This is a genomic window from Alteromonas sp. S005 (assembly GCF_036864475.1).
Lineage (GTDB): Bacteria > Pseudomonadota > Gammaproteobacteria > Enterobacterales > Alteromonadaceae > Alteromonas.
Window position 1 is genome coordinate 1 of record NZ_JAZETN010000004.1, and the last position, 115,343, is coordinate 115,343.

A 115,343-nucleotide genomic window follows, 5' to 3' on the forward strand; every position below is an offset into this window, starting at 1 on the left:
ATTCACTAGAAGCCGCTGCCTCTTAGTGACTCACCCTGTTCGAGTGAGGTGCGCATTATACGCTGGAAGTTTTCGTTGTCAACACTTTTTGAAAATTTATTTTCTGAAGCGTTTCTTCTAAACTCCCATCTTTACTGGCCTATGTAGGTAGTAGAGACTTACTTCAGGAGGGTTGCTGTTTTGCTTTTCCCCCGAAGCGGATGCGCATTTTAGGGAAATGAGCGCTCACGTCAACACTTATTTCGAAAAAAACTCTATTTTTCGATCGTTTGCACAAACAACACACAAAGTGTTCATTAAAACCACGAATTAACCTCACTTTTAACCATCTATAAGCTTAGTTAAGTGGTATCCGCTGTGTTGTACTATAAATTAAGTAGCTCGTAACTAATAAAATTACGTTCATATCAGGAGCATTCTATGAAGGTTTCGGAATTTAAGACCGCGGGAAAACTCATTACTGGACTTGGTGCCATTAAAGCCCTCGCTGATGAAATGAAACGTTTAGGCATAAGTAACTGTGCAGTGTTAACTGATAAAGGCGTATCTTCATCAGGACTTCTCGACCAAATACTCACGTTAATTTCTTCTGAACCTGTACTTATTATTGATGATATACCTCCTGAGCCAGAAGTAGATGTTATAGAAGGAAAGCTGCGCTTGCTTCGAAAGAAGCAGGTAGACGGAATAATCGCTCTGGGTGGAGGCAGTGCGATTGATAGTGCTAAAGTACTTGCCGCCACTTATGACTATACCGGCCCTCTTTCAGAGCTCTTCGGAGAAAATACGCTTAAACAAAGAAACCTCCCCCTTATTGTTATACCCACTACCGCAGGTACAGGCTCCGAAGTTACCAACATTGCTATTTTGTCTGACCCTAAGGCACAAATGAAAAAAGGCATTGTTAGCCACTGCTTATTACCCGATGTTGCTATTGTTGCACCTGAGATGACAAAAACATGCCCTGCGTCCATTACAGCAGCTAGTGGAATAGACGCATTCGTTCACGCTCTTGAAGCCTATATAAGTGTAAATGCAAGCCCGATTACTGACGCTCTTGCTGAGAAGGCGCTTAAGCTTATCTTTAATTCATTACTTCACGCTTATAATAATGGTGAGAACTTGTCAGCACGCGAAGATATGGCCACCGGCAGTTTAATGGCAGGTCTTGCGTTTGGAAATGCGGGCGTGGGGGCGGTACATGCCTTAGCTTACCCACTAGGGGGACGGTTTCATCTGTCACATGGCATGAGTAACGCGGTAATGCTACCTCATGTATTGAAAGTAAATGCGCCGTTCTGCCAAGACAAACTTTATTGTGTGGCTAAACTTTTAAAGGTATGTGAGCGCCACCATTCAAAAGAAGAAGCAGTTAAGCTGCTATTAGCTGCTATAGAAAAGCTATGTAGGGATGTAGACATACCCGCTTCACTCACCCATTTTAATATTTCTCCAACTTGTGTAGGAGAACTAGCAGAAGAGGCGAGTAAAGTAACTCGCCTTCTTCGCAATAATCCCAAGCAATTAAGTGTTGAAGAGATTGAAGATATATATCGGCTTGCTTTTTAAAGTGGTCTTACCCACATATTTTTAAAGCTTACTAAGTTGCCATGATCTTGCAATTGAAGCGGCGCGCATCCGTGAGCTTTATACTTAGGCGCTCCTATCCATTCTGTGGTTCCTTGGATCTCGGTATGGTTTTGAACTACTACGCCATTATGTATAACGGTAACATAGCCCTTTGTTGCTAACTCTTCACCGTTAAAGGTAGGTGCTTTATAGATAATGTCATAGGTTTGCCACTCACCAGGGGACTTCATAGCATTAACTAACGGGATAGTTTGCTTATATACACTTGCCGCCTGACCATTGGGATAGGTCTTATTCTGGTATGAGTCTAATACCTGAATCTCGTATCTTTGTTGAAGGAAAATACCGCTATTATTACGCTGCTGTCCTTCCATACCGGCTTCTGGCTGAGGCGCTTTCCACTCTACGTGCAGCTGAACATCACAAAACTCTGCTTTCGTTTTGATATCGCCTGTTCCCGGCTTCACAGTTAGTACACCGTTTTCCAGCGTCCACTTAGCATCACCTTCCTTTACTGACGTCCAGTTAGATAGGTCATCATCAATTAACGAGATGGCATCAGAGGGCACGCCTGCCTTATCAAAAGAAACCACTTCAGGAACAGGTTCCCAAACTTCCGTTTTAGCGGCCTGCTGTTCACGAGTTAGACGTGATTCACTTTTTTCGGTATCTAATGCTGTTGTAGCGAATGCGCTAAGCGGCATAAGTAGCGCCACCGTAGAGGCAACAATAGCTTTATTCATTATGTAAGCACCTTTTCTAATCTGTTTCATCACTATGCAGCGATTGGCTTTCCTGTTTCTATTCTATTCGCACTTTGCGTTTGTTCACTGAGCTTTATATAAGGCTCCTGTATACGCAACTCCTGTATACTGGCCCTTCTCTATCAAGCTTATGTAGCCCACGCTTTGTCACCCTTCTTATAAGGGAATGCACCGTCGTAACGTCCAGGAATAGCCACATATCGAAGTACTTTAGCCGCGCCAACTTGAGACGTGAAAAAGCAATAAAGTGTTAGCTGCTTTAATAGGGTGAAGTAGTGAGGAGTTGGCTCATCGGTGCCTGGCTCCCACTGACTTGGCTTTCCTGTTTCAACGCCTTGATAAACGCCGTTAGCAAGATTTGCCGCTTTTGCTTCCACATCCAAATCGTTAAAGAGAGTTTCTCGCTCTTGTTTGGTAAGCTGGATAAATGGCTTATTGAAGCGACTTTGACTTAATGAAGATATTTTCTTTATGCCATCGACAAACGTCTTTTGAAGTAGTGGTGTGTAGCAATCGGTTACCAGCACAGCCATTGTTGCACCAACGTTAGCTGCTTTTGCTCCAGGCGTATCTGTTTGGGGAATGATTACTTCCCCCATCTCATTGAGTAGAACCACGTCTTTCTCGTTAAACAATGTGTCACTTAGCGGTACCACAGGAATATCTTTGTATGCAAACACATTCCCTGCAAATAACGCCGTACCCGTCGCTGTCGCAATAAGTTTAAGTAGTTCTCGGCGCTCCATTATAGATTTCCTCGCTTTAACTCTTCTACGGCAAAGTCTGCGGCTCTTGCCGTTAATGCCATGTAGGTCAGTGAAGGGTTAACACAGCTGGCCGATGTCATTGCCGCACCATCGGTCACAAATACGTTCGGTGCATCCCACACTTGGTTATGCGCGTTAAGCACAGAGCTTTTTGGGTCTCTTCCCATACGCGCCGTGCCCATTTCATGAATGCCCATACCAGGTGCGTAGTCAGCATCCCAGCCTTGAACATTTTTAAGGCCAGCCGCTTCAAACATCTCAATAGCGTCTTGCTGCATGTCCTTACGCATCTTAAGTTCGTTTTCTTTGATCTCAACGTCCATGGCGAGTACCGGCAAGCCCCACTTGTCGGTGACTTTTTTATTCAAGTACACTTTGTTCTCGTGATACGGAAGAATTTCACCGAAAGCTGTCATGCCGATGGTCCAAGGACCAGGCTCGGTTATCGCATCTTTAAGCCCTGCACCTATACCAAGTTCGGCAATGTCTTTGCGCCAACCTGAACGGCTTGCACCGCCTTGATAACCAAATCCACGCAGGTAGTCTCGTTTATCACTTCCCCAATTTCTAAACCTTGGCACATAGAAACCGCTTGGTCTGCGTCCGTAAGTATATTTATCGTCAAAGCCTTCTACTTCTGCCGAGGCACCTACTCTAAAATGGTGGTCCATAACGTTGTGGCCTAGTTCGCCACTACTGCTTCCCAATCCACCGTCCCACACATCCGTGGCAGAATTCATTAGTACCCATGCCGAGTTCAAAGCTGACGCGTTAACGAAAACGATTTTACTGTTGAATACATAGGTCTCGTTGGTTTCTGCATCGATAATTTCAACGCCAGTTGCGCGCTTTTTGTCTTTGTCGAACAAGATCTCTTTCACTATCGAGAAAGGTCGAAGGGTTAAGTTACCTGTTTTAACCGCAGCTGGAAGCGTAGATGCTTGTGTACTGAAATAGCCACCGAAAGGACAACCCAACCAGCACTTATTGCGATACTGACAATGAACACGCCCTTCTTCAGGTTTGCTTTGAGTCATGTTTGAAGTGCGGCCATGCACGATGTGACGCGCGCCTTCATAGGCCTTCTTCACCCGCGCCGCGACACTTTTCTCTACAATATTCATTGGCATTGGTGGCTGGTATACACCATCAGGCAGTACATCTAAGCCATCGCGATTACCACTAATACCCGCAAATTTTTCTACGTAGTCATACCAGGGTGCCAAATCGTCATAACGTATAGGCCAGTCGACGGCAATACCTTCTTTAGCGTTAGCTTCGAAATCTTCTTTGTTTAAGCGGTAGCTTTGGCGCCCCCATAACAATGAGCGTCCGCCCACATGGTAGCCTCTGTACCAGTCAAAGCGCTTGTCTTCAATGTAAGGGTTTTCTTTTTCATTTGCCCACATACCATACGTTTTTTCATTCAGTGGGTAGTCGCGCTTAAGCACGGGGTAATCTACTTTCATCGCCTGAGTAGGTAAATCGCGATGCGGATAATCCCAATCTTCTTTATGAGCGTTTTTATAGTCTTTAATATGTTCAATATTTTGACCACGCTCGAGCATAAGCACTTTCAAACCTTTTTCTGTGAGCTCTTTAGCTGCCCAACCGCCACTGATACCAGATCCAATGACTATTGCATCGTATTCGTTACTCGCCATAACACGTCCTTATAACTTCATTCGTCGCTGTGCCTGTTCGCACTCTATACATCGCAGATTTGAATCGCTTGGTGTAGCGACGCGACTCTGCTGGCTTTGCTTTTCGGTGTGGGTATAAACTCTTGTGCTAAATAGCCTTTGAATCCGGTCTGAACAATGGCTTTAGCAATGGCTTCATAGTTGAGTTCTTGTGAAGCATCGATTTCGTGACGACCGGGAACGCCGGCCGTGTGATAGTGACCAAAGTACTGATAGTTATCTCGAATAGTTCGGATGATATCTCCCTCATTAATTTGCATGTGGTAGATATCGTAAAGTAGTGAGAAGTGCTTAGAGCCTAGGCGTTTGCAAAGTTCTATCGCCCATCCAGAATTGTCGGCCATGTAATCAGGGTGGTCGACTTTGCTGTTAAACAGCTCCATGAAAACAACTACGTTTCGCTTTTCAGCATGAGGTAAAATGCGTTTTAACCCTTTAACCGCATTTTCCAGTCCCTCTTCTCGTGACATGCCTCGTGCATTGCCGCTAAAACAGATAAGGTTTGTATAATCTGCATCAGCGACTAAATCGATGTGCTTTAAATAGCGCGCTTCTAGTTCATCGTGTAATTCAGCGTGAATAAAGCCATCTTCAAGGCTTATCTCGGCGCCATTACACATTGAGGAGTCGATGCCATATTGCTTTAGTACAGGCCAATCTTCAGGGCCGACTAGGTCAATCGCACTGAATCCCAGGTCTTTTACGGTTTTGCACAACTCTTCAATGCTTAAATCGCCGTAAGTCCACCGACTTACCGAGTGATTCACATTACCTTTAAGCGGTGTATTCATGGTGTTGCTACCTTCACGTGCTGTGACAGACTCGGCAGCAGCTAAACCAGAGGCGGTTAATCCTACTCCTGCTAGCCCTACCCCAGTCATTGCCATGCTTTGAAGTAATTTCCTGCGGGCGTTGTTATGCATCGGCATTTACTTTCTCCTTTCTAAATAGAATGGCAAAGAGTACTAACACCACCATGGCAAACCCTGCTGGGAATAACCAAACCTGCTGCCAACTGTGGGCACCTGTTTCCAGCGTGTAGGTGTCGGTAATTGCGCCTGCAACAGCAAACCCCGCCAGCATTCCTACGCCGTACGTTGCCAGGGTGATTAGCCCTTGTGCGGCACTTTTTATATGTTCGCCCGCCTTTGCATTGGTATAGATTTGGCCTGATACAAAGAAGAAGTCGTAACAAATACCGTGCAGTCCAATACCAACAATAAGCATGAACAGGCCTTCGTCAGCGTTTCCGAATGCGAACAGTGCATAACGTACAACCCACGCCGCCATACCTATCACCAACGTAGCTTTAATGCCGAAACGGTTCAAAAATACCGGCAGGGCCAACATGAACAATACTTCGGAAACTTGACCTAGTGTCATTTTGCCCGTTGCATTTTCAACGCCTATTTCAGTAAGGAATGGGTTCGCATTCTGGTAGTAAAACGCCAGTGGAATACAAATAAGTACAGATGAAAGAAAAAACACAAAGAAGTTTTTGTCTTTTAACAGTGCCAACGCGTCTAAGCCTAGAATGTCGCGAATAGTTACCGCTTTACCGCTAGATTGAGGTGGCGTGTTAGGTAGCGTAAAACTGAACACACCTAAGATTAGCGAGGCAACACTGCACAATAAGAAGGTGTTTTTGAGCATACCATCGGCAATAGACTGTGCAGAATCCCATGAGAAGACATAGCTAATCATAAGGCCTGCCACAATCCAGCCGATAGTGCCCCACACACGAACTTTTCCGAACTCTTTCGATGGGTCGACCATTTGCCCGAATGACACCGAGTTAACCAGTGCCAGCGTAGGCATATACGCAATCATGTACGCCAACACATAAGGGTAGAAGCTGGCAAAATCATTCGCTTGGTACATACAATACATAAGTACGGCGCCAATGATGTGTAAGAAACCGAGGATCTTTTCTGCATTAAAGAATCGGTCGGCAATGAGCCCAACAATGAAGGGAGCAATAATTGCGCCCCAGCTCTGGGTCGAGAAGGCCATACCGATTTGCCCACCATTGGCAGACAGGGTATTCGATAGATACGTACCTAAAGTTACAAACCAGCCTCCCCAAATGAAGAACTGAACGAACATCATCAAACTCAGGCGTAGGGTTATCATAGTTATTGTTATCCTAGTGATGGCGCTTAGCGCTCAAGGCCTAAAATACGATTATTCTTCGCTTCGCTAACGTCTCCACCAGCAAAGTCGTCAAACGCATATTTGCTTGGCTCGATAATGTGTGAAGCGATAAACGGTGCGCCTTCTGCCGCGCCTTGCGCACTGTCTTTTAAGCAGCATTCCCACTCTAAAACTGCCCAGCCTGTGAAGCCATACTGGGTAAGTTTGCTAAAAATTCCTTTGAAGTCGACTTGGCCGTCGCCAAGGGAACGAAAACGTCCCGCGCGGTCTTGCCAGTCTTGATAGCCGCCATATACACCGTTTCTACCGTTCGGATTAAACTCGGCGTCTTTGACGTGATACATTTTGATCCGGCTGTGGTAGCGATCAATGAAGTCGAGATAGTCTAGCTGCTGTAAAACAAAGTGGCTTGGATCGAAAAGAATATTTGCTCGTGGGTGGTTATCTACTGCTTTTAAAAACTGCTCGAACGATGCGCCATCGTGCAGGTCTTCACCAGGGTGGATTTCATAACACACATCAACGCCCGCATCGTCGAATGCATCGAGAATGGGTTTCCAACGCTTAGCTAATTCAGCAAAGCCTTGCTCGACCAAGCCAGCAGGACGCTGAGGCCACGGGTAAACCAAGTGCCACATTAATGCACCAGAAAAAGTAGCGTGGGCTTTTAATCCCAAACGTTTGCTGGCAATAGCTGCACATTTGAGCTGGTTGATTGCCCACTCGGTTCGCTCTTGTGGCTTACCATGCAGATGCGAGGGTGCAAAGTTATCGAATAATTCGTCATAAGCAGGGTGCACAGCAACTAACTGGCCTTGTAAGTGCGTAGAAAGCTCAGTGATTTCTACGCCTGCGTCTTTACATATTTTAGCGATGTTGTCGCAGTACTCTTGGCTCTCCGCTGCTTTTTCTAAATCAAAAAGACTAGGGTCAGTAGGTACCTGTATTCCCTTATAGCCAAGCGACGCTGCCCACTTCGCCATGTTTTCAAGCGTATCGAAAGGCGCTTCTTTTCCCATAAACTGAGCAAGAAAGATTGCGGGCCCTTTTATAGGTTGTTGGTTAGTAGCCATAAGCGCTCACCTTTTTCATATTAAGTTGTAGTTGCATTACCGCGTTCCTTCCTGACTAACCGACTCCCATTTGGTGTCGCTGCCAGTACTGGCAAGCATGGCGTCTATGAATATCATTCCGCGTAAACCAGCATTTATTCCGGGAACGCCCTCGGCTTTATCTTTTTGATTCGCGCGCACTGCTTTGGCAAAGTCGGTATACAAGTTTGCCATGGCTTCTAAGTAGCCCTCTGGATGACCAGCTGGAACACGACAACGTGCAGATGCCTCATCACATAGCCCTACTTGACCTTGGCCCGCTCTAAACACCTGATAAGGGGCATCAACGGGGCGAAAAATGACAGAATTGGGCTCCATTTGACGCCACTGTAAACCGCCTTTGTCACCATAGACGCGGATCTTCAATGCATTTTCCTCACCAGCACATACCTGTGAAGCAATCAACACACCCGACGCGCCCTTTCTAGTTTTAATAAGCGCAGCGCCATCATCATCTAATCGACGTCCCTCAACATGCGTGTTCAACTCGCCACATAGCGAGGTAACACTGTCGTTCAATACAAATTCGACAAGTCCAAAGGCATGAGTGCCAATATCGCCCATTGCGCCCGTTGCGCCAGAAATTGCTGGGTCGGTACGCCACTGCGCTTGCTTATTGTGCGTTTCTTCTTCGCCAGACAACCAGCCCTGCGGGTACTCAACGTATACCTTTCGAATATTGCCCAGCTTACCGCTTTCAACAAGGTGACGTGCTTGCCATACCATCGGATAGCCGAGGTAGGTATGAGCCAAGCCATATAGTGATTCATTTGCGTGAATAACATCTTGCAGCTCTTTTACTTCAGCAAAGCTAACGCCAGCAGGTTTTTCACAGAACACATGGAAGCCCGCTTTAATAGCGGCAATTGAAATGGGTACATGAAGGTGATTAGGTGTGACGATTACTACCACCTGCATGCGCTCTAGCTCAGGTAACTTAGCTTCTTCGTCAAGCATTGCCTGCCAACTATTGTATGCGCGAGTTAATGGCACGTTTAACGAGGCGGCAGTGCGTGAGTTATTCTCTTCATTGCGGCTAAATGCGCCGCACACCAACTGGTAGTTCCCATCTAACCCTGCGGCATGGCGATGCACGGCACCGATGAATGCGCCTTCCCCGCCGCCGATCATTCCCATTCGAATTGGTTGCATTGAAATTCCTCTGTGTGCAAATGCACTGTTGGTGTTGCCAATGCAATGAAATGTAACCCGTTACATTTTATTGGTCAACACAAAAAACAGCATTTTATTAATCTAAAGTTTACAAGTGACTAGGTGATACCGGGGCTTTGCTACCTCTAACAGCTTATTTCTGCACCAAATTTGAACATAGCACTAGCTCAAATTTACATAAATCCTACAAATAACCTTTGACGTTTTAATGAAACTGCGTATTCTTTTGCTTAAAATGAAAACGGTTACATGGTAATTTCACGTAATTTTTGAATTCGCTACCATTGAATAGACCACACCTCTACTGAGTTAGGTTTACAATGCGCGAGAGAATGAACAAACAACAATAATGTAAATGGCAAATATTAGAGATGTAGCAGATAGTGCCGGCGTGTCGGTCGCTACCGTATCAAGAACATTGCAACAACCTGAGCGTGTTTCGCCGAAAACACGCAATAAGGTGATGGCTGCGGTTCAGGCAGTTGGATATAAACCTAACTTAATGGCGGTTAAGTTTCGCTCGGGAAAAACCCACAATTTAGTGGTACTGGTGCCCACGGTAGCGAACGTGTTTTTTGCCCGTGTTATTAGCGGAATGCAGGAAGCAGCCGCAGAGCTAGGTTATTCCATTTTACTTGCCAACACCCTTGGTAACAGCGAAATTGAAAACCATTACGCCAAAATGGTAAGCACCTCCCAGGCAGATGGGCTTATTCAGTTACGTGCGCACAACCCATTTGATGCCACGATGATTAACGACAACGGCCTACTTCCCATGGTTAATGCCTGTGAGGTGATTGACGATGGCCAATATCCTGTTGTGTCGTTAGACAACCGTGCTGCAGCCAAGGCAATGACCGAACACCTAATATCGTTAGGACATTCCCGCATTGCCATGATTAAAGGGCCGAACTCTAGCCCGCTGACTCAAGACCGTCTAGCTGGCTACAAGGACGCACTAACGCAAGCAGGTATTTCTTTTGATGAAAATTTGCTGTTCCCAGGCGACTTTACATTGCAGGCCGGATACAACGCCGGTGAAACCATTGCTCGTTTGAAAGACAGGCCTACCGCTGTTTTTTGCGAAAACGACGAAACAGCTATTGGTGCCATGCAAGCCTTCAAGCAAGCTAATTTGCATGTACCAAACGATATTTCTGTAGCAGGTTTTGACGACATTGCGTTCTCAGCATTTGTCGACCCGCCGCTAACGACTATTGCACAACCGGCAGAGGAGTTTGGTAGAACGGCAGTTACGCTTTTAGTGGACCTACTGAACGGCAAAATTCGCAAAGCCCCCAAGGTTATTATGCCGTTTGAACTTATTGTACGTGGGAGCACAGGCAAGGCTTTGAGTTAATTAGTGAGAGTAAAGCGCCAGCCCCTATGAACCTAGACATATAAAGGAGCATACAGTGAATCGGAGTAAAGAAACCTCGAGCAAGACAGCAATTTTAGACGCGGCCAGCAGTATTAGCTCTGGCGTTTCAAGACGACAGTTCATTAAATACTCGTCTGGTTTATTGGCGGCTATGAGTGCTCCTGCTGTTTTGGCAAGTACTAGTTCGGTTCAGGGGCATGGTAGTGATAAAGGAGCAATGATGGAGGGCATGCATAACAGCGCGGTCGGCCTGCAGCTTTATACCCTAAGAGATATAATGAAAATAAGTGTACCGGCTACACTTAAATTGGTCGCTGACGTAGGCTATACGGAAATGGAATTTGCAGGCTACTTTGACCATAGCGCAAAAGAGATTCAGCAACTACTTGATGAAAATGGCCTTACTGCGCCTTCGACTCACATTATGTTAGACCAATTCGACACTAACTTGTCACAAATTTTAGATGACGCACAAACCGTTGGTCACAAATACTTGGTAGTTCCTTGGCTTAGCGAAGCCCAACGTGGTACGGGAATTGCGCCATACCAAGCCCTTGCAGAAAAACTAAACACCATTGGTGAAGCCTGTAAGAAAGAAGGCATTACCCTTGCCTACCACAACCACGACTTCGAATTTGAAATACGCGACGGCAAAACGCCGTTAGATGTACTGATAACCCAGACAGACCCAGACCTTGTTGCAATGGAACTGGATTTATACTGGACGGTAAAAGCAGGTAAAAACCCCATTGATTACTTTAAGCAGTACCCAGGCCGCTTTAAGCTTTGGCATGTAAAAGATTTGGCTGAAGACGGCAGTTTTGCTGATGTGGGCACAGGCACCATTAACTTTAAAGAGATATTCGCGCACGGCAAGTTAGCCGGTATTGAACATAAATTTGTAGAGCGCGATCAAACCACCGACCGCATTGCCACTATTGAGCAAGGCTTTAAAGCAGTAAGCGCACTTAATAAAGGCGTTAGCTAACGCTTTTGACCTTGCCGTGGTTATAATGGGCACACAGTAAAAACGTCATAATAGTAGTAATTTTATGAGTGAACTTTTCAGTGCCCTTTCTCGCGCCCTAAGCCCCTATTACACCGAAATGAGCATTATGCTTATGGCCACTATTTTAGTGGTGTACGGCGACCTGATTAACGGCCATGTAAAACGCATACTGGCACCTAACCATTTCATCATTCGCGTTAGTTTGTTTGTAGTGCTGTGTGCCTTCGGCTACGGCGCACTAACTTTGTACGGCGCCCCCTTCTTGAAACACACCCTAGCCTACTTGCCCTGGCAGTACCAAGGAGCAGGCTATATGGCATCGTTTCTATTGATAGGCTTTTTGGCGGAAAGGCGTAGATATGTTTAGCAGCTTTTTTACTCTGTTTAAAAAAACTAAGCGACAGTTTTACTATATTGCTCTATGTACTTTTTAGGTGGTAGATGCATGACCTTTTTGAAAGAGGTAGAAAAGTAAGCAGCTGTTCCAAAACCTACGTCTAGACATGTATCTAAAATGCTATTTCCTTCTAGCAGCAGTGGAATAGACTTTTCGATCCTAAAGCGCGATAGAAATTCGCTAAAGTTGTACTCGAACAATTCAGACATCCTTCGATTTAAACTTCTCGGACTTATTAATAACTGGGAAGAAGCTTGCTCTCTGTTGAACGCTTCGTCATGGTAGTTCTTCTCGAGTACAGCGATAAAACTCAGATAAAACGCCATATCCTTCTCGTTATCAAATTCGGGAATTGTTAAACATCCAAATTTGAAAACGGGAAGCGCACTTTCATCGTCTTCTTTTTCTTTTGACTCTCTTACCGACAATAAATGTTCAACCCGCAGTATTGTCTCTTCATTTGAGGCTGGCTTCGCTAAGAAGTAATCTACTTTTTCCTCTAATGCTGCTTTTTCCAGTTCTGCTCCTGTTTCAGCAGTTAGCATCAATATAGGAATGTTTGAATAGCTAGGGTTTTGGCGAATAGCCTTGGTTAAACTAAGCCCATCCATTTCGTGCATCATTTGATCCGTTATTACCAAGTCCACCAAATAATGTTGCATGACATCTAAAGCTTGAACGCCATTTCGCGCAACAAGGCAGCGATATTTACCGGAGAACAGATCGAAGAGGTAGGAACGGAATTCTCTGCTGTCATCAACAATTAATAGCGACTTCTTATTTGTTTTAGCATTTGCTAACGAATAATTTTCAGCTTGCGAATTTACAAAAGCAATATCATCGACTGGCAGCGTTACCGTTATTTTCGTTCCCACACCTTTTTGACTTTGAAGTGCAATCTCTCCTTGGTTTAACTCTACTAGAGTTTTAACCGTAGCCAGCCCTACACCATTTCCATCTAGTTTATTATTACCTCTAGCAAACCTTTCAAACACTTTGTTCTGTAAGTTTTCCTCAATTCCCTCACCATCATCACTTACAGTAATCTTTAGTACCTTGCTATCCTGTATAGCACTCACCTTTATCGTGCCAAGTTCAGGTGTAAACTTGATAGCGTTCTGAACAAGGTTAGACAAGATTTTTTCTAAGCTTTCACTGATCAAGGACACATCTTTTTTGACCTTTATTCGCACTTCAAGATTTTGCCTTTTTTGCTTCGCTAGAGGTTCTAGGGATAGCACAATTAAACGAATATTTTCGGATGAATATGACTTGTAATAATCTTCAATATTAAAGGCTGTAGGGACATCTTGGCTCATCTGGTTGATTAATTTTTCAACCCTTTTCACATTGTCCTGGATACTGACTAACTCTTTGCGCGTGCCCTTATCTGAATCAGGAATTTTTTCTAACGAACCGTTAATTACTTGAATAGGTGTTCGAAGCTCAGAGGTGATTTGGTTGATGAAACGCTCTTTACTACGCAGCATTTTTTCGAACTTTGAATGCCCATCTGTAATTTCATAACGAGTTAGATGTGCGTATAAACTGGTGTTTTTGAATTTTTTATAAAGCTTACTTGCTATCCCAACCTTCCATAAGTAAAAAAACAATATGCCAATAGACAGATATAAAATGATGCCCCATTTAGAAGCCCAGAGAGGCGGAGCTATATCAAACTTTATAGTCAAACCATTTTGAGTATTTCTATTATGGCTGCTAATTACATTAAGCGTATGACTACCAAAGTCCAAGTCACCTAAAGTTAAACTCATTGATGTTTTGTTATGTGAGAACCAAGCATTATCGTCTAACTTGAACTCAATTCCCTCGCTCTTGCTATAAACATCACTATCGACAAAATTGAAGCTGATTTCTTTAAAGCCGCTGTCGAATTTAAAATTAAGGTGCTCAGGAAAATGAAGCTCGTTCCTCCCTTTTTCATCGTTCCATTTAACGTGAGTTAGAACAGTAGTTTCCACTTCTCTGGGTAGACTTTTAAGGCTTTGTATTAATTCCTTTTCATCGAGCAAGTAACTGTACTTATCCCCTTTTACTAACACTTTTGTGCGAAGTTCCTCAAAACTTCTATACTCAAAGTCTGAATCAAAAAGACCAAACCGCAAGCCTACTTTAGAAGCGGATTCGCTTGACCGAGGTTTTATGAAGAGCCCCATGTTTGAGGCCACCCAAAGATTACCGCTCTCTGAAATCATAGCCCCTCGTATAAACCTCAGCTCACTTAAGCCTTGAACTGTTGAAACTTTGACCGAGCCACTCTTCTTATCAATTTCTTGTAGGCCTGCTCCAGATGTACATAGCAAATAAACGTTTTTATACTCGACTAAACACTGAAGACCGAACCAACTGCCCTCCTGAGAGTTGATAGTTCGCCAACTAAATTTCGATAACTGAAAGTGCACATTATCAAACACATCAAATGCAGCAAGCTCACCTCCGCTCAATAAGGTACTATAAACGATTTTTCTAGGAGCGTTGATGGTGTCTTTTATAGTGCCATTCACAATATAGTAGTAGCTAGCACTACTCCCATCATCGAAGTAGAAGTAGAAAGTGTTATTATCGATTTCAACAGAATGAATAAATTTTCTGCTACACAGTTCTGATGGGCTTAGCTCTACTAATCGAGCAAAAACCTCTTCTTGCCGAGACACGCAATGTGAGACATTTCCCTGTTCTATACCTTTCCTGATTAATTCACCATTGTTTTCGTTTAGATTGAATAGACCACTTTCAATTCGAACTAACGTTTCGGCTTTGTCGATAGCAGATTTTTGAATATTTTCTCTTAATGCGCTCCCGTTAAGCGATACAAGGTTTGTCGACAACATCGTTTCGGGTAAAGAAATTAGACCTAATTGTGAGGAGGCAATAAGAAGTGAATCATAAGGGCCTACTGCTATTTTGGTAATCGTTCGAATCGCTTCGGATGTCAAAACTGGGTTCATAAAGGGAGGCGCTACTAGTTCCCGGCCTTGCAGTATCAATAATCTGCCATCGGAAACCCAAATATTGTTGTCTGCAGTTTTAATTACATCATTTATATAAGTACCGCTAACCCCTTCAGTAGAAACATAGCGCTTTTTACTGCCTAATATGTAGAGGCCTTCAGGTCCTCCAATGTATAACTCTTTATCAATAACCTTAATGAAGGTCACACTCGATAAAAGTGGCAGTTTGTCACTAAGCAGGTTCTCCTCCAAAACACCTGACGTTTCTAAGATTGAGAAGTAACCTTTATCCGATGCTATAAACACCTTGTCTTTTTCAGCGAAAAGTGAATAAACACCGTTTAAATTCAAAGTTGTCAGTTGGAAACTTAACTTGGTTGAATGACCTAATTCTCTATTCACTTGTATAACATCATCGATAGCAGAGAAATAAAAGTTGATAGGGGTCATTGCCATCGCCCAGACTGACCTTGACCACTCTTCATCAGTAAATAGCTGTTTAGCTTCTTTGGTCCTCAAGTTAATTTCGAAGACGCCCACGCCATATTCGACAACCCACAAGCTAGCATCGCTTAAGTGAATATCAGAGATAATACCCGTAGAATGATTAGATATATTGTAATTTAAACGCTTAGACTCCCTCCCTATTACTTCGAATACTCCATTTTCTGCGGCTACATAGACAACTCTGCCTGAAACTTCTATATCGCGAATAACACCTGCGGGAATTCCGTCAAAAGTGGTTATCCCCTCTAAATTTACGCCAATGGCTTGGCCCGTTTTTGGAAAACAAATCACACAAATAAGAAAAATTAGGACATAAGAAGCAGTTTTCAGCTTATATCCATGAACTGTCTCGTTAATCATATCTTACATCCCTGTAAAACCATTACCTTTTAGGTGCTCACATGAGCAGGACATGCTAAATAATAAATAGGAACAGACATGAATATCGAACAAAAAACAAACATGCAAGAACTTACAGAGGAAGACTATACTAAAGTATATGCGGGGATTGACACGCCATTATTAAATGAAGATTGTTACCTGATCTTGCCAATCGGTCCGATAAAACCTAAAAAACCCGATGATAGATAGGTAATCTCTAAACCAACAACCACCTCATCCCAGCATTTTCGGCGGCTTGCTGGTCGTAAATAAAGTCGCCCACATACAGGCAGTCTTCAGGTTGAAGCTGCCATGTGTTCGCCACCATTAATAAGGCTGTTGGATCAGGTTTGGCTGGGGCATCTTCGCGGGTTAGCACGTAGTCGATGGGAATGCCGTTATTGGCTACCTTAATGGCGGTGGCTTGGCGGCAGTTGCGGGTAACTATTGCCATGGGTAGTTTGTGTGCCTGCACTTTCTCTACCATGGCTTTGCCTATGGGTAACCATTTGGCATTCTGCGCATCCTCTAGTTCATGCTGCAAAATAGTGCGGTGTGCATTTGCTTTGGTTTCGGCGCAGCTAAGGGCATCAACAAAAGTCAGAATATCTTCGTCTTGTGGGCAGCCTACGTCGGCGCGCATTCGTGTAAAGTTAAGGCTAGACTCTACCAAGGTGCCGTCTAAATCGAATATCACACCTTTTATGCCGCTTAAGTTCATTTGCTCAATACTCACGGTTTTCTAGCCCTTTCACTTCAGTAATATTGTAGAGACTTCATTAACGCTCACCTAAAATAGTTCAGCGCGGTCTCGCTCCTTTTTTGGTATCAATATAATGCCACGAAATACCTTTAGCTTCTGTTACGTTTGCTTAAGGCTATGATGTTTTAGCTAAAAACCAACTTAATGATTTAAGTTTACGCCAACTACACCTTGCTTTAGCATAGCCGCTCTTTTTGGCAGACTAAACGTTGCCCTTTCTGATTTATTTATATTGTTCACAGGTAATTTATGGGTGTTTTTGCTGCGCTAGGTACAGCGCTTTGTTGGGCAATTGCCGCGCGCTTATTCCGTGGTACGGGTAACGCGTTTTCGCCGCTAACTATGAACTTTTGGAAAGGCTTAATTTCCATTGCCATTTTGGCCGTTGTGCTACTTTTCGTTCAGCCTACCGGGCTTACCACCAGCGCAGTGTTATGGCTATTGCTTAGCGGCTTAATTGGCATAGGCATTGGCGACACCTGTTTCTTTAAAGCCCTACAAAGCATTGGCGATAGCCAGGCGGTGCTGGTTGCCGAAACCCTTGCGCCTTTATTTACCGCACTTTTTGCTATGGCTTTTATTGGCGAATGGATTACTTGGCAGCAATGGGTTGGCGTTGCTGTGGTGCTATTTTCGGTGGATATGGTCATAAAGGCACGTAAACGCAGCTCTACTCACGTGTTTGCTACCAGCGGTTATTTATATGGCGTGGGCGCGGCGTTATGTCAGGCGGTTGGCGCGGTAGTCAGCCGCGACATTTTAAGCGCAGGTGACGTTGACGCGGCAAGTGCGGCATTTTTGCGATTAGTGGGTGGTATGGCCTTTGTGATTCCGCTTATAGCTTTAACGAAAACCCGCTATATGCCTGTTATCGACTATCAAAGTAGCCACGGCAAACGCATATGGCCGGCTTTTGTGTTAGCAACCCTGCTTGGTACTACTGCCGCTATCTACTTACAAATGTTTGCGTTCGCCTATGCCAAAGCCGCCGTCGTTCAAACGTTAATTGCCACCAGTGCGTTAATGTCTTTAGGAGTAGCCTGGGTACTTGGTGAAAAAGCAACGAAAGCCACCATTGCATGGTCTGCCGTTGCCTTAGTGGGCGTGGCGATTTTGGTAAGCTTTGGGTCGCCTGTGCATTAAGGATAATGTGCTTACCACTTTTTAATAGCTGCTAAGTTCAGACACAAAATACACAATAGGATGCAAAAAAGCAGTAAGATTTACGGGCTTAATATAGTAGTTATTGGCTCAAATCGATATTATAAAGAAAAAACGTAAACGCTATCTCTTATGGCTCGAAGGTTATATTTAACAGTCTTATCTTTTTTCAGCGTGTTGTTCGCGTCTTCTGCGACTCTGGCAAATACTGATGTCGATGCCGTTATCGAAAAAGTTCGCTCGCCCTCGTACGATTGCCCAAGTCAATCGTTACTGCCAGAGCTAGAACAAACGCTCACTTTAGAAAGCATCACATCCCAACAACGTTTTGCTTTGACCGTGGCCAAAGGGCAGTTTTTAATTTGTCGTGGCAAATACGAAGAAGCAGAGAAAATGCTGCTTAAAGCCATAATGCAAAACAATATTGATGAGGGCTCTTATGCGTTTGCATCGGCTATCTATCAAATTGGCTTCACTTATGACGCAAGAGAGAACCCGGCGCGCTGTGAGTACTATCAACAAGCTCAAGATTTATCTTCACCAGAACGTCACAGCGATATTTTTACCAGCTCTTCGCTAGGGCTGATTAACTATTGTTCAGAGTCTACGTCACCCGAAGTCAGGCTAGGTAAAATGTTTGGCGTGCTTAAACGCTATTCCGATAACGGTAGCCCAGGCGAACTCGCGCATATCCACAACGCTATCGGTCTTCTTTACGGTAAGTTAGAGCAGCATGCGCTAGCCGCCGAGCAGTATTTAAAAGCACATAAAATGGGCCTTTTGGTATATAAAGGCAGCAACAAGGTAAGCATTATAATTAGTGCCATCGTTTCGCTACTGAGCAGTGGTCAAACTGATAAAGCGTATCAGAGCATTCTAGAACTGGGTGTGCTGAATAGCGAAATAGACACGCCGCTTAGTAATTTTTTGTATCAATATGCGCTGTCTATCTACCATAGAAAAACGCGTGATTATAATAAACTAGCCTATACTCTTCCCGAGTTAGAGGAAGCGACTGCCAATATCTCTAGCTCCCTCGGCCAAAAACTGGTTGCTTGGCATAAAGCCGAATTATGTCTACATAACGAGGATCTCACCTGTTTAAAGCTGTATTTAACTGATATAGGTGCATTAGACAAAATCGCCATTCCAAAAGTCTTCAATACCAACCTTGACTACTTAAGTTTTAATGTTTCAATATTTTTAGCTTTAGGCGATATAGGGCGCGCAAAAGAAGCCCACAGTATCTACTCAAAAGAGGTCATTAAGCGAAGGGAGCTTACCCAAGATACCGCTTTAATTGTTGGTGCAGCTAATCTATATACACGTATATATGACCTAGAGTCAGCCATTGAAAAAGCCGAAGAACAAAGAAGGAACACTTTATATACCGCTATCGCAGCGTTCTTATTGCTTATTATTATTGCTGGCTATGTGTTACGCAAGAAGCACGTAGCGCGCAAAGCCATTGATCCAGTAACGCTTCTACTTAATGCTGATTCAGCTATTACTCGCATCAATAAACTTGAAGCGCCTAAACAAGACAGGGCTATCGCAATTGCGATATTCGACATCAGTAACCTACGTGAGATAACGCGTAAAGTGGGTTCTACGAAAAGCGATTTTGTATTGCGCAAAATTGCGCAAAATCTTCAGACCGTAACTCGGGGCAACGATATTTTAGGGCGTTTTGGGACAGACCAATTCATTTTATGCCTTCACAATATCGAAGAGCGAAGTGCACGCCAGTTCTTCGACCGAGTGCAAAGCGCGCTAGCAAATACCTTTGAGGGCGACACCACAAACGACTATATTGTGGTCGAAACTCAAATGAGCATATTTATTGGCACCGAAAAAATTACTGGGCTAAACGACATACTCGATGACATCGCCATGTCGATTGATATGGACAGTCGCACCGACAACAATTAGCTTAATAAAAACGCGCGAACTGTATTTCAGTGTCGCGCGTCAAGCTTTCACTAGCATAAGTAACTAGTTATTCAAATATGTTTGGAAGCGGGTATAAACGCCGTTTGTCCATCCGAAACCTAGCTGCACATCGTACTCGCCCCCGCCCGCCTTAATTTCCGGCTCGCAAACATTATACTTTTCAAGCAGTACACCACTTGATGCGAAGTGACTCTCAATCATTCTACAAAAACGTAGCATAATGGTTTGTGCCTGCATATCAAACCCGTAATTACGCAACCCTTCAACGGCGAAAAGTTGAAGTGGTGCCCAGCCATTTGGTGCATCCCACTGTTGCGATGTAGTGTTGGAAGTGGTTACCACTCCGCCTTCTTTCAGCAAGGTATTTATTACTATTGCGCGTACACCTTCCGCTTGTTTGTCGTTGGCGATACCAACAAACAACGGCACACACATAGCCGCTGACACGACATTGGTTTGCGTTTGTGTGGGGAAGTGATAGTCAAAATAGCCTGCCTTTTCAGCGTTAAAAAAATAGGTGTTTATTGCATTAATTCGCGCCGTAGCGGCTGTGTTAAAGCGAGCTTGCTCGACCCCTTTTGTCACGCTTGCCAGGGTTTGCTCAAGCGTTACCAGTAGAGCATTTAAATCTAATGGAATAATTTCGGTAGTACGAATACTTGCCAGTGAATCTGGATTGGCAAGCCAGCGCGAACTAAAGTCCCAACCCGACTCGCAAGCCGCGCGAACGTGCTGGTAGAACTGACTTTTATCTGCGCCAATGTGCTCTGCTGTTTCGATGTCTTCTCGATAAGACTCAGGGCGAGGCGTTGGCTCGGTGTCAAAGTAACGGTTGAGTATTGCGCCACATGGCATGGTGACGGTACGAAGTTGCGCCGCGCTTTTCTGTGATGCGCTCTCGCCCGCTCCATTCATCCAAAACTGGTATTCTTTCTTTAAGCCCCAAATAACGTACTCTTTTTGCTGGTCGCTTAGTGCGTCTTTAAGCAAGTTATAAAATAACGCCAAAATAGGAGGCTGACTGCGAGAGTAATAGTAGGCGCGATTGCCATTAGGAATGCAGCCTACTTCATTTAAAATATCTACAAAGTTCACCAACATGTTAATTGCCATGTCGGTGCGCCCCGCGTCAATTAAACCTAATGCGGTAAAATATGTATCCCAGTAATAGATTTCGCGAAAGCGTCCACCCGGCACTATGTATGGGCGGGTTAGCGCTATTAAGCTGTCTTTCTGCTCAGTGTCGGGGGTACGCGTTAGCACCTGCCACATATGTTCAATATAATCGGCTACATTTTCAAACTTGGTTTGCGATGTTGCGCTAATCATTTCTGGAATATCGAAATGGGTATTAACAAACGTAGCTAAGTCTACTGCTTCGCCGCTTTTCTCAGCATCTAAACACGCTTGTTCATAGGCCGCTAAAACGGTATTGAGATCGGTTTTAACAATAGCGTCAGAGAAGGTTTTGCTGTCTGGGAATAGCTGTGCCATTTGCACATGTTTAAACAGGTCGCTGGCAAAAAACGACAAGCTGTCGCGCCAGTTGTGTGAAGAAGAACTCATAGTTACTGCGCACCTTTAGGCGATAGAGAAGAAGACGCTCGTTTAAAGAAGAATAGGGTTACCACTAATGCACCTATTGGAATAAGCGATAGATAAAATGCTTGTTGGCCCCCTACTGCGTCGAAAATAAATCCAGTCACGATAGAACCTGTGGTTCCCCCAAGTGCCGAAAATACAACAATTAGCCCTGTCATAGGTGCATGTTGATGTTGAGGTAGCGCGCTGAGCATTACCGAGTTTAATACGGGGTAAATAGGCGCCATCATCAATCCAATTAATGGAATAAGGAACGCAGCTATTGGTGCGTCAGCCCAGCTGGCTATTGTGCTGTCAGCCACGTTTTCGGCAAGCGGTAAGCTTAGTAGCATTACCGCAGCCATACCCGCCAAACAAATATTTAAGAAGGGATACCAGTTCATTCGCGTAAGTACTGCGCCCGCAGTTAAGCGCCCAACGGCCAGCGCTATCGCAAAGATACTGGTTATTTGAATGCTGACTTGAGTAGGTAAGCCCAGCACCTCTTTGTTAAAAGTTGGCAGCCACGAACCTATGCCCTGCTCAATTAACACGTATAAGAAAATAGAGAAGATAAACACCAGCACTAACGGCTTATAGGCCAATTTCAGCATGCTGAAGAACTCGCTTGCAAGGCCTTCTGATTGCGCTTTTTCCACAGGTTTGATAGGAGCCAATGCCACAACAATTAACGTAAAACCAACCAGCGCAGCTAGTAAGTAGTAAACGTTCAGCCAAGATAAAGAAGCATCGTTATTGGGGTCGATAAACCCAGCGAACACCCAGTAGCCAGACAACACGCCCAACATAAAAATACCTTCAATGGTGTTCATTAACGATGAGTGCGCTTTAGTGGTAGACGACAGCTGGCCAATAATGGCGTACACCGACACTTTCACTAGCGCAAATGCAGTACCTATGCAGGCAAACAACACTTTAATGAACCAGAAACTTGCGATAGAAGGCGTCAGCGCACAGGCAACGGCCACTAATGCTAACCCAAGTAACATTGAAAGCTTGTAGCCAACTCTTGGAATGAAGCTGGCCACTAGGAACGAGACAACAGCAATAGAAAGATCTTTAAAGCCTTCTAGTGTGCTTGCTTCTGGCTTACTAATGTCGAAGCTATTGATCGATTGCAGAATAACAGTACCCACACTGTTAAGTAGTATGGCAAATACGTAGTAGCTAATGGCAATGGCTGCAATGACCATGAATCGGGACATGTGTAAACACTCTGTTAACTGAATTATGCAGGAGTGTAGTCGTAAGAAAATAAAAATGCAAACGTTTGCAAGGCGCTATTATTTTTTCGTTAGTGCTTAATATCGACACCCTGTTACCGTTAAATAATAGCGTTTATGCGTTAAAAATCTGATAAAAAAGCGAAATGTTAGTCGCTGTGCTGCGTAGAGCGACGGGCAATTAAGGTTGTTTCCACTACCTGGCTTTCTGTAGGTTTGTTTTCAAACTGGTTTAATAGCTGCGTAACCATCTCTATTGCGGCTTGTTGAGTATTCTGACGCACCGTTGTCAACGACGGGTGCATAAGTTCAGCTAAAGAAATATCGTCGTAACCCACAATGCCTACATCGCTTGGAATACCTACGTAGCGCTCTTTTAGTGCTTTTAACGCGCCTAATGCCACCATGTCACTTACACAAACGATCCCATCGAAATCTAACCCATTCGCCTTTATACGCTCGTTAATGTATTGGTATGCTGCTTTCGACGTAATATCGATGGCGCAGGTGCACTGCGTGTCTATTGGCACATTCGCATCGCGGTGGGCTTGCGAATATCCTTTGTGACGTTCCTGCATTTCCGCGTGTTCAGAGTCTCCAAGAAACAAGATGCGTTTGGCGCCGTGGCTCAGCAAATGCTGGGTTGCCGTATAGCCACCCAGATAGTTGTCGCCGCCAATAATGGGATATGGCGCGTCTGTTTTTGCATCGCCCCACACTACAATGGGAATGCCCGACTGTGCTGCTCGATCGATTTTGGCCGTGGATTTTCCTTGCCCAATGACAATAATGCCGTCGGCGCGTTGGCTGCGAATAAAGTAGTTCGCCCAGTCGTCAGATGCCATAAATGAGTTAGACAGCAGTAGCTCGTAGCCTTTGGCATTTAGCGCTTGATTTAGCTCTCCCACCAGCTTAAGCAGGAATGGGTCTGTGGTGCTTTGTTCGGTGTTGTCGATTAGATTTAAAATCACCGCTATCACGTGAGTTTTCTGCGTTCTTAAGCGGCTAGCGGCCGCGTTAATACTAAAATTGTGCTCTTTAGCTAGTGCCTGAATTCTGCTTCGGGTTTCCTGCTTAATAAGCGGGTTGTCTTTCAGTGCCCGAGATGCTGTCGATGTTGATACACCAGCAATATCAGCCAGCTTCGCTAAGGTGAGTTTTGTTTCAGAAACCAATGTGACCATTCTCTAATAATTTTCGGTATACCGGGTTACCCGTGATAGCACCACCAAATATAAGCGTAAAACCGCTACCTAAACCGGATAAATCGTCGACTCTACAGCCGAATTCACAATATAGCGCGAATCGTCTTGGCGTAAAACCATGTTAACAATAATAAACAAAAAATTTGCAAACGATTGCATTTTATCCTTGCAATCGTTTGCAAACAGATCTATTTTGTTTCGCAATCGTGATGCGTATAACAATTCTTAAACCTTTTTAACGCATTCAGTTAACAACGCAATAGAACATTTTCGGGAGCACACACCATGAAAACGTTGTTTACAAAAGGAATGCTGGCGAGTGCAGTAGCGGTAGCACTAACGCAGCCTGCCATGGCACAAGAAGACGTAAAACAACAAGCGAAAGACAACGCAGAGATCATTGTTGTCAGCGGTACGCCAGGCGGCGCAGGGATTAGAAAGATTGACGCGAGCTTTGCGGTAACCAACATCGACGCTAGCGACATTGAAAAATTAGCACCTAAGTCTACGGCCGATTTGTTTAAGGCCATTCCAGGTGTTTGGGTTGAAAGTTCAGGCGGTGAGTCGGGCGCGAACGTATTTGTACGTGGTTTCCCAGGTGGTGGCGATGCGCCGTTCCTAACGATTGCGCTTGAGAACTCTCCTATCTACCCTGCGCCTACGCTATCTTTCCTTGAGAACTCTCAGCTGTTTCGCATAGACGATACAATTGAAATGGTTGAAGGTTTACGCGGTGGTCCAAACCCAGTAGTAAGCAACGGTCAACCAGGTCTTACAACAAACTTCCGCCTTAAACGTGGTGGCGAGTCGACAGAAGCGTCAGCGAAGTACACTATCTCTGACTACGGCCTTAACCGCATTGACGTGGTTGCAAGCGGCGCACTAGATGACGACTTGTACTACATGGTAGGTGGTTACATTAAGAGCTCAGAAGGCATTCGTGATGCAGGTTTTAACTCTGAGCAAGGTAATCAGTTTACCGTTAACATAACCAAAGTGTTCGATAAAGGCGAGCTTAACCTGTACACCCGTCAAACAGATGACCGCGGTACATGGTACCTACCAACACCTTTAAACGTTGAAGGTATCGACGCAAACTATACGCAAATTGGTCCATTGAATCGCCAAGGCACCATTACGTACGGCCCTAATGATACCACTGAGTCATTCGACTTCGGCGAAGGTCGTGGTTGGGACGGTCACGTAAGTGGCGGTAGCATTAAGCTTGACCTAGGTAACGACTGGCAGCTAGTTGACCGCTTTAACCTTACAAAAGGTGAAGCCAACACGTTTGGGCTTGTGCCCAGTGGCTCTGCGACGACTGTTGCAAATGTCGCCGATAACGGCGAGTCTGCCACTGGTGCAGTAACTGGCACAGTGTATGACGGTGATACGCCTATTCAACAAATTGGCCGCTGGGTTGTGCTCAAAGATATTGAAGCTTTCACTAACGACCTTGCTGTATCGAAAAGCTGGGAAGATTTCGACACATCATTTGGTATTTACAGTGCATCAACCAAAGCCAATGACTGGTGGAGCATAGGTAACACGGCTTATCACGTACTGCAGTCGGGCGGCGAACTACTCGAGGGTATCGAATGTAATAACGATGCACAAGGCTGTGACTTTAACTACGACATCAGCTCTGTGGGTGACGCGAGTACTTTTGCACTTTATGCCACAGGTACATGGTATGCCACTTCAGACTTGAGCATCGACTTAGGGCTACGCCGTGAAAATCACGAAGTGAACTATTCGGTAGATGAAGATCTTGACGGAAAAATAACTAAAGCGCTTGAGTACGACGAAACCAAAACGTCGTGGACAGTCGGCGCAAACTACGCGCTTAATGACACCAGCGGTGTATTCGTTCGCATGAACCGAGGCTATAAAATGCCTTATTTCGACGACTTCAGAGACAACTGGGGTGCCTACACTGGCGGTAACGACTTGATTCAAGAAGTCACACAAGCCGAGTTTGGCTATAAGTACATGAATGACAGTATTCAATTTTTTGCTACCGCTTTTGCCAATGAAGTCGAAGGCGACACTTTTGTCCGTCGTCCTGGCGCGCCAGCTGAAATACTGACTAACGAAGCTTACGGTCTAGAGCTAGATGGTCGCTATAGCCACGATTCAGGCTTCTCATTGAGCGTGAACGGAACGATTCAGGAGACTGAAATTACTGCCAGCGCCACCAACGAAGGCAATGAAGCGCAGCGTCAGCCTGGCTGGCAGGTTCGTGTTACACCAAGCTATGCGTTTGATATCGCTGATATGTACGCCACCGTATACGGTACATTTTCAGCCGTTGATGATCGCTTCGGCAACAACGAAAACACGGTTGTACTTGAGGGATACGAGAAAATTGATGTGGGTCTAACACTAGAGCCAACGGATTCACTTCGCCTGCAGTTCTCTGTTGATAACCTAACCGACGAACAAGGTATTACTGAAGGCGATCCGCGTAATCCAGAGTCGCCTAACGGCCGCTACATTATGCCTCGAAGCATGAAGCTAAGCGTTTCCTATTTGTTCTTCTAAGAACATAGGGTTGAGAAACACAAGAAGAAGCCGGCCTATGTGTCGGCTTTTTATCACCAGCGCTTTCCAGCAAATTCACCTCTGTTCTGTGTCTTTTCACATTAAGCTATTATATTACTAACCTCCCCTCTACCCTACTTAACGCCAGCCCATCGACATTGGTCGTATAGGGCTTTAGTAAAACCAATTCTGTTTTACAGTGGTATAAGCAACAGGCGCGTTAGGACAACGCGCTACGTTTTTTGTCATTAATAATAGGAAGGTGAATTGTGACGCCAAGGGTTATTTTTTTCGATATTAATGAAACACTTTTAGACATGCAGGCTATTAAAATAGGCTTAGCATCAGTACTAGATGGTGATGAGACACTAGTCGACTTATGGTTTGCTAACCTATTACATCACAGTTTAGTGGATGTTGCGTCTGGACAGTTTCACGATTTTATTGATATTGGAGCCGCAGCACTTACCATGGTAGCTCACAGTAAGGATATCTCTGTTGATGAGGCTACCGCAAAAGATACCATCAAACAGCATATTACCCGATTGCCAGCGCACGACGATGTTGTTCCTACTTTAAAGGCGCTTCAAAGTGCAGGTGTTACCTTGGTGGCACTTTCAAATTCATCAAAAGCCGGGCTGGATGCGCAACTGGAATACGCTAATATAACGTCGTATTTCTCTCATGTATTAAGCGTGGAAAGCGTGCGAACTTACAAGCCTCATGCAGCGGTTTATCACTGGGCCTGCCAACAGGCTAATGTCAAGAATGAAGACGCCATGATGGTAGCAGCCCATGGCTGGGACGTAAGCGGCGCTAAGGCGACAGGTATGCAAACTACATTTGTAGAACGTTCGGGCAAAATGCCGTATCCATTAGGGCTAGCACCCGATTACAGTATTGCTTCGCTTAATGAATTAATACGCATTGTGACAAACTAACTTTATTTACTTTAAAAACAAAAAAAGTCTTACCAAAGTAAGACTTTTTCTTTTCTAAACACCCATCAATATTAAAGCTTTGCTAACTCTGGCTGGTTGGCTTTAAAACCTTTTGTGCTGCATGAATTGCGTTTAGTTTCTAGTGCACTCAACTGACGCTTAAGCCATGACTTTTGAATACCAGACGTTGCTACGTCCATTTCAGTGCTTACGCGAGTGATTTCTTTACCGACGTTGACGCATGCTTTCTTGTTCGGCTCAAAACCGCCATTTGCTAAAACAGAAGAAGAAAACATTAAGGCAGATAGTGCAATTAGCGTTTGCTGTTTCATAAGAGTCCCCAACTACTCGTAATTATCCCGGGTTAGTGTCATACCGTAAGAATGAGCATATATTTGCTCTCAAATCTGTAAGGAATATAGCAGGCCTTTTTTTGTTAATAGGTACAACAAAATATACGCAGTAATAAAACCTTAAATACTTTGCCTTCCCCACCACACATAAACTATTGTCTTTTATGATTATTATGACGACAACAAGTTACATTACTATTCCATTTACGTATCGATTTATATATTTTTACGCACTTCCAAGTAGGCCTATCCATAGTATCGGCTTCAGCAACAGCATTCTGAAGCAGCATTACCTACTCGTTAAGTTTCGCTATTAAAACACCTAAGCTTTTTTGTAACAAGAAAAGCAATAACAATCTTTTTACAGTTTTTAGGACAGAAATTGCATTTTGTAAGTATTTACTCACTATACCTATAAGCGACTACCAGCTGAGAGCTTTTCTACAGTCTGCATAACCGCTTTACCCATATCATCTAAGCTTAATATATGACTTGCTGCTCCCTTTTCGATGGCTACCTTTGGCATTCCAAAAACTATACAACTCGCTTCATCCTGACAGAAGGTCTCACAGCCAGCGTTGAATAACTCATGAAGACCGATAGCACCGTCACTCCCCATCCCCGTTAACAATACGCCTATCGCGTTGTTACCGGCGCTTTTGCATAGCGAATTAAACAACACATCGACAGAGGGCTTATGACCGGATACTCTCGGGCCATCAGTAAGCCTAATACGGTAATCAGCCCCACTTCTTTCAATTTCCATGTGCTTATCGCCTGGCGCTAAGTACGCTTGTCCAGGAAGCAAGCGCTCGCCTCCCTTCGCTTCTTTCACCTGCATTTGACATACAGAATCTAACCGCCTTGCATAGGTAGAAGTGAAGCCCGCCGGCATGTGCTGAGTTATAACCGTTGCAGGGGCGTTTGCTGGGAAAGTTCGCAGCACTTCTTTTATGGCTTCAGTGCCGCCAGTCGAGGCGCCTATCGCAATAAGCTTTTCTGTTCCCGAGTAACTCACCTTATTGACGGAAGATACCTTAGCTGGCGAGGCTTTTTTTACTTTTGAACGTGCGGCCGTTCGAATTTTGTCAACGATTAACTCGTGGTATTCTGCCATACCTTGAGCTACACCGATTTTTGGTTTAGCAACAAAATCAATCGCACCTAACTCCAGCGATCGCAAGGTGGCTTCCGCCCCCTTTTCTGTCAGCGTAGAAATCATAACCACAGGTGTTGGTCTAGCATTCATAAGCACTTCGAGAAAACGCAGACCATCCACTTTTGGCATTTCGATATCTAATGTTATGACATCGGGACATTTCTCAAGCACTAGCTTTTTCGCTACAAACGCATCTGGTGCTGCGCCTACCAGCGTCATGTCTGGCTCACTCTTTATGATTTCACTGAGTATTTGGCGAATAAGCGCTGAATCATCTACCACTAATACTTTTATTGTCATGACTAGTCCTCAAATAAATCTACGCTGCCACTTGGCGTTTGCTTCGATAACTCCCAGCGATGCTGACTTTCCCGCTCGATAATTGTTGCATTGTTAAGCTCGTGAATACGCTTCATCATCACGTGGCCGCTGCGTGGAAAGAAATACACCTTTCGCGCATAAACGTCGCACAAATCACTGGCTAAAATAGGTATACCTTCGGTTTCTAAAAACTGAGTTACAAACTCGGCATTAAACCTACCTACATCGTTTTGAACAAAAGACGGCACGACTTTCCCGCCTCCGAAAACTTTTGCTTGCAGTCGGTTCTTTTTTGCCCCTACTTTTACAAGCTCATTAATCAAAATTTCCATGGCATGAACCCCGTATTTTGCTGCCATTCCCTGAATCTGTACAAATTCGCCGGCCGACTTATTAACGGTGGGCAACATGAAGTGATTCATACCACCAGCCCCTGTAATGGGATCGAACAGACACGCCGCTACGCAAGAACCGAGTACAGTAACCAGCATTTTGTCTTTTGACGTAACAAAATACTGGCCGGGTAACAGTTTGACCGCTTCTGTAGAAAAACGCTTGTCGTAGTAAGTTATGGGCAGTTCAAAATTGGGGGTCGCCACGATATCTCCTAATCGACGGGGCGATAAATGGTTTTCCCCACCGGTCTCACAAGGTTAGTATACATATTGAAGTTTTCAGAATGCCCAGCCATATAAAGTCCAGATGGCTTTAACATACCCACCATTTTCTGTAGTACTTTGAGCTGCGTTGGTTTGTCGAAGTAGATCATCACATTACGGCAAAATATGACGTCTAGCGGACCCTTAACATCCCATTTTGCATCGGTAAGATTCAGCTTTTTGAACTGCACCATATTACGCAGTTCATCGACCACTTTTACTTTTCCTTCGTTGGTGCCTTTGCCTTTGTGAAAGAACTGCTTTTGTCTGTGATGAGGTATTTTCGCTATCGATGCTAAAGGGTAAACACCGGCTCTGGCCTTAGCTAGCACTTTGCTGTCTATGTCTGAGGCAATAATCTTGACCGGTGTTTTAAAACTTCCAAACGCTTCAGCCACTACCATCGCGATTGAATATGGCTCTTCACCAGTAGAGCTGGCAGCACACCAAATGTTGGTAACATTATGCTGTCTTAGGTAATCGGCCAACGCGGTAAAATGGTGCGGCTCGCGAAAGAAAGACGTAAGGTTCGTGGTTAGTGCATTGATAAATTGCTCTAATTCTGACTCCGATTTGTTCACTAAAGCGAGATATTCATTAAAACTGCGCAAATTTCTCGCCCTAATCCTACGCGCTAGCCTACTGTAGACCATTGCCTCTTTTGCGTCAGATAAGTTTATTCCTGCTTTTTTGAACAACATTTGCTGCACGTTTTTGAAGTCCGCCTTTTCAAAGGCGAACTCCCTGGTGCTATCTTTTGTTGAAACAGCCACCGTCATTAGAATGACTCCCACTCTGCTTCGTCAGGCATAGCCGGTGTTAGCGCCTTCGCTTGAGACGCTCGCTGAGCTGGTCCTGCAGATAAGCGTTGCGGCTGTCGAAAATCTCCGTGGGTGAGGGCCGCGACATGCTGCTGGTCACTGCTTAGCCCTTTTCCTACTTCAAATACTGAGACCCGTTCATTCAATTGCAGTGATTGCTGTTGAAGACTATCGGCCGCAGCTGCAGCTTCTTCCACTAGCGCAGCGTTCTGCTGGGTCATTTCATCCATCTGAACTACGGCTTTACTGACTTCCTCTATCCCCGCAGCTTGCTCTGCAGACGCCGCTGCAATTTCAGACATAATGTCATTAACTCGTTTGATTGAGGTCACAACTTCTGCCATGGTATCGCCTGACTTGACTACTAACTCGTTACCGCTGGCAATTTTGCTGACCGAATCAGAGATGAGTTCTTTAATGTCTTTCGCAGCTTCAGCAGAGCGCTGCGCTAGGTTGCGCACTTCAGAGGCTACAACCGCAAACCCACGCCCCTGCTCTCCGGCTCGCGCTGCTTCAACCGCAGCATTTAATGCCAGTATGTTAGTTTGAAAGGCAATCCCGTCAATAACGCCAATAATGTCTGATATCTCTTGGGCAGAATCATTAATCTGCGTCATGGTATCCACTACTTCGCCGATGACCTCCCCTCCTTGAGACGCTATTTTGCTCGCCTGCGCAGCAAGAGAGTTTGCCTGCTCGGCGTTTTCGGCGTTTAGCTTCACGGTGCCAGTTAACTCTTCCATACTCGACGCGGTTTCTTCAAGGCTTGACGCTTGTTGCTCTGTGCGACTCGATAAGTCGGCATTACCCGTTGCTATCTCGCCTGAAGCTACATTAATAGTCTCTACCGCTTCGTTAATATTGGTGATCGTGCCGCGCATTTCATTGATAAATTGATTTATTGCTTCGCCTAAGACAGCAAAGTCGCCATCTAATGCATGGTCGATATTAACGGTTAAATCACCCTCTGTAAGCTTAGTCATTACGTGCTTAATTTCATCAACTGCCTGAGTTCGACCTGTAATGTCCGTAGCGAATTTCACTACGCGGAAGGGCTTACCGTTGTGATCTAAGATGGGGTTATATGTCGCTTGAATAAAAATTTCTTTGCCGTTTTTGCCAACTCTGCAGTACTCACCAGAAGAGTAGGTGCCACTGCGCAACGCATCCCAAAATGCCGCATACTCAGGGCTAGCACGATATGACGGTTCGACAAACATGCTGTGGTGCTTACCTTTAATTTCTTCTAGGGTGTAGCCCACCGTATTTAAAAAGTTTTCATTGGCATCTTGGATAATGCCGTCCATATTGAATTCTATGACCGCTTGAGACTTTCCGATGGCCGCCAACTGCCCTTCAAAATAGGCATTTTTCACTTTTTGTTCGGTAATATTGCTCGCGTATTTGACCACTTTTACAACGTTACCACTCATGTCTAAAATGGGGTTGTAGGTTGCTTGAATCCATACATCTGAACCATCTTTGGCAACACGATGAAATTCACCAGAATAAAACTGACCTTCAGCCAACTTCTTCCAAAAAGTGCGATATTCCTCAGATTCACGTTCCTGTTTAGTGACAAAAATTCTGTGGTGCTTTCCTTGGATCTCGTCTAGTGCATACCCAACCGTGGCCAAGAAATTATCGTTTGCGGTCGCGATGTTACCGTTGGGGTCAAATTCGATGACTGCTTGAGATTTACTGATTGCATCTATCTGACCTGTGTTAAATGCATTCTGCAGTTTTTGTTCAGTGACATCGGATGCGTACTTCACCACTTTCTGGGGCTGGCCGAACTCGTCAAAAATAGGGTTGTAAGACGCCTGGATCCAAAGCTCGCTACCGTCTTTTTTTACCCGCTTAAACTCGCCAGACTTAAATTCACCCTTTTTCAAGTCACGCCAAAATGCCGAATATTCAGGGCTCATTTTGTAATTGGGCTCAACAAACATACTATGATGTTGCCCCTTTATCTCACTTAAGTCATAACCCGTTGTATTACAGAAGTTTTCGTTGGCGTGTTGGATTACCCCTTCTAGGTCAAACTCGATAACAGCTAACGATTTATCGATGGCGTTAATCTGACCTTCATAATCTGCGTTCTTACGCTTTTGCGCTGTGATGTCGGTAGCAAATTTAACAACGCGTACAATATTGCCTAATTTGTCATAGATAGGGTTGTAAGAAGCTTGGATCCAAATTTTGTCGCCGTTTTTTGCTACGCGGCAATATTCACCGCTACTGCGTTCGCCATTTCTCAGCCCTTCCCAAAAATGACTGTATTCTTCAGACACGCCATAATCTGGCAGTACAAACAATCGATGATGCTTACCGACAATGTCCTCTTTTGAATAACCTGTTACTTTGAGAAAGTTGTCGTTAGCATCTTCAACAATGCCATCTGGAGTAAACGAGATTATGGCTTGGCAACGGTCGAGCCCCTCGAGTAAGCCAGATTTATGCTGCAACTCTTGGTCGTTTATCCATTCCACCATAGTGCCAAGTTTTTCGCCCTCAACACTTTTAATTGTGGTGAGCCTTAATGTAAACAACAGGTTGTCTACCGGCAGTAAAAAGCTGTCGCTACTATTGCAGGTGTTGTAACGCTGACTTAATTCCCTGTTATTTGCGAAGAAGCCTGCAATCGAAGTGCCGGTAAAATTTTGTAGGTCGATGTTTGGAAGCGAGTGTGAAAACTGCGCTCCATATTCTGCCGCAAGCTGTTTGAAGGCTTTATTAGCAAACGTTATTGTGCCTTCTGCATCGACCAACATTAAGCAAGCACTACTTTCACTTAACGCCTGTTCTTGAAAGCGTGAAAGACTTTGCGCAGCCACCAATTCTTCATTGTGAAATATATTAAAAACACCCATAGCATCACCTATTTTCTGTAGCGCTACGTGTTTGAAGCGCTGAATAAAACGTCAAGTAATAAAAAAGGCGAATTCCCTATTAAAGAATTCGCCTTTCGTTAACTAAAAAGACTCCCATTCATCGTTGTTTGGCACTTTCGGAGCTAACTTCTTATTTGTTTTTAGCATGGACACTGAAGCCACTTTTTTATCTGTTAATGCATGAGGCTTTTTTTGCGGTTTAGCTTCTTCAATAGAAGATTTATCGCCAATGTTAAATGTAGATACACGCTCAGATAAATTACCCGCCTGCTGTTGTAAACTTTCAGCGGCTGCCGCCGCTTCTTCTACCAGCGCCGCGTTTTGTTGCGTCATTTCATCCATCTGCACCACCGCCTTACTGACCTCCTCAATACCCGAAGCCTGCTCAGAGCTCGCCGCCGCAATTTCCGACATAATGTCGTTTACCCGTTTTATAGACGTCACCACCTCTTCCATTGTCTCTCCAGACTGATTGACGAGTTTATTGCCCCCATCAATTTTGTTCACTGAGTCTGAAATAAGCTCTTTGATCTCTTTTGCCGCTTCAGCAGAGCGTTGAGCAAGGCTTCGTACTTCTGATGCCACTACCGCAAAGCCACGGCCCTGCTCACCTGCTCGAGCCGCCTCTACAGCGGCGTTTAGCGCAAGAATGTTGGTTTGAAATGCAATGCCGTCGATAACTCCGATAATGTCTGAAATCTCTTGTGCCGACTCGTTAATTGACGACATTGTGTCGACGACCTGACGGATTAACTCGCCACCACGCGACGCAATGTCGCAACTTTGCGATGCTAAACTGTTGGCTTGTTCCGCATTTTCAGCGTTAAGTTTTACCGTACCGGTAAGCTCTTCCATGCTTGAAGCCGTTTCTTCAAGGCTTGACGCCTGCTGTTCAGTACGACTTGAAAGATCAGAGTTTCCTGTGGCTATTTCAGATGAAGCAGTATTAATGGTCTCTACCGCTTGGTAGATGGAGCCAATAGTGCCAGACATCTCGCAGACGAACTGATTTATAGCATCGCCCAATACTTGGAACTCACCTTCAAACTGTTCGTCCAGTTCAGCAGTTAAGTCACCACCGGATAAGCGAGTCATTACATCGCTAATTGAACCGATAATACGGCGCATATCGTCAATGAAGCGGTTGATTGATGTTCCGAGTTCTTTAAACTCGCCGTCGAACTCATGCTCAATGCGGCAATCTAGATTTCCTTGAACAAGCTCATTCATAGCCGTTTTGATATCGCTTATGGCTTGCTTTGTGGCCGTAATATCAATGGCATATTTTACTACACGGTGGGGTCTGCCGTTTTGGTCTAAAATGGGGTTGTAAGATGCTTGGATCCAAATTTCCTTACCGCCTTTGCCCACGCGCTTAAACTCATCAGTAAACAGTACGCCTTGGCGTAGCTGCTCCCAAAACTGGCTATATTCAACGCTGCGCTTGTACTCATCGTCTACAAACATGCTGTGATGTTTGCCAACAATTTCATCTAGGCTGTAGCCAACAGTGTTTGTGAAATTCTCGTTGGCGTTAAGAATTTTTCCTTCTAGGTCGAATTCAATAACCGCTTGAGCTTTGTTGATTGCTTCAATTTGCCCTTCGAAATACGCGTTTCGTAATTTAGATGCGGTAATGTCAGTGGCAAACTTGACTACGCGAATAACCTTACCGTCACCATCAAAAACTGGGTTATAGGTGGCTTGGATCCAAATTTCTTTGCCCATTTTGTTAAAGCGACAAAACTCTCCGCTTTGCGGCTTACCGTCTTTAAGGTCACGCCAAAATTGTGCGTACTCGTCACTGCGAATGTACTGATTGTCGCAGAACATTTTGTGGTGGTTGCCCACGATTTCATTAAGGCTATAGCCAAGCGCATTAAGAAAGTTGTCGTTGGCGTTTTGAATTATGCCGTCTGCATTAAACTCGATAACGGCCTGAGCGTCGTTCAATACGTTTAACATGGTGCTTTTAATGAGTAACTCAGACTGATCGACCCACTCAACCATAGTGCCGATATTTTTGTTGTCTTGGTCGAAAAAGGGCGTAAGCGTGAGTTTAAAGTTCAAATCGCCAATACTAATTGTAGAAGTCATTGTCGATTTTAATTCAGCAAGAATATTGCGCTGATGTGAAGGATTTCGATGAAATTGGTCGATGTTCTGACCTTCCAAATTATCAGCAGAAAAACTGGGAAGAACCGCCTGTAATTTCTTCTCGTTTTCTTTAAGCAGTGTTTTTACCGACTGATTAGCATAGATGATGTTTCTATCTGCATCGGCCATCATGATGCAACATGTTGTTGCATCGAGGGCCTGTTTATTTCTCAATGCTTGATTAACGTCTGTTGCCTTAGTGAAGTCTTCTAACCACGTCATGATTCCCATCGTTTTCAGCCCTCAATCACTTGTGTTTTTGTTTCAACTAAGCCCAATTCGTTACTTGTAATTAGGCTCTCAATATTCACTAAAATAACCATGTGCTCGTCCACATCCGCTAACCCATGAAGGTATTTGCTATCGAACGCCACACCAAACTCTGGAGGAGGAAGCATGTCTTCTTCCGAAAGACGGATTACGTCGGACACCCCGTCGACGACAATGCCAACAATTCGCTCGTGAACGTTTAGCATGATGACGATAGTAAAGTCGTTATAGGTGGCTTCGCCTACGTTGAACTTAATGCGCAAATCCACGATGGGCACAATATCGCCACGAAGATTAATTACACCTTTAATAAAGCTTGGTGCGTTAGCTATCTTGGTGACTTGCTCATAGCCGCGAATTTCTTTCACCGTCGTGATGTCTAAAGCGTAGTGTTCTTCGCCTAATACAAAACTTAAGAATTCATTCTCTTTCGACGCACTTACGGCTTGCTGCAGGGCTGCTTCGCTCATAGTGAAACCTCTTCATTCGGAATAGTGGTACAATTTGCCGCTACCGAGTCGGCATCCAAAATCATGGCTACCTTGCCATCCCCCATAATGGTGGCACCGGCAATCCCTGCGACCTTTTTGTAATGTTGCTCTAAGCTTTTAATCACGACCTGCTGCTGACCCACTAAAGAGTCCACCAGCACGCCATAGCGTTTCTTGCTACTTTCCAGAAGCACGACTATGCCTTTCGTTGGTTCAGTAATGCCGTCGTCCACCTGCATAAGTTGAGTAAGCGATACCAGCGGCCAGTACTGGTCTCTAATCCACAGCACCTTGTCATTACCAAGTGTCTTTACTTGGGAAGCCGTGGGCTGGAAGGATTCGATAACATTGAGCAGCGGAATAACAAAAATCTGGTCGCCGACCGACACGCACATGCCGTCTACAATGGCCAGTGTGAGCGGTAAGTGGATGTAAAACGCTGAGCCCTCGCCTTGCGACGACTCTATTTCAATGCGTCCGCCTATCGATTCTATGTTTCTGCGAACTACATCCATACCTACGCCTCGGCCGGATACATCGGTAACCTCAGCTGCGGTAGAAAAACCCGCTTGGAATATAAGCTGCCAAATTTCACTGTCTGGCATGTCGGGCGTAACTGCCAGTCCGTTTTGCGTGGCTTTCTCTAAAATGCGCGCTTTGTTTAAGCCTGCACCGTCATCAATAATACCGATGATGATGCTGCTGCCTTTCTGCTCTGCACTTAAAATTACCGTACCGTTTTCAGACTTACCCGCTTCAAGGCGCTTTTCAGGGCTTTCGATACCGTGGTCAATACTGTTTCTGACTAAATGAGTGAGCGGGTCGACCAGTTTTTCGATAAGGCTCTTATCAATTTCAGTGTTGCCCCCTTGAATGACCAAGTCGACTTTTTTGCCTAGCTTTGACGACAGGTCGCGCACTACTCGGGGGAAACGATTAAACGTCATATTCACCGGCAGCATACGCATGGACATGACCGATTCTTGAATTTCACGGGTATTGCGCTGTAACTCGTCGATAGCAAGCTGTAGTCTCTCTCCCACTTGCCCTTCAACTTCCTGGCCTACGTTGGAAAGCATGGATTGAGTAATAACGAGTTCGCCAACTAAATTAACCATGGCATCAATTTTTGTGGTGTCTACACGAATTGACGCGGCTTCTTTTGCCGCCGCTTTGGGCTTAGTTTTGACTGGCTTAACGATAGGTTGTTTAGGTGAGGCCTGTGTCGGCGTCGTTTGTGTTACATCTGATTTAACAGGAAGACTTTCTGGTTCGAAGAAGCCAAAGCCCTCATCGTTTTTGTGGGCTTCAGACTGTTTATCCGCTGCTACCTTATCATCTTCAAAGAAACCGAATCCCTCAATTTCCTCATCTTCTTTTTGATTTTGCGAAGTTTCAGAAGTGGTGCTTTGCGCTCCAGTCTCTTCATCATCAAAAAAGCCAAAACCTTCAATCTCGTTGTCCGAAGCACCTTCAATATCTTCGGTTTGCTCATTGGGCTCATTAACGACTTCACCTGAAGCACTCGCAAGCGTCTCTTCGAGTACCTTTATACTTGCGTCAATTTGTTCTTGAGGAAGTTCTGTCTGGTCTTTATATGCAGACATGGTGTCTTTTAGTACATCAAGGGTTTGCAGGAAAACATCAACGATTTCTGCCGTTACTTGAATTTCTTGGTTGCGCGCTTTGTCGAGCAAGTTTTCCATGACATGGGTAAGGTTCATTAATGCATCAAACCCGAAAATCCCGCTGCCACCTTTTATGGAATGTGCTGCCCTAAAGATACTGTTCAACTCTTCGGGGTCGGGAGCATCCACGTCCAAGGTCATGAGCAACTGCTCCATGTCTTGGAGGTGTTCATCACTCTCATCAAAAAACACACCGTGAAACTGGTTTACATCAATGGTCATGATTGACTCCCACTTACCCTATTAAAAACGACGCTCGATTAGCCCAACACTCGCTTCATCACATCTAGCAGCTTGTTTGGATCGAAAGGTTTTACCATCCACCCGGTGGCTCCCGCCGCCTTACCTTTAGCCTTCATGTCATCGCCAGCCTCTGTGGTAAGCATCACAATTGGCGTTGACCGGAAGTTGGCTAACCCTCTCAACGACTTAATAAGCGTTAGCCCATCCATGCGAGGCATGTTTTGATCAGTCAGTACGAAGTCGAAGCGAGCCCCCTGGCACTTGTCTAACGCATCTTGTCCATCCTGCGCCGTAGTTACGTTGTAATTGGCTGACTTGAGGGTCATTTCAACCATCTGACGAATAGACACTGAATCGTCAACAATCAATATACTTTTGCTCATAATTCAATCACCTTTTGAATTGTCAAAATTGCTCTTACTTTGCTTTATAGAGATTTTTGTTGTCGCTAAAACAGCTCCACATCGCCTGCATCCATAGAAGTAGCAGACACAGGGTTGTGATCCGCTTGCCCTTTTTCAGTCAAAGAGTGCTGATAGTTTTCTAGATTTTCCCGAACACGAGTTACGCTTTCCGGGGTCAGCTCTGAAAGTTGCTCAACAACGAACTCAATGATCTCTCGGGTGTATGTAAGGTTTTGGCCGTTAATATCGCCGAACTGAAGACCGCGAATGGCGGCGGCTGTGGAATCGGCAAGCTGTTGTCTAATGGCCTCAAGCTCACTGGCCCCCTCTATATCGGCTTCTGCTTTTTTGATAATGCCTTTAAGCTGAGCGCTGATGGCGTCTTTCGCATTGACCACATGAGAGATATCTTGAGAAGCGACTACTTCAGCCGTTTGTGTCAGTTTATCAATGAGCGATTTGATATTTTCTATTTGGGTCTTAATCACATCGCTGAACTGGGTTGAACGGGTGGATAGCGCACGGACCTCATCAGCAACGACGGCAAATCCACGACCAGCCTCACCTGCACGAGCAGCTTCGATGGCCGCGTTCAACGCGAGTAGGTTGGTTTGTGAAGAAATATCATCAATGCCGCTTAACGCTTCAATCACGGTGGGCATGGCTTGCTGAATAGTTTGAACTTGGGTTTCTAGCGCCCTTGTTGAATCGGTCATTTGGGTAGTTGAAGCGATAAATTGCGTGAGCGTTGCGTCGGTTTCTGACGCGAATGAACGCATCTTGTCGGCATAGGCACAGTCGCTATTGTCATCGTCTTTTAGTAAATTGTTTATGCTGCTCTCTTGCTGACCTAACAGCGTTTGAAGAGAGATAAAGGATTCGCTAAGCGTAGCCACTGCATCGCTTTGCGTTGAAAAGATGTCGCCAATATTCGTTGAAGTAACGGATAATATGTCACTTGCCTCAGACACGGCAGTACTGATTGAATCAGTCGCTAGCGAGGCCTCAGATAAAGATGGTTCTTGAGCAGCTGAATGGCTCACTCTGTAATCTGATGAAGCCTGACTTGCGTTTGTAACTTTCAGTAGTACGAACAACAAAAAAACTACACAGGCAGAGCTTAAAGCAAGGCCCAAATGCGATACTGACGTAAGGGATAAGCTCCAGCTTCCTAACATCATCAAAAACGCCACTATAAAGGCATTGCTCTTACTAGAGAAAAAGTTATCCAAATAATTTGCTGCTATAGCGACCACAACCCCACCTCAATTGTTACCGCCGCGTTAACGGCTGTACAAAACACGATCAAATTATGATCTAATTCTTATATTCGACCATTATACTTTTGAATACTTTTGTTAATTTATTACTTTGGTGACATTTGCGACATTCCACCAGATCAAGAAAATATGAGACTTGGGTAGAGAAGTTGGCAGAGAAATTATTAGAGCGTTAGTAGAAGCGCAGGTGTAAAAACACTTTAAAGCCGACTACCCGCCCCCATTGCTTCGAGGGTATCAAGTATAGCGTCTGAAATTTCTTCTAGGGGCTTTATGAAACTTGCGGCTTTCATTTCTACAGCGTTTTTAGGCATGCCGTATACAACACAGGTTTTTTCATCTTGGCAGAAAGTGACAGCGCCTTTAGTGTGCATATTTTTTAATCCTTTTGCCCCATCACGCCCCATTCCGGTAAGTAATACACCCACTGCGTTTGCACCAGCATGCTCAGCGAGTGAATCAAACATGACATCAACCGAGGGCTTGTGCCCCGACACTTTAGGGCCATCATCAAGGCTCAAGCGGTAATCTGCACCACTTCGCTCTACCTTCAAATGTTTATTGCCTGGCGCTAAATAAGCAAAGCCTGGCAATAGACGTTCACCACCCTGAGCCTCTCTTACCGTTATTTCACAAAGACTATCAAGCCGTTTGGCATAGGTGGTGGTATAGCCCGGAGGCATATGTAGGGAGATCACAGTTGCAGGAGCATTATGAGGGAAGTGCATAATGACATCCTTTATTGCTTCGGTGCCACCCGTTGACGCACCTATACCAATCAGCTTTTCCGTGCCGGTGTAACGCATGGAAGCATGCTTAGTACAGCGTGTTTGGGTTGGGTTACCAAGCGTAGAATGGGCGGCGGCTTTAATCTTTTCAACGATAACTGCAGCATATTCGGTCATGCCTTGAGCTACAGCTAGCTTTGGCTTTGCCATAAAGTCGACTGCCCCCAATTCTAGGGCGCGCAACGTTGCATCGGCACCTCGTTCAGTGAGCGTAGAAATCATTACCACTGGGGTTGGCATCGCCTTCATCATCACTTCTAAAAAACGAAGCCCGTCTACTTTTGGCATTTCGATGTCTAGGGTAATAACATCGGGCCTAAACTCTTGTACCATTCGCTTGGCTACGTAGGCATCGGGCGCAGCGCCTACCAATGATAATCCTGGCGCTTTTGCAACGATTTCTGACAAAATTTGTCGTATTAAGGCAGAGTCGTCAACGACGAGGACTTTTATAGGCATGTGGCTGTTCCGAAAATGAAATAACACCCGCTTTCGCCTGCTCAGAAAGTAATACACGATGTGCAGACTCTCTTTCGTAGAGCGTAGCATTATTGAACTCACGAATTCGCTTCATATAAACGCTTCCGTCGGCCGGAAAATAATAAATTTTGCGTGCATAGTTAGACATTAAGTCACTACTTATAAGAGGAATATTGGCATTATCTAAATACTCTAGAACAAACTCTGCATTTATTCGTCCAATATCTTGCTGTACAAACCCTGGTAGCACCTTTCCACCGCCAAATGCTTTAGCCACCAGCTTGCTACGTCGCGCGCCCAATTGCACAAGTTGATCTATTAGCATATTCATAGCATGAACACCGTATTTTGTGGCTAAGCAGGTGTCGAGGTTAGTAGTAAGATTGAGGTCGGGCAGCATAAAGTGATTCATGCCGCCAATTTTCTTTTCTTGATCAAAAATGCACGCCGCAACACACGAACCCAAAATGGTTACTAAAGCTTTGTCTGAGGCAGTTGCATAGTATTGCCCTGGTAGAAGTTTGATAGCTTCTTTCTGAAGACGATTATCAAAATAACGTATGGGGTTTTCATCCTGACTCACACTACACATTCCTTTTAAACGACTGGCCTATATATAGTTTTCCCCATGGATTCCACCAGTTCAGGATACATGGTGAAGTTTTCCGAGTGCCCTGCTACATACATGCCCTCACGACACATTAACTTGACCATACGCGCTAAAATTTTGCGCTGAGTAGGCCGGTCAAAATAAATCATTACGTTACGACAAAAAATTACGTCTATCGGCGCATCTACACACCAGCTTGGCGACATTAAATTGAGCGGTTCAAATTGCACCATTTTTCGTAGTTCGTCTACTACCCTTACCCTTCCGGTTTGGGGCCCTCTTCCTTTGTAAAAAAATTGGGTTTTATAATCGTGGGAAAGCTGGCTGATACTGTTTTGGGCATAAATGCCTTGGCGAGCTTTCTGCAATACTTTACTGTCGATATCTGTGGCGAGTATTTGAATGTTTGGCGTAAAGGTGCCATACACAGACGCAACCGTCATCGCTATGCTGTAGGGCTCTTCCCCTGTGCTGCTGGCTGCGCACCAAATACGTTTAGTTTGCGGCCGCTTTCGAAGGAAACCTGCTAGCGCCTCAAAGTGGTGCGGCTCTCTGAAAAACGCGGTGAGATTGGTGGTAAGCGCATTGATGAAGTGCTCCATTTCATCATCATTGCTTCCAACATAAGCTAAGTATTCTTTGAAGCTATTTATTTCGAGCGCGCGCAGCCGCCTCGCAAGGCGGCTATAAACCATCGCGTCTTTAGAGTCGGCTAGGTTAATACCAGCTTGTTTAAAAAGCAGACCCTTTACCCGCTCGAAATCTCTTCGGCTATATGAAAACTCCCGTTGCGCATCCGTGCTTTGTATGGCCGACATACACTAAAATGCCTCCCAATCCGACGCATCAGGCGCGGCTGGATTCAGCGCTTTAATTCGCTGCTTTGGCACTTCGCGCTCTTTGGGTACTGCATGACTGCCGTTTAAAGAGCGTACCTCAGAGGCCTGTTTGGCCTTTCGATTATTTCCTACTTTGAAAACCGATACCCTCTGAGCAAGCTCACCCGACTGCTGTCGCATACTGTCAGCAGCCGCCGCTGCCTGCTCTACTAATGCAGCATTTTGCTGGGTCATTTCGTCCATTTGAACTACCGCATTACTCACTTCCTGTATTCCGGTGGCTTGCTCAGATGATGCCGCAGCAATTTCAGACATAATGTCGTTAACACGCTTTATGGCAGTGACAATATTGGCCATGGTTTCACCAGATTTGTTCACCAATACATTTCCATCGCCAATCTTATCCACAGATGCCGATATTAACGCCTTAATATCTTTTGCCGCTTCGGCTGAACGCTGTGCCAACGTTCTTACTTCAGAGGCTACAACGGCAAACCCACGGCCTTGCTCTCCTGCCCTTGCAGCTTCTACAGCGGCATTTAGCGCAAGTATGTTGGTTTGGAAAGCAATGCCGTCGATAACACCGATGATGTCTGATATGCGCTGGGCAGAATCGTTAATTTCACCCATGGTATGCACCACCTGTTCAATGACCTTGCCGCCCTCAGACGCCACATCCGACGCTTGGCTGGCTAAACCTTTGGCTTGATCAGCGTTCTCTGCGTTTAACTTCACTGTTCCCGTTAACTCTTCCATTGCTGAGGCAGTTTCTTCTAAGCTAGAAGCCTGCTGCTCGGTACGACTAGACAGGTCGGCGTTACCCGTGGCTATTTCGTTTGAGGCAGTATCAATGGTTTCAACAGCAGTGTGAATTTTCACTATGGTGTCGCGAAGCTCATCAATAAAGTGATTGATGGATTCGCCCAGCACTTTGAAGTCTCCATCTAATGGCTCTTCTATTGTTTTCAGTAAGTCGCCATCTGATAAACTCGCCATAATAGATTTAATATTTTCTACTGCTAAGGTTCTACCCGTCACATCTGTGGCGTATTTCACAACTCTAAATGGCTTGCCGTTTTGGTCTAAGATAGGATTGTAAGAGGCTTGAATATAAACCGGTTTTCCCGATTTATCGAAACGCTCGTATTCACCGCTGGCATAAACGCCTTGGCGTAACTGTTCCCAAAATGCTGCGTATTCAGGGCTGTTTTTATACGCGGGGTCGACAAAAATACTGTGATGCTTGCCTTTTACTTCGTCAAGGGTATACCCCATCGCGGCTAAGAAATTGCTGTTCGCGTCTAAGATTACGCCTTCAAGGTCAAATTCAATGACAGCCTGAGACTTGCTAATGGCGTTTAATTGCCCCTCAAAGTAGGCATTTTTCAACTTATCTTCGGTAATGTTGGTAGCGTATTTTACTACCCTAAACGGTTTGCCATTCATGTCTGCTATTGGGTTATAGGAGGCTTGGATCCATACGCTCTTACCTGACTTGCTTATGCGCTTGAATTCTCCTGAAAAGAACTTGCCTGCTTTAAGTTCAGACCAAAAACGTTGGTATGACTCTGACTGCCGGGTTTCTTCATCCACAAATAATTGATGATGTTTACCTTTAATTTCGTCTAGGCGATAACCCATAGTGTTAAGAAAGTTATCGTTTGCGGTAATGATGTTGCCATCCACATCAAATTCGATTACCGCCTGCGATTTATCGATAGCGTTAATTTGCCCCTCAAAATACGCATTTTTTAATTTGTCTTGAGTTACATCGGTAGCAAACTTAACCACTTTAAATGGCTTACCGGTACTATCAAAAATGGGGTTATAAGATGCGCGTATCCATATTTCTTTGCCGCCTTTTGCAATGCGTTTATATTCTCCCTCGCTGTGCTCCCCGGCTTTTAAGCTTTGCCAAAAAGCGGCATAGTCTGCACTTAGCTTGTAGCTTGGGTCGACAAACATACTGTGATGCTGCCCTTTAATTTCAGACAAGCTATAGCCCATTGCGGTGAGGAAATTTTCATTGGCATTTAAAATGTTCCCCTCAAGATCAAACTCAATAACGGCCTGTGATTTATTAATGGCAGTGATTTGACCTTCGTAATCCGCATTCTTTTGTTTTTGCGCCGTAATATCAGAGGCAAACTTGATGATGTAATCTATCTCACCCTTTTCATCAAACACGGGATTGTAGGTTGCTTGGATCCACACCTCTTCGCCTTGCTTGTTTATTCTGCAAAACTCACCGCTGTGAACGTCACCGTTTTTTAGCTTCTGCCAAAACAATTTATACTCGTCGCTTTGTGCGTAATCACTGTCAACAAAAATACGATGGTGCTTTCCCACCACCTCGCTTTCGCTATAGCCCATGGCGGATAAAAAGTTATCATTGGCCGACAAGATTTCTCCATCTGTCGTAAACGATATCACCGCCTGGCTTCGCATAATGGCATCGACCATACCTTTATTGCGCTTGTTTTCCGTGTTGTCCTGCCACTGAGTGACGAAAAGCTGAGTACCGTTCTCGTCCATTGTAGTTGCAGCTGAACTTACACAAAAACTATGTTCAGCAAGGACAACATGCAGCTTGTCATCCCCTCTAGCATGTGTGAGCAAATAAGACGGATTGTCTGACGAATTAGAACCAATAGCGATTTCATCTATGTGCTTGCCAACTAGTGTAGATTCGCCCTCGTTGACAGAAAAGTCTTTGGGGTAGGCTTTTGCCATACGCAGGAATGCCGGTGTGCAATAGTAAATAGCCCCCGACTTGTCGATAACCAACAAGTTTGAGGCACTGGCCTTTAGAATATTCGACTTCAATAGCGCGTCGTGCTTCGCTATTTTTAACTCTTCGCCGTTAAGAAAATTAAATACGCCCATAACTAATAGTTCCCAATGTCAGGTGTTTCCGTTTAGTGAAGGACCTTGTAACTACGCGTCGTCTTTTACGCTTTCAGGTGCGACTAAACCCAGCTCCTCGCTGGTTACTAAGCTTTCTATGTTCACCAGAATGACCATGTTTTCATCTACATCAGCTAAGCCGTGTAGATACCTGCTGTCAAAAGCTACGCCAAACTCTGGTGGCGGAAGTACTTGCTCTTCAGACAAGCGAATAACATCGGATACACCATCTACCACGATGCCAACGATGCGCTCTTGAATATTCAGCATTATCACTATTGTGAAGTCGTTATATGTGGCCTCGCCTACGTTAAACTTAATGCGCAAGTCCACGATAGGAACGATGTCACCACGCAAATTAATCACGCCTTTTATGAAGGCTGGCGCATTCGCAATCTTAGTGACTTGTTCGTAACCTCTAATTTCTTTTACTGTGGTGATGTCCAAGGCGTAATGCTCATCGCCAAGCACAAAACTCAGGTACTCTTTGTCTTGTCCGCCGTTAACCGCTTGATGCAAGGCAGTTTCACTCATGAAAGTAACTCCTCTATTTGACTGGAGGTATACGTTGTAGCAATGGAGTCTGCATCGATAATAAGTGCGACTTTTCCGTCGCCCATAATGGTTGCTCCCGCTATTCCAGCCACCTTACGGTAATGCTCTTCTAAGCTTTTAATCACCACCTGCTGCTGACCGACGAGCGCATCTACCAAAACACCAAAGCGTTTTTTACTGCTTTCAAGCAACACCACAATGCCTTCTGTGGGAGAAAGCGCAGCCTCTTCTACTTCCATAAAGTCGTAAAGAGGGACTAAAGGCCAGTATTGATCTCGTATATAGAGAACGGTGTCGTTGCCCAAGGTCTTTAGTTGCTGCTTAGTCGGCTGGAAGGATTCAATAATGTTTAAAAGTGGGATCACGAAGATTTGCTTACCCACCGACACACACATGCCATCGACTATGGCCAGCGTAAGCGGCAAATGAATGAAGAAAGCTGAGCCTTCACCAGCGCTCGATTCAATATCGATACGTCCACCAATAGACTCGATATTGCGGCGCACAACATCCATACCTACACCTCTTCCCGACACATCGGTAATAGCTTCGGCTGTCGAAAAACCAGGTTGGAATATAAGCTGCCATACTTCAGAGTCAGGCATATCATCAGATACGGCAAGCCCGTTACTTCGCGCCTTATCCAAAATTTTGTCGCGGTGAAGACCACCACCATCATCAATAATGCTGATAATAATGCTGCCGCCTTTTTGCTCGGCACTCAGAATAACCGTGCCTTTCTCTGGCTTGCCAGCAGCGACGCGTTTGTCGGGCATTTCTATACCGTGGTCAATACTATTGCGCACGAGATGGGTAAGGGGGTCGACAATCTTTTCAATCAAACTTTTATCAATTTCTGTGCTGCCTCCCTGTAGCACCAGCTCTACCTGCTTACCTAACTTACCAGCCAAATCTCTTACTAAGCGCGGGAAACGATTAAAGGTTGCAGTTAGCGGGAGCATGCGCATAGACATCACTGATTCTTGAATTTCCCGGGTGTTTCGCTGCAGCTCATCAATAGCGAGCTGCAGCCGCTCACCAATTTGCCCTTCAACGTCTTGCCCAATCATAGACAGCATAGATTGGGTGATAACCAGTTCGCCCACTAAGTTAACCATTGCATCGATTTTAGTGGTATCTACACGTATAGAAGCCGATTCACGGGCTGTGCTTTTTTTCGCAGAAGGCTTAGGTTTGTTTTTAGCCGGTGCCTTCGAGGACGCAACACCACTTAATGATGCTTTATCATCATTTACCGAATCCCGCAGTGTTTTGGCGCTTTGGCTTTTGGGGCCAGTAGTTGTGTTTGCTGCAGTATTTATGTGGCGAGCCGAAGGTACGTCTTCGAAAAAGCCAAAGCCTTGGCTATCCTCTTCATCATCACTTTCAGCTTTAGCGGCATCCGATTTTTTCGTTTGAGGCTCAACAAGATTACTGTGGGTTTCTTCATCATCAAAGAATCCAAAACCTTCGTCAGCTTGTGATGACGATTCGGTAGTTTCGCTAGATTGATTGTGAACAGGCTCTTCATCGAAAAAGCCAAAACCATTGTCAGTAGCCGAACTCGCCTCAGAAGGCTCATCATCAAAGAAGCCAAAGCCGTCATCCTCAATACTTTCGGCTTGTGTATTTGAACTTATCTCTTCGGACGCTCCATTCGGCGTAAATTCAGCACTCTGCCCATTGAGAGCATCGTTAAGTATTTTGATGCGCTCATCAATACTTTCTTGTGGAACGGAGGTCTCGTCTCGATAGGCATTTAGCGTGTCTTTTAAAACGTCGAGGGTTTCTAACAGCACGTTGACAATGTCAGCCGTTACACTGAGCTCATTGTTTCGTGCTTTATCTAACAAGTTCTCCATCACGTGCGTTAAATTCATCAACGCGTCAAAGCCGAAAATACCGCTACCACCTTTAATAGAGTGGGCAGCGCGAAAAATACTATTGAGTTCTTCAGGATCAGGGGACTCGACGTCCAGACTCATCAATAGCTGTTCCATATCGTCGAGGTGCTCGTCACTCTCGTCGAAAAATACGCTATGGAACTGTTCAATATCGATGCTCATTCTGAATCCTTCCAGACTTAAAGTATGAGAAGTTGGGCTTAACCTAAGACACGCTTAGTGACATCAAGCAGTTTGTTTGGATCAAAAGGTTTTACCATCCAGCCAGTTGCTCCCGCAGCTTTACCTTTCGCTTTCATATCGTCGCCCGCTTCTGTGGTAAGCATGACAATTGGAGTTCTGCTGTAGGCCCCTAACCCGCGCAAGTTTTTAATAAGTGTAAGGCCATCCATGCGAGGCATGTTTTGATCAGTGAGAACGAAGTTAAATTGCTGACTCTTACATTTGTCCAGCGCTTCTTGACCGTCTTGGGCTGTGGTGACGGTATAACCTGCGCCTTTTAGCGTCATCTCAACCATTTGACGAATCGACACCGAATCGTCGACAACTAAAATGTGTTTGCTCATATGCCCACTTCTCCAAAGTATGTCATTACTGACGGTGCTTCCTGTTCCTTTCTTAGCTTAGAACAATTCAACTTCTCCAGCGTCCATAGACGTGGCAGACACTGGGTTGTGATCATTTTTACCTTTCGCTGCGATCCCTTTTTGGTACTCGTTTAATGCGTTGATGAAACTGTCGATATTGTTAGCATTCAATGTCGCCAATTGCTCCAAAATGAACGTGATCATATCTTGGGTATACTGAATATGCTGGCCATTGATATCACCAAATTGCATTCCTCTGATGGCCGCATTTATCGACTCGTCCAGCTGTGACCCTATATCTTCAATTTGTTTTGTAGTGACAAGATCTGCCTCTGCTTTTTTGATGATTTCGGCCAGCTGCTCGCTAATATGAGTCTTGGCATTAACCACTTGCGAAATATCTTGCGAGGCTACAAATTCTGCAGTGTCAGTGAGCTTATCTACCAAACTGCGAATGTTCTCAACTTGGGTTTTAATTACATCGCTAAACTGAGTAGAGCGAGTTGATAGTGCCCGCACCTCATCGGCCACAACCGCAAAACCCCGACCAGCCTCGCCCGCTCTAGCAGCTTCAATTGCAGCGTTTAGCGCCAATAAGTTAGTTTGCGCAGCTATGTCATCAATACCGCTAAGTGCGTCAATAACCGTCGGCATGGCTTGTTGAATAGTTTGCACCTGCTCCATAAGATGCTTGGTCGATGAAGACATTTGTTCGGTGGAATCGATAAATTGGGTAAGGGTTCCGTCGGTTTCTTGCGCAAAGGTGCGCATTCGTTCGGAATAGGACTGTGTTTGCGTAGCATCAACGCTAAGTAACGCGTCAATACATTGTGTTTGCTGTGCTACCAGTGCCTTTAGACTACTAAAAGCATGTGACAAGGTTTCAACCGCGTCATCTTGAGTGGACTTAATAGAGGATAAGTTGGTATCACATGTGCTCAATGAATGGGAGAGCTCTTCGCTCGCTTTTTTGATGTCAGCGCTACCCGCTGATTCGCCCTGCGCCAGACTTTCATAATTGGGATAAATCTCGTCGACCTCATCCGAGCTTTGTGAAAAGACAAATACGCTAAAGACAACCACGCCTGTAAGTACCGCAAGCGCGGTGAGCGCTGATACAAAAAAGAATAAAGTCCAAGAAGCTGCTATGCCAACTCCACAAAGTACATATATGCTCTTCAAAGCCCCATTTTGCATTGAAGGTAAGTTATTAAGCGACAAAAAAACTCTCCTTGAAAAAACACTGTGACTTGAAATCGACAGCACTGATTCATGCTTGTGCACGTTACTTTGTTTGAGAAATACAGCGTGCGGTGCACTAATAACAAATGCCGAAAGGCGCCATTGTTTAGCGCAAAGAAAACATAAAGTTGCTAGGCATAACAGGTAACAGCGTTATGTTCAGCCGGCTTTACTCACATTAGGTAAGCGTAGTACCCATTTCGAAAAGTAGGCAAGAACATGCATAAGTTTTTTATTAAAAAAGCGTTTTAGCCGCTATTTGCGTCTAACATCCAAATAAATATTATTAGCAAATTACCGAATTGACATGCACACAGCATTAGCCGAAATCTCTAGGCTTGTTGTCCCGTGATGGTGATGGTGATGGTGATGGTGATGCGACCTTCCATGCGCATGATGTAAAGCATGACTATGTAAACTTCTAAACATAGCCAGCTTGATTACAAGCTGGCTATGTTGTTTTTTTTTGTTTTCGCAATTCGAAATTACACATTGCGGCTAGGCAGACCAAAATGCTCCCCCCTGTTTTACCTGGGAAACTTCGCCACCAAGCTTGACCGCAATTTTGTCAGTCGACTGGTTTAGTGCTTTTTTCGGTCACTGACAATTCATCGTGCTCTTGTTCTGCTAGTTTTGCCCGTTCCGCTTTAGAGATATAGGTTGGCTTATTGCTTTTATGAAGTTTAGCTTTGGCTTTTTTATCTTTTTTCTTAAGTTTAGTGAAAATTTTCTTACGACGATTCATGCCCAACACTCTTAACTAGTTTCGCATATTGTTCGCATTATACGATGTTCACCGCTAAAGCAGCCATATGTCTTTTCGCGAGCACAAATTTCAAAACAAAGGAAAGAGGTTTGGGATCAAGAAAGCCCCGCATTTGCATGCAGGGCTCTCTGAATAATGGTGCCTCGACCCGGGATTGTAACGCGCGGCGCAGCCGCAGGGGCACGTTAGCGTGTGCCTGGTTCTTCAACCGTCGGGATCAAAAAAGCCCCGCACTTGCATGCAGGGCTCTCTGAAAGATGGTGCCTCGACCCGGGATCGAACCAGGGACACGCGGATTTTCAATCCGCTGCTCTACCAACTGAGCTATCGAGGCTGAAACTTGTTAGCGTTCTAGGCGTTTACCGTCTGTCCTGCTGTGGGTGCGTATTAAACGGTTTTCGCCTTCACAAGTCAACCGTTTTTCTCGCTTTTTTTGCGCTTTTATTACTGTTTGCACATTGTTTGCTCAAAAAACGCTTTTTTGCTTATTTTTCAGGCGGAACATAGCCCTCAATCGTAGGTTCTACATCGTCAAACAAGTATGCCGACATTTTTTCTTCTAAAAATGAGCGAGCATTCGGCTCCATCATATTTAACTTATGTTCGTTAATCAGCATGGTCTGTTTCTTTTGCCATTCAGCCCATGCTTCTTTAGAAATGTTGTCGAAAATACGCTTACCCAATTCGCCGGGGTAAAGTTGGAAATCTAAGCCGTCAGCTTCTTTCTGAAGTTTGCGACAAAATACCGTTCTTGCCATGTTATTTCCTTTCGTTCGCTATCTACTTAGCAATAAATAATACATTGGGCTTAGAAAGCCTAACGCATTAACTGCTGAATAATCTTGGTTGTAGGTGCCGCTAAACCAACTTCAATAGGCTCGTTCAACGAAAACCAGCGATATGCCGTTTCGGCTACGCGCTTTGTTGGAGCAGAGTTTACCACGGCCACTACCGGGGTGATATCTAAATGAAAATGACTAAAGGTATGGCGGAAACCTTCGAGCGTTCGGGTTTCCTCAACATTGATTCCCCGTTTATTAAACTGCTCAAGTCCCTCTTCTATCGAGGGTACTTCGATAAAACCGTACAAACCGCCCCAGAGGCCTGTTGAGGGGCGCTGCTCTAAATACACTTGACTATTGAACTGTGCCACCATCATATAGGTGGACTTCTCGGGCAGCGCCTTTTTCGGCTTTTTGCCCGGGTACTCGGTTTGCGCACCTTGGGCATAGGCTATACAGTCGGGCTGAAGTGGACACTCATCACACTTCGGTTTGCTTCGCGTACATATCATCGCGCCCAAATCCATCATCACCTGGGTATAGTTGGCGCAACGTCCACCTTCTGAGTTGGTAGGCGTGTTTTTCTCGGCCACCTCCCAAAGTTGGTTTTCCACTTTTTTCTGCCCCGGCCACCCGCTTATCGCATAGTAACGCGCCAGCACACGCTTCACATTGCCATCTAAAATAGCAAAGCGCATATTGCGAGATAGGGAAAGTATCGCCCCAGCAGTAGAGCGCCCTATACCGGGCAAATCCACGACTTCTTCAAGAGAATAGGGAAACTCTCCGTTGTATTTGTCTACCAACATATTGGCAGCTTTATGGAGGTTCCTGGCTCTCGCGTAGTAGCCTAGCCCCGTCCAATGATGAAGCACGTCGTCTTGAGATGCCTTTGCCAAATCATGTACGGTGGGAAATGATGCCATAAAACGTTCAAAGTAAGGTATTACCGTGGTAACTTGGGTTTGCTGCAGCATAATTTCCGACACCCATACTTTATAAGGCGTCACGTCTTGCTGCCAGGGCAAATGCTTTCGCCCGTGTTTATCAAACCATGCGAGCACTCGCTCAGAAAAGCCACTGGTATATTGTTGTTCTGTCATAATTGTCTGTATGGGTATGTGCTAAATAATCGTTTTTCATTAATGCGTGGCCGCTTTCTGCATAGCAGACCATTTATTAAAAGGCGCGCTATGGTAGCATGTAACCAGCCAGTTTATTGTTAAGGAGCACACGTGTCTGTGCAGCACCCTGTTTTATTTTTCCCCGGTACGCTTTGCGACGAACGCGTGTTTTTGCCGCTTTGGCGAACCTTGCATATTGCGCAACGTCGCTATGTGCCACTTCAATGGGCAGCATCGCTAGAGGAAATGCTGGCACTAAGTGAAGATCGCATTCTAGATGACGAAAAAGTGCACCTTGTGGGTTACTCCATGGGCGGATTTATAGCTGCGTTAGTGGCACAGCGCAATCCCGCCAATATAGCCTCGGTTACGTTAATCGGCTACAACCCAGAAGGCTTATCAAAAGAAGAAATTGCCAAGCGTAAGCAGTTGACTTCTATGCTTAGGCAAGGACACTTCAAGCCCGATAACGATGCGTACCTTTCGCGGTTTATTCACCCTTCACGTTTGAATGATGAAGATGTGGCTGGCGTTGTAAAATCAATGGCACAAGATTTAGGAAAAACCACACTACTTAACCACACACTCGCCACAACGCCTCGAGAGAGTACCGTAAAATCACTTGCAAAGATCAATGCGCCTGTATCCTTTATCACCGCCCAACACGACGCGATTGCTCCAGCAGAAGCAATAAAGCAACTTAAAAGCGTGTTGCCTAAAGCAGGGTTCCATACCATTAGTGATGCCGGGCATATGCTAGTACTTGAGCAAACTGACGCCGTGGCATCTATTATTGCAAAACAAATTGGCGTATAAAATTACAGCATTTTTACCACGATAGCGTTGCATAAGCCGTAGGTAAGTGGATAATGCGCCACCAGAAAATTGGGTAAGAAAGGCATTGCAAATGAGGCAATTCAAAAGTCAGGCGGAAGCAGAAGCCGCTGGAGTATACGTAAGCAAGGTAAAAAGCTTCGTTAAACGCGAAGGTAGACTTACTAAAGCACAAGAAAAGGCGCTGGAAGATCACTGGCCAACCAAGGGCATTGACTATATTGATGCCCCCTTGTCGTTACCAGAGTTGTTTGGCCGAAACGTAGATGTGGTTGTGGAAATTGGCTTTGGCATGGGTAAGTCTTTAGTTGAAATGGCAGCGAACGCACCTGAGAAGGATTTTATTGGCATTGAAGTGCATCGCCCTGGTGTTGGCGCATGCTTATCTGATGCTAATGAGCAAGGCGTTGAAAATTTGCGTGTTATGGAGCATGACGCGGTAGAAGTGCTTAAGAATATGATTCCAGATGGTTCACTGTCTCGCCTGCAGTTGTTTTTCCCAGATCCTTGGCATAAAAAGCGTCACCATAAGCGCCGTATCGTACAGCCAGAATTTGTTGAATTAGTTCGCACTAAATTAGCTATTGGCGGATGCTTTCATATGGCGACCGACTGGGAACAGTATGCTGAGCATATGTTAGAGGTCATGACCCAAGCTGAGGGCTACACTAATACTGCAACCGATGGCGACTATGTACCTCGTCCGGACTATCGTCCAATCACCAAATTTGAAACTCGCGGCCAAAAACTCGGCCATGGTGTGTGGGATCTAATTTTCGAGCGTACTAAGTAATGATTCTATCTCCTCAAAGCCAGCTGTTAGAACGTAATATCGCGCTTTTCGATGAAGGCCAGTGGGCATTTATTAACCCTGCTGACGCGTATTTCCTAGACGGTCTTAAATCGCATAACGTAACGGTTCTTCACCAGTATTTCGACATTTTTTCGGAATGCGTGCGCGTGATTCCCTCTGTATCGTTCGATAGCAGAGACATTACACATACAGGCTTTGAGGTGACGCAAAAGGTTGGCAATCATACCCATATTTTTGCGCCTTTCTTGGCTTTAGAAAAATCTCACACTGACGTGATGATTTTCTTACCTAAAGCAAAAACCCATTTTCAGATGTTACTGCGAATGGCCGCAAGCATGGTTGGCCAAAATGGTCATATCCATGTGGTTGGTGAAAACAAAGGTGGCATTAAAAGTGCCGCTAAGTTGATGCAGCAATATGGCCCTACGCAAAAAGTTGATTCGGCGCGTCACTGCAGCCTTATTACCGTAATGGTAGAAGAGCCCCATCTTGCCTTTGAACCCGATGCTTGGCTTGACATGAATACCTACCAAGTTGAAGGTACCACTTGGCAAGTTGCCTCCATGCCTGGCGTTTTTAGTTATAAAGAACTGGATGCGGGAACAGAGTTACTGCTAGAAAAACTTGCGACCTCCCTGAGCGGTGAAATTTTGGATTTCGCATGTGGTGCGGGTGTGATTGCTAGTTACATCATGCTGAAATATCCACATTTAAAGCTACACCTTACCGATGTGAGTGCACTTGCCGTTTACTGTAGCGCAATTACCCTTGCAGAAAATGGATTATCAGCAACACTTTACGCTGCCGATGGTTTGCACGGTTTTACCCAAAAAGTACAGCATATTGTCACCAACCCACCGTTTCACACCGGCATCAAAACTGACTACACCATCACTAAGCGATTTATCTCAGATGCAAAGGCAACATTAAGCCGTGGTGGCACTATGCAAATGGTAGCAAACCGATTTTTGCCCTACCCAGGTTTGCTCGCTGAGCACTTCCAAACAGTTTATACCACAGCACAAACATCGCAATTTTCCGTTTATCAGGCAGCTTTGTAATTAAAAAAGCCGTGAGCTTGTGCTAACTTAACTCATCTACCTGTTGCTTATGCCATTGTGGATACTTCACAATGGCACTCAGCGCTTTCCATATACTCTATTGAAGCATGACGAGTGCACTACGTGTACGCTCTGGGAGATTAACTGTGAATATTGTATTTGCTATTTCAGAAGTTGAAGAGTTAGTTAAAACTGGCGGACTTGCTGACGTTGGCAAAGCGCTTCCTCTCGCACTACATAGTTTAGGCGAAAACATCACCATAATAATGCCGTATTACCAAGTACTGGCAGAGCAATTGAATCTACCCACGGTAACCGAGCAACAAACCCTGTTTACTGAAGGGCATGTCTACCATTTCGATATTCGCTATATGCAATGGCACGGCATTCCAATTTACTTTGTAGACGCGCCTGACTACTTTATGCGTGCGGGGCTATATGCCAATGCCTTTGAAGCGTATGAAGATAATGGCGAGCGCTTTAGTTTATTCAGCGGCGCTGTTCTTCAAACATTAAAAGCGATTGATAAAAAGCCGGATATTATTCACTGCCACGATTGGCACACGGCTATGCTTCCGTTTTTACTTACTCATGACAAATCTGGGTATTTCGATGGCACAAAAACAATATTTACTATTCACAATGCCGCGTTCCAGGGCGTACACAAACTAGAAACCATCCCGTTTCTTCGGCATCACCCTAACATTTTGGCGCAAGTACACGGTGGCTACATCAACATGTTGCAAAGTGGTATTGAGTATGCCTCGAAAGTGACGACAGTGAGCCCAAACTACGCAAGGGAACTGCTTACCGACTTAGGTAGTCACGGGCTTCACGAACGCCTTGTAAACCGTCAGGCTGATTTAAGCGGCATTCTTAACGGGTGTGATTATACGCAGTGGAACCCAGAAACAGATACGTTTCTACCAGAGCATTACAGCGTAGAGAACCTTCACCCAAAAACTACCTGTAAGCGAGTGTTGCAAGAAAAGTCAGGGCTGCCTGAGAATGGCAATATTCCGCTTATCGGAATGGTATGCCGCCTAACAGAACAAAAAGGCTTTGGATATATACTGCCCATTTTAGACGACCTAATTAAGCATAATATCCAAATAGTTATTGTAGGCACTGGCGATCCTAAAGTGTGTATGGACTTGGGTGAATTTGCCCAACAACATCCTGAAAAATTCGCATTTATTAACGGGTTTAGTTCAGAGCATGCACACCTTGTAGAAGCGGGCGCCGACTTTTTTCTTATGCCTTCGCAATTTGAGCCATGCGGATTAAACCAAATGTACAGCCTGGCCTACGGCACTATCCCTATTGTGCGCTCCGTAGGAGGGCTTAAAGATACGGTCATCGACTATAGCAACGATAGTGAAGGTACCGGGTTTGTGTTCGATGAACCTACGCCTCATGCTTTGTTAGCTTGTATTCGACGTGCTCTACTGGCTTTCTATGAAGATACGGGCAAATTCAGAGCGATGCAGCAACGAGGAATGCGAACTAGGTTTACATGGGAAGCGGCCGCTGAAAGTTACCATCAGCTATATTTATCTGCGGTTAACTAGGCGTTAATTTTGTGGTGTTTTTTCGTACGTGAACAGTTTTTTGTTCCTATTATTCATCATATTTAGTAGCACTAGAAGCGCCCCAAAACGTTAACTGATGAATGTTATAGCACTAAAATCTTTCACATTAATTATTGGTTATAAACACCTTTCTTTTTGGCCATTTTTGCGCCACTATTAAAAAATGAACGACGTGAATGGACATTGCGCTAGGCGGGTATGACGGACAGAGCAGTAAAGCTTTCAATAAGAAGCCTCTTTCTATGGGTGGTGATGTCTATTGCTACCTTTTCTCTTGCAGTGCTATCAGGTCTTGCCGTTTATACGCAAATAAAAACTTATCGACATGAGCTAGAATCTAACGCGATCATGCTCACCAAATTGGTGGCAAGAAGCTCATCTACCTACCTTTATGATGAAACTCCTGAGCGTATTGAAGCTGCACTAAATAATCTTGTGGCAGCAGAGCAAGTACTCAATGCTCACGTTTACAAAGCGCAAAACGATACACTGCAGCCAGAAATTTTTGCCTCGTACAATAAAGAGGGCCAGCTTTTATTAGGTGGTAAGGAAAACCAGCTAGCTTCGATGGTTATGAACCCGCTGCTAACAGATAACGGGCATTACCTTGAACTCAGTGCAAAAGTATTCGACCCAGAAACCAATATCCAGCTGGGGTGGGTGTATCTAAGGGTTTCATCTGAAAACTTCAACCAGCTGGTTGGGAAATCGATTTGGCTAAATTTAGCGGTAGCCCTAGTGCTGTTGGCAATAAGCTTTTACTCGGCACTTAAAATGCAGCGCGTCGTAACCGGTCCAGTTGAAAGCATAGCCAACTTTTTGCAGCGCACGTCGCGTCAGCGTGATTATTCAGCGCGCGCTAGTGGCTCTAGCATTAAAGAACTCGACATTCTAGCTGATGCAGTCAACGTCATGCTGCTTCGCATCCAAGAGTACATGCAAAAACAAAGGCAGGCAGAGGAGCAGCACAGAAAACTTAATGCCAGCCTTGAAGATATGGTCAGCCATCGAACAACAGCGCTTAAAGATGCGAACCAAGAGCTTATTCAAACGCTAGAGAAGCTACATCAATTCCAGCGTCAAATTGTACAAAATGAAAAAATGGCTTCCCTCGGTGACATGGTTGCCGGTGTCGCCCATGAAGTTAATACACCAATAGGCTTAGGCGTTACTGCATCGACCATGATGTTAGATAGGCTAGCAGTTATTCAGAAAGACTTTGAAAATAAAACACTGAAAGCCAGTGCAATGAAGCGCTTCTTGGATGAAAGTAACGAAAACCTCAATATTATTTACCGCAATTTGAACAGAGCTGCTGAGCTTATCAGTAGTTTTAAGCAGGTCGCCGTAGATCAAACCTCAGAATCTAGTAGAAGTTTTTGCGTTGTACAGCTAGTTAATGAGATACTGTTGTCATTGCAGCCTCGATTAAAAAAATTAAAACACAACATCAACGTAAATTGCGACCCTACCCTTAGCGTTGAAACAAAGGCTGGCCCTATAAATCAAATTTTGATTAATTTAATCATGAATTCGGTTATTCATGGGTTTGAATCCGTGGATGAAGGCACAATTGATATTCGTGCCGAGTTGGTTAGCAGCGACAAGCTCAAGCTTGTTTATACCGATAACGGAAAAGGTATTCCCCCCGAGATCCGCAAACGGATATTCGACCCCTTTGTTACCACGAAGCGTGGGCAAGGCGGTTCTGGACTGGGAATGCATTTAGTGTACAACTTAGTAACGCAAGCCCTCAATGGCTCAATAGCGATTACCAGCGAGGAAGGTAACGGGGTGGAATTTGTGATTATCTTTCCCGTTGTTAATGCGAAAACATCATAATAGTTGTATAAAGGCTGAACTTTTCTTGATTTTTATTGGCTAACCCCAATACCTTAGCAGTAAGAATATTCACAAGTTGCTTGCAATCAAGTACATGAATATTAAAATTTAACCAGTTAGTTGCTTAAATCGTATTTTAGAAAGAGTGTAAAACACCATGCAGACGCCAAATGTGTTAATTGTTGAAGATGAGGTGGTAACCCGTACCACGCTTAAGAGTTTATTTGAAGCGGAAGGGTATAATGTATTTGAAGCCGAAAATGGTGATCAAATGCATGATTTCTTCGAGAATCACGCTATCAATTTGGTTATCATGGACATCAACCTTCCAGGCAAGAACGGCCTGATTTTGGCTCGTGAAGTACGTGACCGTAAAAACGTTGGCCTTATCTTCCTAACGGGTCGCGATAACGACGTTGATCGCATTCTAGGCCTTGAAATTGGCGCAGACGATTATCTGACTAAGCCTTTTAACCCCCGTGAATTAACGATTCGCGCGCGCAACTTACTGTCTCGTACAACAAACTCTTCAGAAGATGACGATTTACCAAGCCGTGTAAGCTTCAACGGTTGGACGCTTGACGGCGACAGCCGCTCATTGATTTCTCCTAGCGGTAAAGAATTCCGTCTACCTCGTAGTGAATTCCGTGCGCTACACCTTTTCCTAAGCAACCCAGGTAAGATCCTTACCCGTGAGCAGTTAATTATGGAAATGACGGGGCGCGAGCTTCGTCCGAATGACCGTACAGTTGACGTAACTATTCGTCGTATTCGTAAGCACTTCGAGTCAGATCCAACAGATGAAGAATTGATTGTAACTATCCACGGCGAAGGTTACCGTTTCTGCGGTCAGGTTGACGGCTAAGACGTTGCCTGAACGAGTTTTGAATTAATAAAAAGCCGCTATGTAGCGGCTTTTTTGTATTTGTCTCTAGAGCTTTTGCTGAAACGAAAAGGCGTTTCAAAGCAACGTGTAGAAACAGTTTTATCCTAAGCAATGGCGGTATAACAAGGTTATACCGCGATATATTAAATTAGTTATATGGTGATTGAAAAGCTAGCTTCACACCAGATGTTAACTGGCTATAGCATTAAAGCAAACCGAGTAGCGATATTGCTTTTCTTCCAATAAGAACGCTTTGTGTGTACTTGGGCTCCATGAGTCATCGCCGCCCACGCCCATATGCGCGTGATCAATATACACAAACACACAGTCTTGAGGTGTTAAATCACATGTGTGTTTTGCCTCATCTAGCTGTGCCTGCCCATATTCACTTACACTGAAATGGAACTGCCCGCTTGCAGTTACGCTACCAAGAGCCAACGTTTTACAGTCACTGCGCAAACCATTGTCTGTAGGAAATATATAGCGCGTTTGCATATCGCCGATAGGTAACGTGTAATGACCATGGCGCGCCGCCGCTTTTCTGTCTGGATAGTTCTCAAATGGTCCAAGCCCTTGCCAGGTTACTGGCATATTCTCCTGCGACACAGGTACTGCTATTTGCATACCAATACGCGGCATCGGCGGTAAACCATCATCTAATAGCACCTCCACCTCTACCGAAAGTTCGGCCTGCGCGTTAAGGGTATAGATCCACTTAGTTGCCGCCACCAGCTTTTCTGAATGACTATATTCAAATAACGACGTTATACTCACGATTTGCGCGCCCTGCTCAACGTTTACGCCCGTGCAAGTGCGTGTCCATTCACCAATACCTGCACGGCGCCAGCGAGACTCCCACGCGTTCGGGTCTGGGTTATCGACTTCACTTACCCCAATGTCGTTATCTAGCGGCGCTCTGAAGAAATTATCTTCTAGCGGCGCGCTAAGTGCCTCCTCAGCGCCTTGAAGCCACGAGGTTAATAGCCCACTTTCACTATTAAAGCTAAATACGTTATTTAGCGCATGTACTAACAACATTCCATCCTTAGCTTCGATTGATAGTTCACTCGTGTCGTCTGGTATGTCGTTATCATTAAGTGAAAACGACACTATTCCTCGCTTATTAATTAGTGCTAACTGCGCAGTGTCCATGACATGCCCTGCATCAGCCCACGCGCAGCCATTCGCTGTCACAACATCAATATTTAAATGATACTCAGCCCCTGCTTTAAATATAATTTCTGGGGTTAGGGTCAGCATTTGTGATTGTTGCGGACCTATATTGATTTCAAGCTCGCCCTTTGCATTAGCGATGGGTTTTCCGTTTTCTAGTACTTGCCAACGTAACAACTCATTATCTGTATGTCTAAATAGGTAATCGCTGCTTACGGTAAGCTCAAACTTGTTATCTTTTTCAACCAGCGAAAAGCTTAAGTGCTGCTGACAGTATTTTGCTTCAAACAAATGAGGGTGAGGCGTTCTGTCTGGGAACAGCAATCCGTTGATACAGAACTGACGGTCGTTATCGGTATCACCGAAGTCGCCGCCGTAAGCCCAGTAAGCTTCACCACTGTCAGTGTACTTAGTTAATCCTTGATCAACCCAGTCCCAGATAAATCCGCCCTGAAGACGTGGATAGTCTTTAAATGCCTTCCAATATTCATCAAAGCTTCCCAAACTGTTACCCATAGCGTGGGCGTACTCACATAAAATAACGGGGCGGTTTTCACTGGGCATCGACAGCCACTTTTTGATAGCCCATTTAGGTACAGCGTCGTCTTTTACATCCGTATCTACCCGTGCATACATAGGCGCGATAATATCGGTAGCCGTAGTGTCGGCACCACCACCTTCATATTGCACAGGTCGTGATGGGTCAAATGACTTCGCCCAGCCATACATAGCGTCGTGGGTAGGCCCATGTCCACATTCGTTACCTAATGACCAAATGATGATACAAGGGTGGTTTTTGTCCCGTTCAACCATTTGGGTGAAGCGGGCCATGTAAGCGCCTGCCCAAAGCGGGTCGCGAGAAAGTCTTCCCATGGGAAACATACCGTGGGTTTCAATATTCGCTTCATCTACCACATAAAGCCCGTATTCGTCACAAAGCTCATACCAGCGAGGATGATTAGGGTAATGTGCAGTACGCACAGCATTAAAGTTGTTTTGCTTTAATAGCTTAATGTCTTCAAGCATGTCATCTTCGTTGATCGCATGGCCTTTTAACTGATGATGCTCATGTCGGTTTACCCCGCGAATAAGCACGGCTTTACCATTAACCAATAGCTGGCCGTTTTTCATTTCAATATTTCTAAAACCAACGTTATAGGCTTCAAGGTCAACTGTGTTTCCGCTTTCATCAATAAGGGATACGACAATGCGGTACAAATTAGGGGTTTCAGCAGTCCAGTGTTTGGGCTCTTTCACATTTAATGTTTGAAAAACCACATCATCCCAACCACCCTTTTCATCGATACGCTTATTGTTAGTGCCGGTAATGACTTGCTCGGTAACAGCGCTATCGCCATCAAAAAGCTGTATGCCCACTTTAAAGGTAGATGGCGCATTGATGGCAGTACGAACCGAAACCGTAGCGTCACGGTAGCAGGCATCAAGCTTTGGTGTAACGAACACATCTTGAATGTGATGCTGAGGCTTGGTGACCAAATTAACGTCGCGGAAGATACCGCTGAGCCACCACATATCTTGGTCTTCTAAATAGCTACCGTCAGACCATCTGATCACCATTACCGCCAGGCGGTTTTCTCCCTCAACTAAAAGGCGGGATAAATCGAATTCAGCGGGCAAGCGACTATCTTGAGAGTAGCCCACATACTCGCCGTTACACCAAAGGTGAAAGGCGCTATTTACGCCCTCAAAGACAATATGATTGCGTTGTTTTAACTTATCCTTGGTAACGTTAAACGTTGTTCGGTAGCAACCCGTCGGGTTCTCGCTGGGTACCACAGGTGGGTTCACCGCAAAGGGATATTTCACGTTACAGTAAATCGGTTTGTCGTGACCTTGCAGCTGCCAGTTAGAAGGTACCGCAATAGGCTGCCAATTAGCAGACTCGTCATCACTTAATGTGTTAGAAACCAAGCTTTCAGGTACGCTTTCTGGTGCATCAAATAAACGGAAACCCCATTGACCATTTAAACTGCTTTTCTGCGCATTGGTACTGTGTAATGCATCTTTTAGCGTTTTATATCCGTGATGTGGACTGTGGGCAGTGATACGGTTTCTCTGAAACACCACCGGGTTTTGCCAGTCGTTTTGAGCCACTATTTGCGCAACATTAAGCATGTCATTTCCTTTACTTTTTCATTAAGCGAAATATAGCTAACTTTACACAGATCCTTTATGCTCTAAACTTACATCTATTTATCCAAAACTATCATTTTACATTTATGCAACCTAGCTTCAAAGACATTGTAGATATTGGCCCAAACTGCTTTGAACGCTTTATAGATAGCAGTAACGCGCCAGAAATCAGTGATTTAGGCATTGAACTGGCAGGATGCTCTAACTTATCAGGGAATTATACAGTGGGACGTGTTTCTCCGCCCAACCATACCTTGTTCTATAGCATAAAGGGGCAAGGAAAGTTTCGCGTTCCATCAGGCGAACTACAGCTACATGAAGGGCAGCTTATTATTTTGCCTGCTGGACAAAGCTTTGAAGTTTCCATTATCAGCGAGCAGTGGGACATAATTTGGGTAAATATAGCTAATGTCGAGCGCTGGAAGTCATTTAGAAAAAGCGATGCGCTGGTTGTAGATAACGCCATGCTAGAGGGACTGCATCACGCCATGGAACTTGTATACTTGGAACGCGACCTTGATACCCGTCGCGCTGCCATGCGGTTTGTGTCACGTTATCTGTTCCGTATAGCAGATGCTCCATTAGGTAAAAAGCCTGCCAGTGACGATAAGGAGCGACGCCAAATAAGCCGATTACATACGCTGTTTTCAGTGGTGGATAAACAGCTTCAGTTTGATTGGGATATGAAAAGTTTAAGTGAGAAAGCGCATTATTCTGCCCCTCACCTTCACCGGCTGTGTTTGCAAGTGTTTGGACGAAGCCCCAAGCAGCACGTTATCCATTTGCGTATGACACGAGCCAAAAGCTTATTACTAAGCACACAGTGGCCCGTATCCTATATCGCCAGTTATGTGGGTTACGCAAATGTATTTACTTTCTCAAAACGCTTTAAGAAGTCCACCGGGCTGTCTCCTTCAGCGTTTCGAGAAAACGCGAACTAGCTGCCCGCTATCTTCATTTGGTCAATGAGTACAGAGCCAGTCTGTACACTGCCGCGCACATCTTTTTCAGCGCCAATTGCCACAATACCTTTGAACATATCTTTTAGGTTGCCGGCAATAGTTACCTCGTGAACTGGGTATTGGATAATGCCATTCTCGACCCAGTAGCCCGCAGCACCCCGCGAGTAATCACCCGTCACACCATTAACGCCTTGCCCCATAAGTTCGGTCACAAACAAACCTGTGCCCATTTCTTTAAGCAGGTCAGCGTCGCTATGTCCTGTATCGCCTACTAGCCAATTGTGAATACCACCAGCATGACCGTTAGAGCGAGTATTCAGCTTACGCGAAGAGTACGTAGTATAAAGATATGTGGCCAACTTGCCTGCGTCTACAATAGTCATATCTGAACAGGCTACACCTTCGTTGTCGAAGCTAGAACTTGCCAAGCCGCCTTTAATGAACGGACGTTCTTCAATGTTAAGCCATTCAGGAAAAACTTGTTTACCCAAGCTATCTAGCAAGAAACTAGAGCGACGGTAAAGGCTACCACCGCTAATGGCCCCTACATAATGGCCAAACAAGCTAGATGCGATGTCGCGGTGTAAAAGCACAGGTACGTTCGCCGTATTAATCTTGCGGGCGCCTAAGCGGTCTACAGTTGCTTTTGCAGCGTCAATGCCTACAGCACTTGCTGATTGCAGAAATGAGGCTTTACGACTTACTGTATAAGCATAATCGCGCTGCATGTCGTCATCTTGTGCGCCAATAACCATGCAGCTTAAAGAATAGCGGCTACTTGGGTAACCTGCGTTAATACCGTGCGTGTTGCCGTACACGCGCATACCTAAATTTGCGTTATACGACGCGCCATCTGAATTAGTAATGCGCGAATCGTAATTCATTGCTGCCGTTTCGGCCTCAATAGCAGTTTTAATGGCCTTTTCAGTATCTAACTCTTCGGGGTGATACAGGTCTAAATCTGGGAATTCAGTGGCGATAAGGTCAGCATCGGCCAAACCTGTACAAGGATCTTCACTCGTATAGCGCGCAATATCTACGGCTTTTTCTACCGCCAGTGTTAATGCTGCTTTGCTTAAATCAGCAGTAGAAGCACTGCCTTTTCGCTTGCCTACGTATACGCTTATACCTAAGCCACCGTCGTTGGTAAATTCAACGTTTTCAATTTCTTGCATACGTGAAGATACGGCAATGCCCTGCACTTTCGACATGCTGGCTTCAGCTTGCGTTGCGCCTTTTGAAACGGCTAATTTTAGTACATCATCTACGACATTTTGAATGTCGGCTAACTGCTGCTCAATTTGCATAGTAAGTTTCGCTGTCTTAATTCGACTGTGATAGTTACAATTTAGCTAAAGTGTAACACTAATGAGTTTGAAATGAGTGATCAGAAATACAATTCTCCTGAAGATCCTTACTTCGAAGATGCGCAAGCAGATGAGTTCGAAGAGGAAGAGTTTGTCAGTAAAACTGAGCTAAAGCGTCAAGCAAAAGAGCTCCACAAGCTAGGCGAAACCTTAGTTAACTTAACCGATGCAAACATTGCCACTATTCCTATGGATGAAGAGCTGGCCGATGCGGTTGCTATTGCCCGTAAAGTTAACAAGAAAAAAGACGGTTATCGACGTCAGCTTCAGTTTATTGGTAAAGCACTACGTAATCGCGATACTGCCGACATAGAAGAGGCGCTAGCTAAACTCACGCACCAGCATCAAGCTGCAAACGCGGCTTTTCATGCGCTAGAGAAAGCCAGAGAAGCGGTCATTGAGCAGGGCGACCCAGCTATTCAGAAGTTAATTGAAGCGCACCCTGAACTTGACCGCCAGAAGCTGCGTCAATTTCATCGCCAAATTAAGAAAGAGCGTGAAAAGAATGCGCCACCTAAGGCGTTCAGAGAGCTATTTCAATATTTGAAAGACGTTATTCACGAAGATTAACGGTCTATAATTACACTAATATCTACATCAGAGTATCCTTCACCAGCCGAGGGGAGATAGTGTGAAAATATTTTCTAACCCTAACGCAACACTGAAAAGCAAGTACGGTCAGTATCAAATTGCTGTACTTGGTAACATTGTTGGCGTGTCGGCTGAAGGTATTGCCGATGACTCAGCCATAGATCGCTATGCGCGGGATATGATGGATGTGATTAACAGCTTTGGTGGGGATCACTGGGCATTTTTAGGTTTTTTGTATGGTTCTGCCCTTCTTACTAAAGCAGGTGAGACAGAACTGCAGCGTTCAATAGAATGGCGTGCGAAACATGGGATGGCGCTTGGCGCGCTAGTTATCGGCGATACCACGGTGCAGCCTATTGTAAGAGCGCAATTTCAGAGAATTTACGACAATGCAGGCCTTGAGCTAGGTATTTTTACCAACGAAGAAGATGCTATTGAGTGGTTGAACGAAAAATGATTTGAAAGTTAGCCGCGACTTATACCAGTTCGCATACAAAAAAGGTTGGTGCCTATGCCCAACCTTTTTTAGTTCTATGAGTGACTGTGTGAGCTGAGCTAAGCCGTACCGCCCACTGTTAGCTCGTCAATTTTAAGCGTAGGCTGTCCTACACCTACTGGTACGCTTTGACCGTCTTTACCGCATACACCCACGCCTTTATCTAGCGCAGTATCGTTACCAATCATTGAGATTTTTTGCATAACCTCTGGGCCGTTACCAATTAAGGTTGCCCCTTTAACTGGTGCAGTAATTTTACCGTTTTCGATAAGATAAGCTTCAGCGCTAGAAAACACGAATTTGCCAGACGTAATATCTACCTGACCGCCAGCGAAGTTCGGCGCGTAAATCCCTTTGTCAATAGAGGCTATAATTTCTTTCGGATCGTGTTGACCTTCCAGCATGTAGGTATTGGTCATACGAGGCATAGGCAAGTGAGCGTAAGATTCACGGCGGCCATTTCCGGTAGGTGCAACGCCCATTAGCTTGGCGTTGTGTTTATCCTGCATATAACCTTTCAAGATACCGTCTTCAATTAGTACGTTATGTGCCGTTGGCGTGCCCTCATCGTCCACTGACAATGAACCACGACGATCGCTTAATGTACCGTCATCAACAACGGTTACACCTTTGGCGGCTACGCGCTCGCCAATGCGACCGCTGAAAGTTGATGCACCTTTACGGTTAAAATCACCTTCAAGACCGTGACCCACAGCTTCGTGAAGCAATACACCAGGCCAACCGTTACCTAATACCACAGGCATAGCGCCTGCTGGTGAGGCCACTGCCTGCATGTTAACACGCGCCATGTGCAGCGCATCATCGGCTAGTTGCTCATAATAGGGTTTGCCATCTTCATCTTGCTTAAAGAATGAGTAAGCATATCGCCCACCAGCTCCCGCTGAACCGCGCTCGCGTCTATCACCTTGTTCTAGCAATACTGAGCAGTTTAGACGCACAAGGGGCCGAATATCTGTGGCTAACGTGCCGTCGCTACCAGCAACTAAAATTTCTTCATACACACCGCTTAAGCTCACCACGACCTGATTGGCAGACGGTTCTTGTTTGCGGATATAGGCATCTACTGCTTTTAAAAGCGAAATTTTCTCAGCATCTTGCATCGCAAGAATAGGGTTATTTTCGCTGTATCGCGCTTGCACCGATTTTTGCCCCAGTGAAGCAACTTGCTGTGAGCCGCCACTTGGCGCAATGCCGCGGGCGGCTTTGCATGCTTTAGTTAATGCTTCTTCGCTTATTTCGTCAGAATAAGCAAAGCCCGTTTTCTCACCGCTAATTGCACGCACGCCAACGCCACGCTCAATATTATAGCTGCCTTCTTTGATGATACCGTCTTCCAGTACCCAGCTTTCGTGTTGGCTTGACTGAAAATACAAATCGGCATAGTCGGTGTCGTGGCGATGGATGGTCGCTAGCGCACTCTCTAGCTTAGAAATATCTAGGCCTGAGTCAGATAATAAATGACGCTCAACAGATTTAGACAAAGTGACTCCTGAATCGGTTATGTTCGGCAACCGGCATATTCTGTTTAATAGTTTCTCTTGCTGCAATATCTACGTTTGCCGATACCAGCCCTGTTTTTGAGGCTTGTTCGGCAAGGGTTTCGCCCCAAGGCGATAGGATAATACTATGCCCATACGTTTCACGACCATTAGCGTGCACACCACTTTGGTTTGGCGCTACCACAAAGCACTGTTTTTCGACGGCTCTGGCTTGCAACAGCGCGTGCCAGTGTGCCTCTCCAGTGCGCTGGGTAAAGGCCGCAGGCAGTACCAAAATATCGATATCGCCCATTGCAGTAAACAACCCTGGGAAGCGTACATCATAACACACCGCAAGCCCAATGTTGCCTATTGGCGTTTGAACAGTGACTACTTCGCTTCCTGCTTCGGTAGTAGCGGACTCTTTGTAGCTGCCTGTATTGTCGTTTACCGATACATCGAACATGTGAATTTTACGATAGTCAGCCAATAGCTCACCACTCGGTCCAAATAACATGCAAGCAGCAGAAAATTTATCGGGGTTTTCCGTTTTCACAGGAAATGTACCTGAGACTATGTAGCATTGATGCTGCTTTGCAAGTGACGATAAACTGCGCTGTATTACACCATCACCTTTTACTTCAGCGATTTCAAGTTGGCCTTTATCTTTGCCGCCAAAGCAGGCAAAGCACTCTGGCAATACTACCAAGCTGTTCTTTGCAATATTGGCCGCAGCCATTTCACTTGCCACTATGTCGAGATTTTCTTCTACGTTTGGCGTAGAAGTCATTTGTAGTGCAACTAAATTAACCATCGATCACCTCCATTTTCAGCCTGCGCACGTCATCTTCCGTTAATGGCCTGTCTTGGGGGTTGGCCGGTACAGGCGCATTTTGCGCAGGTAAGCTAATGTCTTTACTATTGCGCTCAAATTCCTCGAACTTAGGTTCTTTTATGGTGCCCGTTACGCGATAGTTCACATTTGAAATCACTTTCGCAGATGTTAGCACTTGGTCAATGGCAAGAGCAGCCAATGCGGTAGGCGGCGTTGCTAAGAAATACACAAGAAACGGAAGATTTCCGGTTACATTGGGCGCGAAAGACACATTGTAATTTAAGCCTCCCGTATTCAAGTCGGTGAAGCCGGTAATTTCTATTTCTCCCGCGCCGCCGTCAATTTCAGTATCGTCAGTATACGCTTTGCCGTTAACAATGCTTAACGTGCCGCCCATGTCGTCGTAGAAAAAGCCTTTGGCAAAAACGTCTCGAAAATCAAGGCTGAGCTTTCTTACCAACGAGTTTAAGCTGAACAGGGTAAATATACGCGAGCCCTTGTCACTCAACTCAGTAAGATAACCATCAGACAGTGACCACTCTACATTACCGTTAAGCTGTTCAAACCCAAAGTCCATTGGTGCATTGGGCCAGTTAATGTCAAACTTAACGTTTGCACCAGAATCTTTAATTCCCGATTCAACGCCGTACTCTTTTAGCATTTGCCCCACGTCAGGTGACGTCAACGTGCCATTTAACGCGCTCTTCACCTTGCCATTTACATGTTTCCAGTAGCCTGTTGCGGTAATGTTGGTGTCATCAGATTTTACCAAAAGTTGTCGTATGGCAAGGCCATGATCGTCTTTTGCCACGTCTAACGTGATTTCACCTAAATCAATGCCATGTACACCGCATGACTGACAATAAAAATAAATGGGCGGAAGCGTGTTGGGGTCAATATTATAAGGTGACTCGTCTTCCTCGCTTGTAGCGGCTAATACGGCATTACTTTCATCATCTGATGTCGCGGATATCTCAGGTTCACTTGGTTTATCTAACGACAAGTAGTCGGCATTTACTTCAATGCCTTGTTCATCTAAATCACTGTTGATGCGAATAGTTGCCCTGGCCTGAGGTGAAGCTAAGTCTAAGATCCAATCCTTATTGCGCTCAGTTGCATTCAGCTCTGCTTTATTAATGCTGTGACCAGCAAAGTTAAGCATGTCTGCTTTAGCAAATATACGAGAGGGCGTGCCGAATAAGTTGGTACGCTTAGCATCAGTCTCTTCTGATTTGCTAGCGGGCCGTCCATCGGTTTGCGCATAAGTATTAACGGCGTTTTTCCCTTTGCCAGAAAGCAACATGTCAATAGTGGTAAACCACTCTTGTACATCGGCTTGAGGTAGATTTGCACTGATACTAAAGCCTGTCCCAATATTGGCTATATCGCTTTCACCTAGGGCTAGATGCGCCCGCGAGAACTGCATTTCTTTGTGGGGTAGCACACCGTCAAAGCGAATGTTGGTGCCAAGCGTAGCTTTAACATTCGATGCTTTGCCATCGCCAATGCTGATTATTTGTAACGGTAAGGTGCTGCCAGCCGGAGTGTCAAAAGGGGCGGGCAGTACACTTTGCGTGGCCGTTAAATCTGCCGTGAGATTCGCAGAGTATTCAAAGCCATTTTTAGCAAGTGTTATATCTACTATGGTGTTCCAATCGCTTTCACCGTCAATGTATTCAGTGAGTTCGGTATTTACATAGTTAGCTAACGGGTGTACGTGCCAACGCCCACCTAATTCTACATGGAGATCGTACGTGTCGCTCTGCCTGCCAGACAACGACAAATTCACCGGCTGTTTTAGAAACTTTGCAGTGAGATCACCTGCGTCTATGTTTCCGTTAGTAAACGACACCTCACCCGACGCTTTATCAAAAAGCATGTTAGTTGTCGCAATATAAACAGGGTTGTTAGATAAATGCGCGGTACCCGATGCCACGACATCTTTGCCCTTAAAAGGTATATCTAATTTGAGGTTAGTAGTTAGCGGCCCGCTAATTTGAACTTCATCGTTTAAAACCTTACCCAGAGAGTTTTTTAGGGATGAGTCCATCATTAGCGCCGTAAGCGCCTCGCCAGAACCTGAGCCAGTGGCATAGATATTCAAGCGAGCACCAGGCTTAAAGCTAGGTATAGAGGCCGACATGTCAGTTATTTCCACATCAGCAAGAGTTGCGCTTGGGCTCTCCATCACTAGGGCGTTGTTCACAAAATACAAAGATAAATCTAAGTTATTGAGCGCAGGCCAGTCAGGTGCAAAAAGAAAATCCCCCTGATTAATATCAACATAGGCCTGGAAAATACCGCTATTGTCTTCAAAGGGAAAGTTACTCGTGCGGCCATGCCACAGCACACGCGCGTTTGTAATTTCACCTTCGCCGTTAAACGCTCGAGTGAGATATTTGTCGGTATTGACACCCATTAGGGAAGCGGGAAACAGGTTACTTACTTCATTTAAAGCCAACGGGCTAACATCGACATACAGCGACATAAACCCGGTTGCAGTATTTAATTTAAACTGTGGATTCAAAGTAACAGCATCACTTTCAAGCAACATGTCGCTACCTTGTACTATCCACTGTTTTTTCGCTTCGTCTATTTGCTCTGGATAAACATAAAATCGAGATTTGAACTGCTTTATGTTGATGTCTTTTTTGATTACACCATCAGCGCTGAGCACACTATTTTTACTTTCTAAGTAAATCGCACCGTTATTTTTATACCAAAAGAGGTCGGCGTTTAGGGACGAAAGCCCCGGCACCTCATCCGTTTTATCCCACTGTAGATCGAGTACTTTAGCGGCTAAAGAAGGCTGACCATTATGCAGTTGAATTTGCAACGTAGCTAATTCCCCTTTTGGATTTAGTCCGCGTATTTCCTCTTCACTAGTGTCATCCATGAAAAGTGGTAGTAACAGCAAAAAAGGGTCAATTTGCACGGGCTTCACGGTGTTTATCAACGCATCACCGTTTGCACCTACACTCCCGATAAGGTCTGTGGTAAGCGTCTCATTGCTTGAGTTAAGCACAAGCTGGTCTACCCTAACATTCCACCCGCCTTGCTTGCTTTCGGTATTGGGCAAAGCTTGAAGACTACCGCCGCTGATACCAGTCACCGTTTTCGCGCGGCCACTCCCCCACTCTAAAATGCTCTCACTTAATTCAGCTTGTATACTGGTAATTTCGCTCTGAGAAAAATTAGTCCATATCTCGAAGTTTGCACGACTCTCGGCAAGCGGACGCTTAGTTTTAATCAGGTCGCTGACCCATGGGGAGATATCGAGCTCTTCGGCTTTGGCGTAGAACACACCTTCAAACTCTTCTCGTGTGCCGGAAACATCAATAATGAAAGACGCTGAATTAGCAGCTAAATCTGCAACTTTCAGCCGCCCTAAACCTTGGTGTCTTTCCTCGCGGTTGTTCCACGATAGGCTTTCTATATCGAAGGAATTGGTTTCGTTGAGATGGGTAACGGAAACCACACCGTCTTCTAGCGAAAAGCTTTGTAGCTGTTCTAAGAAAAGACGTTCAAGGGCCTTCACCACGGGGAAGTTATTTTTACCGTCACTAGAGAGGCGATCAGCATCAATATCAATCGCTAACCCTCGCAGTTCGAAACGGGTAGATGAAATAAGTTGATGGCGTAGCGATTCCCAAAAATCTAGCTCAACGTAGATTTGTCTGATATCCAACGCAACAGGAGAAGCATCGTTTTTAGCCAGCGACACAGAATTGAGCACAATGCTGGGACCACTGCGCTGCCAAACAGCATGCACACTTTTAATAGATAGGTTTACGCCATACTGCTCATTGATATAATTTTCCAACAGATGTTTGTTGTGCTCAATATGCGGCAGAGCATAGCGTGCAGCGCTTAAGACAAGCGCGAAAAGTACAAGCAATACGGCGAGTAGCAGCCAAAACTTCTTAAGTAGATAAGCGGCTACCGACGAAAAATTTGTCACATTTTGCCTTTGTATACGTTAATGCATTACATCATGACGACGTCGTACTTATCCTGGTTGTACAGTGTTTCGGTTTGAACCTTGATTTGTTTAGACACAAATACTTCTAGTTCTGCCAGCATATGAGATTCTTCACCCATTAAGGCTTCCGCCACTTTTGGTGAAGCATAAACCACAAACTTATCTGCGTCATAGGCTCGATTCACCCTTACAATTTCACGCATAATTTCAAAGCAAATGGTTTCAATAGTTTTTACTGTGCCTCGACCTTTGCACACTGGGCATTCGCCACACAGTATATGCTCAATACTTTCACGGGTGCGCTTGCGGGTCATTTCAATAAGCCCTAGCGCGGTAAAACCATGAATGTTTATTTTGGCTCTATCCTTGTTCGTCGCCACCTCTAATGAATGTAAGACACGTCTTTTGTGGTCTGGTTCCATCATATCGATGAAGTCGATTAGGATCATACCGCCTAAGTTACGCAATCTTAGTTGACGAGCAATTGCCTGCGTCGCCTCAATATTGGTGTTAAAAATTGTTTCTTCTAAATTTCGGTGGCCAACAAAGGCACCAGTATTGATATCGATAGTGGTCATGGCTTCGGTTTGATCGATGATCAGATAACCGCCAGATTTTAAGTCAACGCGACGCTCTAGTGCCCGCTGTGCTTCATTTTCCACATCATACAAATCAAAAATAGGTCTATCACCAGGGTAGTATTCGAGTTTGCCGTTCATTTCGGGCACATACTCTTTTGTGAACTGATGAAGTTCATTAAAAGAGAGTTTTGAATCGATGCGAATTCTATCTAATTCAGTGCCGACAAAGTCTCGCAGTACTCGTCGTGCCAGCGGTAAATCTTCATAAAGCACGTTCGACTTGCGCTTTTTCATACGAGACTGGATTTTATCCCATAATCTTCGCAAAAACGCGGCATCAGATTGCAATTCATTTTTGCCCACGCCTTCAGCGGCGGTACGAAGTATAAAACCGCCGTTCTCATCGCAGAACTCTTGCACCAGCGACTTTAAGCGCTCTCTTTCTGATTCTTCCTCAATGCGTTGCGATATACCCACGTGTGTTACCGACGGCATAAATACTAAATAACGACTGGGGATAGTGATATCTGTGGTGAGACGTGCACCTTTGGTACCGATGGGATCTTTTACCACCTGAACCACAATATCTTGACCGTCACGCACCAGCTCACGAATGTCTTGCTTCTGGATATGACTTGCCGAGACTTCTTCAGCAATCTCATTGTGGATGACAATGTCGGAGGCGTGTAGAAACGCAGCTTTTTCTAACCCAATATCGACAAAAGCTGCCTGCATGCCCGGCAATACACGACTTACTTTTCCGCGATAAATATTGCCAACTAAACCCCGTTTAGTATGACGCTCTACGTGAATTTCTTGCAGTATTCCGTTTTCAATAAGCGCCACCCGTGACTCTGACGGGGTAACGTTAATAAGCAGTTCAGCACTCACGACACAACTCCAAATGCATTTAGTAATTGGCGGGTTTCGTATAGCGGTAGGCCTATGACGGCGCTTGCACTGCCGTTGATAGAGACCACAAACTCACCACCAATACCCTGAATAGCGTAACTCCCTGCTTTGTCGGCAGGCTCTCCTGTTTCCCAGTATGCGTCAATTTGTTCATCCGTCAATGCTGCAAAAGTCACAGATGTGGTAATGACTTGAGTTTGTTGATGGGCGTCATTAAGTGCACAGATAGCTGTGAGTACGTCATGGGTTTTACCAGAAAGCATCGTAAGAATGCGCTTTGAATCTGTTTTATCTTTAGGTTTACCCACACTCTCTCCGTTAAAAGATATGAGCGTGTCGCTGGCCAAAATGACCTTGTCTTCCGTCATTTCTTGCTGAGATGAGAGTTGCGCCTTTACTGCCTGGGCTTTTTCAGTCGCAAGCCTTGCAACAAGCTCCATCGGTGACTCATTGTCACGGGGCGACTCGTCAATATCGGCAGGTTGTATTGTATGGGCTATGTTCATTTGCTTGAGCAAAGCTGTGCGTCGTGGTGAGGCTGACGCTAACACTACCGATTTTGTCATTGGCTTACCTTTGGTTTAATCGTGAAGGTGTTTATATTAAGAAATTGATAATTGTCTGCGTGTACGTCTAAGTAGCCAAAATACCCACGGCCAAATCACCATGGATGTTAAGACTGGCCACAAGTAATCAACTTGGAAATAGATATCCGTTAACAGATGCTGAACCCAAAACGCCAACAAATGATATAGCGAGGCAAGTAGACCGATGATAATCGCCTGCTGCCACACAGAATAGTTCCTTAGCCTTTGGTAATTGGCGGCCAGCACATAAACACAAATACTTAAACCGAAGCTATGAATGCCCAACGTGGTGCCAACCAGCACATCCATAGCAACACCAGTTAAAAACGCCACACCTACGTTAACTCTGTGAGGTAGTGCCATACTCCAGTATGCAAGCACGACCAACACCCAATCAGGCCGATACAAGTCAACTTGAGTGGGCAGAGGCACTATTTGCAGTACCATAGCCACTAGCAGGCTTAACCAAATAACGAGGTTACGTTTACGCATCTGAAGACTCTTCCTCGTTGATAACAGGTTTACTTGCCTTTTTTTCCTTATCTGAATCAGGCTTTTGTGATAAGTCATCCTCATGCCATAAAAGCAGGAGGTGACGAAGTCTATCTAAATTTGCCTGCGGGGTGACAATAACTCGAGCAAAAGGACGACTTTCATCTCTGACGACCTGTGTGACTGTTGCTACGGGGTAACCTTCTGGGAACACTTTTCCAAGTCCCGATGAGATAAGCGTGTCACCTTCCTGAATATCTACGCTGTGCGGTACATGCTCGAGATATAATTCGTTAAGCGCGCCGCTGCCGGTAGCGATAAAGCGAATATCATTTCGAAGGGAGCGCACAGGAATGGCGTGTGTAACGTCAGCGATCAGCAATACTCGGCTGTTGGTTGACCCCACTTCCATAACCTGACCCACAACACCCTTGTCATCGAGGACTGGCTGAGAAGGATACACACCATCTATAGCGCCTTTATTGATAACCACCTGCTGACTATACGGGTTTTTATCTACCGCCATCAACTCGGCTACCATCTTTTTCGAAGATAGGCGCACGGGCGCTTGCAGTAATTCTCGAAGTTGTGCGTTTTCTTTTGCAATAACATCGTATTGCTGAAGCTTTTCACTCATTAGCAACAGTTGGTTATTAAGCTTTTGGTTTTCTGCTAACAACTGTTCTTTAGAGGTGAGCCGCTGTGCGCTCTCGCTAAGCATTAACCCGGGAAGATTAGCAATGTACTGAAGTGGGCTCATTAAAGAGTTGAGGTACACCCGCGTAGATTTGAAGCCATCCATTTTATGGTCGACAAATATCAGTGTTACTGACAACACAAGGGCCAGCGTAAGCCTGATATTTAAAGAAGGGCCGCGAGTAAAAATAGTATCCATGATACAAATAAGGCAACCTTACGGTTGCCTTTCCTGTTTATTCGTAGCTAAACAGGTCGCCACCGTGAAGGTCAATCATATCGAAAGCCTTACCACCGCCGCGTGCTACACAGGTCAAGGGATCATCAGCGATAACCACTGGAATACCCGTTTCTTCCATAAGTAGCCTATCTAGGTCTTTAAGAAGTGCCCCACCACCGGTAAGCACCATACCGCGCTCAGAAATATCAGAAGCAAGCTCTGGTGGAGACTGCTCTAGCGCCACCATAACGGCAGAAACAATACCCGTTAGCGGTTCTTGAAGTGCTTCAAGAATTTCATTTGAGTTTAGCGTGAACCCGCGAGGCACGCCTTCTGCTAGATTGCGACCACGAACTTCGATCTCACGAACTTCTTCGCCTGGGTACGCCGCGCCAATTTCGTGCTTAATGCGCTCAGCAGTAGCTTCACCGATAAGAGAACCGAAATTACGACGAATATAATTAATGATAGCTTCGTCGAACTTATCACCACCAATACGAACAGAAGATGAATAGACCACGCCGTTTAGTGAGATGATAGCAACCTCAGTAGTACCACCACCGATATCTACCACCATAGAACCCTGCGCTTCTGATACAGGCAAGCCTGCACCGATTGCCGCAGCCATTGGTTCATCAATAAGGTAAACCTCACGCGCACCTGCACCCAAAGCAGATTCTTTAATAGCCCGGCGTTCAACTTGTGTTGAACCACAAGGTACACATACCAAAACACGAGGGCTAGGACGCAAGAAATTATTGTCATGCACTTGCTTTATAAAGTGCTGTAGCATTTTTTCAGTCACGTAAAAGTCGGCGATAACACCATCTTTCATCGGGCGGATAGCACGTATATTACCTGGTGTACGACCAAGCATGCGCTTAGCTTCTGCACCTACTGCTGCAACACTTTTCGGCCCGGCTGCGCGCTCTTGACGAATAGCTACTACTGAAGGCTCGTTTAGAACAATACCCTGGTCTTTTACATAAATCAGCGTGTTTGCTGTTCCGAGGTCGATGGACAGATCATTAGAGAACATGCCTCGAAGCTTTTTAAACATGAAGTGTGTATTCCTGTTTCTATGTTAACGCGTTTTTGCAAAGGTGAGATGGCGACGCTTTAACGTGAAGTCGATATTTATTCGCACACTTTAACAATGGGGGCAATTTTGGGCAAGTGATGCTGTCACTTAGAGCCAAAATAACTACTTTATTAACAAGCAAATTCGGCGTCTACCTAATTAAGGCATCGCGTCTACGCGTTAATCGATTAATTCCTAATTTAGACCCACTAATGACCCCACGAAAGACGGAAGGTTCAAAAACAATGGTCGATTGGCCAGGTCTTTTTATTTTGAGACCGTCATGGTGTTTTTTAGCCACAGCGTCACGACCAAGTCCAGCCCCTACTTTTCTAATTGTTGATTTGCTCGCGTTTGTAAATAATGTTGTCGTTTCCTCTATAAACACCAAAGGTTAGCGTGGCGCTAGGTGGGTTATCAGCTTCGCCATCCCCATCCCAGTCCCAGAGTAACCATGTAGCAGGCGTGTAAGTTAGCGGATAATTGCCAGCCCCATTTGGCGATGATAAGCGCATACCTTCGCCGGTGATGTACGCTCCTTCACTTAAGGTTCCGTCTTCAGAAGAAACTAGCTCTCCTGATGCATCATTTATATTAGCGTGTGCAAAGTTTGTGCAGTTATCGTACGTGTTTATGCGCCACGTTTGACCGTCCCAATATTGAGTACGAAGCGGTAATAATAAGGCTTCATCAGCACCGCCGTAGTTATTTATTAACGTGGCTCGGCCGTAGGCAAAGCTAATTGCATCACCAAAATCATCAACACAGGAACCAGTGCAAGAAAGCCCATTAAAGTTTGCGTTCTCTATTTGTCCACTCTCTGCCACCAGCGCGATAGCCGCATTCATATATGCCCCGTCGAGTGCCGCACTACCTAATCGACTAAATGCAATGTCATTGTCAGAAAACACAATCTGCCCTGTCGTCCCGCTTTGAGGCCATGCTATCAAGTTTGTATTTTCTAAACGGTCTAACAGGCTCCCATCGTGTTCAACCTGCAAACTTAGCTTTGTTAATTTATCGAAGCCTCCGTAGTAGTTCGCGGTGCGGCTGCCATTTTGATTAAGGGCAGTAAGAGTAAAGCTAACTTCATCTATAGGCTGGTCAAAATAGTTAAACCCATCACTGGCAGTACATGCCGCAACTACATTTCCGGTTAGTGAAAAGTTAGAAGGCGCAAACCTTCCCACGTTATCGACTTGGCCCAATACCGTGGTGTTGTTCAAGTATGTACTTTGAGCTGCAATAGAAATGACACCCACTTCATCATAATTTACGGCCAAGTTAACTTTACCTTCGTTATCAAAGTTAACACTGGTGGTGCTTAAAGACCCTACTGCCCCCCCTACGGGTAAGGTTTGTTGAGGTGCTAAAGTGACACTACCGATATAGTGTTCGGCTGTGTTGTTATTGGCCAAATCAGCGAAATTATCTGGTACACCATCGTTATTATTATCTTCGCCATCAACCCATTGCACTGTGCGAAGACCGAGTACAAAGTTTTCACCCGTGTGCTTTAGCAATGAACCATTCGCATTAGTTGCATATCCGTTAGGATTCGTACTGGTAGCACTGTCATTTAAAATGTCCATAGCAAACCCAAATGGGCGAACCGCAAAGATATTTGATGAGCCCGTTATTGCGGTTCTGTCAGTAATGGTTCCTGTAAGCGACAATTCTCCCGCGTCAGGATACTGGACCGAAAACTCCGCCCGAGAATCTGCGTCGAACTGCAGCGCGAAGGTATCTGCAGACAACCCAAGTTCGTACGTATTGCTGTTGTTTGAAAAGGCCAGCTTATTCGAACAATTGCTAGAACTTGCGCAGTTGTAGTTGAGGTCCACATCTACGATTTTATTTTTTAAGAGTTCCGAATTTCCACAGGCCTCGACAGCATAGGTCTTACCATTAAAGCCTTGATCTGATGGCTTGCCAGACAGCTGGGTTACAATAGTTGTGGTGTTGTCGGTAAGATTTTTAAACACTAGACCATCGTCTTTAAAATCAATCTTACACCCTTCAATACCTACCTCTTTGCCGCCGATAAAACAGCGAAGCTGTGAAGACGGCGTTTCACCCAGTGTTGCAAGCTTTGTATCGTTTCCTTTCAGGCTGTCTAGCGCTAACGAAATTTGTCCCGTAAAAGAGACGACATCGTTTCCGCTCCACTGAAAATTGGCGTTATTTTGAGGAGACAGATTAACCGTTGAAGGTTGAGAATAAATAAGATCGCAATTCACATCTGCGCATGCTTTTAATGTTATTTGTTTAGCCGCACAGCTACTGCCTTTATTATCAGCTAATTCATAGCGATAGTGATTGAGTACTTCGATAACCTCTCGACCACATATGCCGGGTATATTATTTGGTACTTCGTTCGCCGTTACTTTAAGAGGTACAGGAATATTTACTATAGGTGAAGAAATAGATTCGATTCCCCCGCCGGCGTTAAATCGCCCAACAATGGTTTCATCACCTACGTTAGCAAACGTCACTGTCCCTTTGGCAATGACTAATGCTTTAGGGTTAGAGCCATCTATGAGGACATCGCCGTCTACATAAATCGCTAGGTAAGCACCATCAGCAACGGTAACGTTGACATTGGCCATAACGAAGCGGGTTGGTTGTCCTACGGGATTAGTGCCAGGGTCGGAAATATAGATGCGTGTAGGGGCTATGACGTTATAGCTGCCCGCTGCCATCAGCACGTTCTGCCTGTTGAAGTAGTAATCCCCCGCTAAATTACCGGCGGTTATTTCGGGGCCGCTGTCATCAACGGTAATACTAGGTATTGCTCTGGCTTGTGACTCGGTCAGTGAGTCTGTGTTATTTACGGTACAGTCGACACCCGGCTCTCCACATTTAGGATAATCCGCCGTGCCTTTTGTTCCTCCGGAGATTAATTGCGTTGCACTCAGAACCCCGCTGTTTTCATCGATAATACGGCTATTCGCGGGAAGATTAATGGCCGAGCCGCCAAATGCTGCTACCGCGCCAGGAAATGCCACGTCACAACTTGGCACTTCACCACTGAACACAAACTCTGATGTCATAGCCAGAATACTGGCCTCTTCCTCGGCGTGATTGCGTTCTGAATCTAAACTTCGATCTTCATCAACGCGAAGCCCCAATCTATTTTTGTTAACTTGGCAACTGCGTAACCAACCACCATCAGCGCCATTGCGACTAATTTTACTGGCAGCGACTAAGGGCGTTTGAGCATAGCTATTTTTAAAGTTATTCCGGAAGCAGCCATCGTCCCACCCTTGAATACGCTCGTCTGCAAAGTCTGCCTCCCAAACCACCTCGACACCATTATCGTCAAAGAACCTGCGATCAAACCCTTCTGTAGTGGCCATGTAAGCAACCGTCTCTGTGCGTGTTACCGGTTCATAATCGGTTTCTGATGCTTCCAAGGCGATGTAGTAGGAAGGCGCTTCATATTTTGCTGCAATGGTTAGAAATGGTAGTAAATGTTCATTGGGAGGTTTCTTACCATTTACGTCTACTTGGTTGTTAACAGTTTGAATAGAGTGGAAGAAAACGGGCTGCTCACCAAAGTCTGTCTGAAGCGGCACTTCTGCGTATCGCGCATCTTCAGTACCCGGAACCAATGTCCCCGTTGGAATATACCAAGGCGAATTGGTAGAAGCTTGAATAGTAGTTGCATCTAGCTGCATTTTCCCGACTTCCACAATGTCGCCGTCAGGAAATTCGTGAATGCCGTAGGCGATGGCCAGGTAATGCCCACCCATAGTGATGTGGGGGCCATCTTCACCTGATGGCTCAAGTGGCAGCGCTTCGAAACCGGTTCTGGTCACGTTGCGAATTTTGACTATCGCCGGGTTGTTGCCCTGATTTGTTGAAAGCATAAATACTGCGGGCGGCTCGTCGTACACCTGCGAAAAGCTGATAGTCGTCCACTCTGCTTTATTGTAGGTATTTTGAAGCTCGATGAACCTGCCTTCGATTTGGGGTACGGCTAATACGGGCTGCGCTAAAACAACAAGAACTCCTACAAATAGGGCGCGAACAAAAGGTATACGGTATGTCATTATTCTTCCTGCCTTACTTCAACAAGAACGCGTTTTGAGGTTTCAAGTTGACCCGCGCTGCACTGCGCTTCTGCCCCTAACGCATAGACTCTAATTTCACCAGCGGCGACTTCTGGCTCTTCTACCTCAGTCTCCACATCGCAAGAGAGTGTAATCGAACAATTCTGCACGTTAGCGGCATTAATAGTTACTGGCTGGATAATAGCGGTACATGCTGGATTGTTACCATTAATTAGTCTAGAAATCGCAACTTCCATTCCGCTCTGCGCGGCCAAATAAGCGCGAGCGCCATAATATTCAATGGATTGCTGGCGTATATTGGAGGAAATTTGATTGGATAAAGCTATACCGAGCCCTAAAAGAACAATACTTATAATGATCGCAACAATCGTTGTAGAGCCTTTTTGACGAACAAGAGAACTACGCAATCCAACTGTACGCTGGCCGCTGCGATTAACGTTTAATTGTCGTGTTTTACTATGGCACATTAGGAAAGTGAACCTCGTGTACAACCGAAATCTGCTCATCATCACTGTTTTCTAAGGTCAGTTGCAGCTCTATAAGACCATTTTGTCGTAGCCCTGCAGTTACTACGTTCGCGCTCCACGATGCCACATTAGTACCAATCACGCCGGAGTTAGCACCTTGCGTTCTTATTAAACGCTCTCCTTGAGCGGTAGATGTCCTGCATACTGTCACTTGCGCTTCAGGAACAAAGAAACGTTTTCCCGGAGAAGATTGTGTATTAGGTGCACTGAGTGTGATGTCATATTGATTATCGCTAGTCGGCTCGGAAGCGGCATCAGCGATAGCGTCTATTGTTCGCCCGTTATCATTCACGCTCTGCGGATTTGTCGGGTAGATAACAAGGGTATCATTCACACTCAATTGGCTATTGAACACCACAACATGCATGGGATTATTGAATGCATCACCAACGTAGGTGCCGCTTTCCTTGATAGGGTAATATGAGAGGCATCCTAAACTCGAATCGAATGACACAGAGTTGGGTACCACATTGCGCAGCTCTTTTTCAAGCCGCAAAATAATAAAGCGCGCGTCTGAAACAAGCCGAGTGCGCTCTGCGCCTGTTATATAAATTTGGGCACTGAGTGAAATCACTTGCGCTACAGATACGCTAATTACGCCCAAAATAGTGATTACTAGAATAAGCTCTATAAGTGTAAAACCGCGCTGGCGCTGTGCTTTTGGAGGGGACATTAATAGCTCCCTCGATAAGCACTGAAGTTGTAAACTTGGCCGTCTGGTGCAGTAACTGCTAGATCTATGCGCTTAAACGTTTGACCATCAGTGGGCGTGCTGTCATCTAAGTCACTGTCGTAATCTACCGTTACCGCAAAACCAAAATTGTTATAGTTTCCGCCAACATTACTAATGACGTAGCCATTGTAATCGTCCACATCATCATATTCGTCTTCGTTAGCTTCTTCCGGACCAAGGGTTGTTGAGCAGTTTCCTTTGGCGTTACAGGTTTCAAAAGGCGGGCTTCGGTCGCTATTTTCATCATAGGAACGGCTTAGTATATCGTTCATTAACGATTGACCTAACTTAGCTGCCTTTACTTGGCGAAATGGCTCAGCGGTTTGTTCAGCTTGCGGCACAATAAGCGACAGCACTATTGTTAAGCTGATGGTGAACACAACAATACCAATCACTAGCTCTAATAAAGTAAAGCCTTCACTGCGTTTTCTGAAGTTAGGCAACATTGCGCTAGCACGCATAAATGGCCCCTTCACTTTGCAGACACATGGCAAAGGTACTTATTTGAATTTTGCAGTTAGTTGAGCAGGCAATATTGCTTGGTCTGCCGAATCCATCAAACTGGATTTGAGAAAAACTATCGCCATTTTCGTCTGCAGTTTGAAAAGTGAAATCAGTATTAGAAGCATTGATAACTTGGTCGTCATCAAAAGCAGTGGATAGAACGTTTGCGCAGTCATGCCCGGCGGGGGGAGCAATAAATGTACTGGTTATTTTCACGCAGCTGGTGTCTTGTACATTTTGCATGGCGCGAAGCTGCATATTGCGCACCAGCTGAAGGGTTCTGTCGCGAAGCGCTATCGCTTCTTCGGTGTCGCTACCAAGAAAGCGGGGTGCGGCGGTCACCGCCAGCACCCCAATAACCAATATGGTTATAATAAGTTCTACTAATGTAAAACCGTTTTTCTTCACATTACTGGACGCAAGTGTTGACTGTGATTTCAGGACGTTCGCCTGCGGCTGTCGGGTTTGTGTACTCTACAGTACATGCAGAGCCTGTAGCTGTAGGGGCTGTATCTGAGTATGTTCCGAATCCAGTATAGTAGATTAAAGCGAAACCTGTACTAACAGCCGAAACAGCATACTCATCAGGAAGATCAAGTAGTGCAGTGATATTTCCAGCAGTCTGACCCGCTGGGTATCCAAAGACTAAAGTCACGTCAGCATCACCTACGTCAACGTCTTGAGACGCATCACTAGTACCTGCAGCATCTGCAATCAGTGCCTTGCCATAAACAACAGAAGAAGCAGACTCCAGTGAACCAGCAATACCTTGCAATACAGAGTCACGTGCATCGTCTTGAAGGTTCAAAAACTTAGGTGCTGCGGTTACCGCTAGAATACCCAGCAATACAATAACAATGATTAACTCGATTAGGGTGAAACCCTTTTGTGTTGATACTTTTTGCATAATCAAACTTCCTGAGTATTAATTAAAAAACAGTAACCTGGCCAGTGGCTGGGTTGTAGGTGAAACCGTCAAATGTGGTACCGTCAGGCGTGCCGTCTGCTGGTGCTGAATTATTAGGTAAACCCATAGACTCAACTAAATAGTAAACACAAAGCGTGTTTGCACCAGAGTCATCTGAACGTACCGCATATCTGAAGTCAGCAACAACCGTATCGTTTGTCGATGTGGTGTTGGTAGGCGCCGACTGTAGAATTAGGTCAAATGTGTTTTTGCACTCGGTATTGTTAACCGTAGAAATAAGTGTATTACCAGTGGAACTGCCGGTAGGGTAGCCAATAGTGCCGTCAACACCAACTGGTGTCTGGTCGTAAGTAACCACTGTGCCATTGCCATTACCATTGTTGCCACTTGGGCGACCTTCTACTTCCCACTGGGCACGCACAAGACCAACAGCGGCAGCAAAGCCACCTGCTACACCTTCTACACTGGCTTCTCGTGCTTCATCGGTAACATCGATAAAGCGCGGCAGCGCAGTAGCCGCAAGCAAGCCCAAAATAATTACAACAATGATAAGCTCTATAAGCGTAAAGCCTTGCTGTCTCGTGTTCATACCTTCTCCTAGATTACAAAGTAAGCGCATAACTCCGACGCTTAATTAACTTTTTCTTTCTCTTACCACACCGCTACCCGCGTGGTAGTCAAACCAAACCTTGTTTTGGATAGAAAATGCACATTGCAAATATCCATTTACATATTTATCGCTTACCGATACATCAGACGACATATCAAATTCTCTCAATGTCGCTAACGTGAACAGGTATTCACAGGCATTGCCTTGGTTAGCTTCAAGTCCTTCAGGCCAACCTTTTGCATTTACAAATACTTCTGCTGCGACTTCTTTTTGCTGCTTTACGCTACCGCTGGCATCAAAGTCAGTTTCGTAAATCAAAACCTTCGACTGCTTGGTCTTTATCCATTGCGCTCTAGCCAACATAACAACCCGTTGAAACTGAGCCACAGCGTTTTCTTTGTTAACTTTTTCTGCTTCTTCTATGATTGGCGTAGCGTGATACACGTAAGATGCAGCCACAACAGCGAGCACCAGCCCAATCACAATAAAGTTAAACAACCCTGCTTTAGTGCTAGCCACGTTTTACCCCACCTGAACAGGTAGAACACTTACCCGCCTTTTACCGCCGACATCATGTTCCACATTGGCGTAAATATGCCAAGCGCCAGTATCAATACCATTACCGCGACAAAACCTATCAAAATAGGCTCAATTTTGGCTGTTAAGCTTTTTAGGTCAAAGTCCACTTCACGTTCGTAATAATCGGCGCTTTCTTCTAAAAGCGGTTCAAGTCGACCTGTTTCCTCTCCTACAGCAATCATCTGCAATACAAGTGTAGAAAACAGTTCGCTATTTTTCGAAACTCTCAGCAAACTTTCGCCCTTTTCTATGCCCTGACGCATTTCTTTAATGCGCATCTGCATGTGGGCGTTATCTACGGCATCTGCGGTTAACGATAACCCTGCGGTTAACGGCACACCTGCGCGCAAGATCATAGAAAAACTTCGGCTATATCTTGAAAGTAATGATCGCTCAATAATGCTCCCCACGACAGGCAACTTTAGTTTAAATTTGTCCCATTTAAGTCGTCCATTAGTCGAATTAACGTATTGTTTAGCCGAAAAAATTATTCCAATTAGTACGATTAAGATTAACCACCAATAGTTAACAAAGAAATTTGACGTGCCTATTAGCACGCGAGTCATGATGGGTAGTTCTGTGTCGAAACGCTCAAACATTTGAGTAAAAACAGGCACAACGAAAAGGTTTAAAATAAACATTGCAATAGCAAGCGCTATAAGTACAAACGTGGGATATCGCAATGCCGATTTAATGCGCTTTCGCGTTTCTTGTTCCCGTTCGAAATAAAGCGCCAGTTGCAAGAAAACATCGTCTAATTTACCGGTATTCTCTCCCACAACAACGACTGAGATAGTCAGGCGGGTAAAGATTTTTTCGTATTTGGTCATGGCGGAAGACAGGCTTCTACCCTGCTCAAGCTGGTCAGCGATATCTTTTAAAATTTCTTGAAAGCGCTTGTGTGAAGCATTCTCGCTTAACCCTTTAATTGCGCGAATAATAGGAATACCGGCTTTTAACAACGAGTACATTTGGCGAGAAAAGATGATCATTTCATCCAGTCCCACTTTAGGCTCAAAGAGACTCCCTATGGCAAAGCCATCATTAGCTTTCTCGCCACTTCTCGTTTTAGTCTCTTGTATGGAAATCGGCACGATGTTTTTAGACAGCAGTGCCTGCGCAGCGGCTTGTGCTGACGCTGCCTCAATAACCCCTTTTTGAGGGCCGCCTTGAGTCGATTTACCTGCATAAGTAAACTGAGGCATTAGTGATTCACAACCTCAGGAACAAACTCCGCCACCTTGAATACTTCATCTAATGAAGTTTTCCCTTCGGCAGCATAATCCAAGGCCATGTGGGAAAGAGGAACAAAGTCTTTGTTTGCCTTTGTGGCATCGACAAACCCCTGAGTATTGTCATCTCGTAGCGCTTCCATCATGTCTTCATTCATCTCTAAAAACTCAAACACGCCAATACGCCCTTTGTAACCAGTATGGTTACAGCTATTGCACCCTCGTCCTTTATAAAATGCGGCGTTTGCTAGCTCTGGCTTTAAAAAACCTACCCATGCTTGCTCTTGCGCACTCGGTGGTCGCTCTTCTTTGCAGTTTTCACACACACGACGTACCAAACGCTGCGCTAAAACGCCACGTAGTGAGGTGGCAACTAGGTAGGGCGCCGCGCCCATATCGATAAGACGTATGGCACTGGTGACCGAGTCGTTTGTGTGAAGTGTACTTAATACCAAATGACCGGTTAGTGCGCCCCTGAGTCCTATTTCTACGGTTTCTTGGTCGCGCATCTCCCCCACCATGATAATGTCTGGGTCTTGACGTAACGTAGTACGCAAAATAGCAGCGAAGTCGAGACCAATTTTTGAGTTAACTTGCACCTGATTGATACGAGGTAAACGATATTCAATGGGGTCTTCTGCAGTAATGATTTTCAAATCTGGCTTGTTGAGTTCGCTTAATGCGCCATACAAGGTAGTGGTTTTACCTGACCCCGTAGGCCCGGTTACCAATATCATACCGTGGGGTCGGTTTATGGCGGCGCGAAATTTTTCAGCCATCGCATTAGGCATACCGGTTTGTTCTAACGTCAAAAGGCCGGCCGATTGGTCCAACAAACGCATAACCACCGCTTCACCGTTAGCAACAGGCATAGTAGACACACGCACATCAAGGGTGTGGCCTTTCACTTTTATATTAAAACGCCCATCTTGGGGAATGCGCTTTTCTGATATGTCCAAGCCTGACATAAGCTTTAGCCTGAGCACTAGTGCCGAGGCAATTTTTACCTGGTTTAGCGTGTTTTCTTGCAATACACCGTCTACACGCTGCCTGATGCGCAAAATATTTTCATCTGGCTCAATATGAATGTCAGATGCTCGCACCTGTACTGCATCTTCAAAAATAGAGTGGAGTAGCTTTACTACTGTGGCATCTGAAGTGGTATCGTCGAGAGCAGACAATTCAAAGTCAGTTTCATCGGCGTATTCTTCACCTAGTTTTTCTGCAAATGACGCTATATCTTGGGTGCGACGATAAACCGAATCAAACGCTTCTAACATTTGATTTTCTTGAACTATTGCCAGCTCAATATTACGGGGCGCCACTAGGGGCCCTAACTGATCAAGACCACCTAAGTCAGTGGGGTCACTCATTCCAATTAGCACTTCATCGTCATCAGCTTCAAGTACTAGCGCGCGATAACGCCTTGCATAAGTTTCTGGAATAAGTTGCGCTTGTTCAGGGTCAATTCGGCGCTGGGTAATATCTAAAAAAGGAATATTGAGCTGCTGAGCAAGAAAGCGAAGGAGTTGAGGCTCGCTGATATAACCTAGATCGATAAGCGTATCACCGAGTTTGCGCCCAGATGAACGCTGTGCTGATAGCGCATTATCAAGCTGTTCACTGCTGATAATGTTTTCATGAACTAATAAATCGCCGAGGCGCATCTTTAATCGAGGACGCATTAAGGTTGCTCCTGTAAATCGGTTAGGCGGGCACTGGCATATTGCAATGACGTTGAAGAAAGCCCGCCTATTGCAAGGGCTCTTGAATATGAAGAAATGGCCAAGCGCTTGTCTTCCAATGCATCATAGTTGACCCCGAGTGCCAGCCACCATTTAGCGTTATTTGGTTGTAGTGAGGTCATGGCACTGAACGCCGAGATAGCTTGCTCTGGTTTGTTTATCGTTTGTGCAGAGGTCCCCTTTAGTATCAGATAATCGACACGTTTCTCAGCCAGTGCTTTTGCATCTAAGCTATCAGGCATCAGGTTCAGTACTTCTTCAAAACGGCTTTCTTGCACTAAAATTTTGGCCATTAGTTCACGCCACACTAAAGACTCTGGGGACAGCATGACCCCTTCGGATAGCACTTGTAGTGCCTGTAAATTGTTGTTCTGCCCAAAATAAAGCCCCGCGAGTTGTTTGCGAGCCTCGATGTTTTGTGGGTAAGTAGACAACGCAAGAGTGAAGTTCTTTTGTGCGCCTTCGAGCATGCCAAAGTTGTAGGCTTTCAGTCCAGCTTCCAGATGAGCACTACTTTGCTGCTGAGGTGATTTAGGCGCGACTTCCACCGCGGGCTTACGTGAAATTATGCTACTCGATGACGCCTCTTTTATTCCGTCACTTGTTTTACTGGTAGTTTGCTGCTGTTTCTTACTCTGCATTGAAACCGGCGAAGCCTCTTCTACAGTACGAGCCCGCTCGCTTTCAATGGTTTGCGCTTGCAGCGTTTTGACCTTAGAGGCTGAGTTTGAAACTGCGCTTTCAACAGCCTGTGATTCTGTATTTTGACGTGAATTTGACGTATTGTTCTCTTGTGTTTGTTGACGATACTCAGCCTCATCATCAGCTGCCGTTTCATCAACGCTATTAAAGACTAATTCGGCCACATCAGAGGGCACTTCTTGATTGGCCATATCTTGCTCTGATAATGGTGTAGACTGCATCCCCTCAAGCAGAACCGAGTCGCCATTTTCACTTTGTACTCCGGCTCTTTCATTGGCTGATTGAACTAATGAAGTAGGCTCTTTTGATAAGTTCGTTTCGGTGCTTGGTGTATCATTTTGTACAACGACTTTTGCTCTATCGGCTACCACCAATTCACTGCTGTCATAGCTATCTACAAGTGCACTAAACAAAAACCATCCAATAAGCCCTAGTGCGATTAAACCAATCAGCATTTTAGGCCACAGTGGGCGACTTACTACTTGAACCGTAGGCGGCAACCCGAAGTCTTCACTTTGATTTCTTTCATCAAGCGATTTTAGCGTGTCATTTAAAATGCTCATAAACCTGGCGATCCGTAAAAATGAAGCACGCTCGCTACAGCAAGCACCGCGATAGATAAAATAACGACACTTTGTCTGGGTACCAATCGACGCTTACAGTCATCGGTATCAAACACCGCATTTACTGTATGTTGCCAATTTGCTGATTCCTTACCCTGACCGTAAGCACGAAGCAAAATTTTGTGGCAAACGATGTTGACTAACCGCGGAGTTCCACGGGTTACTAGTGCAATAAATGCACGTAAACCTTTTGAGATTAACTGCTCGCTGCCCCCGGCAGTAGTTAGTCTGTGCCCTATGTAATAGTCCACTTCTGCCGAGGTCATAGTGCGTAGCGTATACGAAAAACTAATACGCTGACGGATTTGTCTAACTTTTGGATTTGATAAGTTAGCGTCTAATTCGGGCTGCCCGAACAGGACAATTTGAAGTAGCTTGCTTTTTTCTGTTTCTAAGTTGCTAAACAAGCGCAGCATTTCAAGCGCATCCCAGCTTAGCGACTGCGCTTCATCGATGATCAGTACCGCTTGGCGCCCTTCCTTTTTCAGCGTTAGAAGCTTATTTTCGATAGCACTGTGCAACCCCTGCTGCGGCACGGTGTCTTTACCGGTATCGATACCTAACTCATTGGCAAATGCTATACGCAACTCGTCGGGCGTCAGGTATGGGTTTGGCAGATAACAGGCGACAAACTTATCGGAAAGATGGTTTATCAGTTTGCGGCACAAAAGGGTTTTGCCTGTACCCACCTCGCCTGTAACTTTGATAAAGCCTTCAGACATACTTAGCGCAGACAATATCACTTTTAACGCTTCGTTATGTGGCGCTAGCGCACAAAAGAAATCCGTATTCGGCGTAAGCGAAAACGGCATTTCTGTGAAGTGATAAAAGCCTTGGTACATAATTAGTTTCTATACCATTGGTCAAGTAGAGACTGAGTGCGAAGGCGTTGCTTTTCCCACGTATCAGGCTGCACCACAGAAGGGCGAATAAGGATGACTAGTTCGCGCTTGCTCTGGGTTTTCGCTTTGTTCTTAAACGCATTACCGATAATAGGTATATCGCCTAATAACGGAGTTTTGGATTCTTGTTCGCTGGTAACCGTTTCCATTAAACCGCCTATCACCACAATTTCACCGTCGCGGGCACGGATCACGGTGTCAGACTCACGAATATTACTTTTTGCAAGCGGTAACAATATTTGTTGATCACCTACTTGAATAACCTTTGTCTGTTCCGCCGTTTCGGTTACAGACGGGTGAACATGCAGTATCACAGAACCACTTTTGTCTATTTGAGGTGTTACGTCCAAAGCAATGCCAGAGAAGAAGGGGGTTAGTTCGATATCGTTTTCGTTTTCAGTCTGGGTAGCACTCTGATCTTCACTGGTCGACACATCAGTAACGAAGTACTCATCTTGCCCTACTTTAATAACCGCCTTCTGGTTGTTAGTAACCGTTACGCGCGGGTTACTAAGCATTTGTACGTCACCCTGTGTTTGAAGCATATTAATAACGCCATCAAAGTCGCCTCGGGATATGCGCAACGTTGATACCCCCCCGATATCGGTAGAGATCGTATTGCCAATTGCATTTACTGCATTAATAGCCGGGTCTATACCAGCTGCGGTGTTTGCGGCAAAATTAGAAGCAAGTGCGCCGCCACTAAGGCCGAAATTAACGCTACCCGTTAAACCACTTGCTATTCGGTCCCATCTTACGCCTTGTTGATAACCGTCATTGAGCGTGACTTCAATAATGCGAGCTTCTAGAACTACCTGGCGTTGCAGGCTTTCTTGGCTTTGATTTAGAAAATCTTTCACCACGGCAATTTCGCTTGGTAGCGCGCGAACCGTTACCAAGCCCGCTTGCGGCGAGACCACAACCTGACGGCCTTCTGTGGGCGATACTAGTACCTTCAAAGCCTCTTTTAAGTCACTCCAAAAATCGTTTTCACTGGTGGTTTGAATGTTTGAGCCATTAAGCTGTTGGATATTGTTGCCGCCAAGACCACCTTGACCACCAAAACCGCCTTGACCACCCAGAGCGTTACCGCTGATGTTATTGTTGCCGTTAATACCGCCGTTGTTACCGCCGTTATTTTGGTCCTGCTCGCTAACACCGCCCGCAATTACGCTCACGTTCGATACACCAAAACGCTTGATCATTAGGAAGTTAACCGGGATAGATTCTGTCTTTAACTGCGACGGCATCACCTGGATGACTTTGCCTTCTAAAAATACATCCAGCGGATACATTCTAGAAATAATCGTAAGCACATCATCAAGGGCTACGTCTTTAAGCGTTAGGCTGATTTGACCTGACACCGCTGGATGCACAGCCACGCTATATGGCGTATCTTCCACTAGCGCATCGAAGAAAGGGCGAACATCCACATTATTGGCCGATACGGCAAACATTTTCTGAGACGTAGGGGCTGGTAGCGACTGATAGCGAGCCACTTCTGACAATAGTTCTTGGTTTAACTGCAGCGGAGGCGCAGGTTTGGTAGCCGGTATATTTTTCGAGCGATTTAACTCATCACGGATATGCGGCTTAACTTCCTCGCCCACACCATAGGTTTGACAACCAGCAATAACAAGCGCCGCAGCTAGGACAAGTGCGCTAGAAATAACGCTATTTTTTAATTTCATATGCATACATTCTTAGTATTTTTTGCTGACGACCGTCAGTGATAACCACGTGTTTAGGGTTTATTTTGGACACTATGAACTCGTTGAGCGTGTCACCCTCTCGATAAGATTTGCCAGAGATAATCGCGCTATACCCTGAACTGCGTTTAAAAATTGACTGCAGTGCCAATTCACCATCTAAAAGGCCGCTTTCCTTTACACTCGCCCCCTTGAACAAGGCAGGTTTAGTTGGGTCTACGGCAGCTATTGTAGGCTGGAAAACACTACCTAATACCAACAAACTAAATACAAAGTATTTCATTATCTTCACCTAGACTCCTAAAGCGAAATAAAGGTAGCGTTATTGCTTACTGTCGCTAACCCAAGCGTCAGTGATGCGTTGGGGTATTCACCGACGTTATAAGCGAAGTCAGTCACTATGACTTTCTCGGGTGCTGCTTGCAGACGCGCTAGGTAACTGCGTAAATCAAAGTAACCTCCCTCAATCACTAGGCGCATATTGTGACGATAAAAAGCTGTACTTTGGGAATCACCTTCGCCAAAACGAATGGTTTGAGTAGGTTCAACGTTAAAATTAACCAAACTCACATTATTTTCTTCGTTTAACAACGTCATCAGTAGCTCAGGCATTCTGTCAGCCGCCACAAAACCTTCGTTCAATGAAAGTAGCGCCTCATCAACGCTCAGTAGCGCTTGTCTCGCGCTATCTAATTCTTGCTGCATACGTTGTGTGTAATCGACAGACAGTGCTTTTTGAATAGCATCACGTTGAATGACTAGCGCCTTATATTCACTTTCTTTTCGAGTAGCTGTTTTGTCAGCGGCAGACATGTCTTCCAGCGCTGGTGATATGCCGAACCAAAAGAACAAATAAACGATAAGGCCAAAGCTCACCCACAAAATTAGCTGCTTTTCTCTGTTTTCAAGCGCAGAAAACTTATCAGAGAGCTGTTGATACTGACTCATCAGCGTCTCCCTCAAAATCGGTGGATATTAAAAATTGCTTCACATTTTCAGCACCATCTACTTCGTCGAACTTCACTGACGAAAATGACTTCCCTTGGAAGAAAGGAGACTGCTGTAAATTCTTTAGCCAAACAGGAATAGACGAGGGTGCGATTGTTTGTCCTGACAGGCGAATTTTTTGGGTGTCTATATTTATGCTGGTAAGCCATAGATTCTGGTTGTGATAGTCCGCAAGGTCATCCATCACTTCACCATACTTAGTTGCATCAAAAGACAGCTCTCCGCTTTTTAAATAAGCAAGCAGTTGCTTTCTGTTTTGAATCTTGGCATTCACTTGCTCAAGTTGCTGTTGTAGCGCTTTGGTATCTCGCTTTTTCTCTAGGGCATCATTGAGTGTTTTAATCTCGTCGTTGATTTGGCGTGTCGATGCTGACATCTGTTCTATTTCTTCTTGCTTTGCGTTTAGCAACACGTTAAAGGCCATAGCAGCAATTAGCATTAGTGCAAATGCTACGCCGTTTACCCAAACTACCTTTGATAAGGGTAAGCGCTCTTTTTGAGGTTTAAGCGAAGGGTGGTAAAGGTTTATTGTGCGCTTCACTGTTCATCCCTCGCTGCGACAAGCGCGCTAGCTAAAGCAAAATGACAAGCGGGTTCAACAACATCAGCTAACTCAAGCACCGGAATAAATTTTTTCATAGCCGCAGGCTGAAATGGCTTCAAGCGCTCTATTACAGGCTCGCAATCAAACTGTGTTCTGAACAAGATTTCTTTTAGCGGTGGCTGTTTTAGCTGTGACTCATAAAAATCCATCGATCGCTGTATTTCTAATCCAAGCATGTCGCTCAACTGAACGAGGTCTTCTTGGCCGGCGGATTTCTTAACAAAGCCCCTTAAACGTCGCGATAGCCAAATAGCACGCGAACGAACAATCATCAAAAATGGTTCGCTATCAGGCTCTTGAATAATAAGCAAACGCGCATAATCATCATCAGGCACCATTTCTGTCGCCAGCACCTCTTTGGCGTGGATATGAGTGAGTTTTACCTCTTTCTTTTTAGATAATCTTTGTACAAGCGCAGAAAGCGAGGATTTATCGGCAGCGAACACATCGATTTTTTTACCGCCGGATCGAGTTTGGACCGGATAGTCGATGTAGTCCAAAACAATATTGCTAGAGTCAAAAGGAACTAACTCGCCAAGAGTCCAAGGTAGCGCCGTTGTAATGTCTTCTTCAGGTAACTCGGGTTTATCGACCTGTACCATATGGTACATTTCTTGTGGAAGTACGACAGATACTCGGCACGTTTCCTTATCGAAATCACGCAATGCATCACTTAATTGTGTCTCAAGTGGTTTTCGATTATCGAAAGGAACGGACGCAACTGAGCTAAGCACATGATCAGTACCCCCAAAATTAATCGCGGTAACATGTAACTCAGTCGCACTCACAGACACACCTACGGTGAGCTTTGCACTGTTCTTTTTCGAAGAGAATAAGCTAGATAGCATATGCCTACTTAATTCGTTAGTGTCGAGTATTATCTTATTTTCAACAATACCTTAAGGTGTCAATTTGTGACATGGCGCTAACTCAAAAGTAGACTAATTATCTAAATAAACCAAATACCTATATAGCAGAACATTTATATTAATATGTATAGATATGAAGACCTTATTAGTCTTCTAAGGCGGTTACCGACCCGCTTGCTGGGTAATAGTCAAAGTAGGTACCTTTACTCAAGCTAAAGCGACACCAGTAGTTATCTTCATTTGCTTCAAGCTCGGCGTAGTATCTTGCATGTACTTTAAACCCATCTACACGGAGTGGAGATGCCACTACTGATGACCAAATTTTCTCACATCCAGCATCCGACATATTAGCTGTTGGCCATCCATTGTGATTCATACGAACTGGCGTTCGGTTTATTTCACTACCCGCGTCATCATAGTGAATGAGCATTATCATAGTAGTGGGCTGACGCACTCGCCATTGCCAATGTGAAGAAACCACATGCCGTTTAAAAGTATCTAAACGCTCAGCAAAGGCTTCTGTAGTCGTATCTGCTTCACCAATGTGAAAATAGTTAATTGCTACCCCCAGTGTTACCGCGAAAATAACAGCAATGGACGCTTTTATAACGTTTTTCGTGGTATCGGAGTCTTTTTTATTTTTATTCATTTTTGGATTCTCAGCTTATCACCGAGGTAACAAACCTTGTTTACCCTCGGTGTTCATCACGATATGCAAGACATAAATCGGCTATCGCAAGCGAAAAACGACCTCGCTATGTCGATAGTTTATCGGCATTTTGAATAAAATATGAAGTAATACTAGTTCGCATAGATAATTAAACGAACCCTCAAGCCTAGCTCATTTAAAAGTATCAATGATTAGCGTTAATGGCTTTTTGCAGAATAGTGATACCCCAGAAATCACTGTCTTTTTGCTTCAGCTGCCACCCATTTTTTATGAGCGCTTTTCGCGTATAGAAGTTAGTCATACCATGTCCAAACAGAACCACTTTAGGATGTTTTTCGCTGAGTTTATCGATATGCAGGGAAAGCTTTTCAACTCGCTTTTTAGCAAATTTAAAACTCTCAAAGCGTCCTTTAGTTCCCATAAACCAGAGGGCGCGGCTTAGCAAAACCCAATGCCAACTGCGTAAGATGAAAGGCAGCTTGTAATAAGGTATATCCATTTCTCTCAGTTCCGGTAACTCTTCATCAATTGAAGTTACGCCATACTGAGCAGCTGTTAACTTTGCTCTTAAAAGTGGGCTGACGGCGATATAGCTACCGGTTATATCTATTTTTTGCTTGGGTTGACTGGCTGGGTCTAGGGAAGATTTATTGTAGTTCCGCACCCAGCTTGCATATTCGGCGGCATTCACTTTCTCATTGTGGGCTGAAAGTGGCTTTCCGTGGCGTATGAAAACTACTTCTTTCATCGCGCTTCCTTTCATGACATCCGTATTCATACTAAGTCCATTTAATTAAATCTAACTATTTCGCAAGCGTAATGGGCTATGTGAATCGTTATTTACTTCATATAGCGGGAATATACAAAAACATAGGGCGTTAGTTTAAACGCAACGCCCTTTGCACATACTGAAACGAGTTAGCAAAGTTACGCACTCGCCAATACTGGGTCAATAGTTTGCTGCTCGCCGTGAAGGGAGTGCGCTTTTTGTTCGATGTATTGCGATAGCACCTCTTGTTGCGCTTTGTTTAAACGCAACCCATGCTTAGTTCTGCGCCAAATAACATCTTCCAGCGTACATGCCCATTCACTCTCGATTAGATAATCTACTTCTGCGCAATACATACCTGCGCCAAAGTCTTCTCCCATCTCAGCAATTGACGATTTTCCTTTTAAAAATTTGTAGCTTAAAAGGCCATATTGACGCGCATAGCGTTGAGCGATGTTTTTGTTCAACCACTGAAACTCACCAATTAACTTATCTACAAGCTCGTCTTGGCTTTCGAATGCACCACCTGGTAAAGGCACATCTTTAGTCCATGCTTTCTTAGCTTTAGGGAAACATGTAGTCAGTCTGTCTACCGCATGCTCAGCTAATTTTCTGTAGGTCGTTATTTTCCCTCCAAAAATATTGAGCAGCACAGGCTTGCCTGTTTCACCTTTCAGCTCAACTTTATAGTCTCGCGTTAACTCCTGAGCAGAAGCATTCTTTTCTTCCAACAAAGGTCTAACGCCACTGTAAGAATGAACGATATCGCTTCGGGTAATTTTTGATTTAAAATATGTGTTTACTACATCTATTAGATATTCGGTCTCTTCATCCGAGATAGCAGCATCTGATGGATTACCTTTAAAGTCTTCATCAGTAGTGCCTACCAGCGAGAAATCACCTTCATATGGGATAACGAAAACAATGCGCCCGTCTTTGTTTTGCAGTATGTAGGCTTCATCAGTATCGTAAAGTTTAGGAACAATAAAGTGACTTCCTTTCACCATACGCATTGCATTTGGGTTGTTAACATTTACTAAACGATCTAAGAAGGATACCGCCCACGGGCCTGCAGCATTGACAATAGACTTCGCTTTTACTGTAAACGTTTTCCCTTTTGCCGTTTTAAGCTCAACACTCCACAGATCATCTTGCTTTTCAGCTTTAACGCATTCAGTGCGGGTGTAAATTTGTGCGCCTTGATCTTGTGCGGCCAGTGCGTTCAATACTACTAAGCGTGCATCATCCACCCACCCATCAGAGTACTCAAAGCAGGTTGTAATATCGTTAACCAACGGACTTTCGCTTGTTGTCGACAGCTTCCGTGAGCGAGGTAGCATGTTGCGTTTCGCCAATGAATCGTAAAGGAACAATCCAATTCGAATCATCCAGGCTGGGCGCAAATGCTTTTGATGCGGCAAGCGAAACCTCAAGGGCCACATGATATGAGGGGCTTTTTGAAGGAGTACTTCCCGTTCCGCCAATGCTTCTTTTACTAAACGGAACTCGTAATGTTCTAGATATCTAAGGCCGCCATGAATAAGCTTACTGCTTGATGAAGATGTAGCGCCAGCAAGGTCACCTTTTTCACATAATGCTACTGAAAGCCCACGCCCTGCAGCGTCTAGCGCTACGCCAACACCGTTAACGCCGCCGCCAACAACTAAAACGTCGACTGTTTTTTCAGATTCATTGCTGTGACTCATAGTTCGCCCCTGCTCGTATTCACATTTGCTTTATCTAATTGTTGGCTATTTGACAACCAAAAAGAAAACATGTCAACACAAAACGAACATTATCGAACATTAAGGAAAGTTAAAGAAACCCAATTATGTGTTAATTTGTTGGTAAATAACGCAGAGAAAGAATGAAGGGCTCAGCAAATCTACATGCATTGACTCGCATATTTGAGAATATAAATAGCCAAGCGAATCAACACAAAATCATGTGCAAGGAATAATCAGCGATGAAGCAACGCGCAATATCATCGACAAGATAAGGCTAGTCCATAATTATGACAGACCTGTGATTGTGACAATAAACGAGTAAGACTACTGATAGCTATGCTTTTACAAATGTAATGTTATTTTCTTTTATAATTTTTACTATGCTTGGCGGTGGTGTCTTATCACAAACCAAGCAATCTACTTGTGAAATATGGCCCTGTTCAACCATAGCGCGACGCTCGAATTTGCTATAGTCGGCCGCAAGAATAACGTGCTGGGTATGTTCTAAAATAGCTTGTGAGACTTTCACTTCCCTAAAGTCGAAGTCAAGCAATGCACCGTCTGAGCTTATACCGCTTATACCGATAATGCCGTAATCCATTCGAAACTGACTAATGAAATCACAGGTTGCTTCGCCAATAATTCCGCCGTCGCGATAGCGTACTTCACCAGCGGCGATAATCACCGAGAAGTCTTCTTTAGCAGATAAGATTGTCGCAACATGGATGTTGTTTGTTACTACGTGGAGATTTTTGTGGTTGAGCAGTTTGGTGGCAATAAGCTCGGTCGTGGTACCAATATTAATAAACAAAGACGCACCATCAGGGATCATGGCTGCCACAGCCTCTGCAATTTTCTCTTTTACTTCACTGTTTTGCGTTTTACGTTCTTGGTAAGGCGTGTTTTCCCAACTTCTATTTAAGCCAGCCCCACCGTGGTAGCGACTGACTACACCGTTTTCAGCCAGTTGATTTAAATCTCTTCTAATGGTCTGTGGCGTCACTTCACAAGCACTAACCAAATCATCAATAGACATAAAACCATGTTGCTTAATTAGCCCAACAATTTTTTCGTGCCTTTGCGTTTGGTTCATCACACATCCTCAGAAGTAAAATCGACAATAATTATACGTGCTTAAAAACAAACTTCACGCGATAAAACGAAAATCAAATGTTCGTTTTCGAAAATATAGCATTGTTAAACATCTGTAAATGATGCAAACTCTATGAAAAATCATCTTCAGGAGTGACCTTATGGGACAACATATTCTTGCCATTGACCAAGGCACAACAAGCTCTCGCAGCATTATTTTTTCTCCGAAAGGCAGTATAGAAGCTATTGCTCAACAAGAGTTTTCGCAAAAATACCCTAAGGATGGTTGGGTAGAACATGACCCTGAGGAAATTTGGGAAAGCGTTGTCGCTACCCTGAAGGAAGTGTTTAACAAATGTAGTGTCGCGCCATCAGACATCGCCGCCATTGGTATCACAAATCAGCGCGAAACCACGCTAGTTTGGGACAAGCAATCCGGAAAGCCCATCTACCCCGCTATTGTGTGGCAAGACAGACGCACAGCGCAATATTGCCGAGATTTTAGCGAAGACGAAGAATTTGTTTCGTACATAACTGAGACAACAGGACTTTTACTCGACCCTTACTTTTCAGCGACCAAAGTCGCATGGATACTAGATAACGTCGAAGGCGCACGAGAGAAGGCTGAAAATGGCGAGCTTCTATTTGGTACTGTGGATGCGTATTTGATTTGGCGCTTAACGGGCGGTGAATCACATAAAACTGATGCCACCAATGCGTCTCGAACCATGTTGTTTGATATTCATAACCAGTGTTGGGATGAAAAGCTACTCGATAAATTTAAAATTCCAGCTTCAATGCTGCCGGAAGTTATGGACTGTGCAGCAGATTTCGGAGTTATTAAAGAAGACATCATCGGAAAAGCGATTCCTATTCAGGGTGTAGCTGGTGATCAACAAGCCGCCTTGGTTGGTCAGGCTTGCTTCGAAAAAGGCATGGCGAAGAGTACATATGGCACGGGTTGCTTCATGATCCTTAATACAGGCGACGCCCCGCTTCAATCGAAAAACCGATTACTGACAACAGTGGGTTACCGCCTCGAAGGGAAAACTACCTATGCACTTGAAGGTAGTATTTTCATGGCTGGCGCCACCGTTCAGTGGCTACGGGATGGCTTAAAGCTTATTGATGATGCTGCAGAATCAGAAGCTTTAGCGCAGCGCGCTAGACAAGATAACGGTGTGTTTTTAGTTCCCGCATTTACCGGGTTAGGCGCGCCTTATTGGGATCCTGATGCTCGTGGCGCCATTTTAGGGCTAACCCGTGATACAGGGATAAGCGAGATCGTTGCAGCAGGCCTGCAATCGGTTTGTTATCAAACCAAAGACCTTCAAAAAGCGATGGAAAGCGACGGCGCTCGCCCTACAAATATACGTGTAGACGGTGGCATGTCACGCAACGACTGGGTCATGGGCTTTCTGTCGGATATTTTAGGGGCTGAAGTAGAACGTCCTGAAATTACAGAGACTACTGCGCTAGGTGCAGCTTTCCTAGCAGGATTACAGGCTGGTGTCTTTAATTCAATTGACGATTTAACCCACTGCTGGAAGAGTGATAGCGTTTTCACTCCAAGACTGTCGAAGTCGGAGCGCGATCAGGCCTATGAAGGTTGGAAAGCAGCCGTAGAACGTATCCGCTGCAGTTAATGACGCTTAAATTCCCCTTATTTTTCCTATTGTTAATAAAGTGCGGTTATATACCGCACTTTTTTTATACAAAAAAATTTTTTATAACATTGTAATTACATTGTCATTTTGTGCTAGTATTGAACTTAAGGTAAACGTTTACCTTTTACCTTAAAACGTAAACGCTATATTTTTCAAAAAGTTACAAATAATAATCGAGAAAATATAACGTTAAATGTGTAAAAGTAATGTTAATAAGCTTAATCCACAGATACCAAAAACGTAATTTAAGTGCAAAGTACGTTAGAACGTAGCCTACTCACGGAGAAAACACAGTGACACATAAAATTAACACATCACAGTTAGGCCCGATTGCGAAACGCTCACTTTTGGGTGTCGCTATCGCCTCTGCCCTACACGCACCGGTAGCATTTTCTCAAGATGCTGACACTCAAAGTGTAAACGATGCACCTGTTGAAGTTATTGAGGTTCGCGGTATTGTCAGCAGCCTGAAACGCGCAATGGCTGATAAGAAAGAAAACCTCGCTGTTTCAGACGGTATTGCAGCAGAAGATTTGGGTAAGTTCCCAGATTTAAACGTAGCTGAATCACTTCAGCGTATCACTGGTGTTTCTATCGACCGTAACGGAGGCGAAGGCCAGCAGGTAACAGTACGTGGTTTTGGTCCTCAATTTAACACGGTACTTGTTAACGGTCGCCAACTAGCTTCAGATGATGCTGGGCGTGCATTTAACTTTGATGTACTTGCTGCAGACCAAATTACTGGCGCAAATATCTACAAGAGTGGCGTTGCAAACCTTCAATCAGGTGGTATCGGCTCTACCATCAACGTTTCTACTGCTCGCCCGTTCGACTATGACGGTTTCCAGGCGGTTGGTAGCGTGAAAGGAATGTACGAGACGCTTTCAGAAGAAACATCACCGCAAGCCTCATTCCTAGTAAGTAATACATTTGCCGACGATAAGTTTGGTTTACTTCTAGCAGTATCACACCAAGAGCGTGAAGTTCAAATTAACCGCATTCAAACAGCGGGCTGGCGACCAGGTCTGACGCTGTCGAACAGAAATGACGGTGTAATTGCTTCGAATGTATACCTTCCTCGTAACTGGGATCAGGTTGTTGACCAACAAGACAGAACACGAACAAATGCGTCGCTTGTTGCGCAGTTCGCACCTTCTGATGATGTTACCATTACGTTAGACGGCTTCGTGTCTAAGTTTGAAATTGATTCGCAAGTAACTGACTTAGCGTCATGGTTCGAACCAGACCGCGTTGGCTCTGCGACCATTTCTGAATACGGCACTGCTATTCAATTTACGCAAGAAATTGACTTACACCAAGGTAGCGGTAACCCAGCGTCTGACTTCGTTTCATCGACCCGTGGTGTACGTGATGTAACTAACAAGGGTTTTGGTTTAAATGTTGACTGGCAAGTAACAGATGCCCTTTCAGCAACATTCGACGTTTCAACATCTGAAGCTGAAAACGATATTGGCGGTAAAGGACGCTTCAACGTAGTTGGTATTATTAATAACTACGAGTTTGACGGCACTGGAAGCACACCTACAGTAATTCACGACGGTTTTGGCAACGGTCAATTGCCTGACATTAACCTTAACCGCCTTCACTACAATGACTTGGGTAACGTAGTTGCATCAGAAGATGAAGTTACGGAATATAAAGCAGACTTTACGTACCTAGCTGATTCAGACGTTTTCCGTAAGGTTGATTTTGGTATTTTGCGTTCTGAGCGCGAAAAATTCGTATTCCAAGAGTTTGCTTCACAATGTGCGTTCTGTGGTTATGGCACAGAAGCGCCAATTGATGAGCTTAATATTCGCCCGTTTACTGCAAACAACTTCTTCAGCGGTCTGATTGACACTTGGTATACATATGATGGTGATGCGTATCTAGACTACCTTGCCTCTCAAGGTGCTCCAGTAACGCCAACGTTGCAAAACAACTACTACAACATTGAAGAAGAAGTCACTGCACTTTATGCACAGTTCGAATTTGGTTATGACATTGGTGATATGCCATTAACCATGAACTTTGGTGCACGTTATGAAGAGACAAACGTGGCGGTTTCAGCGGTACAAGCATTTGTTTCGGATATCGTTCCAACTACTGACTTGACCCTGTTTTCAAACGTATTTGCTCCAGCAGAGAATATTACAGGCACTACATCGTATTCTAATCTTTTACCTAGCTTGAACGTTAAGTTAGAAGTACAGGAAGACATGATTGTGCGCTTCTCTCGCTATGACTCTTTGACGCGACCCACTATGTCTCAGATGTCTCCAGCAACGACCTTTGGGGAACCTCGTCGCCAAAACCTTCAGGCAAGCGGTGGTAACCCTAATCTGAAGCCATTTAGTGCTGAAAACTGGGATCTATCGTTTGAGTGGTACTACAGCGATGACTCTGTGTTCTCGTTTGCAGTATTTAGCAAAGAAGTTGAAGACTTCATTGTTACCCTTTCGGGCGCAGAAACTTACACTATGACTGACCGTCTTCCGGGCGACTTCCGCTGCGCGGCAGCTGACTGTGCACCAGGCGTATCGCTTGATCCACAAGACCCAGATCGCGATGTGGTAGCTGATACTGAAGAGCTTAATGGTGCAAGCGAAGTCTATACAGTAACTCGCCCGCAAAACGGTGAAACGGCTACAGTAAATGGTTATGAAGTAGCGATTACTCACGTATGGGATAACGGCTTTGGTGTAACGGCTAACGCAACTGTAGTTAACAGTGATGCGGAAGTATCTGGTGATACTAGCCAAACATTTGCATTGGAAGGGCTTGGCGATTCACAAAACCTTATCGTGTTCTACGAGCGCGATGCGTTCCAGGCACGTGTTGCGTTTAACAACCGTGAGTCGTTCCTATTTGCACTTGATAACGGTTCATCAGGCGAACCAACGACTACTGAAACCTATGGTCAGTGGGATGTTAGTGCAAGCTACGACATCAACGAACACCTCACTGTATTCGTTGAAGGTATTAACGTAACGGAAGAAGAACTTACGCAGATTGGTCGCTTCCCAGACCAAATTTACTCAATTGAAGACAATGGTGCCCGCTACTCTGTAGGTATTCGAGGCTCATTCTAAGATTTGTGTGTGTGTTTTGGCAGGGGTAAAACCCTGCCATTTATCCATAAGCCTATTGGCAAAACGAGTACGTTTATGGATAAATGTAGAAAACAGTCATAATTCCATTTAAGCAGTGTTGTTTCATGAACCATTCATCTAGTACATCTCAAAAACAGCGTATTGTCATCGTAGGTGGCGGCACCGCTGGCTGGCTTACTGCCGCCATAGTCGCGGCTAAACATAAGGTAGCGATGGGTGAATGTGGCTTAGACATTACTTTGGTCGAATCCAGTGACATCCCTACCGTTGGCGTAGGTGAAGGAACATGGCCAACCATGCGCAACACGCTAAAAGACATTGGCCTGTCAGAAAAAGAAGTATTTAGGCGCTGCAGCGCTGCATTTAAGCAGGGCGGTAAGTTTGTAAATTGGGTAAATGGTGATGGCGACTTTTATTACCATCCGTTTACCGTTCCGCTAGGTTATGGCCGCGTTGAGATGGCACCCTATGTAGGTGATATTGCAAACTTTGCGAACGCTACAAACTTTCAGCAGCACGTGTGTGAGCGCAATATGGCACCTCGCACGCTTAGCGAACAAGAATACAGCAGCGCACAGTCGAACTATGCGTATCATTTAGATGCTGGCGCATTTGCTGACATGTTACGAGACTTCAGCAAAACGGTGCTCGGCGTTAAACACATTGTCGCCACTGTAGAAAACGTAGCTGCAGTCTCAAACGAACATATCGAAAGCGTTACGCTTAACAACGGCATGGTTTTACATGCCGATTTATTTGTCGACTGTTCTGGTTTTCGCTCACTATTGCTTGGCGAAACCCTAGGTGAAAGCGTTGTCTCTACAGATGACGTGCTATTTAATAACTCTGCCCTTGCCCTTCATGTACCCCACGAAGAAGACTTCGAAATAAAGCCCTATACCCAAGCAACAGCACAAGAAGCAGGCTGGATTTGGGATATTGGTTTGTCTTCAAGAAGAGGTGTAGGCCATGTTTACTCAACCGAGTTTACTACCGACGAACGTGCGGAAGAAGTATTGCGTCAATACGTAGGCGACGAGCACGGTGATTTGAAAGCGCGCACAATTCGCTTTAACTCTGGTTATAAGAAGCGCATTTGGAAAGGCAACTGCATTGGCGTAGGTCTTTCCGCAGGGTTTGTAGAGCCATTAGAGGCAACAGCCCTTATGCTTATTGAGATCTCAGCACGTTATATTGCAGAGCAAATGCCGCTACCAGAATCAGCGATGCCTATAGTCAGTCAGCGCTTTAACAAGCAAATGAACTATCGCTGGCAGCGCATTATCGACTTCTTGAAACTTCATTATATTTTTAATCAACGCAGTGAACCTTACTGGGTTGCCAATCGCGATCCTTCAACTATTCCCGACTCATTAAAAGAAGATTTGGAAATATGGAAGTATCGCGGCCCACAAATTGCTGATTTTTCAGCGGCAATAGAGCTATTCCCTGCCGCCAGCTATCAGTACGTACTATATGGAATGGGATTTTCTCCAGACTTTTCTTTGCAATCTCATTTCTACAACGAACGTGACTTAGCTGATAAGGTCATCCAGCAAAATCAGCTTATCACCCAGCAAAAACTAAGCAGCTTACCTAATCACCGCGACTACATTGAGCAGTGGTTGGCAAGCTAACGAGAACTATAATATGCCAAAATTTGAAACCTTATCGGCTGATACCCACAGCGCTCTTACTATTGACGAGAGCAAGCTTGCTAGTACTTATTCGAAATTTCATCTTCTCAATATTGAGATAAAGGAAGCCGTTCAAGCATCTAGCGACTTCCCTCTGTTTTTCAGTAAATCTTCTGAAGCACAATATTGGACTATTTCAGCGCTGTGCGGCCTTGCTCCCCAAGAAAACGTATTTGAAACGCAAGGCACGTGGCTTGGTCACTATACACCGCTCAGTCTTCGCACCTTACCTTTTATTGTGCGTTTGGGAAATGATGCTCAGCAGCAAGAAGTTTTAGTTGATGTCGACTCGCCAGCTGTTTCTTCTCAAAACGGTGAAGCACTCTTTTTGTCTTCAAAGCGCCCTACTGCGTACCTTGATAACAAGAAGAAACTGTTAGATGAGCGCGTTACCGCCATGCAGCAAACCGCTGTAATGATGAATCAAATTAGCGAGATGGGACTTATCCATTCTGTTGACTTGATTATAGAGTTTAAGGACAACACCAGCCAGCGGGTGGGTGGATTAGCAACAGTAAACGAACAGCGCTTGCAGAATCTAACAGCAGACGAACTGGCGAATCTAAACCAAAAAGGCCTACTCAACGTGCTGTTCAATATTCTTGGCTCTATTTTGCAAGTGAACCGCGTTATTCGTCTTCACAACACTAAATTTCCTGATCGCGCTGTAAACAACATTAAGTTCGAAACCAGCAAGTCATAACTGTCCTCTAGGAGTAAAACATGTTTTCCAGCACTATTCAGGTGTCTGTTTTTGTCTTTGTGACTGCTTTAATTGGTTTTCTTACCTATTTAAGTTGCCGCGGACAAAATAGAAATGCCCAAAACCAAAACCGCGAATACTTTCTTGCAGGCGGAGGGCTAGCTTGGTATTTCGTTGCAGGTAGTATCACGCTCACCAACTTAAGTACCGATCAGCTTGTAGGTATGAACGGTAACCAAATGGCCTTGTTGGCCCTATGGGAGCTCGCAGCGGTAGTAGGCCTTTTCGTTCTGGCAAAAGTATTTTTGCCTGTGTATTACAAGTTCAAGTGTACAACGACAACAGAACTTCTAGAGCAGCGCTATCACGACAAGCACATACGTGCAGTTATCAGTGCGCTCTTCTTCGCAGGCAGTGCTTTAATTTTCTGCCCAGCGGTAATCTATTCGGGCTCTTTGTTCATGCAGTCTATGTTTAACGTTGAGCTACCGCTTATGTACATTGCCGTTATCTTCGTGGTTGTGGGTGCTCTATACGCAATCTTCGGCGGTCTTCGCGCAGTGGCAGTGTCTGATACCTACTCAGGCGTGCTTCTATTAACCATGGCGGTATTGGTGGTTATTCTTGCGCTTCAAGCCATCGATTATAACTTTGACGGCATTCCACAAGAGAGACTTACGCTAATTGGCGATGATGAGTCACCGATCCCTTGGCACACCTTACTTACCGGTATGATCTTTATCCAAATGTTTTACTGGGGTACTAACCAGGTAATTACTCAGCGCGCAATGGCGGCACCTTCGTTGAAAGAAGCGCAAAAGGGCGTATTCGCTGCAGCCGGCATTCGCTTGCTGATTGTGCCTGCTATTATCGTTATTCCAGGTATCGTTTCGTATAAGCTATTTGGTGATATTGGTGATAGTGCTTACGGGAAAATCGTGGCAACGGTATTGCCTGATTGGCTTTCTGGCGTATTCGCAGCGGCCATGGCAGCTGCGGTGTTAACCACGTTTAACAGTAACCTAAACTCTGCAACAGCACTTTACGTGTGCGACATTCATGAAAGCTATATCAATAAAACGCCAAACGTACCTAAGTTAAGCGGCTACGTTACGGTTTTATTGTGTTTAGTATCGCTTGCGCTAATTCCTGTATACCAACAAGCTGATAGTATTATTAACTTGGTCCAGAAGCTGTACGGTTTATTAAGCATGCCGATTCTTTCGGTATTCATTGTTGGCTTACTGTTTAGAAACGTGCATGCATTCGCAGCCATTGGTGCAGTGTTATTCGGCGTTTCAATTTACGCATTAATGAGCTTTGAAGCTTCACCTCTGTATGCACCATTTGGCCTTCATTACATACACCTAATGTTCGCAACGCTTATCGGCTGTGTCGCCTTTGCTCTTATTGTGAACCGAGTAGTGTTTAACCAGAAGGCAGAGTTTTCCTTAGAGCTTTATAAAAAAGAAGCCTAACAAATTAGTAACATGTCGAAAAAGGATGTCTTTTGACATCCTTTTTTGTTTTTAACAATTAATATCATCTATATTTTACGACTATTGGTCAGACTTCACTTCCTTCACAATGCAGACTACCATTGAAAGTAAAACGTTTACCCTAAAGTTGTAGAATAGGCATAGTGAACGTGATTTAATATGCGAAACTATGGCGTAAGAAAACACTGCTTACGTTGTAAAAAAGTTGTACCACCACCTAATTTACGTTTTATTAACGCTGAGGTTTTTATGTCGTCACTTTCTCAATTCGTACGCCTGTCGAACGAAAAAGTTACCTTAATATTCGACTGTCAGGGTCGTATGCCAAAAGTCATTTACTATGGTGCGCCATTGAGTGACAACACTACGCCTGAAATGCTTAGCGTTTTAAACACACGCCAAGAAGCTAAGTGTGCGCCAGTAATAGAGCCACCAATTACTTTAGTGCCTACCCATGGTGAAGGTTGGACAGGACAGCCAGGCCTTGAAGTTTCCGGTGATGCTGACCAGTGGTCAGCAGGCTTTTGCTTAGTAGAGATAAATCAAGACGGTCAATCGGTTGCCTTCATTGCTGAAGATGCACATCGCGGCATGCGCCTTATTACAACTGTCGAGCTCGATGCAGATACTAGTGTGGTAAAATATGTTTCTCGTGTAGAAAACACCGGCAGCAGTGCACTGAACCTCAATTACCTGAATGCTGCTAGCCTTCCACTTCCTACAACGGTTAGTAAAATTAAAACATTCGAAGGTCGATGGTCTGCTGAATTCCAAACCAAAGATCGCGACTTATTCTTTGGCAGCTACGTGCGTGAAAACCGTCGTGGCAAAACCTCTCACGACACTTTTCCCGGTTTAATAGCATTTCCTGAAGGAACAGGTGAGCTTAACGGTGAGTGCTTTGGTTACCACCTTGGCGCTTCAGCAAACCATAAGCTTCGCGCCGAACTCATGGCTGATGGCAGAAGCTACGTTCAGTTCGGTGAATTACTGTTTCCTGGTGAAGTGGTACTTGATGCTGGGGACAGCTACACATCTCCGGTGCTTTATACCGGATATGGCTGCGAAGGTTTTTCATCCCTGTCGCAACAGTTCCACAATTTCATTCGCAGTAATGTGCTAAACCATACCGCTGAATCAAAGCCTCGCCCAGTGCACTACAACACGTGGGAAGGAATTTACTTCGATCATAACGAAGACGAACTTAAAGCCTTGGCTGATAAAGTAGCACCACTAGGTATTGAGCGCTTCGTATTAGACGATGGTTGGTTCAAAGGCCGCAGAAACGACAAAGCTGGACTTGGTGACTGGTTTGTAGATGAAGCTATCTACCCAGAAGGACTAGACGGACTAATCGATCATGTTACTGGTCTTGGCATGGAATTCGGTATTTGGTTTGAGCCAGAAATGGTCAACCCAGATAGTGATTTATATCGCGCGCATCCTGAATGGGCACTTCAAACTGAAAACAACCCTCATGTACCATTTAGAAACCAATACGTTCTAGATCTGACCAACCCAGAAGTGGTTGAGTACCTCTATAAAGTGATTACTGATGTACTTAAAGCCTATCCAAAAATAAGCTACATTAAATGGGACATGAACCGCGACGTAAACCACCCAGGTAACCTTCAAGGTAAACCGGCAATGCACGGCCAAATGGCAGCGCTTTACGGCTTAATTGACCGCGTAAAAGCAGCCAAGCCAGGCATTGAAATAGAAAGCTGTTGTTCAGGCGGCGGACGTGTAGATTTAGGCATATTGCCACATACAGATCGCTTCTGGACGTCAGACTCTAACGATGCACTAGACCGCTTGTATATTCAGCGCGGCTGCTCTTACTTCTTCCCATCTGAAGTAATGGGCGCCCACGTAGGGCCGCGTGATTGCCATATTACGGGTCGTAACCTACCTATTGAAATTCGTTCAGCAGTAGCCTTGTTTGGTCATATGGGCATAGAAATGGACCCACGTGAACTGACAGATCACGAGCAAAGCGTGCTAACAGACGCCATTTCGCTTTATAAGAAATATCGTCATATTACCCACGGCGGCGACCTATTCCGCATGGATGATGACGGCATGAATGTGAAATTTGGTTATGTGTCGAAAGACAAGCAGGAGGGTATTTTTGCGTATAACAGTGTTACAGAAACCGTACGTACTACGCCTAACCGTTTCTACTTTGCAGGGCTTGACGCTAACAAGCAATACACCATTGAGCGTGTGTGGCCTGAAAAGCTGAAAGAATACACTCCTTCAATTTTGCAGCAAACTGAAGGGCAAGTATTCTCTGGCGAAGTCTTGATGAAATACGGTATGCAGTTGCCGGTACTCTTCCCACAAACAGCCCTGATTTATACTGTTAAAGCGGTTTAGCTTTCTAAGTGCTATGGCTTTCTAAACGCTATGGCTTTCTAAGCGCTGCTTAATGTAAATAAAAGTAAGCGAGCTATGCGGTATTAGGCCGCAGCTCGCTTTTTAGTGCCTTTTTGATTTTTTTGAGTGTCTTAGCAAAACGTTCATCTTTATCTTCTTCTATTGCCTCCACAACGTTCTGCGCTTCATTTACCTTATCAGCATTAAGAAGAAGTTCAGCTAAGCGTAGCTGAGCCCAATTAGCTGTTGGTAGACCTTCAGTATCAATGGTCGCAATCTGGTAGTCCTCCAAATAGCTTTTTAGCGCGTTTATACCTGAAGTTGTATACTCGCCACTTTCAACAGCAACTTGCCCTAAGCGATACTTTCCATACATAAGACTGGCTTTACGCTCTTGATAAATATCCCAAGCCTCAGTATCTGCTTTCGAAACTGCAGCCACATCTGTATCTGATAAAGGCAACAAAGTATCGTAAGATGCCGCGTACTGCTCATTACCTAAATAGAAACTACCTAGCTCCACCCTAGCGCGAATTTGGGTACTATCATCTTCAATTAAAGAGGCAAAGATCGCCTCTGCTTCTGCCTGTTTATCTTTCTCCAAATAAACCTTAGCTAAGGCAAACCGACCTTCGGTAGCATCTAGTTTTGAAATTGTTTGCGCAAGTGTCATGGCTTCATCCATGTCCCCTCCTGCAATAGAAGGAGCCATTAAGTGAAACTGCATTAAGGCTTGGTAAACAGCAACCTCTTCTGGGGCAATTTCTACTGCTTTTTCTAAACTCTCTTTTGCTTTTTTCGCATAGCCTAGGGCCGAGAATATACTGCTTGAGGCTTGGGCTCCCATCACGCTTGCATGTGTATGGTAAGCCTTATAGTTATCGCTGTAATCCTGAATAAACTGCTCTGCTGCCTCCTCGGCATCGTCTAAATCTATGTTCATCAGGGCAGAAATAAGCATGTTGTGCTGTTCTGGCGATTTGCTTTTAACGGCTTCAAGGGATTCTACAACGTAATTAAAGTCGCCTTGTTTGAAGTAGTCCTTTAGCCTTGCTACCTCATCGGCGTGCGCTGTAGCAATGTCTTGTGCTGCTGCACGGCTTTCGGTAATAGCCGCTGCTGGCATTAACAAAATAGAACACGCACATAGTGCTGACACAGTAAATTTACGCATTTTCACTTCCTTATGGTTTAGTTTATGGGTAGCCCGAAATGCCGCTTTAAAGCGCTTTTTACTATCAATGATTGATCGAAGCAGTCTTACATTACGCCACTATGCATAACGATAGAAAATAAATATGTAACAAAATTAAAAAAGGATGCCGAAGCACCCTTTTCAAACGGTTATTTACTGTCCATCTCTAGGCCCAATGCCCATCGGTCGTCGAAGCCCTTCCAAGGCTCTGGCTTCTTACCGTCTACGGGTACTTGGGCACTGCTGCCACTCACGTTCAGGTATTCACAATCATCTTTTAAACCTTTCACATGGCAGTTCATTAGCGCTAACGCGAAGTGCTCGTTAATGGCGTTAAGTTTTTGCACGTCCCACGCAGGCTCAATGTAGCTGCCCAAATCAAACTCGCTGCCATAGGCTTCTTTTGGTGCGGGGTGAGGTGCGACATTATGACGCGCATTTTTAACGGTAAGTAGCTTAGAGCCTTCACTGCCAGTATTTTCGAATAACCACTTAATACCGTCGTAACCGGAAATATCGTCGTTATCGCCCGCCACATAAAGAACCGGTACCTTGATATTGTTAAGTGATTCAACGTCAAAGAGCTGATGTTGTCCGCCCCATGGTGCAAGCGCTAGCGCTGCTTTCCAAGCTGGCAGCACATCTTTGCTACTTTCTTCACCACCGGCGCACGTATTTAGTGCCTTTTTAATAAGGGCTGCAACTTTAGGGTCTTGTGTTCCGGTAAAGGTTGCTGCTGTTTGATCGTTAAATGCATAGCAACCACCGACGGTACTTACCGCACCGTAGCCTCCCATGGAATAACCAATCACCCCTGCTTTACTTGCGTCAACATTTTCTTTGAAAAATTCATGTTCGCTGATGCTGTTTAAAGTAAGCACTTGGTCTCGTGAGCGGTTTAGTAATGTGCTTGGAAAACCTGAATACGGGTTTTCAGCAAAATTAACATCTTTATTCGTAGAATCTGTGTGGTCGATTGCCGCTACTACATAGCCGTGAGACGCAAGGTGTTCACCTAAATAATACATAAGTGTGCGATAGCCAGTATAACCGTGAGATATAACCACTACTGGGTAATCAGAATCTGCTGCAGCAATGGGCGCATCGCGGTTTGCATCACCCTCAATTTCAAATACTTGACCGCTTCGCGTTTCATTAATATAGGTTGCCGTCTCAGCTGCACTTGAAGCTGGATACCAGACCTCTAGGGTCAATTTACGCTCGACATCGTTTCCAGCGATATCTTTCACTTTTTCAGAGTAAGTTGCTTCAATAGTTTTTACGCCAACTGTATGTGTGCCTTTCTCACTTAACGACGGCATTACATCGGCTGGGAACGGCTTATAGAGCGTTTGAGCAGCTGATACCGAGGGACACATAACCGCGGCCGCTGAAACCAGAGCAGCACCGCCAAAAAGCAGGGGTAACGTTTTCATAATTCGGGAAATTTTCTCGTTATTAATAGGCAAATTTATAATACCGTGTCGCGGATATCGTACAAGCCAAACACTATTATTATTGTTGATTAAGAAAAATAAGGAGAGGTAATTACATCGGCCTAGCCGTGCATTGCCGGGACTTCAAACACGGGATTAATTAGCCCTAAATGCGCTTCACGACTGCGCGCCATCAGCCACCAAGAGCTTTGAATTAAGTATAAATTTTCGTAAAAGAAATGGTAAAACGTAACACCTTATAGATATTCAGTTTAAAAGGTATTCCTTCCACCTGTTATCAAAAATCGGTTTAAGAAATAAAGGGTAGCCATCTGCCGCAAAATTAATGTCTCTTAAGGTTTGGCTTTCCATAGGTCTAGACATAATGTGGCTGAGGGCTTTATCCAAATCATGCGTTACCGCTTGCCCTAACTCATTTTTAGAGCAAAGTACGCGCTTCGTTCCTCTTAACTTCTGTGACAATTCAGTAATTTGATAAACATTAAGCATATCGAGCTCTTCCTCAGGTAATGCTGAAAGCTCGCGGTGCCCTACATACCCAAAGTCTATTCTTCCACTTTTCAAAAGCGCTATGGTATGCATGCCTAAGTCTTTGCCTAACCCATTTAAACGAACCACATTGTTTTTTGTAGCCCATTGCTCAACAGTATCGGCGTACACGTTATTCACATCGTTGTAGAGTACCGTTCTCAAATTTTGCTGAAGCAAAGCACGTAAAGAAATGGACTCAAAATATCCCTGTGTTGGCTGAGACTGCGCGGTATCTAATTCATTTTTCAATGAAGGCTGAAGCGCGTTTCTTGCAACAATGAGTAGCGGTAAGTTTATAGAGGTTGGCTGGGAGTAATGTCCCCACTCAGCGCGCTCTTCTCGGTATGCAGCTCCATAAAAGCAATACACTTTTTGTGCGGATTGTTGATGCTGTACCAACGACCATGCGCGTTTAATCGGATAAGCTTCAAATTGGTGCTCGTAATCATGCAAGTGTTTAGAGAGGTACACCATAACGTCATATATGGGCCCTGAAGTTATACTGACACCACTGCCTTCAATTCCAAGCTCTGGTGGTCGCAACCATACGACTGTAGGCTTTTGAAAAGCACAGCTTTCCCCTTCACATTCGCCGTCTATTTGAGCAAACAACACACTGCTCTGTAGGTATAGCACAACAAAAGCTACTACGGTTACTACTTTTGACACTGCAAAAAACCACCCGTTAAAACTAATTCTTAAAGATAACTCATCGCGTTTATGGGGAAACAACAAAGCAATTATACTAAAACAATTTTAAGGTAATCGGAGAAAGAATGGCAGGCACCAATCTCATAATTGCGCGAACTTAGCTAAAAAAAGAGCCGCTATAAAGCGGCTCTTAGAACATTTTTAACTATTCTTCCTAAAAAGGTTGGTTCCCTAGAATGGAATGTCGTCGTCGAAGTCAAAGTCTGGCTCAGCCATTGGTGGGTTCTTAGGCTGACCTTGGTTACCACCTTGAGGTGCTTGATTATAGCCGCCACCTTGGTTTTGATTGTAACCACCTTGTTGACCACCGCCTTGCTGTGGCGCTTGGTTATAGCCGCCCTGCGCTGGTGCTTGGTTGTAACCACCTTGATTGTTTTGAGGACGTTGGTAACCACCGTTACCACCACCGCCTTCACCGCCGCGACCGCCAAGCATTTGCATTTGGTCTACGATAATTTCGGTAGTGTACTTATCCTGACCTTGCTGATCTTGCCACTTGCGCGTTTGCAGTTTACCTTCGACGTAAATCTGCGAGCCCTTTTTCAGGTACTCTCCGGCAATTTCTGCTAAGCGACGGTACATTGTAAGGCGGTGCCACTCAGTGCGCTCTTGAACCTGACCCTGTTGGTCTTTCCAGCTTTCGCTAGTTGCTAGGCTTAAGTTCGCAACGGCGTTTCCGTTAGGCATGTATCTAACTTCAGGATCATTGCCAAGGTTTCCAACAAGAATAACCTTATTAACGCCTTTCGTTGCCATTGATGTCTCCTGTAACGTTTTTAGTGGCTTGCTGTATAGCTCTTCATTAACTAAGACATCAGCAAGCGCGAAAGTTCATCGAATAATAGCCGGTTAGTATATCGTATTTTATGAGGGAAAATTCAAATTTTTCGCCTAACGTTTACGTCACTAACTGCAACACGTTCTTGAACTTAACAAAATTTATTGTCAGCGTCTTCTGAACTTTCGCCTTGTTTTTAGCAGAGTTTAGTTAGGGCGTTACTATGAGTAATGCCCTCTTATACTTGCTACCACCACGTAATATAAAATGCTGCGGTCAAAATCACTACGGCGATTGACGCTACGTTAAATCCGTTTGTAGTTTTAAACTGCACTTCATTTAGATCGACCGCGTTTTCGCTAATGCCCTTCTTCTCTAGTAGAGAAACAATAACAGCTAAAGCAACGCAAAGCAGGAACACGAGCCCAACACGATCGATAAACGGCAGTTCAGGCCAGAACTGTCTAAACACAATGCTTAATAAAAATGAACCTAACGCAGCTAATAGGCCACCGTTTGCTGTGGTTTTCTTCCAGAACATACCCAAAACGAACAACGCGCAGATACCTGGTGTAAAGAAACCGGTAAATTCTTGGATATATTGGAATGCTTGGTCGAAATTGCCTAAAAGTGGTTTAGCCACCACCATTGCAATGATAAGCGCCACCAAGCTTACGATTCGTCCTACTTTTACGTAATGCTGCTGCGACTCGTTAGGACG

At 44.9% G+C, this 115,343-nt stretch carries 93 protein-coding genes and 1 tRNA gene (1 of these 94 running past the window's edge); 24 read left to right on the top strand and 70 right to left on the bottom strand.

Translation table 11 applies throughout. The features are described from left to right. Positions 1 to 420 precede the first annotated feature (420 nt). Complete coding sequence (locus V7R55_RS06735; RefSeq protein ID WP_334058471.1) at positions 421 to 1,569, top strand: iron-containing alcohol dehydrogenase; 1,149 nt, start codon at positions 421 to 423, stop codon at positions 1,567 to 1,569. On the opposite strand, the gene V7R55_RS06740 is transcribed toward V7R55_RS06735, so the two are convergent. The 7 genes from V7R55_RS06740 to V7R55_RS06770 all read right to left on the bottom strand — a co-directional run bounded on the left by V7R55_RS06740 (position 1,566) and on the right by V7R55_RS06770 (position 9,242). After that, on the bottom strand, positions 1,566 to 2,333 hold the full coding sequence (locus V7R55_RS06740; protein WP_334058473.1) for a 3-keto-disaccharide hydrolase: 768 nt from the start codon (positions 2,331 to 2,333) through the stop codon (positions 1,566 to 1,568). The genes V7R55_RS06735 and V7R55_RS06740 overlap by 4 nt on opposite strands. Positions 2,334 to 2,482: 149 nt before the next feature. Next, positions 2,483 to 3,100, bottom strand: a complete 618-nt coding sequence (locus tag V7R55_RS06745) for a gluconate 2-dehydrogenase subunit 3 family protein (protein WP_334058475.1) — start codon at positions 3,098 to 3,100, stop codon at positions 2,483 to 2,485. Beyond that, positions 3,100 to 4,785: a GMC family oxidoreductase gene (locus tag V7R55_RS06750; RefSeq protein ID WP_334058476.1), complete on the bottom strand. Its 1,686-nt coding sequence runs from the start codon at positions 4,783 to 4,785 to the stop codon at positions 3,100 to 3,102. The genes V7R55_RS06745 and V7R55_RS06750 overlap by 1 nt, the downstream gene beginning before the upstream one ends. 44 nt (positions 4,786 to 4,829) lie before the next feature. After that, positions 4,830 to 5,747: a hydroxypyruvate isomerase family protein gene (locus V7R55_RS06755; RefSeq protein ID WP_334058902.1), complete on the bottom strand. Its 918-nt coding sequence runs from the start codon at positions 5,745 to 5,747 to the stop codon at positions 4,830 to 4,832. Continuing rightward, on the bottom strand, positions 5,740 to 6,957 hold the full coding sequence (locus V7R55_RS06760) for a nucleoside permease (protein ID WP_334058478.1): 1,218 nt from the start codon (positions 6,955 to 6,957) through the stop codon (positions 5,740 to 5,742). Before V7R55_RS06760 ends, V7R55_RS06755 begins: the two co-directional genes overlap by 8 nt. Before the next feature lie 26 nt (positions 6,958 to 6,983). After that, on the bottom strand, positions 6,984 to 8,051 hold the full coding sequence (locus V7R55_RS06765) for a sugar phosphate isomerase/epimerase family protein (protein ID WP_334058480.1): 1,068 nt from the start codon (positions 8,049 to 8,051) through the stop codon (positions 6,984 to 6,986). Between the two features lie 36 nt (positions 8,052 to 8,087). Then, on the bottom strand, positions 8,088 to 9,242 hold the full coding sequence (locus tag V7R55_RS06770) for a Gfo/Idh/MocA family protein (RefSeq protein ID WP_334058483.1): 1,155 nt from the start codon (positions 9,240 to 9,242) through the stop codon (positions 8,088 to 8,090). Between the two features lie 376 nt (positions 9,243 to 9,618). Between V7R55_RS06770 and V7R55_RS06775 the strand changes: the two genes are divergently transcribed. The 3 genes from V7R55_RS06775 to V7R55_RS06785 all read left to right on the top strand — a co-directional run bounded on the left by V7R55_RS06775 (position 9,619) and on the right by V7R55_RS06785 (position 12,020). Next, positions 9,619 to 10,623, top strand: a complete 1,005-nt coding sequence (locus V7R55_RS06775) for a LacI family DNA-binding transcriptional regulator (RefSeq protein ID WP_334058485.1) — start codon at positions 9,619 to 9,621, stop codon at positions 10,621 to 10,623. A 55-nt stretch (positions 10,624 to 10,678) separates the two neighbouring features. After that, positions 10,679 to 11,632 carry a sugar phosphate isomerase/epimerase family protein gene (locus V7R55_RS06780; protein ID WP_334058487.1) on the top strand — a complete coding sequence of 318 codons (954 nt, stop codon included), beginning with the start codon at positions 10,679 to 10,681 and terminating at the stop codon, positions 11,630 to 11,632. A gap of 64 nt (positions 11,633 to 11,696) precedes the next feature. Beyond that, complete coding sequence (locus V7R55_RS06785; protein ID WP_334058489.1) at positions 11,697 to 12,020, top strand: DUF3392 family protein; 324 nt, start codon at positions 11,697 to 11,699, stop codon at positions 12,018 to 12,020. A gap of 26 nt (positions 12,021 to 12,046) precedes the next feature. Here the strand turns inward: V7R55_RS06785 and V7R55_RS06790 are convergent, their stop codons facing one another. Further along, a complete protein-coding gene (locus V7R55_RS06790; RefSeq protein ID WP_334058490.1) occupies positions 12,047 to 15,889 on the bottom strand; it encodes a hybrid sensor histidine kinase/response regulator transcription factor in 3,843 nt (1,280 codons plus the stop codon). Between the two features lie 78 nt (positions 15,890 to 15,967). On the opposite strand from V7R55_RS06790, the gene V7R55_RS06795 reads away from it, so the two are divergent. After that, positions 15,968 to 16,120: a hypothetical protein gene (locus V7R55_RS06795; protein ID WP_334058492.1), complete on the top strand. Its 153-nt coding sequence runs from the start codon at positions 15,968 to 15,970 to the stop codon at positions 16,118 to 16,120. 7 nt (positions 16,121 to 16,127) lie between these two features. On the opposite strand, the gene V7R55_RS06800 is transcribed toward V7R55_RS06795, so the two are convergent. Further along, positions 16,128 to 16,646: an HAD family hydrolase gene (locus V7R55_RS06800; protein ID WP_334058494.1), complete on the bottom strand. Its 519-nt coding sequence runs from the start codon at positions 16,644 to 16,646 to the stop codon at positions 16,128 to 16,130. A gap of 276 nt (positions 16,647 to 16,922) precedes the next feature. Here V7R55_RS06800 and V7R55_RS06805 point away from each other — a divergent pair, with 276 nt between their 5' ends. Together V7R55_RS06805 and V7R55_RS06810 are read left to right on the top strand one after the other, a co-directional pair. Further along, entirely contained in the window at positions 16,923 to 17,816 is an 894-nt protein-coding gene (locus V7R55_RS06805) for a DMT family transporter (protein WP_334058496.1), read from the top strand. Positions 17,817 to 17,966: 150 nt separating this feature from the next. Beyond that, positions 17,967 to 19,766: a diguanylate cyclase domain-containing protein gene (locus tag V7R55_RS06810; RefSeq protein ID WP_334058498.1), complete on the top strand. Its 1,800-nt coding sequence runs from the start codon at positions 17,967 to 17,969 to the stop codon at positions 19,764 to 19,766. A gap of 63 nt (positions 19,767 to 19,829) precedes the next feature. On the opposite strand, the gene V7R55_RS06815 is transcribed toward V7R55_RS06810, so the two are convergent. The 3 genes from V7R55_RS06815 to V7R55_RS06825 all read right to left on the bottom strand — a co-directional run bounded on the left by V7R55_RS06815 (position 19,830) and on the right by V7R55_RS06825 (position 23,796). Further along, positions 19,830 to 21,353, bottom strand: coding sequence for a trehalase family glycosidase (locus V7R55_RS06815; RefSeq protein ID WP_334058500.1), 1,524 nt, complete (start codon positions 21,351 to 21,353; stop codon positions 19,830 to 19,832). Between the two features lie 2 nt (positions 21,354 to 21,355). After that, complete coding sequence (locus V7R55_RS06820; protein WP_334058502.1) at positions 21,356 to 22,594, bottom strand: MFS transporter; 1,239 nt, start codon at positions 22,592 to 22,594, stop codon at positions 21,356 to 21,358. A gap of 167 nt (positions 22,595 to 22,761) precedes the next feature. After that, on the bottom strand, positions 22,762 to 23,796 hold the full coding sequence (locus V7R55_RS06825) for a LacI family DNA-binding transcriptional regulator (protein WP_014947952.1): 1,035 nt from the start codon (positions 23,794 to 23,796) through the stop codon (positions 22,762 to 22,764). Between the two features lie 306 nt (positions 23,797 to 24,102). On the opposite strand from V7R55_RS06825, the gene V7R55_RS06830 reads away from it, so the two are divergent. Together V7R55_RS06830 and V7R55_RS06835 are read left to right on the top strand one after the other, a co-directional pair. Further along, on the top strand, positions 24,103 to 26,361 hold the full coding sequence (locus V7R55_RS06830; protein WP_334058504.1) for a TonB-dependent receptor: 2,259 nt from the start codon (positions 24,103 to 24,105) through the stop codon (positions 26,359 to 26,361). Between the two features lie 269 nt (positions 26,362 to 26,630). Beyond that, a complete protein-coding gene (locus V7R55_RS06835) occupies positions 26,631 to 27,302 on the top strand; it encodes a haloacid dehalogenase type II (RefSeq protein ID WP_334058507.1) in 672 nt (223 codons plus the stop codon). A 71-nt stretch (positions 27,303 to 27,373) separates the two neighbouring features. Here the strand turns inward: V7R55_RS06835 and V7R55_RS06840 are convergent, their stop codons facing one another. From V7R55_RS06840 to mutY, 22 genes are all read right to left on the bottom strand, one after another. After that, positions 27,374 to 27,634, bottom strand: a complete 261-nt coding sequence (locus tag V7R55_RS06840; RefSeq protein ID WP_334058509.1) for a hypothetical protein — start codon at positions 27,632 to 27,634, stop codon at positions 27,374 to 27,376. 433 nt (positions 27,635 to 28,067) lie between these two features. After that, entirely contained in the window at positions 28,068 to 29,114 is a 1,047-nt protein-coding gene (locus tag V7R55_RS06845; protein ID WP_334058511.1) for a protein-glutamate methylesterase/protein-glutamine glutaminase, read from the bottom strand. A gap of 2 nt (positions 29,115 to 29,116) precedes the next feature. Further along, positions 29,117 to 29,734, bottom strand: a complete 618-nt coding sequence (gene cheD, locus V7R55_RS06850) for a chemoreceptor glutamine deamidase CheD (protein WP_334058514.1) — start codon at positions 29,732 to 29,734, stop codon at positions 29,117 to 29,119. Positions 29,735 to 29,742: 8 nt separating this feature from the next. Then, positions 29,743 to 30,573, bottom strand: a complete 831-nt coding sequence (locus V7R55_RS06855) for a CheR family methyltransferase (protein ID WP_334058516.1) — start codon at positions 30,571 to 30,573, stop codon at positions 29,743 to 29,745. Next, positions 30,573 to 33,488: a methyl-accepting chemotaxis protein gene (locus V7R55_RS06860; RefSeq protein WP_334058518.1), complete on the bottom strand. Its 2,916-nt coding sequence runs from the start codon at positions 33,486 to 33,488 to the stop codon at positions 30,573 to 30,575. Before V7R55_RS06860 ends, V7R55_RS06855 begins: the two co-directional genes overlap by 1 nt. A gap of 102 nt (positions 33,489 to 33,590) precedes the next feature. Then, positions 33,591 to 35,897: a methyl-accepting chemotaxis protein gene (locus V7R55_RS06865; protein WP_334058520.1), complete on the bottom strand. Its 2,307-nt coding sequence runs from the start codon at positions 35,895 to 35,897 to the stop codon at positions 33,591 to 33,593. A gap of 5 nt (positions 35,898 to 35,902) precedes the next feature. Beyond that, positions 35,903 to 36,406, bottom strand: coding sequence for a chemotaxis protein CheW (locus tag V7R55_RS06870; protein ID WP_334058521.1), 504 nt, complete (start codon positions 36,404 to 36,406; stop codon positions 35,903 to 35,905). Further along, positions 36,403 to 38,337: a chemotaxis protein CheA gene (locus V7R55_RS06875; protein ID WP_334058523.1), complete on the bottom strand. Its 1,935-nt coding sequence runs from the start codon at positions 38,335 to 38,337 to the stop codon at positions 36,403 to 36,405. The genes V7R55_RS06870 and V7R55_RS06875 overlap by 4 nt, the downstream gene beginning before the upstream one ends. 38 nt (positions 38,338 to 38,375) lie before the next feature. Further along, positions 38,376 to 38,741: a response regulator gene (locus V7R55_RS06880; protein WP_039217225.1), complete on the bottom strand. Its 366-nt coding sequence runs from the start codon at positions 38,739 to 38,741 to the stop codon at positions 38,376 to 38,378. Positions 38,742 to 38,806: 65 nt separating this feature from the next. After that, positions 38,807 to 40,018: a methyl-accepting chemotaxis protein gene (locus V7R55_RS06885; protein ID WP_334058525.1), complete on the bottom strand. Its 1,212-nt coding sequence runs from the start codon at positions 40,016 to 40,018 to the stop codon at positions 38,807 to 38,809. Between the two features lie 224 nt (positions 40,019 to 40,242). Continuing rightward, a complete protein-coding gene (locus V7R55_RS06890; protein WP_334058526.1) occupies positions 40,243 to 41,289 on the bottom strand; it encodes a protein-glutamate methylesterase/protein-glutamine glutaminase in 1,047 nt (348 codons plus the stop codon). Next, positions 41,264 to 41,893, bottom strand: a complete 630-nt coding sequence (cheD, locus tag V7R55_RS06895; RefSeq protein WP_334058528.1) for a chemoreceptor glutamine deamidase CheD — start codon at positions 41,891 to 41,893, stop codon at positions 41,264 to 41,266. The genes V7R55_RS06890 and cheD (V7R55_RS06895) overlap by 26 nt, the downstream gene beginning before the upstream one ends. A 14-nt stretch (positions 41,894 to 41,907) precedes the next feature. Further along, positions 41,908 to 42,738: a CheR family methyltransferase gene (locus V7R55_RS06900; RefSeq protein WP_334058530.1), complete on the bottom strand. Its 831-nt coding sequence runs from the start codon at positions 42,736 to 42,738 to the stop codon at positions 41,908 to 41,910. A gap of 3 nt (positions 42,739 to 42,741) precedes the next feature. Further along, positions 42,742 to 45,294: a methyl-accepting chemotaxis protein gene (locus V7R55_RS06905; protein ID WP_438823582.1), complete on the bottom strand. Its 2,553-nt coding sequence runs from the start codon at positions 45,292 to 45,294 to the stop codon at positions 42,742 to 42,744. Positions 45,295 to 45,696: 402 nt separating this feature from the next. After that, positions 45,697 to 46,200 (bottom strand): chemotaxis protein CheW, encoded by a 504-nt coding sequence (locus V7R55_RS06910; RefSeq protein WP_334058534.1) that lies wholly within the window; start codon positions 46,198 to 46,200, stop codon positions 45,697 to 45,699. Continuing rightward, positions 46,197 to 48,287 carry a chemotaxis protein CheW gene (locus V7R55_RS06915; RefSeq protein ID WP_334058536.1) on the bottom strand — a complete coding sequence of 697 codons (2,091 nt, stop codon included), beginning with the start codon at positions 48,285 to 48,287 and terminating at the stop codon, positions 46,197 to 46,199. Before V7R55_RS06915 ends, V7R55_RS06910 begins: the two co-directional genes overlap by 4 nt. 38 nt (positions 48,288 to 48,325) lie before the next feature. Continuing rightward, a complete protein-coding gene (locus tag V7R55_RS06920) occupies positions 48,326 to 48,691 on the bottom strand; it encodes a response regulator (RefSeq protein ID WP_334058538.1) in 366 nt (121 codons plus the stop codon). A 57-nt stretch (positions 48,692 to 48,748) separates the two neighbouring features. Further along, positions 48,749 to 49,909, bottom strand: a complete 1,161-nt coding sequence (locus V7R55_RS06925) for a methyl-accepting chemotaxis protein (protein ID WP_438823583.1) — start codon at positions 49,907 to 49,909, stop codon at positions 48,749 to 48,751. 613 nt (positions 49,910 to 50,522) lie between these two features. Then, positions 50,523 to 50,699: a DUF2986 domain-containing protein gene (locus V7R55_RS06930; RefSeq protein WP_334058541.1), complete on the bottom strand. Its 177-nt coding sequence runs from the start codon at positions 50,697 to 50,699 to the stop codon at positions 50,523 to 50,525. 279 nt (positions 50,700 to 50,978) lie between these two features. After that, positions 50,979 to 51,054, bottom strand: a tRNA-Phe gene (locus V7R55_RS06935). Positions 51,055 to 51,205: 151 nt separating this feature from the next. Beyond that, positions 51,206 to 51,478, bottom strand: a complete 273-nt coding sequence (locus tag V7R55_RS06940; protein ID WP_025256893.1) for an oxidative damage protection protein — start codon at positions 51,476 to 51,478, stop codon at positions 51,206 to 51,208. A 59-nt stretch (positions 51,479 to 51,537) separates the two neighbouring features. Further along, a complete protein-coding gene (mutY, locus tag V7R55_RS06945) occupies positions 51,538 to 52,605 on the bottom strand; it encodes an A/G-specific adenine glycosylase (RefSeq protein WP_334058544.1) in 1,068 nt (355 codons plus the stop codon). Positions 52,606 to 52,737: 132 nt separating this feature from the next. Here mutY and V7R55_RS06950 point away from each other — a divergent pair, with 132 nt between their 5' ends. From V7R55_RS06950 to arcA, 6 genes are all read left to right on the top strand, one after another. Further along, on the top strand, positions 52,738 to 53,442 hold the full coding sequence (locus V7R55_RS06950) for an alpha/beta fold hydrolase (RefSeq protein WP_334058546.1): 705 nt from the start codon (positions 52,738 to 52,740) through the stop codon (positions 53,440 to 53,442). Between the two features lie 91 nt (positions 53,443 to 53,533). After that, on the top strand, positions 53,534 to 54,253 hold the full coding sequence (gene trmB / locus V7R55_RS06955) for a tRNA (guanosine(46)-N7)-methyltransferase TrmB (RefSeq protein WP_334058548.1): 720 nt from the start codon (positions 53,534 to 53,536) through the stop codon (positions 54,251 to 54,253). Next, positions 54,253 to 55,335: a methyltransferase gene (locus V7R55_RS06960; RefSeq protein WP_334058549.1), complete on the top strand. Its 1,083-nt coding sequence runs from the start codon at positions 54,253 to 54,255 to the stop codon at positions 55,333 to 55,335. The genes trmB and V7R55_RS06960 overlap by 1 nt, the downstream gene beginning before the upstream one ends. A 146-nt stretch (positions 55,336 to 55,481) precedes the next feature. Further along, positions 55,482 to 56,906, top strand: coding sequence for a glycogen synthase GlgA (gene glgA, locus V7R55_RS06965; RefSeq protein ID WP_334058551.1), 1,425 nt, complete (start codon positions 55,482 to 55,484; stop codon positions 56,904 to 56,906). Between the two features lie 219 nt (positions 56,907 to 57,125). Continuing rightward, complete coding sequence (locus V7R55_RS06970; RefSeq protein WP_334058553.1) at positions 57,126 to 58,769, top strand: sensor histidine kinase; 1,644 nt, start codon at positions 57,126 to 57,128, stop codon at positions 58,767 to 58,769. A 157-nt stretch (positions 58,770 to 58,926) separates the two neighbouring features. After that, on the top strand, positions 58,927 to 59,634 hold the full coding sequence (gene arcA, locus V7R55_RS06975; protein ID WP_131093847.1) for a two-component system response regulator ArcA: 708 nt from the start codon (positions 58,927 to 58,929) through the stop codon (positions 59,632 to 59,634). Between the two features lie 210 nt (positions 59,635 to 59,844). Here arcA and V7R55_RS06980 read toward each other — a convergent pair whose 3' ends face one another. After that, on the bottom strand, positions 59,845 to 62,964 hold the full coding sequence (locus V7R55_RS06980) for a beta-galactosidase (protein ID WP_334058556.1): 3,120 nt from the start codon (positions 62,962 to 62,964) through the stop codon (positions 59,845 to 59,847). Positions 62,965 to 63,068: 104 nt separating this feature from the next. Between V7R55_RS06980 and V7R55_RS06985 the strand changes: the two genes are divergently transcribed. Further along, complete coding sequence (locus V7R55_RS06985; protein ID WP_334058558.1) at positions 63,069 to 63,923, top strand: AraC family transcriptional regulator; 855 nt, start codon at positions 63,069 to 63,071, stop codon at positions 63,921 to 63,923. Here V7R55_RS06985 and pmbA read toward each other — a convergent pair. Then, a complete protein-coding gene (pmbA, locus tag V7R55_RS06990) occupies positions 63,920 to 65,251 on the bottom strand; it encodes a metalloprotease PmbA (RefSeq protein WP_334058560.1) in 1,332 nt (443 codons plus the stop codon). The genes V7R55_RS06985 and pmbA overlap by 4 nt on opposite strands. 72 nt (positions 65,252 to 65,323) lie before the next feature. On the opposite strand from pmbA, the gene yjgA reads away from it, so the two are divergent. Both yjgA and V7R55_RS07000 read left to right on the top strand, forming a co-directional pair. Next, on the top strand, positions 65,324 to 65,881 hold the full coding sequence (gene yjgA / locus V7R55_RS06995) for a ribosome biogenesis factor YjgA (protein WP_334058562.1): 558 nt from the start codon (positions 65,324 to 65,326) through the stop codon (positions 65,879 to 65,881). A 61-nt stretch (positions 65,882 to 65,942) separates the two neighbouring features. After that, positions 65,943 to 66,359, top strand: a complete 417-nt coding sequence (locus V7R55_RS07000) for a hypothetical protein (RefSeq protein WP_334058564.1) — start codon at positions 65,943 to 65,945, stop codon at positions 66,357 to 66,359. A gap of 98 nt (positions 66,360 to 66,457) precedes the next feature. On the opposite strand, the gene tldD is transcribed toward V7R55_RS07000, so the two are convergent. The 29 genes from tldD to V7R55_RS07145 form a co-directional block, all read right to left on the bottom strand. Further along, positions 66,458 to 67,900: a metalloprotease TldD gene (gene tldD, locus V7R55_RS07005; RefSeq protein WP_334058565.1), complete on the bottom strand. Its 1,443-nt coding sequence runs from the start codon at positions 67,898 to 67,900 to the stop codon at positions 66,458 to 66,460. Continuing rightward, entirely contained in the window at positions 67,893 to 68,711 is an 819-nt protein-coding gene (locus tag V7R55_RS07010; RefSeq protein WP_334058567.1) for a carbon-nitrogen hydrolase family protein, read from the bottom strand. The genes tldD and V7R55_RS07010 overlap by 8 nt, the downstream gene beginning before the upstream one ends. Further along, the gene (locus V7R55_RS07015) at positions 68,704 to 72,693 is read right to left on the bottom strand and encodes a YhdP family protein (RefSeq protein ID WP_334058569.1); all 3,990 of its coding nucleotides are present in this window, start codon (positions 72,691 to 72,693) and stop codon (positions 68,704 to 68,706) included. The genes V7R55_RS07010 and V7R55_RS07015 overlap by 8 nt, the downstream gene beginning before the upstream one ends. A 26-nt stretch (positions 72,694 to 72,719) precedes the next feature. Continuing rightward, positions 72,720 to 74,186: a ribonuclease G gene (gene rng, locus V7R55_RS07020; RefSeq protein WP_334058570.1), complete on the bottom strand. Its 1,467-nt coding sequence runs from the start codon at positions 74,184 to 74,186 to the stop codon at positions 72,720 to 72,722. Continuing rightward, entirely contained in the window at positions 74,183 to 74,773 is a 591-nt protein-coding gene (locus tag V7R55_RS07025; protein WP_334058572.1) for a Maf family protein, read from the bottom strand. The genes rng and V7R55_RS07025 overlap by 4 nt, the downstream gene beginning before the upstream one ends. Before the next feature lie 36 nt (positions 74,774 to 74,809). After that, entirely contained in the window at positions 74,810 to 75,286 is a 477-nt protein-coding gene (mreD, locus tag V7R55_RS07030) for a rod shape-determining protein MreD (protein ID WP_334058573.1), read from the bottom strand. Next, positions 75,279 to 76,181, bottom strand: coding sequence for a rod shape-determining protein MreC (mreC, locus tag V7R55_RS07035; protein ID WP_334058575.1), 903 nt, complete (start codon positions 76,179 to 76,181; stop codon positions 75,279 to 75,281). Before mreC ends, mreD begins: the two co-directional genes overlap by 8 nt. A gap of 37 nt (positions 76,182 to 76,218) precedes the next feature. Further along, positions 76,219 to 77,262 (bottom strand): rod shape-determining protein, encoded by a 1,044-nt coding sequence (locus tag V7R55_RS07040; RefSeq protein WP_118490596.1) that lies wholly within the window; start codon positions 77,260 to 77,262, stop codon positions 76,219 to 76,221. 353 nt (positions 77,263 to 77,615) lie between these two features. Continuing rightward, positions 77,616 to 81,338 carry an H-type lectin domain-containing protein gene (locus tag V7R55_RS07045; protein ID WP_334058579.1) on the bottom strand — a complete coding sequence of 1,241 codons (3,723 nt, stop codon included), beginning with the start codon at positions 81,336 to 81,338 and terminating at the stop codon, positions 77,616 to 77,618. Further along, positions 81,338 to 81,826, bottom strand: a complete 489-nt coding sequence (locus V7R55_RS07050) for an agglutinin biogenesis protein MshP (protein WP_334058580.1) — start codon at positions 81,824 to 81,826, stop codon at positions 81,338 to 81,340. Before V7R55_RS07050 ends, V7R55_RS07045 begins: the two co-directional genes overlap by 1 nt. Next, positions 81,816 to 82,559: a PulJ/GspJ family protein gene (locus tag V7R55_RS07055; protein ID WP_334058581.1), complete on the bottom strand. Its 744-nt coding sequence runs from the start codon at positions 82,557 to 82,559 to the stop codon at positions 81,816 to 81,818. The genes V7R55_RS07050 and V7R55_RS07055 overlap by 11 nt, the downstream gene beginning before the upstream one ends. After that, positions 82,559 to 83,080 (bottom strand): type IV pilus modification PilV family protein, encoded by a 522-nt coding sequence (locus V7R55_RS07060; protein WP_334058583.1) that lies wholly within the window; start codon positions 83,078 to 83,080, stop codon positions 82,559 to 82,561. Before V7R55_RS07060 ends, V7R55_RS07055 begins: the two co-directional genes overlap by 1 nt. Beyond that, positions 83,070 to 83,531, bottom strand: a complete 462-nt coding sequence (locus V7R55_RS07065; RefSeq protein ID WP_334058585.1) for a type II secretion system protein — start codon at positions 83,529 to 83,531, stop codon at positions 83,070 to 83,072. The genes V7R55_RS07060 and V7R55_RS07065 overlap by 11 nt, the downstream gene beginning before the upstream one ends. A 1-nt stretch (position 83,532) precedes the next feature. Then, positions 83,533 to 84,030 (bottom strand): type II secretion system protein, encoded by a 498-nt coding sequence (locus V7R55_RS07070; protein WP_334058587.1) that lies wholly within the window; start codon positions 84,028 to 84,030, stop codon positions 83,533 to 83,535. Between the two features lie 22 nt (positions 84,031 to 84,052). Then, on the bottom strand, positions 84,053 to 84,640 hold the full coding sequence (locus V7R55_RS07075) for a prepilin-type N-terminal cleavage/methylation domain-containing protein (RefSeq protein WP_334058589.1): 588 nt from the start codon (positions 84,638 to 84,640) through the stop codon (positions 84,053 to 84,055). A 45-nt stretch (positions 84,641 to 84,685) separates the two neighbouring features. Then, positions 84,686 to 85,180: a hypothetical protein gene (locus tag V7R55_RS07080; protein ID WP_334058591.1), complete on the bottom strand. Its 495-nt coding sequence runs from the start codon at positions 85,178 to 85,180 to the stop codon at positions 84,686 to 84,688. A 29-nt stretch (positions 85,181 to 85,209) separates the two neighbouring features. Next, positions 85,210 to 86,445 (bottom strand): type II secretion system F family protein, encoded by a 1,236-nt coding sequence (locus V7R55_RS07085; protein WP_334058593.1) that lies wholly within the window; start codon positions 86,443 to 86,445, stop codon positions 85,210 to 85,212. Next, positions 86,445 to 88,157 carry a GspE/PulE family protein gene (locus V7R55_RS07090; protein ID WP_334058595.1) on the bottom strand — a complete coding sequence of 571 codons (1,713 nt, stop codon included), beginning with the start codon at positions 88,155 to 88,157 and terminating at the stop codon, positions 86,445 to 86,447. Before V7R55_RS07090 ends, V7R55_RS07085 begins: the two co-directional genes overlap by 1 nt. Further along, positions 88,157 to 89,482 (bottom strand): tetratricopeptide repeat protein, encoded by a 1,326-nt coding sequence (locus V7R55_RS07095; protein ID WP_334058597.1) that lies wholly within the window; start codon positions 89,480 to 89,482, stop codon positions 88,157 to 88,159. Before V7R55_RS07095 ends, V7R55_RS07090 begins: the two co-directional genes overlap by 1 nt. Continuing rightward, on the bottom strand, positions 89,479 to 90,384 hold the full coding sequence (locus V7R55_RS07100) for an ExeA family protein (RefSeq protein ID WP_334058599.1): 906 nt from the start codon (positions 90,382 to 90,384) through the stop codon (positions 89,479 to 89,481). Before V7R55_RS07100 ends, V7R55_RS07095 begins: the two co-directional genes overlap by 4 nt. 2 nt (positions 90,385 to 90,386) lie before the next feature. After that, a complete protein-coding gene (mshL, locus tag V7R55_RS07105; RefSeq protein ID WP_334058601.1) occupies positions 90,387 to 92,135 on the bottom strand; it encodes a pilus (MSHA type) biogenesis protein MshL in 1,749 nt (582 codons plus the stop codon). Beyond that, positions 92,119 to 92,436 carry an agglutinin biogenesis protein MshK gene (locus V7R55_RS07110; protein ID WP_334058603.1) on the bottom strand — a complete coding sequence of 106 codons (318 nt, stop codon included), beginning with the start codon at positions 92,434 to 92,436 and terminating at the stop codon, positions 92,119 to 92,121. Before V7R55_RS07110 ends, mshL begins: the two co-directional genes overlap by 17 nt. Positions 92,437 to 92,453: 17 nt before the next feature. Then, positions 92,454 to 93,101: an agglutinin biogenesis protein MshJ gene (locus V7R55_RS07115; RefSeq protein ID WP_334058605.1), complete on the bottom strand. Its 648-nt coding sequence runs from the start codon at positions 93,099 to 93,101 to the stop codon at positions 92,454 to 92,456. Next, the gene (locus tag V7R55_RS07120) at positions 93,076 to 93,702 is read right to left on the bottom strand and encodes a PilN domain-containing protein (protein ID WP_334058606.1); all 627 of its coding nucleotides are present in this window, start codon (positions 93,700 to 93,702) and stop codon (positions 93,076 to 93,078) included. Before V7R55_RS07120 ends, V7R55_RS07115 begins: the two co-directional genes overlap by 26 nt. Further along, positions 93,699 to 94,613, bottom strand: coding sequence for an agglutinin biogenesis protein MshI (locus tag V7R55_RS07125; RefSeq protein ID WP_334058607.1), 915 nt, complete (start codon positions 94,611 to 94,613; stop codon positions 93,699 to 93,701). The genes V7R55_RS07120 and V7R55_RS07125 overlap by 4 nt, the downstream gene beginning before the upstream one ends. A 166-nt stretch (positions 94,614 to 94,779) precedes the next feature. Continuing rightward, on the bottom strand, positions 94,780 to 95,283 hold the full coding sequence (locus V7R55_RS07130) for a hypothetical protein (protein WP_334058608.1): 504 nt from the start codon (positions 95,281 to 95,283) through the stop codon (positions 94,780 to 94,782). 205 nt (positions 95,284 to 95,488) lie between these two features. Then, on the bottom strand, positions 95,489 to 96,082 hold the full coding sequence (locus tag V7R55_RS07135; protein ID WP_334058610.1) for a phosphoglycerate mutase family protein: 594 nt from the start codon (positions 96,080 to 96,082) through the stop codon (positions 95,489 to 95,491). A 149-nt stretch (positions 96,083 to 96,231) separates the two neighbouring features. Beyond that, positions 96,232 to 97,779, bottom strand: a complete 1,548-nt coding sequence (glpD, locus tag V7R55_RS07140; RefSeq protein WP_334058612.1) for a glycerol-3-phosphate dehydrogenase — start codon at positions 97,777 to 97,779, stop codon at positions 96,232 to 96,234. 355 nt (positions 97,780 to 98,134) lie between these two features. Next, complete coding sequence (locus tag V7R55_RS07145) at positions 98,135 to 98,893, bottom strand: DeoR/GlpR family transcriptional regulator (RefSeq protein WP_334058614.1); 759 nt, start codon at positions 98,891 to 98,893, stop codon at positions 98,135 to 98,137. Between the two features lie 160 nt (positions 98,894 to 99,053). Between V7R55_RS07145 and glpK the strand changes: the two genes are divergently transcribed. The 6 genes from glpK to V7R55_RS07175 all read left to right on the top strand — a co-directional run bounded on the left by glpK (position 99,054) and on the right by V7R55_RS07175 (position 109,950). Then, on the top strand, positions 99,054 to 100,538 hold the full coding sequence (gene glpK, locus V7R55_RS07150; protein WP_334058616.1) for a glycerol kinase GlpK: 1,485 nt from the start codon (positions 99,054 to 99,056) through the stop codon (positions 100,536 to 100,538). 368 nt (positions 100,539 to 100,906) lie between these two features. Beyond that, complete coding sequence (locus V7R55_RS07155; protein WP_438823584.1) at positions 100,907 to 103,651, top strand: TonB-dependent receptor; 2,745 nt, start codon at positions 100,907 to 100,909, stop codon at positions 103,649 to 103,651. A 125-nt stretch (positions 103,652 to 103,776) separates the two neighbouring features. After that, on the top strand, positions 103,777 to 105,309 hold the full coding sequence (locus V7R55_RS07160) for a tryptophan halogenase family protein (protein WP_334058617.1): 1,533 nt from the start codon (positions 103,777 to 103,779) through the stop codon (positions 105,307 to 105,309). 13 nt (positions 105,310 to 105,322) lie between these two features. Continuing rightward, positions 105,323 to 106,072, top strand: coding sequence for a SapC family protein (locus V7R55_RS07165; protein WP_334058619.1), 750 nt, complete (start codon positions 105,323 to 105,325; stop codon positions 106,070 to 106,072). A gap of 20 nt (positions 106,073 to 106,092) precedes the next feature. Next, positions 106,093 to 107,550, top strand: a complete 1,458-nt coding sequence (locus tag V7R55_RS07170; protein WP_334058621.1) for an SLC5 family protein — start codon at positions 106,093 to 106,095, stop codon at positions 107,548 to 107,550. Positions 107,551 to 107,820: 270 nt separating this feature from the next. Then, positions 107,821 to 109,950, top strand: coding sequence for an alpha-galactosidase (locus tag V7R55_RS07175; protein ID WP_334058623.1), 2,130 nt, complete (start codon positions 107,821 to 107,823; stop codon positions 109,948 to 109,950). Between the two features lie 73 nt (positions 109,951 to 110,023). Here V7R55_RS07175 and V7R55_RS07180 read toward each other — a convergent pair whose 3' ends face one another. The 5 genes from V7R55_RS07180 to V7R55_RS07200 form a co-directional block, all read right to left on the bottom strand. After that, a complete protein-coding gene (locus V7R55_RS07180; protein ID WP_334058625.1) occupies positions 110,024 to 111,124 on the bottom strand; it encodes a tetratricopeptide repeat protein in 1,101 nt (366 codons plus the stop codon). 170 nt (positions 111,125 to 111,294) lie between these two features. Continuing rightward, positions 111,295 to 112,581: an alpha/beta hydrolase family protein gene (locus V7R55_RS07185; RefSeq protein ID WP_334058627.1), complete on the bottom strand. Its 1,287-nt coding sequence runs from the start codon at positions 112,579 to 112,581 to the stop codon at positions 111,295 to 111,297. A 267-nt stretch (positions 112,582 to 112,848) separates the two neighbouring features. Then, positions 112,849 to 113,802, bottom strand: a complete 954-nt coding sequence (locus V7R55_RS07190; RefSeq protein WP_334058629.1) for a hypothetical protein — start codon at positions 113,800 to 113,802, stop codon at positions 112,849 to 112,851. A 213-nt stretch (positions 113,803 to 114,015) separates the two neighbouring features. Continuing rightward, positions 114,016 to 114,600, bottom strand: coding sequence for a single-stranded DNA-binding protein (locus tag V7R55_RS07195; RefSeq protein WP_334058631.1), 585 nt, complete (start codon positions 114,598 to 114,600; stop codon positions 114,016 to 114,018). Positions 114,601 to 114,869: 269 nt separating this feature from the next. Further along, positions 114,870 to 115,343: the final stretch of a sodium/sugar symporter gene (locus tag V7R55_RS07200; protein ID WP_334058633.1), read on the bottom strand. 1,089 nt of this gene lie beyond the right edge of the window; the window shows 474 of its 1,563 coding nt (coding positions 1,090-1,563); the start codon falls outside the window, past its right edge; the stop codon is at positions 114,870 to 114,872.

What these genes read in the sequence shown, in the direction of transcription:
- V7R55_RS06735 (WP_334058471.1), top strand. Translation starts at nt 421, where the DNA reads ATGAAGGTTTCGGAATTTAAGACCGCGGGAAAACTCATTACTGGACTT.
- V7R55_RS06740 (WP_334058473.1), bottom strand. Translation starts at nt 2,333, where the DNA reads ATGAATAAAGCTATTGTTGCCTCTACGGTGGCGCTACTTATGCCGCTT.
- V7R55_RS06745 (WP_334058475.1), bottom strand. Translation starts at nt 3,100, where the DNA reads ATGGAGCGCCGAGAACTACTTAAACTTATTGCGACAGCGACGGGTACG.
- V7R55_RS06750 (WP_334058476.1), bottom strand. Translation starts at nt 4,785, where the DNA reads ATGGCGAGTAACGAATACGATGCAATAGTCATTGGATCTGGTATCAGT.
- V7R55_RS06755 (WP_334058902.1), bottom strand. Translation starts at nt 5,747, where the DNA reads ATGCATAACAACGCCCGCAGGAAATTACTTCAAAGCATGGCAATGACT.
- V7R55_RS06760 (WP_334058478.1), bottom strand. Translation starts at nt 6,957, where the DNA reads ATGATAACCCTACGCCTGAGTTTGATGATGTTCGTTCAGTTCTTCATT.
- V7R55_RS06765 (WP_334058480.1), bottom strand. Translation starts at nt 8,051, where the DNA reads ATGGCTACTAACCAACAACCTATAAAAGGGCCCGCAATCTTTCTTGCT.
- V7R55_RS06770 (WP_334058483.1), bottom strand. Translation starts at nt 9,242, where the DNA reads ATGCAACCAATTCGAATGGGAATGATCGGCGGCGGGGAAGGCGCATTC.
- V7R55_RS06775 (WP_334058485.1), top strand. Translation starts at nt 9,619, where the DNA reads ATGGCAAATATTAGAGATGTAGCAGATAGTGCCGGCGTGTCGGTCGCT.
- V7R55_RS06785 (WP_334058489.1), top strand. Translation starts at nt 11,697, where the DNA reads ATGAGTGAACTTTTCAGTGCCCTTTCTCGCGCCCTAAGCCCCTATTAC.
- V7R55_RS06790 (WP_334058490.1), bottom strand. Translation starts at nt 15,889, where the DNA reads ATGATTAACGAGACAGTTCATGGATATAAGCTGAAAACTGCTTCTTAT.
- V7R55_RS06795 (WP_334058492.1), top strand. Translation starts at nt 15,968, where the DNA reads ATGAATATCGAACAAAAAACAAACATGCAAGAACTTACAGAGGAAGAC.
- V7R55_RS06805 (WP_334058496.1), top strand. Translation starts at nt 16,923, where the DNA reads ATGGGTGTTTTTGCTGCGCTAGGTACAGCGCTTTGTTGGGCAATTGCC.
- V7R55_RS06810 (WP_334058498.1), top strand. Translation starts at nt 17,967, where the DNA reads ATGGCTCGAAGGTTATATTTAACAGTCTTATCTTTTTTCAGCGTGTTG.
- V7R55_RS06815 (WP_334058500.1), bottom strand. Translation starts at nt 21,353, where the DNA reads ATGAGTTCTTCTTCACACAACTGGCGCGACAGCTTGTCGTTTTTTGCC.
- V7R55_RS06820 (WP_334058502.1), bottom strand. Translation starts at nt 22,594, where the DNA reads ATGTCCCGATTCATGGTCATTGCAGCCATTGCCATTAGCTACTACGTA.
- V7R55_RS06825 (WP_014947952.1), bottom strand. Translation starts at nt 23,796, where the DNA reads ATGGTCACATTGGTTTCTGAAACAAAACTCACCTTAGCGAAGCTGGCT.
- V7R55_RS06830 (WP_334058504.1), top strand. Translation starts at nt 24,103, where the DNA reads ATGAAAACGTTGTTTACAAAAGGAATGCTGGCGAGTGCAGTAGCGGTA.
- V7R55_RS06840 (WP_334058509.1), bottom strand. Translation starts at nt 27,634, where the DNA reads ATGAAACAGCAAACGCTAATTGCACTATCTGCCTTAATGTTTTCTTCT.
- V7R55_RS06845 (WP_334058511.1), bottom strand. Translation starts at nt 29,114, where the DNA reads ATGACAATAAAAGTATTAGTGGTAGATGATTCAGCGCTTATTCGCCAA.
- V7R55_RS06855 (WP_334058516.1), bottom strand. Translation starts at nt 30,573, where the DNA reads ATGACGGTGGCTGTTTCAACAAAAGATAGCACCAGGGAGTTCGCCTTT.
- V7R55_RS06860 (WP_334058518.1), bottom strand. Translation starts at nt 33,488, where the DNA reads ATGGGTGTTTTTAATATATTTCACAATGAAGAATTGGTGGCTGCGCAA.
- V7R55_RS06865 (WP_334058520.1), bottom strand. Translation starts at nt 35,897, where the DNA reads ATGGGAATCATGACGTGGTTAGAAGACTTCACTAAGGCAACAGACGTT.
- V7R55_RS06870 (WP_334058521.1), bottom strand. Translation starts at nt 36,406, where the DNA reads ATGAGCGAAGCAGCCCTGCAGCAAGCCGTAAGTGCGTCGAAAGAGAAT.
- V7R55_RS06875 (WP_334058523.1), bottom strand. Translation starts at nt 38,337, where the DNA reads ATGACCATTGATGTAAACCAGTTTCACGGTGTGTTTTTTGATGAGAGT.
- V7R55_RS06880 (WP_039217225.1), bottom strand. Translation starts at nt 38,741, where the DNA reads ATGAGCAAAAGTATATTGATTGTTGACGATTCAGTGTCTATTCGTCAG.
- V7R55_RS06890 (WP_334058526.1), bottom strand. Translation starts at nt 41,289, where the DNA reads ATGCCTATAAAAGTCCTCGTCGTTGACGACTCTGCCTTAATACGACAA.
- V7R55_RS06900 (WP_334058530.1), bottom strand. Translation starts at nt 42,738, where the DNA reads ATGTCGGCCATACAAAGCACGGATGCGCAACGGGAGTTTTCATATAGC.
- V7R55_RS06905 (WP_438823582.1), bottom strand. Translation starts at nt 45,294, where the DNA reads ATGGACGAGAACGGTACTCAGCTTTTCGTCACTCAGTGGCAGGACAAC.
- V7R55_RS06910 (WP_334058534.1), bottom strand. Translation starts at nt 46,200, where the DNA reads ATGAGTGAAACTGCCTTGCATCAAGCGGTTAACGGCGGACAAGACAAA.
- V7R55_RS06915 (WP_334058536.1), bottom strand. Translation starts at nt 48,287, where the DNA reads ATGAGCATCGATATTGAACAGTTCCATAGCGTATTTTTCGACGAGAGT.
- V7R55_RS06920 (WP_334058538.1), bottom strand. Translation starts at nt 48,691, where the DNA reads ATGAGCAAACACATTTTAGTTGTCGACGATTCGGTGTCGATTCGTCAA.
- V7R55_RS06925 (WP_438823583.1), bottom strand. Translation starts at nt 49,909, where the DNA reads ATGCAAAATGGGGCTTTGAAGAGCATATATGTACTTTGTGGAGTTGGC.
- V7R55_RS06930 (WP_334058541.1), bottom strand. Translation starts at nt 50,699, where the DNA reads ATGAATCGTCGTAAGAAAATTTTCACTAAACTTAAGAAAAAAGATAAA.
- V7R55_RS06940 (WP_025256893.1), bottom strand. Translation starts at nt 51,478, where the DNA reads ATGGCAAGAACGGTATTTTGTCGCAAACTTCAGAAAGAAGCTGACGGC.
- mutY (WP_334058544.1), bottom strand. Translation starts at nt 52,605, where the DNA reads ATGACAGAACAACAATATACCAGTGGCTTTTCTGAGCGAGTGCTCGCA.
- trmB (WP_334058548.1), top strand. Translation starts at nt 53,534, where the DNA reads ATGAGGCAATTCAAAAGTCAGGCGGAAGCAGAAGCCGCTGGAGTATAC.
- V7R55_RS06960 (WP_334058549.1), top strand. Translation starts at nt 54,253, where the DNA reads ATGATTCTATCTCCTCAAAGCCAGCTGTTAGAACGTAATATCGCGCTT.
- V7R55_RS06970 (WP_334058553.1), top strand. Translation starts at nt 57,126, where the DNA reads ATGACGGACAGAGCAGTAAAGCTTTCAATAAGAAGCCTCTTTCTATGG.
- arcA (WP_131093847.1), top strand. Translation starts at nt 58,927, where the DNA reads ATGCAGACGCCAAATGTGTTAATTGTTGAAGATGAGGTGGTAACCCGT.
- V7R55_RS06980 (WP_334058556.1), bottom strand. Translation starts at nt 62,964, where the DNA reads ATGCTTAATGTTGCGCAAATAGTGGCTCAAAACGACTGGCAAAACCCG.
- V7R55_RS06985 (WP_334058558.1), top strand. Translation starts at nt 63,069, where the DNA reads ATGCAACCTAGCTTCAAAGACATTGTAGATATTGGCCCAAACTGCTTT.
- pmbA (WP_334058560.1), bottom strand. Translation starts at nt 65,251, where the DNA reads ATGCAAATTGAGCAGCAGTTAGCCGACATTCAAAATGTCGTAGATGAT.
- yjgA (WP_334058562.1), top strand. Translation starts at nt 65,324, where the DNA reads ATGAGTGATCAGAAATACAATTCTCCTGAAGATCCTTACTTCGAAGAT.
- V7R55_RS07010 (WP_334058567.1), bottom strand. Translation starts at nt 68,711, where the DNA reads ATGGTTAATTTAGTTGCACTACAAATGACTTCTACGCCAAACGTAGAA.
- V7R55_RS07025 (WP_334058572.1), bottom strand. Translation starts at nt 74,773, where the DNA reads ATGACAAAATCGGTAGTGTTAGCGTCAGCCTCACCACGACGCACAGCT.
- mreD (WP_334058573.1), bottom strand. Translation starts at nt 75,286, where the DNA reads ATGCGTAAACGTAACCTCGTTATTTGGTTAAGCCTGCTAGTGGCTATG.
- mreC (WP_334058575.1), bottom strand. Translation starts at nt 76,181, where the DNA reads ATGGATACTATTTTTACTCGCGGCCCTTCTTTAAATATCAGGCTTACG.
- V7R55_RS07040 (WP_118490596.1), bottom strand. Translation starts at nt 77,262, where the DNA reads ATGTTTAAAAAGCTTCGAGGCATGTTCTCTAATGATCTGTCCATCGAC.
- V7R55_RS07045 (WP_334058579.1), bottom strand. Translation starts at nt 81,338, where the DNA reads ATGACATACCGTATACCTTTTGTTCGCGCCCTATTTGTAGGAGTTCTT.
- V7R55_RS07050 (WP_334058580.1), bottom strand. Translation starts at nt 81,826, where the DNA reads ATGTGCCATAGTAAAACACGACAATTAAACGTTAATCGCAGCGGCCAG.
- V7R55_RS07055 (WP_334058581.1), bottom strand. Translation starts at nt 82,559, where the DNA reads ATGTCCCCTCCAAAAGCACAGCGCCAGCGCGGTTTTACACTTATAGAG.
- V7R55_RS07060 (WP_334058583.1), bottom strand. Translation starts at nt 83,080, where the DNA reads ATGCGTGCTAGCGCAATGTTGCCTAACTTCAGAAAACGCAGTGAAGGC.
- V7R55_RS07070 (WP_334058587.1), bottom strand. Translation starts at nt 84,030, where the DNA reads ATGCAAAAAGTATCAACACAAAAGGGTTTCACCCTAATCGAGTTAATC.
- V7R55_RS07075 (WP_334058589.1), bottom strand. Translation starts at nt 84,640, where the DNA reads ATGAACACGAGACAGCAAGGCTTTACGCTTATAGAGCTTATCATTGTT.
- V7R55_RS07085 (WP_334058593.1), bottom strand. Translation starts at nt 86,445, where the DNA reads ATGCCTCAGTTTACTTATGCAGGTAAATCGACTCAAGGCGGCCCTCAA.
- V7R55_RS07090 (WP_334058595.1), bottom strand. Translation starts at nt 88,157, where the DNA reads ATGCGTCCTCGATTAAAGATGCGCCTCGGCGATTTATTAGTTCATGAA.
- V7R55_RS07095 (WP_334058597.1), bottom strand. Translation starts at nt 89,482, where the DNA reads ATGAGCATTTTAAATGACACGCTAAAATCGCTTGATGAAAGAAATCAA.
- V7R55_RS07100 (WP_334058599.1), bottom strand. Translation starts at nt 90,384, where the DNA reads ATGTACCAAGGCTTTTATCACTTCACAGAAATGCCGTTTTCGCTTACG.
- mshL (WP_334058601.1), bottom strand. Translation starts at nt 92,135, where the DNA reads ATGAAATTAAAAAATAGCGTTATTTCTAGCGCACTTGTCCTAGCTGCG.
- V7R55_RS07110 (WP_334058603.1), bottom strand. Translation starts at nt 92,436, where the DNA reads ATGAAATACTTTGTATTTAGTTTGTTGGTATTAGGTAGTGTTTTCCAG.
- V7R55_RS07115 (WP_334058605.1), bottom strand. Translation starts at nt 93,101, where the DNA reads ATGAGTCAGTATCAACAGCTCTCTGATAAGTTTTCTGCGCTTGAAAAC.
- V7R55_RS07125 (WP_334058607.1), bottom strand. Translation starts at nt 94,613, where the DNA reads ATGCTATCTAGCTTATTCTCTTCGAAAAAGAACAGTGCAAAGCTCACC.
- V7R55_RS07130 (WP_334058608.1), bottom strand. Translation starts at nt 95,283, where the DNA reads ATGAATAAAAATAAAAAAGACTCCGATACCACGAAAAACGTTATAAAA.
- V7R55_RS07135 (WP_334058610.1), bottom strand. Translation starts at nt 96,082, where the DNA reads ATGAATACGGATGTCATGAAAGGAAGCGCGATGAAAGAAGTAGTTTTC.
- glpD (WP_334058612.1), bottom strand. Translation starts at nt 97,779, where the DNA reads ATGAGTCACAGCAATGAATCTGAAAAAACAGTCGACGTTTTAGTTGTT.
- V7R55_RS07145 (WP_334058614.1), bottom strand. Translation starts at nt 98,893, where the DNA reads ATGAACCAAACGCAAAGGCACGAAAAAATTGTTGGGCTAATTAAGCAA.
- glpK (WP_334058616.1), top strand. Translation starts at nt 99,054, where the DNA reads ATGGGACAACATATTCTTGCCATTGACCAAGGCACAACAAGCTCTCGC.
- V7R55_RS07160 (WP_334058617.1), top strand. Translation starts at nt 103,777, where the DNA reads ATGAACCATTCATCTAGTACATCTCAAAAACAGCGTATTGTCATCGTA.
- V7R55_RS07165 (WP_334058619.1), top strand. Translation starts at nt 105,323, where the DNA reads ATGCCAAAATTTGAAACCTTATCGGCTGATACCCACAGCGCTCTTACT.
- V7R55_RS07170 (WP_334058621.1), top strand. Translation starts at nt 106,093, where the DNA reads ATGTTTTCCAGCACTATTCAGGTGTCTGTTTTTGTCTTTGTGACTGCT.
- V7R55_RS07175 (WP_334058623.1), top strand. Translation starts at nt 107,821, where the DNA reads ATGTCGTCACTTTCTCAATTCGTACGCCTGTCGAACGAAAAAGTTACC.
- V7R55_RS07180 (WP_334058625.1), bottom strand. Translation starts at nt 111,124, where the DNA reads ATGCGTAAATTTACTGTGTCAGCACTATGTGCGTGTTCTATTTTGTTA.
- V7R55_RS07185 (WP_334058627.1), bottom strand. Translation starts at nt 112,581, where the DNA reads ATGAAAACGTTACCCCTGCTTTTTGGCGGTGCTGCTCTGGTTTCAGCG.
- V7R55_RS07195 (WP_334058631.1), bottom strand. Translation starts at nt 114,600, where the DNA reads ATGGCAACGAAAGGCGTTAATAAGGTTATTCTTGTTGGAAACCTTGGC.